Raw genomic sequence first — 112,929 nt, forward strand, 5'->3', positions numbered from 1 at the left:
CCGCGCGTTGCAGCATCAGCGGCAGCGTGCCGGTCTGTTCGCCAAGGCGGGCGAACATCGACACCAGCCCCGGAAAGCGCTTTTTCTGCGCCAGCGCCGAGGCGAGCGGCGCGCCTTCGCGCACCAGCACCAGCGCATCGAGCGCATCCGCGCGCATTGCGCGGTTGCCGAGCGTTTCGGAAGCGGCCTGCAGCGCGCGCAGGATGGGTACGCCGGCGGTCGCGAGCATGGCCAGCGTGCTTGCGAAGCGCGCCGCGTTGTAGCCGCGCGCGAGCTTGCCGACCAGCGGCAGCTTGAGCCAGGCGGCATCGAACTTCAGGCGAAACGCTTCTTGCGCCAACGCCAGGCGGGCGGCAATGGCGGCGAACACCACACCGCCCACCATCCACCAGCCGTAGTTGCGCACACCCGCGCTCAGCGACAGCATCACCGTGGTGAGAAAAGGCAGCGAGCGCTTGGTGCCCGCGAACACCTGCGCCACCTGCGGCACCACATAGCTCACGAGAAAGATCACGATCACGATCGCCACCAGCGTGACGATGGCCGGGTACAGCGCCGCGCCGACGAGCTTTTGCTGCAGCGCCTGCCGCTCTTCGAGATCGTCGGCCAGGCGGTCGAGCACGAGGCCGAGGTTGCCGCTCTGCTCGCCCGCGCCGATCACGGCCGTGTAGATGGCCGAGAACTCGCGCGGATGGGCCGCGAGTGCACGCGCGAAGGGCGAGCCTGCGTTGACTTCGGCGCGCAGCGACGCGACGAGATTGCGCTGCGGCTCGGTTTCGGCTTCGTCGGTGAGTGCGGTCAGCGCGCGCTCGAGCGGCAGGCCCGAAGACACCAGCCCCGCGAGCTGGCGCGTCCACACCGCGAGTCCGGTGGAGCTGAAGATTCTTGCGCCGCCGCCGAGCCACCGGCGCAGTCCCCCGTTCCCCGTGGCATTGACGTGGCTGCTGCCGACCGGCGTGACCGACAGCGGAATGAGCGCCTGCGCGCGCAGCAGGCTGCGGGCGCTGCGCGCAGTGTCGGCCTCGAGCACGCCTTCGCGCGACTGGCCGCTGGCATCGATGGCTTCGAAGGAATAGGCGGGCATGGCAGAGCGAAGAGATTATTCGCGCGTGACCCGCACCAGCTCGGCGCGCGAAGTGATGCCGGCTTGCACCAGCCGTTCGCCGTCCTCGCGCATGGAGCGCAGGCCACCGCGCGCGCCGGCCTCGAAGAGCTGGCTCTCCGCTGCCTTGCCGTGGATGAGCGCCTGCACTTCGTCGTCGGCCACCAGCAACTCGAAGATGCCGGTGCGGCCCTGGTAGCCAGTCTGACCGCAGACCTCGCAGCCGGCGCCGCCGCAGGCCGTGCAGACCTTGCGCACCAGGCGCTGGGCAAGCACGCCCAGCAGTGACGAACTCAGCAGGAAAGGCTCCACGCCCATGTCGGTCAGGCGCGTGACGGCGCTGACCGAGTCGTTGGTGTGCAGCGTGGCGAGCACCAGGTGGCCGGTGAGCGAGGCCTGAATGGCGATCTGCGCAGTTTCGAAGTCGCGGATTTCGCCGATCATGATCACGTCCGGGTCCTGCCGCAGGATGGCACGCAGGGCCTTCGCAAACGTGAGCTCGATCTTGGCGTTGATCTGCGTCTGGCCCACGCCTGGCAGCTCGTACTCGATGGGGTCTTCCACCGTCATGATGTTGCTGCGGCTCGCGTCGAGCCGGGCCAGCGCGGCGTACAGCGTGGTGGTCTTGCCCGAGCCGGTAGGCCCGGTCACCAGGATGATGCCGTGCGGCTGTGCGATGAGGCGCTCGAAGCGCTCCAGCGTGTCGCCCTGCATGCCGACCGATTCGAGCGTGAGCTTCGATTCGGTCTTGTCCAGCAGGCGCAGCACCGCGCGCTCGCCGTGGGCGCTTGGCAGCGTGGAAACGCGCACGTCGACCGCGCGCGTGCCGATGCGAAGGCTGATGCGTCCGTCCTGCGGCAGCCGCTTCTCGGAGATGTCGAGGTCGGCCATGATCTTCAGTCGCGAGATCAGCGCGGCGTGCAGCGCGCGGTTGGGCTGCACCACCTCGCGCAGCGTGCCGTCGATGCGAAAGCGCACCGACGAAGTGCGCTCGTAGGGCTCGATGTGGATGTCGCTCGCACCGTCGCGCGCGGCCTGCGTGAGCAGCGCGTTGAGCATGCGGATGATGGGCGCATCGCCTGCGCTTTCCAGCAGGTCTTCGACCGCCGGCAACTCCTGCATCATGCGCGAGAGGTCGGCGTCGCTCTGCACCTCGCTCACCACCGCGGCGGCGCTCGATTCGCCTTGCGCATAGGCCGCGCTGATGCGCTGCGCGAGCGGGCCATCGGCCAGCACTTCGAAAGCCTGCACGCCGTATTTGCGCGTGACTTCGCCGAGCGCGCTGCGCGAGGGATGGCTCGACATCCACAGCGTGTAGCGGCCGTCGTCGGCCTCTTCGAGCAGCAGCTGCTGGCTGCGTGCGAACGCGTAGGGCAGGGGGTGGCGCATGGGCAGGATCGGCGGTGCGTTTTCGTAAAGGCGGCGGGCCGGGGCTTCAGGGCAGTTCGCGCGAACTGGTCGGGTCGGCCGTGGGCGGCAAGGCACCGCGCAGTGGGCTCGGGCGCAGGCTGCGCGTGTCGGCCGGCGGACGCGGCGGCGGAATGAGCTGCGTGCCCTGGATGCGCTCGCTGCTGCTGCTTGTGCGGTCGGGGCGCGGCGCGGGTGCTTCGGGCAGCACGGGCGCGGAATCGACGCCGCGCAGCATGATGTTGTCGGTGTTCGGCTGCGCGCGCTGCTGCATGCCGCGGATCTCGTCGTAGCGGTCGTACGAAAACGCCTCGGTCGAGGCGCCGTCGCGCATGACTGCGGGGCGCAGGAACATCATCAGGTTGCTCTTGTTGCGCGTACGGATCTCGTTCTTGAACAGGTTGCCGAGCACCGGAATGTCGCCCGCCAACGGAACCTTCTCGACCGTGTTGCCGTAGTCGTCCGACAGCAGCCCGCCGAGCATGACCAGGCCGCCGTCTTCCACCAGCACACTCGATTCGATGGAGCGCTTGTTGGTGGTCGGGCCGTTGGGGTTGTTGATGGTGTTGCCGTCGACCGTCGAGGTCTCCTGGAAGATGGTCATCTTCACGGTGCCGTTCTCGTTGATGGTCGGGCGTACGCGCAGCGTGAGGCCCACGTCCTTGCGCTCCACCGTGGTGAACGGGTTGATGCCCACCGAGCCCGAGGTGCTCGCGTACTGGCCGGTGACGAAAGGCACGTTCTGGCCGATGACGATCTTGGCCTCTTCGTTGTCCAGCGTCAGCAGGTTGGGCGTCGAGAGCACATTGGCGTCGCCGTCGCTGGTGAAGAAGTTCGCAATCGCGCCCAGGATGTACTGCCCGCCGATCTTGCCGGCGATGGCGAGGTTCAGCCCCGACGACGGCCGCACGTTGGCCACGTCGCGCGTGGCCAGGGCCTGCGTCAGCGCCAGGATGTTGGCGCTCGCAAGGCTCGAATTGGTGCCGATGACCGCGTTGTTGCCCAGCGCGCTCTGCCACTGCACGCCGAAGTTGGCGGCCTTCTTGGCGCTGACCTCGACGATCAGCGCCTCGATCATCACTTGGGCGCGCCGGCCGTCGAGCTTGTCGATCACCGCGCGCATCTGCCGGTATTGCGGCTCGGGCGCGGTGATGATCAGCGAGTTGGTCGAGGGGTCGGCCTGGATCTGCCCGCCGGTCGAGGGCTGGTTGGCGTTGTTCAGCGGCGCATTGGCGGCCGCCGAGCCGCCGCCCTGGCCGCTGAGGCTCGTCTGCTGCATGGCCTGCGGAATGTTGGCTTGCGGCTGCGGCTGGCCGCCACCGCCCGCGGCGCCGGGCGAGCCTGGCGTGCCGGGCAGCTGGTTGGCGGCCATGGCGGCGCGCAGCGTGGCCGCAAGGCGCACGGCATCGGCGTTCTTGAGGTACACCACGTAGATGTTGCCGGCCGCGCCGTTGCTGCTTTCAGCGGGCGCGCGGTCGAGCTTTTCGACCAGCGTACGCACCAGCGCCGCGCGCGCCGGATTGGCCGCGCGCAGGATCAGCGCATTGCTGCGCGGGTCTGCCAGCAGGGTGGTGCGGAACGATGCGTCGGCCGTGCCCGGTGCGGCGGCGCCGGGAGCGCCCGAGCCGCTGCCGTCGACAAGGCGAGTGATCAGCGGCAGCATGTCGGTGGCAATGGAGTGCTTGAGCGGGATCACCTCGATGTCCGACGCGTTGGGCACGTCGAGCGCCGCGATGATGCGGCTCAGGCGGCGCATGTTGTCCGCATAGTCGGTGATCACGAGCGAGTTGTTGCCCGGGTTCACGTTGATGGTGTTGTTGGGCGGAATGAGCGGGCGCAGCACCGGCAGCAGGCTGTTGGCGGACTCGTAGTTGAGCCTGAAGATCTGCGTGACGATCTGGTTGCCGGCCACCGCGCCGGCGCTGGGCGTGGCGGTGTTGACGGTCTGGGTCTGCAGCTTGGCGTCGGCCTCGGGCACGACCTTGTAGAGCCCTTCGGACTCGACCACTGCGAAGCCCTGCAGGCGCAGCGCGGAAGCGAACTGGTTGAACGCGGCGGCCGGCGCAATGGCGCGGTCCGTCACCAGATTCATCGTGCCCTTGACGCGCGGGTCGACCACCACGTCGCGGCCGGTCACCACCGCCATGGTGCGTGCCACGGCCTCGATGTCGGCATTGGCGAAGTTGAGCGTGATGGGTTCGCCCCGGCGCGGCGCATCGGGGCTCGCGGCTTGCGCGAAGGCGGGCGGCACGGCCTGCAGGAAGGTGGCGGCGATCAGCATCTGCGCTGCGAGTGCAACGATGCCGAGGCGGCTGCCGTGCGAAGTCAATGGCTTCATCATGATCAACCCAGGGTGATGATCGAACGCGTGTTGTCACGCCGTCCGATGATGTTCAACAAATTGGAAAGTGCGTCTTCGCGGCCGGGTGCGGCACTGGCTTCGCCGTTGAAGCGAAAGGCCGTGCCGTTCCAGCTGCCGCTGCCGTTCAGCTGCAGGCTGCCTTCGCGCGTGCTCAGCAGCAGGCTCGGCCGGCTGCCGCCTTCGAGCGTGAGGCGGTAGCTGCCCATCGGCTTCAGGGTCGAGAGGCTCGACGACACATCGGTGGCGTCGAGCGTGGCCTGGCCCGCGATGCGCAGTACGGGGCCGTCCCACTGCATCGACAGGGCCTTGGTGGAAAGATCGAGCGTGCCCTCGAGCTTGAGCGTATTCCAGGGCGCGCCCAGGCCCGTCAGCAAGGTGGCGGGCCAGCGGGAACTGCCGTCGCCCCACTGCAGCTGCATGCCGTCCGCGCGAGGGCTGGCCTTGAGCTGCAGCGGCCGGGCCGCGCAGCAGGGCAGGTCGAGCACGGCGAACATGCCGTTCCAGGTCGGCCGCATGCGCCAGTTGAGCGAACCGGGCAGCGACACCGCCTCGGCGCCGCCCGCACCGCTTGCAAGAACAACCGCCGCCGCGCCGTTCCAGACCGTGCCGCGCGGGTTGACAAGCAGCAGCCGGCCCTGGCTCCAGTTGGAAAGTGCCGAGGCCAGCCACCGGGCCGGTGCGAACAGAACGAGCGCGAGCAGTGCGCCGATCACGATGCCCAGCAAGGCCCAGCGCCAGCCGCGGCGCGGCGTGGGTTCGGAAAGGGAAGAGCGCGTCACCATGCGGCGGTGCTCGTGCTCAACGGGCCGCGGGCAGCGCCATCACCAGCGTGCCCTCCCAGCGCACCTTCGGGGGTTGCGGGTCTTTGCTGCCCGCCGCCGGCGGCGCCGCGGCGGCGCGGGTCAGGTGGGCTTCGCGCGGCACGGCGTGGGCGTTGCCACGTGCTTGCGAGAGCCACTGAGCCAGATCGTCCGGCGTGGCGCGCAGCGTGACGGTGGCAGCGCCGTCGCCGCTGGCCGTGATGAGCTGGGCATTGGTGCCCAGGCTCTGGCGCACGGAAGTTTCGAGGGCGCGCAGCGCATCGTCCCGGGTCAGCCGGGGCTGGGCCTGCAGCGCCTTTGCGCGATTCTGCAAGGTGGCCATCTGCTGCAGTTGCGCGTCGAGCCGCGCGTGTTCGGCCGGCGCCGCAGCGAGCGTGCGCAACGCGGGGGCGAGCGCAATCCACCACAGCAGGGCGAGCACCACGAGCGTGAGCGCAATGGCCACCATACGCCGTTCGCGCATCTCGAGCGCAGCCCAGCGGGCCCGGAGTTGTTCGCTGAAGTTCATCGCGAAGCCTCGGCTTGCACCAGCAGCAGATCGCCTTCGGCGCGCACGCTGTAGCCGCGCGGGCCCATGGCACCGGAGAGCCGCGTGAGCTCGGAAGGCTGCAGGCCCAATCCGCGCAGGCGCAACTGGCCAGCGCTGTAATCGACGGCGGTGGGTACTCGGCCCGGCGGGAGATTGGAGGCGAGCGCGCCGATCATCGGTTCGAAGTCGCTGCCGGCCACGTCGCCCACGGCCTGCTGCAGCGCCGCGACTTCGCGGGCCATTTGCACGGGCGCATCGACCACCAGCTTCACGGAGGGAAAGGTCTCGGTCAGCATGGTCTTGACGGCCTGGCGCTTGGCGTCGAGGGCATTGCGTTCCTTCCAGGCCCAGGCGTTGAGGCCGACCAGTTGGGTGAGCAGCAGGGCGATGACGCCCCAGCGCGCGGCGCGCCATTCGGGCGCGAAGCGAAGTGTCTGGACCACCGATGCAAATTTCTTGCCGGCGCGCGCGCGGCCCGTGACGGCGAGGTCGAACTGCGCAAGCTCCCAGGGCGAGCGCGTGGCCTGGAGCCAGCGCTGGGGCGCCTGCACGATGGGCAGGCGGCGCTCGAGCAGTTGCTCGGCAGCTTCGGCGACGGCGGGTTCGGCGGTGATGACCGCGGTGTCGAGCGGCAGGCTGCCGGACAGCGCCAGCCCGGCACCCGCGAGCGGCAGCGAGACCACGCCGTCGGCATCGCACACCGTGAGTTGCGGCGCCTCGGCTTCGCCGGTGACCTGCAAGAGCGGCGGACCGTCGGCCGGTTGCGGTGCGAATTCAGGAACGATGCGAACCACGCGCCGCCCCGCCGATTCGAGCCCCTGCACCACGCTGCGCAGCCAGATGCGGTTGCAGGCCGCCACCCACACCGGCGCGCCGGCCTTGGCATCGGGCTCGAGCGCAAAGTGCAATGCCTCGGGTTCGTCGAGCAGGTGCTCCTCGAGCAGGCCGTCGAGCACGGCGCGCAGCTTGGAAGTGCTGCCCATGCTGCCCTTGGGCAGGGTGACGCGGTGCCATGAGAGCGCGGCGGCGGGAATGCCGAGGGTGACTTCCGCGCTGGCCGGCAGCAGCGCGAGCAGCGCGCGGCCATGGTTGCGCAAAGCGATGCCGTCGTCGCCTGCCTGGGCCCAGTCGTACTCGCCCGCGGCGTCCGCCGGAGGGAGGGGGGCAATGAGCAACAGCGGTGTCATTTCGATTTCGGAAGGGCGGGTGATTGTAGGGGCGCGGTTATCGCGCGGGCGCTACTTTATTTGTAGCGTGTGACGTAGATGCGACGGGCACTGGGCGATGCTTTTGGGGCAAGAAAACTGGTGGAAGAAGCCGCACTCAGGGTTTAGCCGGAGGGGCAGTCATACCGGCCCCGCGATTGCGCCAGATCGTCTTCACGGTGACCCCGTCGCGCTGCAGCAGCGAGCGCTCTTCGACCCAGGTGCGGTCGAGCCGGAGCCGGCCGTAGACCTCGAAGAACTGGGTGCTCACGCTGTGCTGGGCGGCGTTGAACTGTGCGCCGCCGTTCGGAAGGGCTGTGTTGGCGTCGGCAATCTGCTTGAAGAACGAGCGGGTGCGCTTCTCGACCAGCTGGCGCGCATCGCTGATGGTGAGGGAAGGCAAGCTGGCGCTGATGGCCTCGGCGCTTGCGGTGTTGATGTTCAGCGGGGTGCGAATCGGCAGGATCGTCACGTAGGGCTCGAGGGCGGCCGCGGTCGAGGGCGAAAGGCCGAGCCACACCAGCTGCGACACCTCTTGCGGCATGAGCGGCGCGGTGCCGGCATCGCCGCCGCCGGCCGGGTCGGTACTTGTTGCCAGGGCGCGCACGAGCGAGCTTGTCATCACGCTGAGCTCCGAGGCCGGCAGGCCCAGGATGTTGAACAGCTTGGTGAAGGTGGCAACGCTCGCCGGCACCGGCTTGTTGCCGTCCACCAGCGACAGCACGTTGAGCTTCGATTGCGCATCGACGACGCGGCCCGACAGGAACGCGTCCGGCAGCCCTTCGAGGTTGTCGCTCGCCACGTTTTTCTCGGCCGACAGAAAGCTGGTGAGCCGCGCCTCCGCGAGCGGCACGGCCCAAGGCTCGGCCAGGTGGTCGGGCCCGCCGGTGAGGGCGTCTTCGCGCAAGATGAGGCGCGACCAGTCGAGCGCGCCGATCAGCACCCATGCCGCCTGCACGCGCCCGCGCTCGGCGGCTTCGACTTCGGACGAACGCCATTGCTGCCACAGCGCCGCGGCGGAGAAGGTTGCGACCAGCATCACCGTGAGCATCGCTGCGAGCAATGCGGCGCCGCGTTGGCGATGCGAGCATCGGCGGCTTGTAAAGAAGGGCGCGGTCATGATCGCGGCGCTCCCACCGTGGGCTTGACCCAGTCGCGCGTGAGCGTGCCAGCCAGCCCTTCGCCGGGAGCGAGGCTCAGCACCAGGCGAATGCCGTCGGGCATGTTCACGATGGCGCCTGTGGGGTTGGACGGGTTCGCCGGATTGGGCGCACCGGTCGGCAACTCGCCAGCGGGCGTCCAGGTGTTTTCGCGAAAGTAGTAGAGCTGCCAGCTGTCGACCGGCATCAGCGCGACGTCTCCGGCGCCGCCTTCCTGCGCCCAAGAGGCGGCCATGTTCCAGGCCTGCTGCCATTCACCGCGCGTGGTGAAGGGCGGCGATTGCCAGCGCCGCCAGCGGGTGCCGTCGGCGCCGGAGCGCAGCGTCCATGCCACCACATGCATGGCCGGGGCCGCCGCATCGCTGCCGCGGCGTGTGAGCCGCAGCACGCGGCCGTCCCAATCGATCGGCCGGGTTTGCGCGAGCGCGGTCACGGCGTCGAGATCGGCGCTCCATTGCGCCAGCGTGGTCTGCAGCGTCAGGACCGCGTCGGCGCGCTGCTGGTTCTGCGTGGTGGCGCGCGACATGCCGTCGAGCCCGCGCCAGCTCACGAGCGCCAGCAGGGCCATCACCGCAATGGCCACGAGCAGTTCGATCAGGGTGAAGCCCTGCGGGCTTCGTTGACGTGGGATGCGGCGCATCAGAAGCGGCCCACCACGGTCGAGATGCGCAGCACCGGCGCGTTGGTTTCATCGCGCACCTGCACGTCCACCCGTCGGAAGTTCGGGTTCAGCGTGGCGATGGTGGAGGTGGTCACGTTGAACGAGACGCCGGCCTGCACGCAGATCGAACCCGAATCGCCCACGGCCGGCATCTGCCGCGCGAGCCGCGCCTTGGCGAGCTCGTTTTCCGCGCACAGGTCGGCCAGCAGCAGGTCCGACTGGCGCTGCGCATTGCGCGTGAGCGACATGGTGGCCTGCGAACCGGCCGCCAGCGCCAGCGCGACGATGCCGAGCGCAATCAGCACTTCGATCAGCGTGAATCCGCCGCATGCCGAACGCTGCCGGATGCTCATGGCGTGGTGACGGCGAAGGGCCGCAAGCCGTCGGTTGCGATGCGCAGCGAACGCGCGGGTGGGCCTTCGGAATACAGCACGATCTGTTGCGCGGCAATGATCGGATCGGGGCCCAGCTGCACGGCGGCAACCGGTGCGCCGCTGGCCAGCGCCGCCTGGGCGCTGATGCCGCTCGCGGCCCATCCGCTGGGCAGTGCATCGGGAGGCAATCCGTCGAAGACGAAGCTGCCGCCTTCAACGATGCGCCATCGCACTGCGACGCCGCTTGCTCGCGATTGGGCGCGGGCCGATTCGAGCAGCGCGGCCAGCCGGTCGGCCTCGCGGTCGAGCGTGGCGGCGCTGCTGTCGCGCAGCGCAAAGCTCACGCCGGCAGTGGCCATCGCGATGATCGCGATCACCACGATCAGCTCGAGCAGCGTGAAGCCGCGGGTGCGGCTACTGCCAGCTGCCGATGTCGGCATTCTTGCCCTCGCCGCCGGCCTGGCCATCGGCGCCGAGCGAGAGCACGTCGATTTCGCCCTTGATACCCGGATTCATGTATTGGTACGGATGGCCCCACGGATCGTTCGGCAGCTTCTCGACATAGGGCTTCCAGTTGGGGGCGGCCGGGCCGGCGGTCGGACGCGTGAGCAGCGCCTGCAGGCCTTGCTCGGCGGTGGGGTAGCGCTGGTTGTCCAGGCGGTAGAGCTTGAGCGCCTGCATCAGGTTGTTGATGTCGGTCTTGGCGGCGGTCACGCGGGCGTCGTCGGCGCGCTCGATCACGTTTGGCACGATCAGCGCGGCGAGCACGCCGATGATGACCAGCACCACCATCAATTCGATCAGCGTGAAGCCGCGCTGGGCGGTGCGGGCTGCATCGCGAAGGATTTTTTTCATAGCTTGGATGACATGTTTCGGAAAGCGCGCTGCATGATAATCCGCGGCCATGACAAGTCCCTATTCCGCCGCCCGCTGGCACGCCCCCGTTGCAACCACGGGGCTCTGGGCGCTGGCGGCCGGCGCCGCGGTGTTCTGGGGACTGCGGGTCGCGAGCCCGGCCGAGCCGGTGGCCGCGGCGGCAACAATGCCGCGCGCGGCAGTTTCGGCCGATGCGGATGCGGTCGCGCGGCTGCTGGGCGCAGTTTCGGCATCGGACGCGGCACCCGCGGCGCCCGAGGCGGCCAGCCGCTTTGCGCTCTCGGGCGTGGTGGCGGACCCTTTCAACCAGGGCGCTGCGCTGATTTCCATCGACGGCAAGCCTCCACGGCCGTTCCGGGTCGGTGCGCGCGTTGGCGACAACTACGTGCTGCAGTCGGTGGGGGTGCGCGCGGCGACGCTCGGCACCAGTGCGCAGGGCCCGGCGGCATTCACGCTGCAGTTGCCGGTGCGGGCGCCGATCAGCGTCGGCAGCCCGGGCTTGCCGACGATGCCGGCTGCGCCTTCCCCGGCGGCCCGGCCCAGCGGACTTTTTCCGGCCACGGTTCCTCCGGTGATGGCGCCGCCGCCCGCCGATCCGGCTGCGCAGCAAATGCAGCAACCGCAGCAATCGCAACAGATTCCACCGCCGGCACCTGCGCAACTCGCGCAATAAGCGAGGGCTCGGTCAGGCCTGCAGGAACAGGCGATACGCCGGATTCGCGGTTTCCTCGACGTAAGGATAGCCCAGCGTTTCGAGGAAAGCGTCGAAGGCGGCCGCATCGCTGGCCGGCACCTGCAAGCCCACCAGGATGCGGCCATAGTCGGCGCCCTGGTTGCGATAGTGGAAAAGGCTGATGTTCCAGTTCGGCCGCATCAGGTTCAGGAACTTGAGCAGCGCGCCCGGGCGCTCGGGGAAAACGAATCGCAGCAGCCGCTCGTCATGTGCCAGGCCCGTGCGGCCGCCCACCAGATGCCGCAGATGCTCCTTGGCGAGCTCGTCATGCGTGAGGTCGAGCGCATCGAAGCCGTGGGCGTTGAAGGTCTGTGCGATCAGGGTCGATTCGCCGCGCGTCGACGTGGTCAGGCCCACGAACACGTGCGCCTTGGCCGCGTCGCTGATGCGGTAGTTGAACTCCGTCACGTTGCGCAGCGCACCGCCGGTGGAGCCCGCCTCTTGCGATTCGCTGGCCGGCATTTCGCCGACCAGTTCGCAAAAACGGCGGAAGCTGCCGCGCTCTTCGGGAATGGTCACAGCGAACAGCGCCTCGCGCTCTTCACCGACCTCGGCGCGCTCGGCCACGAAGCGCAGCCGGTCGAAGTTCATGTTGGCGCCGCACAAGATGGCTGCGTAGGTTTCGCCATGGCGGCCGTGCCCGGCCACGTATTGCTTGATGGCGGCCACCGCGAGTGCGCCCGCCGGCTCGACGATGCTGCGGGTGTCGACGAAGACATCCTTGATGGCTGCGCAGACGGCGTCGGTATCGACCGCGATGTATTCATCGACCAGGTTGCTGGCGATGCGAAATGTCTCCTCGCCCACAAGCTTGACGGCGGTGCCGTCTGAAAACAGTCCGACGTCGGACAGGCTCACGCGCTGGCGCGCTGCCACCGATTGCATCATTGCGTCGGAGTCGTTCATCTGCACGCCGATCACCTTGATCTCCGGACGCACCGCCTTGATGTAGTTGGCCACGCCCGAGATGAGTCCACCGCCGCCGATGGCGACGAAGACCGCATCGAGCCGGCCTTGGTGCTGGCGCAGGATTTCCATCGCGATGGTGCCCTGGCCCGCAATCACATCGGGGTCGTCGAACGGATGCACGAAGGTCAGGCCTTGCTGCGCCTGCAACTCGAGTGCATGCAGATAGGCATCGGAATAGCTGTCGCCATGCAGCACGACTTCGCCGCCGAAACCGCGCACCGCATCGATCTTGAGCCGGGGCGTCGTCACCGGCATGACCACCACCGCGCGCGTACCCAGCTTGCGTGCGCCCAGTGCCACGCCTTGCGCGTGATTGCCGGCCGATGCGCAGATGACCCCACTCGCCAGCTGCTCGGGCGTGAGGTGCGCCATCTTGTTGTACGCGCCGCGCAGCTTGAAGCTGAAGACCGGTTGCTGATCTTCGCGCTTGAGCAGCACGGTGTTGCCGAGCCGCTGGCTCAGCGCATTGGCCTTCTCGAGCGCGGATTCGACCGCCACGTCGTACACGCGGGCGTTCAGAATTTTTCTGAGATAGTCGGCAGGCGTCAGCGCCGGAACAGGGGCATCGCGCACGATTTTTTCCAAGGGAGTTTTCATTTGATAACTGACGATGATAAGAGGCATCGGGATTGCTTGCGGATATGACATGGACACAAATGTCATAAACCTCAGTCAAAGAGCCCCAGCTGCGAACGATTCGGGATTTTTTGCGCGTGCTTATCCCGCGATTCATGCGCCCGCAAATCAGTTAACAAATGAGCAAAATTTGTTATCAGTTTCTGTCAGCGACCTTTCCGAAGGATTGATGCAGGCAGAGGCTGCGCGCGTGCAACGCGGCGAGATTGGACGGCCCACCTGGCAGGTGATGGGCAACCGGTTGCGGGCCCACATCGTTCCGCTGCTGGGTGCCGTGCAGGCGCAGGCATTTGCTACGCCTGACGCGCAACGCCTGATCGACCATCTGGGAGAACAGGGCTTCACCAGCACGACCATTGCGCAGTACCTGGTGCTGCTGCGCAAGGTGATCACGCATGGCGTGAACATCGGTGTGCTTCGCAGCGCACCTGCGTTTCCGAAGGTCAAGGTGCGCAGTCAGCCGCGCGGCAGCTTCAGCGTTGCGGAGTACCGCGCCGTTGTGGCGGCTGCACGCAGGTTGCGCGGGCAACCGCATCCGGTGCTCGATGAGCTCAACTCTGGCGAGCGCTTCTGGATTGCGCGCGAGTTGCTCGTCATGCCGGAGGAGCTTCCCTGGTTGATTCGCTGGATGGTGAACACCTTCGTTCGTCCGAGCGACATCAAGCTCATGAAGCACAAGCACATAGAGACCGTGCGCGGAAAGCACGTCTATTTGCGAATGAATTTGCCCGAAACCAAGCGGCACAGCCAGCCCATCGTGAGCTTGCGTCCGGCTGTGCGGGTTTATGAATGCCTGCTTGCTCATCGTCGCGAGCAAGGCTGTGGCGGTGCGGAAGACTACATCTTCATGCCGCAATTGAAGAATCGTGAACACGCGCTCGCGGTGCTCAACTTTCTTTTCCATTGGGCGCTCGAGGTGACGGCGCTGGAGAAAGGTCCGCTCGGCCAATCGAGAACGCTCTATTGCCTGCGCCACACCGCGATCACATTGCGGCTGTTGTACGGGCAGGGCATCGACATGCTGACCTTGGCGCGCAATGCGCGCACGAGCGTGAACATGGTCGAACGGTTCTACGCTTCGGTGCTGAACGGAGAAATGAATGTGGGGCTGCTGCAAAGCAGGCGCGGCCGCGTGAGCTGAGCAACGACAACGCCAAAAAGCCGCCCGGCTTGCGCTGGGCGGCTTGACACTGAATCGACTCGAACTGGCTGGAGCCAGCATCGGATCAGACGGTGATCAGAAAGCGTGGCGGATGCCGAAGTCGTAGCCGGTCGAGTTCTTCGGGGTGAAGACACTGTTGCTGATGTAAGGCTGGTTGCCCACCGACAGCGACGCGCCGTTCTTGTTGCTCACGCGAGCCACCGTTGCGTACAGGGCCGTGCGCTTCGACAGGTTGTGAACATAACCGAGGGCCAGCTTGTTGGCCTTCGGATTGCCGCGTTGGTCGTTGAAGAACAAGTCATCGCCGTGGCCCGTCTTGTACTTCACGGCCGAGTAGGACGCGCGAATCAAGCCGGCACCCACGGGAACCGTCACGCCCAGCAACCAGCCGTTGAGCTTGGTCGAAGGCACGGAGCCCGGCTGGACGATGAAGTTGCCGTCGATGTCGGTCTTCAGCTTGGCTTGCGACAGTTCACCGAAGAGCTTGGCGGGACCGAAGTCGTACGAAGCGCCGAGGTTCAGCGTGTTGACCTTGTTGGTCACGCCAGCGTAGAAGTCGTCACCGACGGTGCTGCTGCCGTAGGCGAGCGCAACGTCCAGCGGACCATTGGCGTAGCCGAAGCGGCCACCGACATAGCGGCCGGCGCGCGAGTTGTCCGCGACATCGGGCGTGGCCAGGCCAGGGCTGTACTTGGTCTTCTCGTGGAAGGCGTACATCACCTGGCCGTAGAAGCCACCGAGGTTCGGGGGCAGGAAGTAGCCGATCGAATTGCTGGCGCGGGTGGAATTGAGGTTGCCGCCGAAACCGCCTGCACCGCCTGCGGTGTTGAAACCGTTGGCCGTCGAGATCAGGTTGGTGCCAACGCCGTTGGTGCCGAACGGATCGAACACGGTGTCGTTCCAGAAGGTGGGGGTGTAGTCGCGGCCGAGGCGGACTTCACCGAAACCACCCGACAGGCTCACGGTCGAGCGACGAGCGAACGTCGAAACACCGGTTGCGCCGTCGTCGTTGGTGATGGGGGCTTCGAGCCAGAAGCTGGCAGCCAGGCCGCCGCCGAGGTCTTCGGTGCCACGGAAGCCGAGGCGGCTGGAGTTGTAGCCCGAATTGGCCATGCCGGTCTTGCTGGTCTTGACGCGGCCCTGGTTGACGTAGAACGGGTTGTACATGGGAACGCCGAAAGCGTTGTACGAGACGCCGTTGTACATGTCACGCGAGGTGGACGAGTAGCCGCTGATCGACGCGTCGACCACACCGAACAGCGTGACGGACGACTGAGCCGAGGCAACACCGGCAACAGCCAGGGCAGCCAGAGCAACTGCCCTTTCGGCGCCAAAACTAGAGTGGGTGTCGACGCGCGAAGTAACCGGCGGCAAAGAAAAAAGCCCCGAGCTTTGCAGCTCGGGGCTAAATCCACCAATTGGAAGGGTGGAGGAGACAACCGGTGCGCACGGCTTCGTGCGCGATGAAATAAAGTATATCGGTTGTTTGCTGCGTTGCAACAAGCGAGTGACGCTTTTCCCACACACAAATTGATGTCTCAGCGAACTTTTTTCACTGGACGTCTGGATTGGAACTGACAAGATGGAATGCACAGTAAGTTGGACCGGCGATGCCGGCACCCGCTCCGCCATGGGATTCGTGGCCGAGACAGGCAGCGGCCATGTATTGACGATGGATGGCGCGCCGGATGCATCAAAGCCCGAAAACGGTGGGCAAAACCTCGCCCCCAGGCCCATGGAGACCGTGCTCGCGGGCACAGGCGGCTGCACGGCCTACGACGTGGTGCTGATCCTGAAGCGGGGCCGCCACCGCGTGGAGCGCTGCAGCGTCAAGCTGACGAGCGAACGGGCGGAAAAAGATCCGAAGGTCTTCACGAAGATCCACATGCACTTCACGGTCGCGGGCAAGGGCATTCCCGCCGCTGCCGTCGAGCGCGCCATTGCAATGAGCCACGACACCTACTGCTCGGCAAGCATCATGCTTGCGAAGACAGCCGAGATCACCACCAGCTTCGATCTGATCGAAATCTGAGGCGGCAAGCCTCAGATCCGATGCGCCACCGTGGTCATGACGCGGGAGGCGAGCCGCATCAGGGCCTTGGCCGGCGCCGGCAGTTCCGCGGCTCCGGCGTCAATGGCTTGAGCGGCGTGGCGGGCTTCATCGACTTTCATCTGCTCGACCACGGCCCGTGAGGCGCTGTCGGCGGTCGGAAGGCGCCCCAGATGGCTCTCCAGATGGGCTTCAACCTGGCGTTCGGTTTCCGCAACGAACCCCAGGCTCAGCGGATCCCCAGGCGACCGGCCAATAGTCCCAAGCCGAATGCGCCCGCATACCAAAGCGGGTTCAGAACCGAAGGCCGGGCGCCAAGCTCGTCAAGGCGCTGCCGCGTCCACGCCAGATGATCGGTTTCTTCATGGGAGGCTTCGAGCAATCGGGTGCGGAGGACGGGATCGCGTGCCACCGCGGCCTGGGCGGTGTAAAGCGCTTGTGCGCACACTTCTCCCACGTGGTTCACTCGCATCAGCGCGCCGGCTTCGCGGCGTTCCGAATCAGTCAGTTCACCTGGCGCTTGAGCGGGTTGAGGCATGGCCCGGGTGGAGTGAGGCCGGGCAAAAAGAGTACGTAAGGCCGCATCCGCTGCGGCCAGGGCGGGATCGAGCGAAAAGATCATGCGTCTATTTGAACTGAAGCAGAAATGGGTTGGCCGGAACCTTGTTTCATTTCACATTGTGGTTCGGGAGGGCGCTCAAGCCCTTTGTTGCACTACTGCAACGAAACGCATGGGCCACCTGAGTTTTCGGGCGAATTGTTTTGCCCTGCCGCAGCGGCTCTGGTGCAATAGCATCAACTTCCCAAAAGGAGGTTGGCCCGGGGTCCGGTGGGAGCACAAAGTGCCAGTCACGGTGAGCCCTTCGCACCGGAGCCCTATGTTTAACCTTGGAGAAACTTGCAATGAAAAAATCTCTAGTTGCTCTGGCTGCCCTGGCTGTTGCCGGTGTTGCCTCGGCTCAGTCGTCCGTCACGCTGTTCGGTGTGGTCGACGCGTCGATCAGCGGCTACTCGTCCACCTCGCGTGACCAGAACCCGACGGTTTTCCCCAATGCTTTCGGCATTCCGACCTACCTGAACCAAGGCAGCGTCAAGGTCAGCCAACGCGCTCTGGCTAACTCGGGCTACAACTCCAGCCGTCTGGGCTTCCGTGGTACGGAAGACCTCGGTGGTGGCCTGGCAGCCAGCTTCTGGCTCGAAGCCCCGATCAAGAACGACGACGGCTCGGAAGGTGTTGCAACCTTTGCTCGCCGCTCGACCGTGAGCCTGTCGGGTGGTTTCGGTGAAGTCCGCCTCGGCCGCGACTACACCCCGACCTTCTGGAACGACACCGTGTTCGATCCGTTCGGCACCAACGGCGTTGGTACCAACATCATCTCGACGGCCAACAGCGCCTTCGGCGCCTTCGGCTCGCCCACGGCTAGCGTCGGTTCGTTCTCGAACGTCGGTGTTAACAACTACACCCGCGCCAGCAACACCATCGGCTACTTCCTGCCGCCGAACCTGGGTGGTTTCTACGGTCAAGTGCAGTACGGCTTCAGCGAGAAGACCAAGTACAGCCCTGGCCTGGCCACGCCTGATGCAGCGAACAACTCGCGTCAAGGCCGTTACGTTGGTGGCCGCTTCGGCTACGCCAACGGCCCGCTGGACGTCGCAATTGCTTACGGCAGCAGCACGGTTGGCGATCAGTTCTACATCGGCACGACCACCAAGGTCAACACGCTGAACCTCGGCGCTTCGTATGACTTCGGTCCCGTGAAGCTCTTCGGTGAAGTGTCGCGCGCCAAGAACAAGGTTGACTACGAAGTGACCCCGCTGTTCACCGGCGGCCGTCCTGACGTGGACCTGACCGGCTACCTGCTCGGCGTGACCGTGCCGGTTGGCGCTGGCCTGATCCGCGCTTCGTACTCGCGCGTCAAGTACGACTTCAACGAAGTCCAAAGCCCGTTCGAACCGGCAGTGGCTGACCCGAAGGCTAGCAAGCTGGCTCTCGGCTACGTGCACAACCTGTCGAAGCGCACGGCTCTGTACGCTACCGTTGCTCGCATCAGCAACAAGAACGGCGCAGCTCTGACCGTTGGCGGCCCGGCTTTCGTGACCGGTGGCGGTGTCTTCACCCCGCGCAACTCGACCGGCTACGACTTCGGTATCCGTCACGCTTTCTAATTTGAGGCTGGCTTAGGCCAGCTTTGAATCGAAAGACAAAAGCCACTCGACGAAAGTCGAGTGGCTTTTTTTATTGGGATTTTGCTGGTGCGCTGGCCCACGTAAACGCACCATCGACGTGCACCCCGGGGGAATCACCGTGCGGGCACGCACCTTGCACTGCTAGCATGCCTGCTCACTCTGTTTGCTGAATGATTGCCTTCGTCTTGCGCCGCCTGATCCAGGCCGTGATCGTAATGATCGCGGTTGCGTTCATTGCCTTTCTTCTCTTTCAATACGTGGGCGACCCAGTCGTCTTTCTGCTGGGCCAGGATGCGAAGCCCGAGCAGATTCGCGAGCTGCGCGCCGCATTGGGGCTCGACCAACCCTTCTTCGTGCAGTTCTGGCACTTTCTCGTCAATGCCGCGCAGGGCGAGTTCGGCCTGAGCCTGCGCCAGGGTGCAAAAGTGTCGCGCCTCATCGGCGAGCGCTTTCCTGCCACGCTCGAGTTGGCGCTTGTTGCTGCCGTCCTGGCGTTGTTCATCGGCATTCCGATGGGCGTGTACACGGCGCTGCGCCGCGGCACTTTCCTGAGCCAGGTCTTCATGACCGTGTCGCTGCTCGGCGTGTCGCTGCCCACCTTCCTGATCGGGATCTTGCTGATCCTCGTCTTTGCCGTCACGCTGGGTTGGTTCCCGAGCTTTGGGCGCGGTGAAACCGTGCAGTTCGGCTGGTGGAGCACCGGCCTCCTGCGTGCCGACGGCTGGCATCACATCGTGCTGCCGGCCGTAACGCTCGCCATCTTCCAGCTCACGCTGATCATGCGGCTGGTCCGCGCCGAAATGCTCGAGGTCTTGCGCACCGACTACATCAAGTTCGCGCGGGCCCGCGGCCTGACGAACCGCGCCATTCACTTCGGCCATGCGCTCAAGAACACGCTGGTGCCGGTCATGACCATCACCGGCCTGCAGCTCGGCGGCCTGATTGCCTTTGCCATCATTACCGAGTCGGTGTTCCAGTGGCCCGGCATGGGGCTGCTGTTCATCCAGGCCGTGACTTTCGCCGACGTTCCGGTGATGGCGGCCTACCTGTGCCTTATTGCGCTGATCTTCGTGGTGATCAACCTGGTGGTCGACCTGCTGTATTTCGTGGTCGATCCGCGGCTGCGCGTTGGCAAGGCGGGAGGACATTGAGATGACGGCTGTCGCAGCACCGCGACTGCAGGCCTCCGGACGGGCGTTTGCGCACATCGCGAGCTTCTATCCGGAGATCACGGCCTTTCGCCGCGATCTGCATGCGCACCCTGAACTCGGCTTCGAAGAGGTCTACACGGCCGGCCGCGTGCGCGAAGCGCTGCGTGCCTGCGGCGTGGACGAGATCCACGAGGGCATCGGCAAGACCGGCGTGGTGGGCGTCATCCGCGGCAAGTCCACGGCCAGCAGGCGAATGATCGGCCTGCGCGCCGACATGGACGCGCTTCCCATGCGCGAAGACAACGACTTCGGCTGGCGCTCGGCCAACGACGGCCTGATGCACGGCTGCGGGCATGACGGGCACACGGCCATGCTGGTCGGCGCAGCGCGCTACCTGGCCGAAACCCGCAATTTCGACGGTACCGCGGTGCTGATCTTCCAGCCCGGCGAAGAAGGCTTTGCCGGCGCGCGCGTGATGATCGAAGACGGCCTGTTCGACCGCTTTCCGGTGCAGTCGGTCTACGCAATGCACAACTGGCCCGGCATGCCGGCCGGCACCGTGGGCATCAACCGCGGCGCCATGATGGCCGCGGCCGATCGCATCACCATCGAGATCAAGGGCAAGGGCGGGCATGGTGCCCATGCGTACCAGACCATCGATCCGGTGGTGGTTGCCGCGCACATCATCACGGCCGCGCAAACCATCGTCTCGCGCAACGTGCGTCCCATCGATGCGGCGGTCGTCAGCATCTGCGCCGTGCAGGCGGGCGACCTGGGCGCGATGAGCGTCATTCCTGGTGAAGCCACTCTCGTCGGCACTGTGCGCACCTTCAGCGCGCGTGTGCAGGCGCAGGTCGAGCAGCGGCTGACCGAGCTCTGCACGGCAGTGGCCGCGGGCTTTGGCGCCACCGCCACCATCAAGTACGAGCGCATCTATCCGGCCACCATCAACACCGCGCCCGAGGCGATGTTTGCCGCCGACGTGGCCGAGTCGCTGGTGGGGGCCTCCAATGTCGACCGCAGCATGGAGCCCAGCATGGGCGCCGAAGACTTCTCTTTCATGCTGCAGAAAAAAGCAGGCGCCTATTTGCGCATTGGCCAGGACGTGAAGAACGGCGCCTTCCTGCACAACAGCCGCTACGACTTCAACGACGAGATCCTGCCGCTCGGCGCCGCATTGCATGCGGGGTTGATCGAGCAGGGCATGCCGCTGGCTGCTACCCGCAGCGAGCAGCCCGTGAAAGACGCCGCTACCGCGACGCCTTGATGTATTTCCGATTCCAACCCGAGGAGTGTTCCCAATGAGTTTCAAGAAGAAAGTGGCCGCGGCCACCGTTCTGTGCGCCCTGGGCGCCATCAGCCTGGTCGCGAGCGCGCAGACCATCCGCATCGCCAACCAGGGCGACGCGCTGTCGCTCGACCCGCACTCGCTCAACGAGTCGCTGCAGTTGAGCGTGACCGCCAACGTCTATGAAACCCTGGTGGGGCGCAACAAGGACCTGAGCCTCGCGCCGCTCCTCGCTACCAGCTGGAAGCAGACCTCGCCGAACATCTGGCGCTTCGAACTGCGCAAGGGTGTGGTGTTCCACGACGGCACGCCGTTCACCGCCGATGACGTGGTGTTCAGCTTTGCGCGTGCGCAGGGCGACGGCTCCGACCTTCGCGCCACGCTGAGCGACATCAAGGCCGTGCGCAAGGTCGGCGATCTCGCTGTCGAGATCGAGACCAACGGCCCGTTTCCCATCTTGCCCGACGTGATCTCGCTCACCATGATCATGAGCAAGAAGTGGTGCGAGGAAAACCAGGCCACCAAGCCTGTCGACCGCCGCAAGGGCATCGAGAACACCGCCTCGTTCAAGGCCAACGGCACAGGCCCGTTCCGCGTGCGCGAGCGCCAGCCCAACGTGCGCACCGTGTTCTCGCGCAACGGCACCTACTGGGGCAAGATCGACGGCAACGCGCAAGAAATCGTCTTCACGCCCATCGCCAACCCCGCCACCCGCGTGGCTGCACTGGTCTCGGGCGAAGTCGACGTCATGGAGCCGGTGCCCGTGCAAGACATTGCGCGCATCAATGCGGCGCCCAACGCACGCGTCATTACCGGCCCTGAACTGCGCACCATCTTCCTGGGCATGGACCAGAAGCGCGATGAGCTGCTGTATTCCAACATCAAGGGCAAGAACCCGTTCAAGGACAAGCGCGTGCGACAGGCCGTCTACCAGGCCATCGACATTGCCGGCATCCAGCGCACCGTGATGCGCGGCGCTTCCCGCCCGACCGGCCTCCTGGTGGGCCCCGGCATCAACGGCTGGACCGCCGAGCAGGACAAACGCCTGCCCTTCGACGTCGAAGCCGCCAAGAAGCTCATGACCGAAGCCGGCTATCCGAACGGCTTTGAAGTGACGATGAACTGCCCGAACGACCGCTACGTGAACGACGGCCAGATCTGCCAGAGCGTGGCCGCCAACCTCGCGAAGATCAACGTCAAGATCAACCTGGCTGCCGAGACCAAGGGCACCTACTTCCCCAAGATCCTGCGCCGCGACACCAGCTTCTACATGCTGGGCTGGACCCCGACCACCTACGACTCGCACAACGCGCTGAGCTCGCTCACCGCCTGTCCGGACGACAAGGGCACGGGCCAGTTCAACCTGGGTGCGTACTGCAATCCCAAGCTCGACGAACTGACGAAGAAGATCCAGTCCGAAAGCGACAAGACCAAGCGCAACGAGCTGATCAAGGAAGCCTTCAAGATCCATGCGGACGATATCGGCACCCTGCCGCTGCACCAGCAGTCGCTGGCGTGGGGCGTGAGCAAGAAGGTCGAGCTGGTGCAGCTGGCCGACAACTTCATGTACTTCAAGTGGATGAGCATCAAGCCGTGATTCCACTGGCCGCCCACTGGGCGGCCTGACCATGGGCCCGCTTCTTGCGGGCCCATTCCTTTTGCTTCACGATGAAAAAAACTCTTGCCCGCTGGCTCGACAGCGACGTCGGCTACAGCTTTCGCACTTCGCCCGTGGCAATCGGTGCGGCACTCATCGCGCTGGCCTGCGTGTTCTGCGCGGTCTTTGCCGGATGGGTCTCCCCGCACAACCCTTTCGACCTTGCAACGCTCGAACTCGGCGATGCGCGCCTGCCGCCCGCGTGGAGCGCCGAAGGCTCTTCCAAATACCTGCTCGGCACCGATGACCAGGGCCGGGACATCCTTTCGGCCGTGATCTACGGCGCGCGCATTTCGCTGATCGTCGGCGTCGTGTCGGTGCTGCTGTCGATCACCGTCGGCGTCGTGTTCGGCCTGCTCGCGGGCTTTCTCGGCGGCTGGCTCGATTCCTTCCTGATGCGCGTGTGCGACGTGATGCTGTCGTTTCCGCCCATCTTGGTGGCGCTGCTCATTGCAGGCGTAGGCCGTGCGCTGTTTCCGGGCGCCCATGAGTCGCTGGCTTTTGGCGTGCTCATCATTTCCATCTCTTTAACCGGCTGGGTGCAATACGCGCGCACGGTGCGCGGCTCCACGCTGGTGGAGCGCAACAAGGAATACGTGCAAGCCGCCCGCGTGACCGGCGTGGCGCCGCTGCGCATCATGCTGCGCCACGTGCTGCCCAACGTGATGGGACCGGTGATGGTGCTGGCCACCATTCAGGTGGCCACGGCCATCATCACCGAGGCGACGCTTTCGTTTCTTGGCGTGGGCGTGCCGCCGACATCTCCTTCACTGGGAACGCTGATCAGCATCGGCAACCAGTACCTGTTCTCGGGCGAGTGGTGGATCACCGTGTTCCCCGGCCTGATGCTGGTGCTGATTGCGCTCAGCGTGAACCTGCTCGGCGACTGGCTGCGGGACGCGCTCAACCCGCGCCTGCGCTGAAACCAAAAAGGACAACGCCATCATGACGCTGCTCCAGGTCAAAAACCTCGTCGTCGAGTTTCCGCATCGCCGCGGTACGCTGCGTGCGCTCGACGGCATTTCTTTCGATATTGCGCCCGGTGAAATCCTGGGCGTGGTGGGTGAGTCGGGTGCCGGCAAGTCGCTCACGGGCGCTGCCATCATCGGGCTGATCGAGCCGCCGGGCCGCGTGGCCAGCGGTGAAATCGTGCTCGAAGGCCAGCGCATCGACAACCTGGGTTTCGATGCGATGCGCCCCATTCGCGGCCGCAAGATCGGTGCGATCTTCCAGGACCCGCTCACATCGCTCAATCCGCTCTACACCGTGGGCCGGCAATTGGTGGAAACCATCCGCGCCCATCTGCCGGTGACCGAAGCCGAAGCGCGGCGCCGCGCCATCGGTCTGCTGCAGGACACCGGCATTCCGGCCGCCGAGCAGCGCATCGACCACTTTCCGCATCAGTTCTCGGGCGGCATGCGCCAGCGCGTGGTGATTGCACTGGCGCTTGCGGCCGAGCCCAAGCTCATCGTGGCCGACGAGCCGACCACCGCGCTCGACGTGTCGATCCAGGCGCAGATCATCCAGTTGCTCAAGCGCGTCTGCAAGGAGCGCGGCGCCGCCGTGATGCTGATCACGCACGACATGGGCGTGATTGCCGAAACCTGCGACCGCGTGGCCGTGATGTACGCGGGCCGCGTCGCCGAGATCGGCCCGGTGCACGAAGTGATCCACCAGCCGGCGCATCCCTACACCTCCGGCCTGATGGCCTCGATTCCCGACATGGCCAGCGACCGCGAGCGGTTGAACCAGATCGACGGCGCCATGCCCCGGCTCAATGCCATTCCGAAGGGCTGCGCCTACAACCCGCGCTGCCCGCGCACATTTGCACGCTGCCTGACCGAGCGGCCCGAACTCATGCACGCGGGCGCCACGCGCGCCGCATGCTGGCTGCACGATGCCGCCGATCCACACAAGGGCCAGGCCGAACTTGCGGCCCGGCACCACGATGCGCAGCTTGCCGGCGAACGCGCCGTCCCCGATGCGGCCTCGCCGATCGAAGAGGTCACCCGATGAGCGCAGTACTCGAACCCCGCAGCACGCAAGGCGGCGAGCCGCTGGTCGTCGCCCATGACCTGGCCCGCACTTTCGACGTGTCGCCGCCCTGGCTCAACCGCGTGCTCGAACGCAAGCCGCGCGTGCTGCTGCATGCGGTCGACGGCGTGAGCTTTTCCATCGAGCGCGGCAAGACGCTGGCGCTGGTCGGCGAATCGGGCTGCGGCAAGAGCACCGTCGCCCGCCTGCTGGTCGGCTTGTATGCACCGACCCGCGGCGGCTTGCAGTTCGACGGCCAGGATGCGCACGCCGCGTTCAAGACGCCCGAAGGCCGCAAGCTGCGCCGCCGCATCCAGATGATCTTCCAGGACCCGTACGCGAGCCTGAACCCGCGCTGGATCGTCGAAGACATCATCGGCGAGCCGCTGCGCGAGCACGGCATCCTGAGCGGCAAGGCCGAGCTGCGCGAACGCGTGGGCGAACTGCTCAAGTCCGTCGGCCTCTCGCCGCTGGACATGAGCAAGTACCCGCACCAGTTCTCCGGCGGCCAGCGCCAACGCATCTCGATTGCGCGCGCACTCGCCACGCAGCCCGAGTTCCTGGTGTGCGATGAGCCCACCTCGGCGCTCGACGTGAGCGTGCAGGCGCAGGTGCTCAACATCATGAAGGACCTGCAGCGCCAGCAGGGGCTCACCTATCTCTTCATCTCGCACAACCTCGCGGTGGTGCGGCATGTGGCCGACCAGGTCGGGGTGATGTACCTGGGCCGGCTGGTCGAGGTGGCCGACAAGCAGAAGCTCTTCGCCGAGCCGCAGCATCCGTACACGCGCATGCTGCTCGATGCGATTCCGCAGATGAAGCACACCGGCCGTGCACGCACGCCGGTCAGGGGCGAAGTGCCGAACCCGCTCAATCCGCCTGCGGGCTGTGCGTTTCATCCGCGCTGCCCGCATGCGAATGAGCGCTGCTCGGCCGAGCGGCCGAAGCTCTTGAGCATCAAGGGCGTGCAGGTGGCTTGCCATGCGGCGGAAGAGGGTCGCATCTAGGCAAGGGTGTGCGTAAACGCACTGACCTGTCCGGCAATCCGGCGCAGAGTGCGGCCATGACAATGATGAAGAAGTACCCGAGCGAAGACAGCCGCCCAGCGATGCAAACGGAGCTCGGCCGCCGCGGTTTTCTCATGAGCTCCGCGCTCGGTGCGACAGCGACGCTCGCATCCCTTTGTTCGCTGTCACATGCCGCAGCAGGTGCGCCCGGGCGCCGCCTGCCGGTCATCTTCATCGGCCACGGTTCGCCCATGAACGCGCTGGCGGACAACGCCTTTACGCGCCGCCTGGCCGCCTGGGGCAAGGAGCTCCCGCGGCCTTCGGCCATTCTGAGCGTTTCGGCCCACTGGCTGAGCCGCGGCGCTACCGGTGTCGGAATGCAGGAGCGACCGAAGACGATTCACGACTTCGGCGGCTTTCCACAGGCGCTTTTCGACATCGAATATCCGGCGCCGGGCCATCCCGCGCTGGCACGTGAAGCCATCGGCGCAGTCAAGCAGACTTCGATGGTGGGCACCCAGCAATGGGGCCTCGACCATGGAACGTGGACGGTGCTGAAGCACCTGTACCCCAAGGCCGACATTCCCGTTTTTCAGCTCAGCATCGACTACGACAAGCCCGCGGCGTTTCACTACGCCATCGGCCGCGACCTTGCGGCGCTGCGCGACAAGGGCGTGCTGGTGATGGGAAGCGGCAACGTGGTGCACAACCTGCGGGCCACCGATCGCGGTACGCCCGACGGGCTCGCGGCCAGCCGGCCGTGGGCGCAGGGGTTCGACGATGCGGTGAAGGCCGCGCTGGCCGGCCGGGACGACCGAGCGCTCGTCGCCTACGAGAAGCTGGAGGGCGCCGCGACCGCTGTCGCAACGCCGGACCACTACTTTCCTTTTCTCTACGCCCTCGGCGCCGCCGGCTCTAGCGAGCGCGCGAAGACGATCTACGAAGGGTTCCAGTCAGGCACGCTGAGCATGCGCTGCATCCAGTTCGGCTGAGGCTGCGGGGTCTACTGTTCCTCGCCCCACGAGAAGCCGTCGCGCGCAATCATCGCGCTCGAGGCGCTCGGGCCCCAGGTGCCGGCCGCGTACGGGCGAGGTCCGCCGTCCGATGCCCAGCTGTCGATCAGCGGCTCGACCCAGCGCCATGCTTCTTCCTGCTCGTCGCTGCGCACGAACAGGTTCAGGCGCCCGTCGATCACGTCGAGCAGCAGCCGTTCGTAGGCACCCACGCGCTCGGCGCCAAAGCGCTTGTCGAAGTCCAGGTCGAGCTGCACCGGCGCCAGCTGCGCGGCGCTCTGGTGGCCGTTGCTGCGGCGGTTGTCCTGTGCCTGCGCAAGCATGTGCAGCTCCAGGCCGTCCTTCGGCTGCAGGTTGATCACCAGCTTGTTGACCGCGCCCGAAGGCGCGCGGTAGATCGCGTGCGGCGTCGGCCTGAAGTTGACCTCGATGCGCGCATCGCGCGAGGCCAGCCGCTTGCCGGTGCGAATGTAGAGCGGCACGCCGGCCCAGCGCCAGTTGGCAATTTCGGTGCGCAGCGCCACGAACGTCTCGGTGCGGCTGTCGGGGTCCACGCCGGGTTCTTCCCGGTAGCCCGGCACGCGTTCGCCGTAGGCCGTGCCGGCGGTGTACTGGCCCCGAATGGCATGCAGGCCCAGCGTTTCGGGCGTCCAGGGCTTGAGCGCGCGCAGCACCTTGAGCTTTTCATCGCGGATGGCATCGGCATGCGAGTTGATGGGCGGCTCCATGCCAATCGCGCAGACCAGCTGCAGCGCGTGGTTCTGCACCATGTCGCGCAAGGCGCCGGTCTGGTCGTAGAAGGCGCCGCGCTTCTCGACGCCCAGGTCTTCGGCAATGGTGATCTGGATGTTGGCGATATGCTCGCGGCGCCAGATCGGCTCGAACAGCGCATTGCCGAAACGCATGGCGAACAGGTTCTGCACCGAGGGCTTGCCCAGGTAGTGGTCGATGCGGAAAACCTGCTTTTCCTCGAGCACCTTGCACACCGCGGCGTTGATCGCGCGGTTCGATGCCAGGTCGTGGCCCAGCGGCTTCTCGAGCACCATGCGGGTGGTCGGCCCGTTCAGGCCAGCCGCGGCGATCTGCTCCACCACCTGGGTAAAGAGCGCCGGCGCCGTGGCCACATACATCACCACGGTGTCGGCATTGCGCTGCTTCAGCAGCTCGGCAAGCCGCGTGTAGTCGGCCGGCTTCGACAAGTCCATGCGCAGGTAGTGCAGCAGCGAGGCGAACTTCTCGAATTCTTCGGCCGAAGGGCGCTTGGCGCCTTCGACGGCATTGAAGCGCGACTGGATCAGCTCGCGGTACTGGTCGTCCGAGAGGTCGTCCCGCGCTACGCCGACGATGCGTCCGTCTTTCGGCAGGCTGCCGTGCCTGAAGGCCTGGAACAGCGCCGGCATCAGCTTGCGCCATGCAAGATCGCCAGTACCGCCGAACAGAACGAGATCGAAGCTCATGTGTCGAATTTCCTTTTGTCTTGGTGCCGAGTGGGCTCCCGTTTCAACCGAATGGTACTTGTACCAATTCATGAAACCTGTACGAAAGCTACGCTCAACCCCGGCCGGGAGGCCTATTTTTGTTTTCGAGGCGGGGTTTTCACATGAAGAAGCTTTTTACTGCAGCGGCCTTGGTGGGTTTGTCGGCCGCCGCGTCGGCGCAGGGCACGGTCAACGTGATCTGCTCGGTCCAGGCCGAATGGTGCAACGTGATTGCCACCGTGTATGCACGCACCACCGGTACCCGCATCAACATGTCGCTCAAGGGCTCGGGCGAGGCGCTGGCCCAGCTCATCGCCGAGAAGGACAACCCCAAGACCGACGTATGGTTCGGCGGCACCGGTGACCCGCACCTGCAGGCGGCCGAACAGGGCCTCACGCTCGAATACAAGTCGCCCACGCTGGCGCAGCTTCACCCCTGGGCACAGCAGCAGGCCAAACAGTCGGGCTACAAGACGGTCGGCATCTATTCGGGCCCGCTGGGCTTCGGCTACAACCCCGAGCTGCTGGCCAAGAAGAAGCTGCCTGTGCCCAAGACCTGGGCCGACCTGCTCAAGCCCGAGTACAAGGGCGACATCCAGGTGGCCAACCCGGCCTCGAGCGGCACGGCCTACACCATGATCGCCACGCTGGTGCAGCTCATGGGCGAAGACAAGGCCTTCGATTACCTCAAGGCGCTGCACAAGAACGTGGGCCAGTACACCCGTTCCGGCACCGGCCCCATCAAGGCCGTGGCCCGCGGCGAAACGGCGGTGTCGATCAGCTTCGTGCATGACGGCCCTGGCGAGAAGATGCAGGGCTTCCCGGTCGAGACCATCACGCCCAGCGACGGCACGGGCGCCGAAATCGGCTCCATGAGCATCATCAAGGGCGCGCGCAATCTCGAGGCCGCGAAGAAATTCTACGAATGGGCGCTGACGCCCGGTGCGCAAGAGCTCGGCGCCGCCAACAAGCAGTTCCAGCTGCCGAGCAACAGCACTGCCAAGCTCGATCCGCGCATTCCGGACTTCAAGAAGATCAAGTTCATCAACTACGACTACGCGAAGTACGGCGCCAGCGCCGAGCGCCGGCGCCTGATTGCGCGCTGGGAAAAAGACGTCAATTCGCTGCCGCGCTAAGTGGGCACCGTCGCCGCCGGCGCCGCGCCGGTCAATCCGGCCGCCGTGGCTTCGGCCCGGCGGTCGCAGCGCTGGATCTGGGCCTGGGTGGCACTGGGCCTTGCGGCTTACCTCGTTCTGCCCTGGTATGCGATTCAGGACTCGACCTGGTACGAGGCCGTTCCGCAGGTGTTCGGCCAGGCCGAGGGTGCCAACGGCCTGATGCAGGCCGTCACGCAAAGCCGCAGCTGGCTTTTCATCGGGATCTTCGGCTTGGCGATGTGCGCCATCGGTGCCTGGCTGCCGGCCGGCCGGGCGCAGGGGCGCTGGCTGCTGGCGGGCGGCGCCATCGGCGCCCTGGGCCTTGCCATTGCAGGCTTCACCATCGGTGCGCGCGGCTGGAGCATTGCGGCGCTCAATACTCAGTTCGGCGAACTGGCAGTCAATCAGTTCGGCATTGGCGCGGGCGGCTTCGTGGCGCTCACCGCGCTCACATTGCTGGCCGCTTTCGGCATTGCACGGCTCGGGTTGTTCAAGGGCGACCTTTTCGTGGCCGCAGCGGTCATCGGCTGCGGCGTGCTGATGGCGCTGTTCATTGCCTATCCGGTCAGCAAGGCGCTGGCTGGCGCCTTCTTCAATGAAGACGGGCGGTGGTCGATCACGGCCTTTGCCGCGCGCGTGTTCACCGAGCGTATTTGGGGCCTGGGCTGCATTGCGGGCGGCGTGCGCTGCGGCGTCGCCTGGAACACGCTGGTGCTGGCTTTGCTCACTGCCGCCGGCACAACCTTTTAGGCACATTGATGGCGCTGATGGCCGAGCGCGGCAGCAAGCGCGGTCAGGGTGCGCTGCGGGTGCTCGCGCTGCTGCCGATCATCACGCCGCCTTTCGTGGTGGGCCTCGGGCTCGTCCTGTTGTTCGGCCGCGCGGGCATCGTCAACCAGCTGCTCGAAAACGTCTTCGGCATCGAACCGACACGCTGGTTCTACGGCATGCCGGGCGTGCTTGTGGCGCAGCTCTTCGCCTTCACGCCCATCGCCTTCATGATCATGCGCGGTGTGGTGCAAGGCATTGCGCCCAGCCTCGAAGAAGCCGCGCAGATGCTGCGCGCCGACCGGCGCCGCACTTTCTTCACCATCACGCTGCCGCTGTTGAAGCCCGGGTTGGCCAACGCCTTCCTGGTCGGCTTCATCGAGAGCATTGCGGACTTCGGCAACCCGGTCGTCGTGGGCGGGCAGTTCTCGGTGCTGTCGACCGACATCTTCTTTGCCATTGTCGGCGCGCAGTACGACCAGGGCCGCGCGGCCTCGCTCGCCTGGGTGCTCACGCTCTTCGCATTGGGCGTGTTCGCGCTGCAGCGCGGCCTGCTCGGCAAGCAGAACTACACCACCGTGAGCGGCAAAGGCGATGCGGGCATTGCCATGGCGTTGCCCGACGGCGTTCGTCGCACCATCTACTGCATCGCGCTGCCGTGGATCGCGTTTACGGCCGTGGTCTACCTGTTCGCCTTTGCGGGCGGCTTCGTGCAGACCTGGGGCCGTGACTACAGCTTCACGCTCAATCACTTCAGGAGTGCGTTCGCGCTCGAATGGGGCCAATTTGGCTTGGTCTGGGCCGGCACGGCATGGAACTCGCTGATCACCACGCTCAAGCTCGCGGGCATCTCGGCACCCATTACTGCGGCACTGGGTTTGCTGATTGCGTGGCTGCTCGCGCGCAACGAGTTCAAGGGGCAGGGCGTGTTCGAGTTCGGCGCGCTGCTGGCCTTTGCCATTCCGGGCACGGTGCTCGGCGTGAGCTACATCCTGGCCTTCAACGTGCCGCCGTTCGAGCTCACGGGCACGGGGCTCATCATTGTGCTGTGCTTCATGTTCCGGAACCTGCCGGTTGGGGTGCGAGCGGGAACGGCGGCCTTCAAGCAGCTGGACCGCTCGCTCGACGAGGCTTCGCTGATGTTGCGCGCCTCCACTTCGCAGACGCTCTTCAAGGTGGTGCTGCCGCTACTCAAGCCAGCGCTCGTAGCCGCGCTGGTCTACAGCTTCGTGCGCGCCATGACGACCGTGAGCGCGGTGATCTTCCTGGTCACGGCCGAGAACGAGCTTGCCACCACCTACATCATCGGCCGCGTGGGCAACGGCGACTACGGCATTGCGCTGGCCTACTGCACGGTGCTCATGGTGCTGATGTCTCTGGCCATTGCACTGGTGCAGTGGGTGGTTGGAGAGCGCAAGCTGGGGCGCCGCAAGGCAGGCGTGCCGATAGTGGCCGCCCCTGTGGTGCATTGACGGGGAGAAGAACACGTGAGCAACGGCATCGAATTTCGCAACGTCACCAAGCGCTACGGCACTGACAAAGACGGCCCGCTCGCGGTCAAGGGCATCAGCTTCGAGGTGCCGGTCGGCACGCTCACCACCATCCTCGGCCCTTCCGGCTGCGGCAAGACGACCACGCTGCGCATGATCGCGGGGCTCGAATCGCCGACTTCGGGCTCGATCCTGATGGGCGGGCGCGACGTCACCACGCTCGGCCCGGCCGAGCGCAACGTGAGCATGATGTTCCAGAGCTACGCGCTGTTCCCGCACATGAACGTGATCGAGAACGTGGGCTACGGCCTGCGCATGAGCGGCGTGAAGAAGGAAGAGGCCACCTCGCGGGCACGCGATGCGCTCAAGGGCGTGGGGCTGGTCGGCTTCGACGAGCGCCTGCCCAGCGAACTCTCGGGCGGCCAGCAGCAGCGCGTGGCCCTGGCACGCGCCCTGGTGCTGGAGCCCGCGGTGCTGCTGTTCGACGAACCGCTGTCCAACCTCGACGCCCGCCTGCGGCGCGAAATGCGCGAGGAAATCCGCGCACTGCAGCAGCGCCTCAAGCTCACGGTGGCCTATGTGACGCACGACCAGAGCGAGGCGCTGGCCGTGAGCGACCAGATCATCGTGATGGACCACGGCCTCATCGCCCAGCGCGGCACGCCCGAGCAGCTCTATGGCCGGCCCGAGAGCGAATTTGTCGCGGGCTTCATGGGCGAGGCGATGGTTTTTCCGGCCATGGCGCAAGCCGACGGCAGCGTCACCTTCGGCCCGCTGCGCCTGCAGCCGCGCCATGCGGTGGCGCCCGGCGCCGTGAAGGTCGCGGTGCGCCCCGAGGCCTGGAACATCGGCGGCGCCGAGGCGGGCCAGGGGCTGCCTGCCACATTACGAAAGGCGGCCTACCTGGGCAGCTTCTACGAATACGGCTTCGACACCCCGATCGGCCCCGTCTTCGTGGTGTCGACCGATCTTTCACGCCCCCTGGCCGCGGGCGCGCAGGCCACGCTGTCGCTGGCGGCGCACGGCGTCAGCGTGGTGCCCGGCGCATGAAACAATGGCGCCATGAACGTGGTTTTCGATCTTGGCGCCGTGCTGCTGGCATGGGAGCCCACACGGCTGGTGCAGACTCATCTTCCCGAACACGCCTCCACTGAGCTTGCCGCCGCGGCGCTCGGGCGGGCGCTGTTCCACCATGACGACTGGCTGTGCTTCGACTGCGGCACGCGCTCGCTCGAAGATGCCATTGCGCGCATGGCCCAGCGACTATCGCTTCCCGCCGCACGGCTCGACGAGATGCTCGGCACGCTGGGCGAACGCCTGGAGCCGATCCCGGTCACGGTCGAGCTGCTCGAAGGGCTGTTTGCGCGCCGGGATGCCGGCGAGGCGCTGCGCCTTTACTACCTCTCGAACATGCCAGCGCCTTATGCGCGCGCCATCGAGCGCCGCCACGGCTTCATCCGGCGGTTCGACGGCGGGGTCTTCTCCGGCGACGTGAAGTTCATCAAGCCGAATCGCGAAATCTACGAGCTGCTGGCGGTGCGCCATGCGCTCGATCCGCAGCAAACGGTTTTCATCGACGATTCAGCGGCCAACGTGGAAGCGGCGCGCGCCTTCGGATGGCACGCCATTCACTGCACCCACCCCGCCGCGCTGGCGACGCAGCTCGGGCGCTATCTGCCGTCCGTCTCGACTACCGGGCGGTAAGCACCACCTTGGCGGTGTCGAAGCCCAGGCTGGCGGCGTAGTCCAGCTCGGCCTGCAACGCGTCCTCTTCCAGCCGGGGAGCGCGCGAAAGCACCCAGAGGTACTGGCGATCGGGTGTGCCGACCAGCGCCACCTGGTAGTCGCGGTCCAGCTTCAGGATCCAGTAGTCGCCCCACACCATCGGCAGCCAGCTCAGCCAGGAAGGCGCAAAGCGCACTTCGAGCCGGCCCGCGCCGGGCTGGCCCGCCACCGGCACCACGCGCGCCGTGCCCACCGCCTCGTCGAAATTGCCGTCGGGCCGTACGCAGCGGTTGATGACCTGCAGCGTGCCGTCGGGCTGAGGCGTGTACTCGGCGGTCACAGGGCCCGCGCACTGTTTCTGGAAGCGGTTCGGCAGGCGGGCCTGTTCGTGCCAGACGCCGGCATAGCGCTGGATATCGACCGGCGCCACCACCTGCAGCGGCGCGCGCATGAGCGGCGCGCCGTCGGCGGGGCCGGGCAGTTGCGCCCGCGCGGTGCGGCCGGCGCCAAGGGCGAGCCAGGTAGCGACGCCGCCCACCACGAAGGCGGTGGCCAGGGTGCCGATGGACGAACTGGTGCGGCGGTCGTCGAAAGGAGCGCGGTTCGCTGCTGCGGAAGCTGCGGAGCGATGGCGGAAGGACATGGGGGGCACTCCTGTAGTGGGAAAGCATCAAGGCGGGAAGCCGCAGGCTAGTCCCTGAACGCACCCGCTGCCGTCAGCGGCGGACCACAGCCCATGTAGGGCAGGGCAGCCGGCGTACAACCCTGTCGGCCGAAGGCCGATGCAGCGCGGTGAAAAGCCGTGCTACGGTGCGCATGAAAACATCGGCCCCAGCGCAATAGCGTGCAGGACTTGTCATCACCCGCACAGGATAATCTTCGACATGAATCAACTCGATGCTCTCCGTCAATGGACCACCGTGGTCGCCGACACCGGCGACTTCAAGCAACTCAGCATTTCCAAGCCGCAGGACGCGACCACCAATCCGTCGCTCATCCTCAAGGCGGTGCAAAAGCCCGAGTACCGGCCGCTGCTCGATGAAGCCGTCAAGAGCCATGCGGGCAAGCCGCTCGACGAAGTCATCGACCGACTGCTGGTGCGCTTCGGCGCCGAGATTCTCTCGATCATTCCCGGACGCGTATCGACCGAAGTCGACGCCCGCCTTTCGTTCGACACCGCCGCCACCATTGCACGCGGCGAGCGCATCGTGGCGCTCTACAAGGCCGAAGGCATCGACACCGAGAAGCGCCTGCTGATCAAGGTGGCCTCCACGTGGGAGGGCATCCAGGCGGCGCGCGCGCTCGAGCAGAAGGGCATTCGCACCAACCTCACGCTGCTGTTCTCGTTTGCGCAGGCGGTGGCCTGCGCCGAGGCCGGCGTGCAGCTCATTTCGCCCTTTGTGGGCCGCATCTACGACTGGTACAAGAAGTCGGCCGGCGCCAAGTGGGACGAGGCGGCGAGCGCGGGCGCCAACGATCCGGGCGTCAAGTCGGTGCGCGAGATCTACAACTACTACAAGCAGCACGGCATCAAGACAGAGGTGATGGGCGCAAGCTTCCGCAACGTGGGGCAGATCCAGGCCCTGGCCGGCTGCGACCTGCTGACCATCAGCCCTGAGCTGCTGGCCGAGTTGGCCGCCAGCAACGAGCCGCTCGAGCACGCGCTCGACGCCAAGAAGGCTGCCGCAACGGCCAGCGTGGAGAAGCTGAGCTACGACGAGCCGAGCTTCCGCTTTGCGCTGAACGAAGACGCCATGGCCACCGAGAAGCTCGCCGAGGGCATCCGCGCCTTTGCAGCCGACGCCGTGAAGCTGGAAAAACTCATGCAGGAAAGCGGCAAGTAAACATGGCCATGACCCTTCGCTGCGACCGCGCGCCCGCTTGGGCGCAGCTGCAAAGCTACTTCGAGACCGCGGGCCGCCAGTTCGACGTGCGCCACGCCTTCGTCGACGATGCCGGGCGCTTCGAGCGCTTCAGCCAGGAAGCACCTTACGTCTTTGCCGACCTGTCGAAGAACCTGATCGATGCGCGCACCGAGGAAATGCTGCTTTCGCTGGCCCGCGAATGCGGCCTTGAGGCGCATCGCGATGCGATGTTTGCCGGCGAGCACATCAACAACACCGAAGACCGCGCGGTGCTGCACACGCTGCTGCGCGCGCCAGCCAATGCCGCGGCGGGCAACACCGCGGCCGAGCTGCGCGAAGTGCACGCGACGCTCGACGCGATGCTGGCCTATGCCGAGAAGGTGCGCAGCGATCACACCATTACCGACGTGGTCAACATCGGCATCGGCGGCTCCGACCTCGGCCCGCAGATGGCGGTGCTGGCGCTCGCCGAATTCGCCGCTCCGGGCAAGCGCTTTCATTTCGTTTCGAACGTCGACGGCCACGAGCTCGACGGCGTGCTGCGCGACCTGGCCCCCGAACACACGCTGTTCCTGATTGCGTCCAAGACCTTCACCACGACCGAGACGATGACCAACGCGCTCTCGGCCAAGCGCTGGTACGAGCAGTCGGGCGGTACGGACATCGCCGGCCACTTTGCCGCGCTCACCACCAACGTGGAGGCCGCGAAGCAATTCGGCATCGACATCACCTTCGGCTTCTGGGACTGGGTCGGCGGCCGCTATTCGCTGTGGTCGGCCATCGGGCTGCCGATTGCATTGGCCATCGGCGCCGACGGATTCCGCCGGCTGCTGGCAGGCGCGCATGCGATGGACGAGCACTTCCGCACCGCGCCGCTCGAAAAGAACCTGCCGGTGCGCCTGGGCCTGCTCGACGTCTGGTACCGCAACTTCCACAAGTTCACGAGCCGCGGCATCGCGCCGTATCACAGCGCCCTGAAGCGCTTGCCGGCCTACCTGCAGCAGCTCGAGATGGAAAGCAACGGAAAGCAGGTCGATGCAAGCGGCGAGCCGCTGCCGAATGGCTTGGGCACTTCGCCCGTGCTCTGGGGCGAGCCCGGCACCAATGGCCAGCATGCCTACTTCCAGATGCTGCACCAGGGCACGGATGTGATTCCACTCGAATTCGTGGCGGTGCGCGACGCAGCGCACACGCTCGAAGGCCACCACGCCAAGTTGCTGGCCAATGCGCTCGCGCAGGCGCAGGCATTGATGGTCGGAAAGCTCGACGCCGGTGGCCACAAGAACTTTCCAGGCAACCGGCCGAGCACCTTCTTCGTGTTCGAGAAGCTCACGCCCGAATCGCTGGGTGCGTTCCTTGCGCTGTACGAACACCGCGTGTTCACCAGCGGTGCGCTGTGGGGCATCAACAGCTTCGACCAGTGGGGTGTGGAGCTCGGCAAGGTGCTTGCGAAGGACATCGAGCCGCGTCTTGCCTCGGGCGACATCATGGGGCTTGATGCCTCGACGGCTGGATTGTTGAAGCGGCTCGGGTCCTGAGCTTCTTTGGTCTTTCGAAGGCTGGGTAGGGTACGTTCAGGGCGGCGCACCCGCCGACGGGGTACCTTACTCCGCGAATGTCCCCCGGCCTGCGGCCTCCTCCTTTATTTCGCTGCGCAAGGCACCCCATCGACGGGAGCGTTGTTCAGAGCGGTGGTTGATCGCACGGAACAAGCGCAGCGCTCGGTGTGCACAGGGCATCGGGTGCTCCGCGCAGCGAAATAAAGGAGGAGGGGCGCAGCCCCGGGGACATTCGCGGAGGGGAGTACCCGGTGGCCTGTGCACGCGCCCTGAACAGCGGCGCCATCCCTCAAGCAGTAGCCGCTTCTGCAACCGTCCGCACAGGCGAACCACTCGCCATCCGCACGCACAAGTCGAAGGCCTGCTGCAGCCCTTCGATCTGCGCAACACCCTTGCCTGCGATGTCAAAAGCGCTGCCGCTGGCCGAGGTGGCCACCGGCACCGGCAGGCCGCCGTGCAGCGTCACACCCTGCTCGAAGCCCATCAGCTTCATCGCGATCTGGCCCTGGTCGTGATACATCGACACCACCGCATCCACATCGCCACGGCGTGCGCCGATGAACACCGTGTCAGGAGAGAACGGACCGCGGGCGTCGAAGCCCTCGGCGCGCAGTTGTTCGATGGCCGGCGCGATGATCTCGATTTCTTCCATGCCGATGGAGCCGCCGTCTCCCGCATGCGGGTTGAGCCCCGTCACCGCAATGCGAGGTTGTGCCACACCTGCGCGGCGCAGGGCCGATGCAATGATCTTCACCGCATCGCTCACGCCCTCCATCGTGATGTGGGCCGCTACGTCCTTCAGCGGAATGTGCGACGTTACGCGCGAGGTCCATAGCGAGCCCGTCAGGTTGAACTCGCAGACGAAGCCCTTCACGGCAAAGCGTTCCTGCATGTAGCGCAGCTCATCTTCATGCACCAGGCCACCCAGACGAAGCGAATGCTTGTTGAGCGGCGCAAAGAGAATGCCGTCGGCCTGCCCGCGCCGCACCGCCGCGGTGGCGAGCTCCAGTGCTTCGAAGGATGCGCGGCCTGAAGCCTCGTTCGATTCGCCGAGCGCCGGCTCCCGCCCCTCCATCCAGTCGCGCAGCAGCAGCGTGGGGCGGCCGTCCTCGAAGCGAAGGTTCTCCAACCGGTCGACCTGCAGCGGGTCGAGCTTCACGCCCGCCACGCGCTCGCCCGCGGCCAGCACCACGGGGTCGGCGATCAGCAGCACGCGCGCGGCCTCCAGGTTGCGCTGGCGCGCGAGCAGCTTCACGGCCATCTCGGGGCCGATGCCGCTCGGGTCGCCGAGCAGCACGGCGATGCGGGGCTTCGCGGAAATGACGGTCGGGGTCTTCGATGGGGTGGGCATGGAATCAGGAATGAAATGGAGAAGAAGAAGGAAAGAAGGAAGGCCTCATTCGGCCTTGATGTTGGCGTCCCGCACGAGTTGGCCGTAGTGGTCGAACTCCTGCTTGTTCATTGCCGCGAAAGCTTCGCCGGTGATCACGCCGGGCTCGCCACCCAGGCCCTTGATGCGCGCCTGCACATCGGTCAGCCTCAGCGTGCGCGTGAGCTCCGTGCCCAGTCGCTCCACTACGGGCCGCGGCGTGCCGGCCGTCACGTAGAGGCCGTACCAGGTGGACACGTCCGCGCCCTTGATGCCCTGCTCGGCCAGCGTAGGCACGTCGGGCAGTTCGGGCGAGCGCTGAGGCGCGCTCACGGCCAGCGCGCGGAACTTGCCGGCCTTGATCTGGCCCATGGCGGAAGAGGTGCTGTCGAACATCATGTCGACCTCGCCGCCGATGATGTCGATGTGCGCCTGCGAGCTGCCCTTGTAGGGCACATGGATCGACTTCATGCCCGTGGCCAGGTTGAAAGCCTCGCCGCCCACGTGCTGCGTGCTGCCGATGCCGGATGACGCGTACTTGAATCCGCCCGGCTTGGCCGTCATGGCCGCCACCAGGTCTTTCACCGACTTGTAGGGTGAACTGGCCGAAACCACCAGCACGTTGGGCATCACCGCCACCAGGCCGATCGGCTGCAGGTCTTTCAGCGGGTCGTACTTGAGCTTGAGGATGTGAGGCGCCACCGCCTGCGCGGTGTTGGTGGCCAGCAGCAGCGTAGTGCCGTCGGCCGCGGCGCGCGCGGTGAGTTCGCCCGCGATGGTGTTCGAGGCGCCGGGCCGGTTCTCCACCGTCACGGGCTGCTTGAGCACCGGCGCGAACTTGTCGGCCAGCACGCGCGCGAGGATGTCGGTGCCGCCGCCGGGCGAGGCGCCGACCATGATGCGCAGCGGCTTGTCGGGGTAGGCGGGCTGCGCACCGGCCATGGCGGTTGCCAGCGCCAGCGTTGCCGCGCTCGCCGTGCGGGCAAGAAAAGAAAGCTTCATCGGGTGTGTCTCCTGCTTGTTTGGTGCCAGCTTAGGGAGCTTCGTGTTGCCAATCCAATCGAAAAAGCCCGAAGCTCCATATACTTTTGTGCATGACTTCCGGTTCAGGCTTGACCGACGCATCGCTGATGCTCCATGTGCGGCCGCGCCAACTGCTCCTGTTGGCACGGCTCGATGCCCACCGCCATCTGGGCCGCGCAGCCGAGGCCATGAACATCAGCCAGCCGGCTGCCACCAAGCTGCTGCAGCAGCTGGAAGATTCGCTGGGCGAGAAGCTCTTCGAGCGCCTTGCGCGGGGCATGGAGCCCACGCCTTACGGCGAGATCCTGATCCGCTATGCCCGCCGCGTGCTCAGCGACTTCGGCAGCGCCCGCGAGGAAATGCTCGCGCTGCGCTCGGGCCTGAGCGGTTCGCTGCGCGTGGGCAGCGTGCCGGGCGCGGTGCCCGAGCTGCTGGCGCCGGCGCTGGTCGAGTACCACCGGCGTCATCCGCAGGTGGCGGTGTCGGTAATCGTCGAGACCAGCGATGTGATGCAGGCGCAGCTCGAGCAGGGCGACGTCGACCTGGTGCTGGGCCGGCTCACGGACAGCCACGACGAGGCCAGGTACGCGAGCGTGCCGCTGCTGGGCGAGTCGCAGGTGGTCGTGGTGCGCGCCGCGCACCCTGTCTTCGAGCAGCCCACCGTCACGCTGGCCGAAATGGCGAACTGGTCATGGGTGTTGCAGCCGCCGGGCTCGCCGCAGCGCGGGCGCTTCGAGGCGGCGATGCGGGAGGCGGGTATCCAGGCGCGGCTCGACATCATCGAAACGGCATCGCCCATTGCCATTACCGCCTTGCTCGAGAACTCCGACATGGCCGCCGTGATGCCGGCTTCGCAGGCCGGCCACTACGCGCGGCTGGGCGTGCTGCGCACCGTGCCGGTGGAGCTGCCGGTGCGCGTGCCGCCGATCTGCCTCATCACCCGGCAGGACCGCCCGCTTTCACCGGCCGCGGCGCAGTTCAGGCGCCAGCTGCTGGGCGGTGCCTGAAGTCTTTGGATTGAGCTTTTCCATGCTGTATTGCGTTGACTAGGGAATCTCCTAGCTGATTGGTGCATGAAAGTACCATGGCAGACGGATGAAGTACCAAACCCGCAAGCGCGTTTCTCCAGAATCCCGCCACGGCGACCCGAACAGAGACAGGGCGTCGCTCACCTCTAGGAGACAACATGAAGCGTTTTCTGAAAGCGGGCCTCGTCCTCGCACTCGCCGGCACGGGGCTCGCCTCCCAAGCCGCCACCGAACTCGTGATTGCGACCGTCAACAACGGCCACATGATCGAGATGCAGAAGCTGACGCCCTTCTTCGAAAAGGCCAATCCGGACATCAAGCTCAAGTGGGTCACGCTCGAGGAAGGCACGCTGCGCCAGCGCGTGACCACCGACATCGCCACCAAGGGCGGCCAGTTCGACGTGATGACCATCGGCCTGTACGAAGCGCCGATCTGGTCGAAGAAGGGCTGGCTCCAGCCCATTGCCACCGACGCCGCCTACGACGCCGACGACCTGCTGCCCGCCATTCGCGCCGGCCTGTCGTACGAAGGCAAGCTCTACGCAGCGCCTTTCTACGGCGAGAGCTCGATGCTCATGTACCGCAAGGACCTGGCCGACAAGGTCGGTTTCAAGATGCCCGAGCAGCCCACCTGGGTGCAGGTGAAGGAGCTGGCCGGCAAGATCCACGACCCGAAGGCCGGCGTGTACGGCATGTGCCTGCGCGGCAAGCCGGGCTGGGGTGACAACATGGCCTTTTTGACGACACTGGTCAACACCAACGGCGGCCAGTGGTTCGACATGCAGTGGAAGCCGCAGATCGACACCAAGCCCTGGAAGGACGCGATCAACTTCTACGTCGACATGATGAAGTCGTATGGCCCGCCGGGTGCATCGGCCAACAGCTTCAACGAGAACCTTGCGCTCTTCAACGAAGGCAAGTGCGGCATGTGGGTGGACGCAACCATTGCGGCCTCGTTCATCAGCGACCCCAAGCAGTCGAAGGTGGCCGACAAGGTCGCCTTCGCACAGGCACCGGTGGCCGTCACGCCCAAGGGTGCCAACTGGCTGTGGACCTGGAACCTGGCCATTCCGGCAAGCTCGACCAAGGGCGCCGCCGCGCAGACCTTCGTGAAATGGGCGACCTCCAAGGAGTACGTGAACCTGGTGGCCAAGGAGCATGGCTGGGGCACGGTGCCCACCGGCACGCGCAAGTCGACCTATGCGAACCCCGAGTTCCAGAAGGTCGCGAAGTTTGCAGCGGCCGAGAAGAAGGCCATCGACAGCGCCAACCTCAGCGACAGCACGCTGCCCAAGTCGCCGTACGTGGGCGTGCAGTACGCGGCCATACCCGAGTTCCAGGCCATCGGCGTGGCGGTGGGGCAGCAGATGAGCGCCGCGCTGTCGGGCAAGGTGACGGTCGACCAGGCGCTGAAGACTTCGCAGACGGCGGCCGAGCGCGAGATGAAGAAAGCCGGCTACTACAAGTAAGCCGAGCTTTCATTCTTGCTCCCTCCCCTTCCGGGGGAGGGCAGGGGTGGGGGCACGCGGCGTACCAATCGCCGCGGCGCTTGATCCGGGAGCCCCCATCCCAGCCTTCCCCCAGCGGGGGAAGGAGCCAGAGACAACGAGAAGGAACCTCCTCATGAAACGACTCCTGCCCCGGGCCCTCATGGCGCCTGCCGTGCTCACGCTCCTCCTGTGGATGATCGTGCCGCTGGTGATGACGTTGTACTTCTCGTTCGTGAACTACAACCTCATGCAGCCCGGCGAGCGCACGTTCGCGGGCATCGAGAACTTTCACTACTTCGTTACCGACCCGGACTTCTGGCCCGCAACGTGGAACACGTTGATGCTGATCGGCAGCGTGATCGTCATCACGGTGGTGCTCGGCGTGCTGCTCGCGCTCTTGGTGAACGAGCCCTTTCCGGGCCGCGGCATCGTGCGGGTACTGCTCATCTCTCCGTTCTTCGTCATGCCCGCGGTCAACGCGCTGCTGTGGAAGCACATGATGATGAACCCCATCTACGGCATCCTGGCCGACGTGTGGCGCTTCTTCGGCGCGCAGCCGGTCGACTGGCTCACCGACGTGCCGCTGTTCTCGGTGATCGTCATGGTGGCCTGGCAGTGGCTGCCGTTCGCCTGCCTGATCTTCATCACCTCGCTGCAGTCGCTCGACCGAGAGCAGATGGAGGCCGCGCGCATGGACGGCGCAAGCGCGTTCCAGCGCTTCTTCTACCTGACCATTCCGCACCTCGGCCGGCCGATGGCGGTGGTGATCATGATCGAGATGATCTTCCTGCTCAGCGTGTTCGCCGAGATCGCCATCACCACCAATGGCGGCCCGGGCAACGAGAGCACCAACATGACCTACCTGATCTTCAAGCAGTCGCTGATGAACTTCGACGTGGGCGTGGCATCGGCCGGTGCGCTGTTCGCCGTGGTGCTGGCCAACATCGTGGCCGTGTTCCTCATTCGGATCATCGGCAAGAACCTCGACTGAAGGAACGACCATGCAACCCAGCAACTTCCTTCCGCAACTGCTGCGCACCGTGGGTGCGTGGGCCGTGGCGCTGCTCCTGTTCTTTCCGCTCGGCTGGCTGTTTCTCACGGCCTTCAAGACGGAGCTGCAGGCCATTCACGTGCCGCCGCTTTTCATCTTCGAGCCCACGCTCGACAACTTCGGCGAAGTGCAGCGCCGCAGCGACTACCTTCTGTACGCGCGCAACTCGCTCATCACCAGCCTGGGCTCGACCATCATCGGCCTGTTGATCGCAGCGCCTGCGGCGTACTCGATGGCCTTCTTCCGCACGAAGAAGACGCGCGACATCCTGATGTGGATGCTCTCCACCAAGATGATGCCGGCCGTGGGGGCGCTGGTGCCGATCTACGTGCTTGCGCAAACCGCGGGCCTGCTCGACTCGCTCACCGCGCTCACAGTCGTGTTCACGCTGTCGAACCTGCCGATCATGGTGTGGATGCTTTACAGCGCCTACAAGGACATTCCGAACGAAATTCTCGAAGCCGCGCGCATGGACGGCGCCAGCCTGTGGACCGAGTTCCGCCACGTGGTGCTGCCGCTGTCGGTGGGCGGCCTTGCCTCGACCGGCCTCCTGTGCCTGGTGCTGAGCTGGAACGAGGCCTTCTGGGCGCTCAACCTCAGCTCGGCCAAGGCCGGCACGCTGGCCACGCTCATCGCCTCTTACTCCAGCCCCGAGGGCCTGTTCTGGGCCAAGTTGTCGGCGGCTTCGCTCATGGCCATTGCGCCCATCGTCGTGTTCGGCTGGTTCAGCCAGAAGCAATTGGTGCAAGGCCTGACCTTCGGCGCCGTCAAGTAAAGAAAGGGAGACACCTCATGGCCTACCTGCAACTCAAAGACATCAAGAAGAGCTTCGGCGACGTCGACATCATCAAGGGCGTCGATCTCGAAATCCAGAAGGGCGAGTTCATTGTCTTCGTCGGGCCTTCGGGCTGCGGCAAGTCGACGCTGCTGCGCCTCATTGCGGGGCTCGAGCCCATCACCAGCGGCAACCTGCTGCTCGACGGCAAGGACATCACCTGGGCGCCTTCGGGCAAGCGCGACCTGGCCATGGTGTTCCAGAGCTACGCGCTCTACCCGCACATGAGCGTGTACGACAACATGTCGTTCGCGCTCAAGCTGGCGGGTGTTTCAAAGAGCGAGATCAAGACCAAGGTCGAGTACGCGGCCAAGACGCTCAACCTCACGCATTACCTCGACCGCACGCCCAAGGACTTGTCCGGCGGGCAACGCCAACGGGTGGCCATTGGCCGCGCCATCGTGCGCGCGCCAAAGGTGTTTCTGTTCGACGAGCCGCTGTCCAACCTCGATGCGGCCCTGCGCGGCAACACCCGCGTCGAAATCCACAAGCTGCACCGCTCGCTCGGTGCCACCACCATCTACGTGACGCACGACCAGGTCGAGGCCATGACGCTGGCCGACCGCGTGGTGGTGCTCAGGGACGGGCTTATCGAACAGGTCGGCACGCCGCTCGAGCTCTATGACCGGCCGGCCAATCAGTTCGTTGCCCAGTTCATCGGCATGCCGTCGATGAACATGGTGGCGGCGAGTGCGATTCCGAGTTTCTCGGCAGCCACCGGCGGGCGCGTTCCGAGCGACGGCTTCCTGGGCGTGCGGCCTGAAGGTCTGCGCGTGCATCCGAAGCAGGCCGCTGCCGCGGGCGTGCCGGGGCGTGTGGAGCTGATCGAAGCACTGGGCGCCGACACGCTGATCCACGTCGACGTGGGCGGCGTGCCACTCATCGCGCGCCAGAACGAACGCACCCCGCTGCATGCGGGCGACGATGTGGCGGTAGAGCTCGATCCCAGCGTGCTGCATCTCTTCAATCGCGAAGGCCGCGCGGTCTCCGCCTGATTCTTCATTTTTCATCCGGATATTTCCCGTGACCCTTGCAGCAGCGCCTCTTGCACAAACACCACCGGCTCTTTCGGAGTTCACGGTGCTTCACCTTGGGCTCGGCTCGTTCCACCGGGCCCACCAGGCGGTCTACCTTCAGCGGCTTATCGATGCGGGCGATACCCGCTGGTCGCTGTCGGGTGCCAACATCCGGCCCGACATGGCCGATGTGGTCGCTGCCCTGCAGGCGCAGGGCGGGCGCTACACGCTGGAGACGGTTTCACCGGCCGGCGAGTACCGCTACGAACAGATCGAAGCCATACGCGAGGTTCTGCCTTACGAGCCCTCGCTGGCTGCGGTCGTCGCGCGCGGCGCGGCGCCGTCCACTCGCATCGTGTCTTTCACGGTGACCGAGGCGGGCTACTACCTCGATACCAAGGGCAAGCTGGACCTCTCGTTCGGCGACCTTGCGGCGGACATCGAGCGAGCCCGCCGCGGCCAGACGTGGAGTGGAGGCGGCGAAGGCGTGACCATCTACGGCGTCGTCTGCACGATCTTGCGCGCGCGCAAGGCTGCGCAGTCCGGCCCGGTCACTCTGCTCAACTGCGACAACCTGCGCCACAACGGCGACCGCTTTCGGGCCGGGTTGCTGGAGTTCATCGAACGCGCGGGCGATGCCGAATTGCTCGCATGGGCGCAGGCGAACACCGCCTGCCCCAACGCGATGGTCGACCGCATCACGCCGCGCCCGCCGCCCGAACTCCGCGCACGCGTGAAGGCCGCCACCGGCCAAGACGATGCGGCCGCAATCACTGGCGAGAGCTTTATTCAGTGGGTGATCGAAGACAACTTCGTTGCGGGCCGTCCCGATTGGGGCCGCGTGGGCGTGGAGCTGGTCGATTCGGTGCAGCCTTACGAAGAAGCCAAGATCCGCATCCTCAACGCCACGCACAGCTGCATTGCATGGGCCGGCACGCTGATCGGGTTGAGCTTCATCCATGAAGGCACGCACCACGCGGCCATCCGCAAGATGGCGTTCGACTACGTGACCGACGACGTGATTCCGTGCCTGAGCCCGAGCCCGATCGATCTTGCGGCTTACCGCGACGTGGTGCTCGACCGCTTCGGCAACCCCGCTATCCGCGACACCAACCAGCGCGTGGCGGCCGACGGCTTCTCGAAGATTCCGGGCTTCATCGCGCCCACGGTGCGTGAGCGGCTTGCTGCCGGGCAGCCGATCGACAGCGTTGCGATGCTGCCCGCACTGTTTCTTGCCTTCTTGCAGCGCTGGCATCACGGGGCGCTGCCGTATGCGTATCAAGACCAGGGCATGGACGGAGCCGTGGCGCACGCCATTTGCGATGCCGCCGATCCGGTGCTGGCGCTGTGCTCGGACGCGGGACTGTGGGGCGCCATTGCTGGCGATGCACGGCTGGTAGAGGCCGTGCGTGGCGCGAGCGAACGCGTGGCAAGTTTCATGAATGCAGGAGCAACGAGATGAGCGAACGGCTGAAGAACCGCCACGTGCTGCTGACCGGTGCCGGCGGAGGCATCGGGCTTGCAGTCGCCGAGGCATGCATTTCCGAAGGCGCGCGCTGCAGCATCGTCGACCGCATGGCTGCTGCGCCCGAAGCAGTGCGGGCGCTGTTGCAAAAGCATCCCGACCGCCTTGCCTACATCGCGGCGGACGTGACTGACACGAAAGGAATCACGCACCTTCTCGCAGAGGCGCAGGTCGCCTTCGGCCCCATTCACACACTGTTCAACAACGCCGCGGTGTTCGACCTTGCGCCGTTGCTCGACAGCGACGAGGCATCTTTCGACAAGCTGTTCGCGGTCAACGTGAAGGGCATGTTCTTCGTCATGCAAGCGGTGCTGCGCCACATGGTCGAAGCCGGCACGCAGGGTGCATCGGTCATCAACATGGCGTCACAGGCGGGGCGTCGCGGCGAGGCGCTGGTGTCGCACTACTGCGCAACGAAGGCCGCCGTCATCAGCTACACCCAGAGCGCCGCATTGGCCATGGCCCCGCACGGCATTCGCGTCAACGGCATTGCGCCGGGCGTGGTCGACACGCCCATGTGGGACCATGTAGACAGCCTGTTCGCCAAGGCCGAAGGGCTGCCGCTCGGCGAGAAGAAGCGGCGAGTGGGCCTGGAGGTGCCGCTCGGCCGCATGGGCATGCCGAGCGACATTGCCGGCGCGGCGGTATTTCTTGCCAGCGACGAGGCACGCTACATCACGGCGCAGACCTTGAATGTCGACGGCGGGAATGTGATGAGCTGAGATGGACAGCTTCTGCTTGTCTTGCGTTGTTGTTCAGGGCGGCGCACCCGCCGACGGGGTACCTTTCTCCGCGAATGTCCCCCGGCCTGCGGCCTCCTCCTTTATTTCGCTGCGCAAGGCACCCCGCCAGCGGGTGCGTTGGGCAGAGCCGTGGTTGATCAGCGGAACACCAGCAGCGCGTCCATGTGCACAGGCCATCGGGTGCTCCGCGCAGCGAAATAAAGGAGGAGGGCGAAGCCCGGGGACATTCGCGGAGGGGGAGTACCCGGTGGCCTTTGCACACGCCACGAACTCTCCGTACTCTGTGCACCAAGCAAGCCCATGAACCAAGATTTCCACCTATATCTGGACAGCGCCGACTTGACCGAGCTGAAGACGTGCCTACCGCACCCAGTCGTTCACGGCGTAACAACCAACCCCACGCTGCTTCAACGCGCAGGCATAAGCCGCGACGAAGTACCGGGTCTGCTGAAGCGCTGCATTGAGCTGGGCGCGCGACAGGTGCAAGCCCAGGTGTATTCGAGCGATGTCGACGGCATGCTCGAAGACGCCGATAAGCTGCTCTCGCACTTCGACCGCGGACAACTCGTGGTGAAGATTCCCGCCACGCGCCAAGGCCTCGCTGCCGGCGCCCGGCTCATCGCGCAAGACGTGCCGGTCACGTGGACGGCTGTGTACGCGCCCGAACAGGCGCACTTTGCCGCGCAACTGGGCGCGGCGTACGCGGCGCCGTACCTGGGACGGCTCGAAGACGCCGGCATCGAAGGGCTGGCACTCATCGCGCAAATGCAGGCCCTGGTGGCGCAGCGGCCTTCGTCCGGCACGCGGCTCCTGGTCGCGAGCGTTCGCTCGCGCGAGGCGTATCTTTCGCTGCTGGGGCTCGGCGTGGGTGCCATCACCATTCCGCCGCGCCTTTTTGCCGAACTGCTCGATCATCCCGCCACGCTGGCTGCCGAGAGCGGCTTCCTGGCCGACGCGCGTGCCTTGGGCTGAGAGAAGAAGAGAATCGAACCACTATGCGTATTGCACTCACGGGCGAAGCCCTGATCGATTTCACCGCCAGCGAGGCAGGTACCCTCGGGTTTTTGGGGCACGAGGGCGGCTCGCCGCTCAACACCGCGGTGGCCTGCGCGCGCCTGGGCCAACCCACCGGCTTTCTCACGCAGCTGTCGACCGACCTCTTCGGCGAGCGGCTGATGGGCTTTCTCGAACGCAACGGCGTGGACACCAGCTTCATTCTGCGCAGCAATGCGCCGTCGACCCTGGCCTTTGTCGAGCGCACGCCGCAGACCAACCGCTATGCGTTCTATACGCGCGGCAGTGCCGACGCCACCTGGGCGCCGGAGCCGCTGCCGCAGCTGCCGGCGGACTGCCGCTTTCTGCACTTCGGGTCGATCTCGCTGCTGCAGGAGCCAGCGGCCACGCGCATCGCCGAACTGGTCACGGCCAACGCAGGACGCCGCGTGATCGTGTTCGACCCCAATGTGCGGCCTAGCCTGATTCCCGATATGCCGGCGTATCGCACGCGCGTCATGGAGTGGCTTGCGATGGCCGACATGGTCAAGCTCAGCGACGAGGATGCCGAACTGCTCGCCCCTGGCCGGCCGGTGGATGCGCTGGCCGCGGAGTGCCTGCAGGCCGGTGTGCATGCGGTCATCGTCACTCGCGGCGGCGCCGGTGCCACGCTCTGGCGCACCGGGAGCGAACCGCTGGCCGTGGCGGCGCCTCGGGTGGAGGTGGTCGACACCATTGGCGCGGGCGACACCTTCACGGCCGGCCTCTCCGTGTCGCTGCTTGCACACGGCGTGGGGCACCCGGCCCAGCTTGGCGAACTGAGCGACGAGGCCTGGCGCGAGGTGATGCGTTTTGCCGCCACGGCCGCTGCGCTGAACTGCACCCGCGAAGGCGCCGATCCACCCACGCTCCAGGCGGTTGAGGCCGCGCTCGCGCAGCAGGACAATGAGCCTGCCGCGTCCCGGTTTTGACCTTCGTGCTGCCATGACAACGTCCACCCGCAAACGCGCGATTCCCCGTCAGCGCCACCCCGAGCTGGAGCGCGACATTGCGCGCTCCCCGTCGCTGGGCTACGAGGCCCCAGAAACCGGCCTGGTGCGCTGCCTGGCCCACGGCTTTCCGAGCCCGCTGGTGCGATGGCACTTTCATGAAGACTACGAGCTGCACCTGATCACGGAGACATCGGGCAAGGCCTTCGTCGGCGACTGGATCGGGCCGTTCCAGCCGGGGCACCTGGTGCTCTGCGGACCGCGGCTGCCGCACAACTGGATCTCGCTCGATGTGCCCGAAGGCGGTGCCGAAGGGCGCGACCGGGTGATCCAGTTCCGCCACGAGCCCATCGAGAGCGCCGCGGCCGGGATCCCGGAGTTGCGCGAGGTGATGCAGCTGCTCGAGCGGGCCCGCCACGGCATCGAGTTCTTCGGCATGTCGCAGCAGGCGCAAACGCACTGGGACAACATCAAGGCCGCGCGCGGCGTGCGCCGGCTCGGGCTGTTCTTCGAGTTCATGGCCGACCTGGCGCAGTGCACCGATTACCGGCTGCTCTCGAGCGTGCAGATGCAGGGTGCGCAAGGCATCGAGGGCGATGCGCAGGTCGACCAGATCAACGACATCGTCAACCGCATCACCGCCAACCTGGCGGAGCCGATTTCCATGTCGGACGTGGCGGCCGAGCTCGGCATGAGCGAGAGCCGCTTCAGCCGCTTCTTCAGGCGTTCCACAGGCAACAGCTTTACCGACTTCGTCAACCGCGTGCGCATCAACAGCGCCTGCCATCTGCTGATGCAGACCGACCACTACGTGACCGACATCTGCTACCAGGTGGGCTTCAACAACGTGGCCAATTTCAACCGGCGTTTTCTCGAAATCAAAGGCATGACGCCGAGCGAATTCAGGCGGCAGGCCGACACGCGGTTCGGCTGAGTTCAAGGCAACAGCCGGCATTCAAGGCGCAATCAGGGAGCACTATCTTGTATCTGGGACTCGACCTCGGCACGTCCGAGCTCAAGGCACTGCTGCTTGCCGACGATCACCGCATCGTTGGCGTGGCACGCGCAGCACTCACGGTCGAACGGCCGCAACCGCTCTGGTCGGAGCAGGCCCCAAGCCAATGGTGGCAGGCGCTGGAGCAAGTGATGGCCGAGCTGCGGAAGGCGCACCCCGATGCGCTGCGGGCCGTGCGTGGCATCGGCTTGTCTGGCCAGATGCACGGCGCCACGCTGCTCGACGCGGCCGGCGAGGTGCTGCGTCCCGCCATTCTCTGGAACGACGGCCGCAGCGGCGCGCAGTGCGAGGCGCTCGCGCGCGCCGTGCCGCGCCTGGGCGAGATCGCGGGCAACCTGGCGATGCCCGGTTTTACCGCGCCCAAGCTGTTGTGGGTGCGAGAGCACGAGCCTGAAATCTTCGCTCGGGTGGCGCGCGTGCTGCTGCCGAAAGACTGGCTGCGCTTCATGCTCAGCGGTGAGGCGGTCAGTGAGATGTCCGATGCGGCCGGCACACTGTGGCTCGATGTCGGCGCGCGCGACTGGTCCGACGAACTGCTCGCGGCCACGGGGCTCACGCGAGAGCACATGCCCCGGTTGGTTGAAGGCAGCGAAGTGTCGGCGCAGCTCAAACCCGAGCTGGCGGCACGCTGGGGCGTGGGCGACGGCCCGGTACTCATCGCTGGCGGCGCCGGCGACAACGCTGCGAGCGCGGTCGGCATGGGGCTGGTGGAGCCGGGCCAGGGCTTTGTGTCGCTCGGCACATCGGGCGTGGTGTTCGTCTCGACCGACCGCTTTCTGCCCAACCCCGCGCAGGCGATGCATGCGTTCTGCCATGCGCTGCCCAAGCGCTGGCACCAGATGTCGGTGATGCTCTCGGCCGCGAGCGCGGTGAGCTGGGCCGCCAAGACATTCAAGTTTGCCGACGAGGCGGCGCTGCTCGAAGCGGCAGCGTCGGTGGCACCGGCACGGCGCGAGCGTTGCCCGCTGTTCCTGCCGTACCTTTCGGGCGAACGCTCGCCGCACAACAACCCCAATGCGCAGGGCGCGCTGTTCGGCCTGACGCATGCGCACGGTCCGGCGGAAATCGCCTATGCCGTGGTCGAGGGCGTGAGCTTCGGGCTGCGCGACGGCTTCGACACCTTGCGCCTGCCGGCCGACATGCCGCTGCGCGAAGTGGCGCTGGTCGGCGGCGGTGCGCGCAGCGTGTGGTGGGGCCAACTGCTGGCCGACATCTTCCAGGTGCCGCTCACGCTCTATGCAGGCAGCGAGACGGGCGGCGCGCTGGGTGCGGCGCGGCTTGCGTGGCTCGCCGATGGTGGCGCTGTGGCCGAGGTGTGCACGCTGCCGCCCGTCAAGCAGCAACTGGTGCCCTCGGTCGAAGGGAACGGCTCGCACAAGACGCGGCATGCGCGCTTCCAGGTGCTCTACATGGCACTGCGCGACCAGTTTCGATAAACGTACCGCGCAATAAAAAAGGGCCGCTTGCGCGGCCCTTTTTTTTTGGTGAGCAGAGCTCAGCCGGGCATTACATGCCCATGCCGCCCATACCACCCATGCCGCCCATGTCGGGCATGCCGCCGCCGGCACCGGCTTCTTCCTTCGGTGCGTCGGCGACCATGGCTTCGGTCGTCAGCAGCAGCGAAGCAACCGATGCTGCGTTCTGCAGCGCGGTGCGGGTCACCTTGGTCGGGTCCAGAATGCCCAGCTCGAGCATGTCGCCGTACGTGTCGTTCGCAGCGTTGAAGCCGTAGTTGCCCTTGCCGGCCAACACAGCGTTCACCACCACCGAGGCTTCGCCGCCGGCGTTGTTCACGATTTCGCGCAGGGGCGCTTCGATCGCCTTGAGCACCAGCTTGATACCGGCGTCCTGGTCGGCGTTGTCGCCCTTCACGCGGTCGCCCACGGCTTGCTTGGCACGCAGCAGAGCCACGCCGCCGCCAGCCACAACGCCTTCTTCCACTGCAGCGCGGGTGGCGTGCAGGGCGTCTTCGACGCGAGCCTTCTTTTCCTTCATTTCGACTTCGGTGGCGGCGCCAACCTTGATCACCGCAACACCGCCGGCCAGCTTGGCCACGCGCTCTTGCAGCTTTTCACGGTCGTAGTCGCTCGTGGCTTCTTCGATCTGCACGCGCACTTGCTTCACGCGGGCTTCGATGTCGGCAGCAGCGCCGGCGCCGTCGATGATGATGGTGTTTTCCTTGCCCACTTCGATGCGCTTGGCTTGGCCCAGGTCGGCCAGCGTCACCTTTTCGAGCGTGAGGCCCACTTCTTCAGCGATCACCTTGCCGCCCGTCAGGATGGCGATGTCTTCCAGCATGGCCTTGCGGCGGTCGCCGAAGCCAGGAGCCTTGACAGCCACGACCTTCAGGATGCCGCGGATCGTGTTCACCACCAGCGTAGCCAGGGCTTCGCCTTCGACTTCTTCGGCAATGATCAGCAGCGGACGACCGGCCTTTGCAACTTGTTCCAGCGTGGGGAGCAGGTCGCGGATGTTGCTGATCTTCTTGTCGAACAGCAGCACGAACGGGTTGTCGAGCAGCGCCGATTGCTTCTCGGGGTTGTTGATGAAGTAGGGCGACAGGTAGCCGCGGTCGAACTGCATGCCTTCGACGACGTCGAGTTCGCTTTCGAGCGACTTGCCGTCTTCGACAGTGATCACGCCTTCCTTGCCGACCTTGTCCATCGCGTCGGCGATGAGCTTGCCGATGGTTTCGTCGCTGTTGGCCGAGATCGAGCCGACTTGTGCGATTTCCTTCGACGTGGTGGTGGGCTTCGAAGCCTTCTTCAGCTCTTCGACCAGGGCCGTGACGGCCTTGTCGATGCCGCGCTTCAGGTCCATCGGGTTGATGCCGGCGGCCACGTACTTGAAGCCTTCGCGAACGATGGCTTGTGCCAGAACCGTGGCGGTGGTGGTGCCGTCACCAGCGTTGTCGCTGGTCTTCGAGGCCACTTCCTTCACGAGCTGGGCGCCCATGTTCTGGAGCTTGTCCTTGAGTTCGATTTCCTTGGCGACCGACACACCGTCCTTGGTGACGGTGGGGGCGCCGAACGAGCGCTCGAGCACCACGTTGCGGCCCTTGGGGCCCAGGGTCACCTTGACTGCGTTGGCGAGGATGTTGACACCCTCGACCATGCGTGCGCGGGCTTCACCGCCGAAGACTACGTCTTTTGCTGCCATGTTTTATTTCTCCGAAAGGGGATGGATGGATTACTTATCGACGACTGCGAACAGGTCGTCTTCCTTCATGACCAGCAGTTCGTCGCCGCCGACCTTGACGGTCTGGCCGCTGTACTTGCCGAACAGGACGCGGTCGCCGACCTTGACGGTCAGTGCGGTCAGTTCGCCCTTGTCGTTGCGCTTGCCCGGGCCCACGGCCAGGACTTCACCCTGGTCGGGCTTTTCGGCGGCTGCGTCGGGAATGACGATGCCGGAGGCGGTCTTGGTTTCGCTGTCAACACGCTTGACGATCACGCGATCGGCCAAAGGACGAAGTTTCATTGCATCTCCTGGATAAGAAACGGGGTTGTGGTCGGGCGCCGGGCGGGGAGACCGGCGGCCCATCGGCTGGAATCGAGGCTTGTTAGCACTCGTCAGCAGCGAGTGCTAATCATAAGGGCAATCGGTGGAGTTTCAAGGCCCCGGGGCGCAGCCGTCGGTGCGGAACGTCGGTGGAGATTAGCGGACACGCCATTTAACCTTCGTGCCTGCGGCCGTTCGTCCCAGTTGATAGCGGCCGTTCAAATACGCCAGAAGCCCTATAGACGAGCGACAACAGAAAAGCACGCAGACACATCGACAAAACTAGAGGTATAGTTACTTCATGGAAAAACGCGAGAGGTCACCACAAGAGCTGTCCGCCGAAGCCGCAGCCCCCATGTTGGCGGCGCTAGGGAGTCTCCCCCGTTTGGCTGTGTTCAGAAATCTGCTTCGCGCCGGCCACGAGGGGATGAACGTGACTGCGCTTCAAACCGCGACCGCCTTGCCAGCATCGACGTTGAAACATCACCTCGCGGCGTTGGTTGGGACCGGCCTTGTGACCCAACTGCGAAACGGCCGCGAAGTAGTGTGCACTGCTCGATTCGAACAGATTCATCATCTGAGTGGATTTCTGCTGCGTGAGTGCTGCGTCGACGCGGGAGAACGTGTGGACAAAACATCGACAGCTAGTTGCTGAGCTCACTTTTTTTCGCCAATAAAACCATATCTCTAGTGATATGGATTTTTAGGAGCACGTGATGACTGACTTTGAAGTTGTACGAGCAGTGTCGGCATGGGGACCCTGGGTGACCGCAGCGATTTTGGCGGTAGGTGTTGGTCTTGCAGCTCTCGTCGGTGCGGCTCTACGCCGCATAGGGTGTCTTATAAAAACTCGGAGACAGCATTCAATGAGCGCGAATGGCACCTCAGCTCAGAGAGTCATCGCGGATCGAACCACGGAAGTGGCTAAAAAGGCCGAGGACCTGTTGCTCGGAAATCGCAATGCCTTTTGCGTCGAAACAGAGTTCGCGCGAGTGCCTCGCGGCGAAAGCGCGGGACCGATTTCACTTCCCGAATGCAACTCGCGTAGCGCTGCAGCAGAAAGCTCGAACGGGACTACGGCAGTTGGCCTCCAACCGCGCATGACTTAAACAGAGCGCTGGCTTACTTTGGGCCGGCAATACGACACGAAGGTCGGCATCTGGCCCGAGGCGGCCATTCCTAGCTGCCCTGGGCCAGAGAAGGTACCGCTGACATCGCGGCATCACTCCCCAAACGAGCGCCCACTTGCTTAACTTCGATATTTCGACAATACTTGAATAATGGAAGAAAATACTGTCGTCCGTTCCTTGGCTGCACTCGCGCAACCCGTGCGCCTTCGTGTGTTCCGCGCCTTGGTTGTCGCCGGCCTCGAGGGCATGACGCCCGGCACGCTCACAGAAGCCCTGGATGTGCCGGCCACGAGCTTGTCGTTTCACCTCAAAGAGCTCACGAACGCGGGCCTCGTCTCGCAGGAGCGCCAAGGGCGGCACCTCATCTACCGGGCATCGTTCGAGCAGATGAACGCGCTCTTGGGATACCTGACCGAGAACTGTTGTGAGGGGCAGGCATGCGCCACCGAGGTTGACGCCTCATGTGCTTGCTGACGACCGCACACCTCATCCATCATGAAACCAGAACTGGCGAGTACAGCCGACCTGACCAAGGTTCGCGCGCTGCTGCGCACTTGCGAGTTGCCCGAGATCGATCTGGATCTAGGGCACATGGGTGATTTCCTCGTGCTTCGCGCTGGCGATAGCCTAGTGGGCTGCGTCGGCCTCGAGCGCACGGGTGATGCCGGCTTGTTGCGCTCCCTCGCGGTGGCGCATGAGCGGCGTGGCACGGGCCTCGGCGATGAGCTCCTGCGCGCAATCGAAGCTCGAGCCGTTGCGGCGGGCGTCCAGCGACTCTTCCTGCTCACGACAACCGCACCCAACTTCTTTGCTGCACGGGGTTACCTCCCTTGCCCCAGGACTGACGCGCCGGACGCAATCCGAGCGCTCACCGAGTTCGCGAGCATCTGCCCGGCTTCAGCCACTTGCATGTTCAGCCGACTTGACCAGTCGATTTCTAGCCACGGGCTCACGTAATCCCAATGTCACCCATCAACGTCCACTTAGGAGAGCCATCATGAAGCGTTTCCACGTTCACCTGCATGTCGATGACCTGAGCAAGAGCATCGCGTTTTACTCCAACCTTTTCGCTGCGGAGCCGGCGCGCGTCGAGCAGGACTACGCCAAGTGGATGCTGGAGGACCCTCGGGTCAACTTCGCGATTTCCACAAGGGGCCACGGCACGGGGATCGACCATCTCGGCATTCAGGCCGAGGACGAGAACGAACTCGCCGAACTCAAGGTCCGCGCCCAGTCGGCCGACCGTGCGCTGTTCGATGAGGGGGCCACGGTCTGCTGCTATGCCAAGAGCGAGAAGCACTGGGTCACCGACCCGCAGGGCGTGGCATGGGAGCACTACCGGACGATGGATGCCTCCAGGATCTTCGGCCAGGGCCGCGACCAGGTCAGCCAGCAAGTCCAAGGGCTGGCCTCGAAGGCCGCCGAACAGCTGGGTCTCTCGAAAAGCGCTTGCTGCGCCGGGCCGGGGGTCCGAAGACGGCTCCTGTGCTTGCCACCCCGAACAAAGCCTGCTGCTGAAAGCCTCTCATGACCGACCGAAAACACAACGTCCTGTTCATCTGCACGGGCAACTCCGCCCGCTCGATCCTGGCTGAGGGCATCCTCGAGGAGCTGGGCTCAGAGCGTTTTACCGCTTACTCGGCCGGCAGCCACCCCAAGGGCGCCGTGCATCCGTTGGCGCTGGCCACCTTGCGCCAGCTGCGTTATCGCGACAGCGGCTACCGAAGCAAGAGCTGGGGAGAGTACGCCAAGGCCGATGCGCCTCAGATGGACTTTGTGATCACCGTCTGCGACCAGGCCGCCGGTGAGGTCTGCCCCGTCTGGCCCGGGCAACCCATCAGCGCCCATTGGGGCCTTCCGGATCCCGCGGCGGCCGAAGGTTCGGACGAGACCAAGCACCGCGCCTTCATGGACGCCGCTGTCACCTTGAAGCGTCGGATCGAATTCCTGCTCTCGTTGCCGCTCGCCAAGCTCGAAACCCTGGCCATCCAGCGCGAGCTGCGCGACATCGGAACCCGCTGACATGACGACGAATATCCTGATCCTCTGCACCCACAACTCGGCACGCAGCGTGCTGGCGGAGGGCATGTTCAATCACTGGGCGCAAGAACTGGGTGTCGACGCGCGGGCCTACAGCGCCGGCAGCGCGCCCAGCGGCCGCATCAATCCAATGGCCATCGAGGTGCTCCAGCAAGCAGGCATCGACACGTCGAGCTACCGCAGCAAGAGTTGGGACGAGTTCACAGAGGCCAAAGCGCCCACCATGCGGGTGGTCATCACCGTCTGCGACAGCGCGGCGCAGGAGACCTGCCCCTACTGGCCCGGGTCGCCCGTGAAGATCCATTGGGGATACCCGGATCCCTCCAATGTCGGGACGAACGCAGACGAGAAGCGGGAGGCCTTCGAGTCCACCCGCCAGGCCATCGGCGAACGGATGCGCAAGCTGGCGCAAGTTCCCTTCGACAGCCTGGACGACGCGCAGCTGCGCGCAACCCTCGAAGCCATCTGATCCAGTACCGCGCGATTCCGACCTCATGCAGCGGGCCGGCAGGGCCCGCTCGTGCATCGCCAATTCAAAACCAAGAAAAACTCTCCAATGCTTGCGGCCATCCTGATCTTCATCTTCACACTCGTGCTGGTCATCTGGCAGCCGCGGGGCCTCGGCATCGGCTGGAGCGCTTCGCTCGGCGCGGTGATCGCGCTGCTCTTCGGCGTGGTGCAGCTCGCCGACATCCCGGTCGTATGGGCCATCGTGTGGAACGCGACCGCAACCTTTGTGGCCGTCATCATCATCAGCCTGCTGCTCGACGAGGCCGGCTTCTTCGAATGGGCCGCGTTGCACGTGGCGCGCTGGGGCAACGGGCGCGGGCGGCTGCTGTTCGCCTTCATCGTGCTGCTGGGCGCCGCAGTCTCGGCGCTGTTCGCCAACGACGGCGCGGCGCTGATCCTTACGCCGATCGTGATGGCGATGCTCGTTGCGCTCGGGTTCTCGCCCGCCGCCACGCTGGCTTTCGTGATGGCCGCGGGCTTCATCGCCGACACGGCGAGCTTGCCGCTCATCGTCTCGAACCTGGTGAACATTGTCTCGGCCGACTTCTTCAAGATCGGCTTCAACGACTACGCCGCCGTGATGATCCCGGTGAACCTCGCGGCCGTGGCCGCCAGCCTGCTGGTGCTGATGCTCTACTTCCGCCGCGGCATCCCTGCGAGCTACGACGTGACACAGCTCAAGGTTCCGGTGGAGGCGATCCGCGACCCCGCCACCTTCCGGGCCGGCTGGATCGTGCTGGTGCTCCTGCTCATCGGCTTCTTCGGCCTCGAACCGTTGGGTGTTCCGGTCAGCGCGGTGGCAGCCGTGGGCGCGGCCATCCTGCTGGCCGTGGCGGCGCGCGGGCATGTCATCAGCACGCGCAAGGTGCTGCATGGCGCACCCTGGCAGATCGTGATCTTCTCGCTCGGCATGTACCTGGTGGTCTACGGCCTGCGCAATGCGGGCTTGACCGGCCAGATCGCCTCGCTGCTGGACGTCTTCGCGCAAAGCGGCGTCTGGGGTGCGGCGATGGGCACCGGTTTCCTCACGGCGGCGCTGTCGTCGGTGATGAACAACATGCCGACGGTGCTGATCGGCGCACTGTCGATCGATGCTTCGAACGCCAGCGGCATCGTGAAGGAAGCGATGATCTATGCGAACGTGATCGGTTGCGATCTGGAGCCCAAGATCACGCCGATCGGAAGCCTGGCCACGCTGCTCTGGCTGCATGTGCTCGAGAAGAAGGGCACGGTGATCGGCTGGGGCTACTATTTCAAGGTGGGCATCGTGATGACCATCCCCGTGCTTGCCGTCACGCTGGCTGCTCTGGCGCTGCGCCTGAGCGTCGGCTGAAACACCCCATTCAATTTCCACACACGCTTGAGATCCCATGAGCGACGTCACCATCTATCACAACCCCGCCTGCGGCACGTCCCGGAACGTGCTCGCGCTGATCCGCAACACGGGCGAAGAGCCCACGGTCATCGAGTACCTGAAGACGCCGCCCGACCGGGCCACGCTGAAGCAGTTGATCGCGGCCATGGGCACGCCGGTGCGCGACGTCCTGCGCCAGAAGGGAACGCCGTGTGACGAGCTTGGCCTCGGCGATCCGAAGTGGACCGACGACCAGCTGATCGACTTCATGCTGCAGCATCCGATCCTCATCAACCGGCCGATCGTGGTGACGCCACTGGGCACGCGTCTGTGCCGCCCTTCCGAAGTGGTGCTCGACATCCTGCCGCGTCCCCAGCTGGGCGCGTTTGCCAAGGAAGACGGCGAAGCCGTGATCGATGCGAAAGGCCAACGTGTCGCTAAGTCCTGAACTCCCCAACCTCGATCCCGAGGCCTTCCACGAGCCGGATCTGCAGCGCTTGCTTCCGACCGAGCGGGCCACGCACGCGCCGCGCATTCTGCTGCTTTACGGCTCCGTGCGAGAACGCTCCTACAGCCGGCTCCTGACGGAAGAAGCGGCTCGGCTGCTGCGGAAGATGGGTGCGGAAACGCGCATCTTCGATCCGCGTGGACTGCCCCTGCCGGACGGCGCGCCGGAGGATCACCCGAAGGTCCAGGAGCTGCGTGATCTGGCGCAGTGGTCCGAGGGCATGGTGTGGTGCTCGCCCGAACGCCACGGTGCCATGACCGGGATCATGAAGGCACAGATCGACTGGATCCCGCTGTCTGTCGGCTCGGTGCGTCCCACCCAGGGCAAGACGCTGGCGGTCATGGAGGTGTCGGGCGGCTCGCAGTCGTTCAATGCGGTGAACCAGCTGCGTGTGCTCGGCCGCTGGATGCGGATGATCACCATCCCCAACCAGTCATCCGTGGCCAAGGCTTTTCTCGAGTTCGAGGAAGACGGGCGCATGAAGCCCTCGCCCTACTACGAGCGCGTGGTCGACGTCATGGAAGAGCTCGTGAAGTTCACGCTGCTCACGCGGGACTGCGCGGACTACCTGGTCGACCGCTACAGCGAACGGCGCGAGAGCGCGGAAGCCCTCTCGAAGCGGGTCAACCTGCGGAGCATCTGAGGGAGCAAGCGACGTTGCAGAGCAGGACCACGACGACGGTGATGCTGGGGGTGGCGCAGACCCTGGCATGGGCGTCGTCGTACTACCTTCCTGCGGTCCTGGCCGGCGCCATCAGCAGGGACGTCGGCACATCGGTCTCCACGGTCTTCGGTGCGTTCTCGGTGGCGCTGCTTGTCGCGGCCGCGATCGGGCCTTACTCAGGCCGGCTTATCGATCGCCTGGGCGGGCGGCCGGTCCTCATGGCCAGCAACCTTGTCTTCGCCGGTGGTCTCGCTCTTCTGAGCCAGGCCACACATTCCAGCGTCGTCTTTGCAGCCTGGGCCTTGATGGGCCTAGCGATGGGCAGCGGACTTTACGAAGCAGCCTTCGCGACGGTGGTGCGCCTGCACGGCCAGAACGCGCGCAGAGCAATTACTGGCATCACACTCTTCGCCGGCTTTGCGAGCACCGTAGGGTGGCCGCTGTCAGCCTACCTGGAAAGCACAGTGGGATGGCGCGGCGCCTGTCTTGCGTGGGCCGCATTGCATCTGGTCGTCGGCCTGCCGCTCAATGCGCTTTTGCCTCGCGCTCCCGGCGCCGATCCAGCTGCGAAGGAGACCGGGACATCCGAGAGGGACGCCGGACCTGGTCTCGCGCCCGCGCGACAGCGCCGTGCCGCAGTCTTGATGGCCTATGTGTTCGCAGTGGCCTGGTTCATCAGCACGGCCATGGCCGCGCACCTGCCCGCGCTGCTGCTGGCCAGCGGTGCCACGCTCGCCGCTGCGGTGGGAATCGCCGCGCTGGTCGGACCGGCGCAGGTGGCAGGACGGCTGATCGAGTTCACTTTTTTGAAGCGCGCGCACCCCTTGCTGTCGGCCAAGTTGGCCACGCTGGCGCATCCACTGGGCGCACTCTGTCTCGGCCTGTTCGGCACCTCAGCCGCCGCAGCCTTCGCGGTGCTCCACGGCTTGGGCAACGGCATTCTGACCATCGCCATCGGGACGCTTCCGCTCTTGATCTTTGGCGCCAAGGGCTACGGCCAGCGCCAGGGCTTTCTGATGGTGCCGGCGCGCCTCGTACAGGCAGCCGCGCCGTTCCTGTTCGGCATGGCCGTGGAGCGGTGGGGCGATGGTGCACTGTGGTTTTCCGCCGGACTGGGCCTGTCTGCCTGCCTTGCGCTGGTGATCATGACCACCAGCCTCAGGACGACCCCGCATGGCGTGGAGGCGCATTGAAATGGGACCCGACAGTCGAATGACCTACGACGTGATCATCATCGGCGGCGGCCAGGCGGCGCTCTCGGTGGCGTACTTCCTGCGACGCACGCAACGCTCGTTCCTGATTCTGGACACCGAAGAACGCGGCGGTGGCGCCTGGCAGCACGGATGGGATTCGTTGCGTCTGTTTTCACCGTCAGCGTGGAGTTCGATCGCGGGTTGGCCGATGCCAAGCGCCGGTACAACCTATCCCGGGCGCGACCATGTGGTGAACTACCTGCGGGACTACGAAAGGCGCTACGCGCTCCCGATCGAGCGACCGGTACTCGTGTCGTCGGTCACGCGCGATGCGCAGGGTTTCCAGGTACAGGCTAGCGACAGGACTTGGACGGCGCGAACGGTCGTCAGCGCAACAGGCACGTGGCGCAAGCCCGTCGTACCGGACTATCCGGGCATGCAGGATTTTTCCGGCCGCCAGCTCCACTCGGCGCACTACCGGAGCCCGGACGAATTCAGGGATCAGCGGGTCATGATCGTGGGCGGTGGAAACTCCGGCGCGCAGATCCTGGCCGAAGTGTCGCTCACAGCAAGCGAAACCGTGTGGGTCACGGAAGACGAGCCCAGGTTCCTGCCAGATGACGTGGACGGCCGTGTGTTGTTTGAGCGTGCGACGGCACGATGGCGCGCGCTGCAGGAAGGTCGAAGCATCGATGAGCTTCCAGGTGGCTTCGGGGACATCGTCATGGTGCCGCCGGTCAAGGACGCCCGTGCTCGAGGGATGCTGTCGTCCCTCAGACCTTTCCGTCGGATGACGCCCGATGGCGTACTCTGGGACGATGGCACCGCTCGCGAATTCGACGCGGTGATCTGGTGCACAGGCTTTCGCGCGGCACTGGACCACCTCAACCCTCTCGGCATCGTCCAAGACGGCAAGGTGCCTGTCACAGGAACTCGCTCGCGCGACGTGCCCGGACTATGGCTGGTGGGTTATGGAGAATGGACTGGGCCGGCATCGGCAACGCTCATCGGGGTGATGCGCACCGCAAGAAGTACCGCTGGCGAGATTGATGCGTTTCTGGGTCATGCGTGAGGGCTGGACGAGTGTTCGAGCAGCGCGCATTCGGAAAACGCGGTGGGCAACAAGCGCTCCAAAGCAGCCATTCTTGGAAGTCTTGCAGCGATCGCCGACGGGCGGCTTGTGGCCGGCTTTATGGGGGGCAAGGCCCCGCTACCGAAAACTGGACGGGCGTTGCGAACATCCGGTATTGGCCGGCTGCGGTAGTACACGACCATAAGCCCACCGACTGCTCCCGCTGCGTAGCCGCCATCCTTGGGCGCTGTTCCTTGCGAGAGCTAAACGCCATGACCTAGAATCCGCATCGCGCTTGTCGGCGCATGCTGCCCATCATGGCTCACCTGGTTCGCCGGGACGACAGTGATTTCTCGTGAGCATCAGCTTCCACGTTTGGCGGAGCTTGGCAATGGGCACCAAGGTATACCGCTTCAACGTTTTTGGAGCTTGTCTTGAACCTCATCCTCACCACGTCGACTGCTGCCGAGAAACTACATCGGCTCGCCAAGCAACGGCGCAAAACCAATCCGACTTCGCTGGCCGTCGCGCTCGACACGATAGCAAGGGAGCACGGCTATCACCACTGGAAGCACGTCAAGGATTGCGTCGAGCAGACAAAATCCCTGCCTGCCGTGTTGATTTCCACGCGTATGTGACCCGCATTTCTGACCCACCCATATCCCTGAGCGCGCGTCTCTGATCCTGTGCATCGGTGTGTAGAAACGCGGCAGCGCTCGATGGAAAAGTGGGTCAAACAAGCGTGGAAATTCACACCAAGCCGCATCATCTCTCGCCACCGCGCTTGCTCATTGAACCGTAGGGCTGCGCTGGATGCTCCTAGCTGTCGAAGCCGAATCGCTAGCCACTGCAACCGCCCGACAACGATAGCAACAACACAGAGAATTCGATCCCGTGCGTCGCGATTGAAGATGGCGATAGCATGTATGTCGTTTCTTAAATGACAAATTGGCATGCATGGCAGGCTTTGACGATCGGGTGACAAACGGGATCAGCGTGCTGTCCGCGATCGTCGACAGCGGCACGTTTGCGGCGGCTGGCGACATACTGAACATGTCGCAATCTGGCGTCAGCCGGTCGATTGCGCGGCTTGAGGCGCGGCTGGGTATTCGGCTGCTCGAACGCACCACGCGATCTGTCAGCCTCACCGACGAGGGCAGGCGCTTCTACGAGCAGGTGATGCCCCTTTTGGCCGGCCTGGAAGAGGCTGCGGCCTCCGCCGCCCAAGGCGCGGCCGCCGTTCGCGGGCGCCTGAGGGTCAATCTTGATCCGTATTTCTCTCGGCTCATCCTGGGGCCAAGGCTGGGCGCATTCCTCGAGAGCTATCCGCAGTTGCGCCTCGAACTGATCACAACGGATCGCCTGGGCGACCTTGTGGCCGATGGTTTCGATCTGGCCGTGCGCTTCGGAAATCCTCGCCCGTCGACACTGGTTGCACGCAAGCTGCTGGACACCCGGATGGTGACCATCGCAGCGCCCGCCTACCTCAAGCGCTACGGCCATCCCAAAGACCCACGCGAACTCGAGAAGGGCCATCACGTCTGCATTCAGTTCCGTGATCCGGAGTCCGGGCGTCCCTATCCATGGGAGTTTCACAAACGTCGCAAGAAGCTGGTGCTCGAAACCAGCGGCTCGTTGACGGTCAATGATGCCGGAACGCTGTACAGCGTGTGCCTCGCCGGTCACGGGATGGCCCAAGTCATGGACTTGGGCGTCGGGCCGATGATTGCCGATGGACGATTGGTCGAGGTGTTTCCAGACTGGCCCGATGAGCGGTTTCCGTTGTATGCGCTGCACCCGTCACGCCATCATGTGCCCGCGAAGACGCGCGCGTTTCTGGACTTCATCGTCGCGCTGCTGCATTAGCCTCCAGCTTCAATGATGATCTTGTGTCATTAATGAAATGACACCTATGTCATTGAAGTAACAGGCTCGTTCTCCGAGACTTCTTGCACCGCGGCTCAGTGCCGCCTTCCCAAGGAGTCTCGAATGTTCGCCATTACAGGAATTACAGGTCAGGTCGGGGGTACCGTCGCAAGGGCACTCATCGACAATGGACAGCGGGTACGAGCAGTCGTGCGCAATGCTGAAAAGGGCGCGGCATGGGCGCGCAAAGGATGTGAGGTCGCAGTCGCGGACCTGTACGATGCCGCCGCACTGAAGAAGGCCTTCGCCGGCGTGCAAGGGGTTTTCTTCCTGCTGCCGCCGGTGTTCGATCCGTCGCCCGACTTTAACGAAGCGCGTCGTGTGATCGCCGCCGTCCGTGAGGCGCTCGAAGTCGCGCGGCCCTCCAAGGTTGTCTCCCTGTCGACGATAGGCGCTCAAGCGCTGCAGCCAAACCTGCTGCAGCAGCACCAGTTGCAGGAGAAAAGCCTGGGAACCTTGCCGCTGCCTATCACCTTCTTGCGCGCCGCCTGGTTCATGGAGAACGCGACATGGGATGTCGCACCGGCCCGCACGACCGGCGTGATCCCGAGCTTTCTCTACCCGTTGGACAAGCCGGTGCCGATGGTCGCCACCGAGGACATCGGGCGCGTGGCGGCCGAGTTGCTCCAGGAAACCTGGCAAGGCAGGCGCGTCGTCGAATTGGAGGGCGCGCGCTTGTCACCCAATGACATCGCCGCGGCCTTTGGGCGCGTGCTCGAACGCGAGGTACGGATGGAAGCGGTGCCGCGCGCCACCTGGGAGGCGCTGTTCAAGTCGCAGGGGATGAAGAACCCGGTGCCACGCGCCCAGATGCTGGATGGCTTCAATGAAGGGTGGATCGACTTCGAGGGTGACGCATCCAGCACGCGCAAAGGCACCGTGTCCCTGGATACGGTTCTGCAAACCCTGATCGCGCGCGCCTGACAGGAGTCATGAACATGAACCAAGACTTCAGTAGGCGCAATCTGCTCAAAGGTGCTGCCACGTTGATGACCGTCCCCGCGCTGGCCCAGTTGGCGAGCGCCCCAGTTATGGCGGCGACGGCACGTACCCCGAGCCCGGTGGCCAAATACCCTCGCAGTGGCGCCTTCAACTCGATCGATCGAATGCTTCAGCGTGCTGTTGACGGGAGGCAAGTCGCTGGCGTCGTTGCCGTGGGTGCGACTGACAAAGGCACCGTCTACGAAGGGTCGTTCGGCAAGCGCGACGAGGCGCACGGTCCAGCCATGTCGCTCGACACCGTCTTCTGGCTGCTGTCAATGACGAAGGCGGTAACGGCAATCGCCTGCATGCAACTCGTCGAACAGGGCAAGCTGCAACTTGACGATCCCGTGGGCAAACTGATGCCGGAACTGGCGTCGCCCAAGGTTCTGGAAGGCTTCGATGCGTCTGGGGCACCCACGCTGCGGCCCGCCAGGCGGCCAATCACCTTGCGCCACCTGCTGACCCACACCTCGGGCCTTACCTATAGCAACTGGAGCGACAAGCTGCCCCAGTACGAGAAGTTCACGGGTCTGCCCGATATCGCCGAAAGCAAGAACGGCGCATTCGCCGCCCCGCTCGAGTTCGACCCGGGTGATCGCTGGCAGTACGGCACGGGCATGGACGCCGTGGGAAAGATCGTCGAGGCCGTCAGCGATCAATCTCTCGAGGTCTACTTCCGCGAGAACATCTTCGCGCCGCTCGGCATGATCGATACCGGCTTCTTGATTAGCAGTGCGCAGAAGCGTCGCGTGGCGACGACGTACATCCGCCAGTCGGATGGCTCGCTCACGTCGATGCCGTTCGAAATGCCGCAGCGCCCGGAGTTCTTCTCGGGCGGGGGTGGCCTGTTCGGCACGCCGCGCGACTACATGGCCCTCCTGCAGATGCTGCTGAGCGGCGGTACGTTCCGTGGCGCCCGCATCCTGAAGCCACAGACGGTGGCCATGATGCGCCAGAACCAGATCGGCGATCTGAACGTGAACCCGCTGAAGACATCCGCGGCAGCGTGGTCGAACGACGCCGACCTATTCCCCGGCATGCCGCAGAAGTGGGGCCTTTCGTTCGACATCAACACGCAGCCCGGGCCCAACGGTCGCAGCGCAGGCAGTTACGCGTGGGCCGGGCTGCTCAACTGCTACTTCTGGGTCGACCCGGTCAAGAAAGTGACCGGTGCGGTATTCACGCAACTGCTGCCGTTCTACGACGCGCGAATGGTCGAACTATTCGGTGCTTTTGAGCGCGGCCTCTACACCGGCTTGGCAAGCGCCTGAGCTCCTTACATCGATTCCCAGACTCAATTCGGACTTCGTCAAGCATCGGTCCAGGGGATCGAGCGCCTCAAGTTTGGCGACGATGTGGAAGCGGGGACCACATGGTTGCGGAGCCGGCTGCCGGCCGGTCAATCTCTTGTCGTAGTGCTCGGCAGGACCGCGTGCTTCAAGTGCGATGTGGCATTCTTTGTCGACAACTGGCAGGACATTTTCCGCCACGGGCGAGATGACGCAATGGTCTATTCCGAAGACAGCAGCCTCATTCTTTTCGTGAATCATGAAGGTGGATTTGAAGTCGGTGAACGACCGCTTTAGGGTTTTCTGAACTTCGGCTTCGGGCCCATTTGAGACATTCGAACTCGCCCAATGCAGACGTTCGGTCCGAGCGCTTACCCCCACGCGTAAGGCTTCAACTCAAGGCTGTTCGTCCACGCACCGAGCGCGAAGTCACGCTGCTGTAGTTCGTCCAGGAAGCCTGCAAACGACTCGCTCACGAGAGCGTACTCTGGAGAGCTTCGGGCAAGAAAATGGACTTGGTCGTCTGCGATGGAAGTGGCGTAGTAGTTACCGCAGTCGTCCTGAGCGAATATGACGTGACCGGCGAGGTCGCCAACCTCGATTTGCTGAACCCACTCGCTCCGGAAACTCAGAACATCTGCAACGTCACCGTATCCAGTTTTGCTGAGGAACGCTTCGATACTTTTCGGCATGGCGACTACAGTATTGCGAAGTCTACCGCTCGTCAGCGGTCTTCGTGAAAGGGGCTGCGGCCGGAGATGCAAACACACAGGCACGAGATGCCGATCAAGATGCTGGCCGCGACATCGCTGGGATAGTGGGCGCCCAGGTAGACGCGGCTGAAGCCCACCACCAACATCGCCGCGGCGGCCGACGCCCCCACCAGCAGGCGCGTGGACATACTTTGGGCGTTCGCGCGGGCCGCCAAAGTCGCCCAACCCGCCACCAGCGTGACCAGCAGAACCTGGGCGCTCGGGAAGCTGTACCCACTGACCTCCACCAAGGCGACGCCGGGTGGGCGGCTGCGGGCTACAAGAACCTTGAGTGCCTGCGACAGGAAGGTACCGCCAACGGCGAAGACGAGCAGCGCCCGCGTGGCGCGCCATTGGCGCGTGGCTGCATGGAATGCGAAGAGCGCCAGCAAGCTCGCACCCGCGATCGGAACGATGATCTGGTCCAGCACCACCATCGCCCGGGTCAGGGGCGGCAGGCGCCAGGAAGGCGCGCCGCTGGGCGTCTGGTGTGGCCATTCGGGTGTGGGTCCCTCGGCAAGCACGTGGACCGCCAACAAGACCCACGCGAGCGAGGCCAGCGCGCCGACCCAGGCCCAACCACGGCGCAGGTTCATTCGCGCGCGGCTACGCCTTGAGAGCGATCGCATTGCCACAATCCAAGACGATGTCTGTCTTGCATGACTGGTCCTTGCCGTGCATTCGAAATCGGCGCGACGTGGGGCTGCATCGAGATCCTGATGACAAAGCTTGGAGAAGGCACCCGGATCAACCGCCTGTCGCCTGGCGACCAGGCGTGCGCGGGATCTCGCGGGCCTGCGACCTCACGCTGTTGTGCTCGGCGTCGTGTGCGCTGGCGCTGCCACGCGTGCTGAGCACGCCCGCGCCCGCGTAGTCGCCATGGAGGTTGCCGGCGCGAGCGGCGGACTCGGCATCGCGGCGAACGTCGGCACGTACCAATTGGCCGACGGGCACTCGGAAGTTGTCGGCCCAGGACGCTTCGCCAGCGACCGGTTTGAGGGCCGCTTCGCGCGCCTCAAGAACGAGGTCCGTGCGCAGGCGATCAGAGCGAGTAACCAGCACGCCGTCATAGCTCTCGGCGTTGGCTAGGGTCGCGAGGCTCAGGCCTGCAAGGGCGACGGCACTGAGAAATTTTTTGGAGTTCATGATGTTTCCTAAGTAAGTAAAACTGGGTTCTGGACGAAGGCGAGGGCAACCAATGCTGCCTCGCCGTGAGAGCCGATGCCGCTGGAGCAGCGGCGCAGCCACGCGCGCACCACTGATCAACCGGGGACAACTAGCCTTCAAATGCCATGGCTCGCGCGGATCTCTTCGACTGCGCGCTCGCCGATGACGACGCACGGCGCCATCGTGTTGCCGCTCGTCACGTGCGGCATGACGGATGCGTCCGCGATGCGCAGACCTTGCACGCCGTAGACCCGCAACCCGCCATCGACCACGGACATGGGGTCTCGTCCCATCTTGGCCGTGCCGCACTGGTGCCAATAGGTCACTGCGGCATTGCGTGCGTAGTGTTCGAGCGTCTTCGTATCCAGCTTGCCGGGAAGCCTCTCGCCTTTCACCAGGCCCTTGAACGACGCTTGCGCACCGAGCTCCTGGACGAAGCGGATGTTCTCGATCGCGCCGCGCAGGTCCGCGGGGTGCGAGAGGGTGTTGGCCCGGATGATGGGCGCGTCGGTGAACTCTCGACCCGAAAGGGTGATGCTGCCGCGGCTCTCGGGATGGGCAAGACCCGCGAACATCGTCCAACCGTGGGCAGGCACGCCAAGCGCCGCGTTCTCTGCACTGGGCACTGGGAACTCGACCTGGCAATGGAACATGTCCGGCAGGTGCAAGCCGGTCCGACTGCTCCAATAGAGCGTCGCCTCCGAGCCGCCATAACCCACGGCCTGTGGAGATTCGTACTCGAAGATCACGGCGAACGACACGTGGTCCTGATGGTTGGCGCCCACTCCCGGCAGGTGCTGGACCACCGGAATGCCGTGGCGACTCAATTCGTCTTCAGGGCCCACGCCCGACTGCATGAGGACCTTGGGCGTGTTGACCGCGCCGAGCGAGAGAACGACTTCGATGTGCGCGCAAAAGCGCATCAACCGACCGTTGCTAACCGCCTCCACGCCGATGACGCGCTTGCCTTGGAACACCAGCCGGCTCACCAGCGTGTGGGTCAGAACGGTGAGGTTGGGCTGGCCACGACGCGGGTGCACATAAGCCCTGTAGATGGAATTGCGTCGCCCCCCTTGACGATCAGGTCGTTGAGGGCCGCACCGCCGCGGCCTTCCATCATCGCGCCGTTCGGATTGTCGAAGGTGGGGATGCCCAGCGTGTCGGCGGCGGTGATCATCGCGTTCGCGATCGGTTGCACCGCTCGAGCGGGCGCCACGTGAACCGGGCCGCCGACGCCGCGACGCGTCGAATCGGGCGTACCGCCGTAGTCCTCCACGCGTCGATAAATCTTTAGGACCGAGTCGTAGTTCCACGCCGGGTCACCACTTTCTGCGGCGAAGTCTTCCCAGTCGTTCTTGTGGCCGCGCGCCCAGAGCATGACATTGACACTGGAGCCGCCACCCAAGGCGCGGCCCATGTTCAACGGGATCTGCCTGCCATTCAGGTGAGGATTGGCGGCGCCGGCGAAGTTCCAGTCGCGTTCGCTGCCCAGGTTCAAGGGCCAGTTGCCGGGCTCAAGAATGTGCGGGTGTTCATCGTCGCCGCCGGCCTCGATGAGCAGGACGCGCACTTCGGGGTTTTCGGCCAAGCGGCCTGCCACCACGGAGCCGGCGGTACCGGCTCCGCATACGATGAAATCGAAATGGGCGTCGGGTGCGTCGCTGGAGAAGGCTGCGAGTTGGGTGTCGAGAAAGTCCTGGTTCACGGTCGTCGTTTCGTTGAATGGATCGGATGGCTATCGCGATGCGATGCGATGCGCTGAGCCGATGTGAGTATGAGCAAAAATATCAAAACTATCAAATTTGCACGAATAAACGAGTGATTTAGGCGGGTATATAGGTTCGTGCGGCTGGCTTAAGCTAGGCCCTCGGCCCGTGCCTACAGAGCCGTTTCCCCAGCTCATATCCCATGAAGAACAGCGTCCTCACCACCACGGAAACCGCGAAGCTCCTCGGCATCTCGGTTCGCACAGCGCAGCTCCTGATCGAGGGCGGCGCTTTGCCGTCATGGAAGACGCCGGGCGGGCACCGGCGCGTTCACCGGGCTGATGTCGAAGCGCTCATGGCGCAAGCCCGGTCGGATGTGCGGCCCACGTCGGCGACGTTGGCGCAAGCCCCGCAACGGTCGACCCAAGATCCAACGCATCTGGCAGATCAGATCGTCGAGGCCGACTTCCCGATGGCGCCGAGCGAAGGGAGCCGGCTCCAGGCGGTACGGCGCTCCGGGCTGGTCGGCTCGCCAGCCGAAATCCAGTTCGACAGGGTGACCTGGCTCGCGGCCTGGGGACTGAAGGCCCCCATCGCGCTGATGACCGTGCTGACACCCGAGCTGCAGTGGTTCAAGTCGCGCCAAGGCCTGGAGATGGAGGAAACGCCTCGCAGCTGGGCCTTCTGCAACCACACGGTCCTGCAGAAGGGAATCTTCGAAGTCCGTGACCTCAAGGAACATCCGAGCTTTGCGCACAACCCCGCAGTGGCAAAGCCCCCGCACTTCCGCTTCTATGCAGGAGCACCGGTGTACGACCCGGATGGTTTCGCCCTCGGGTCGATCTGCGTCATCGACTTCCGTCCCCGACAGTTGGACAAGAACCAGAAGCGGACACTGCTGGAACTGGCGGCCATCGCATCGGACGAAGTCAGGCTTCGCGACGTGCTGGCCAAGTCCTAGCGCGTCGAACGGGTCGTCAGGCAACAGGCACGGTGCCGCCATCGATGACGTACTCCACACCGGTGATGGACGCTGCGCGTTGCGACACCAGAAACCCGACAAGCTCAGCCACTTCACGAGGTCTCGCAGGGCGTCCGATGGGTATGCCGCCCAACGACGCCATCAGCGATTTCTCGGCGGTGTCGTAGTCCGTGCCGTTCTGCTCGGCGATGCGCTCGACCAAGCGAACGGACGCTTCCGTCTCAACCCAACCCGGGGCTACTCGGACAACGCGTACGCCTTTGGGCCCGAGTTCCTTCGAAAGACTCTTGCTGTAGGTCGAAAGCGCCGCCTTCGCCGCGGCATAGGCCGTTGTTGCCTCAGGCAAGGGCATTTGTCGCTGGATGGAGGTGATGTGAACAACGACACCCGTGCCGCGTGCAACCATTCCCGGGAGCAAAGCGCGGTCGAGGCGCACGGCCGAGTACAAGTTGATCGCCATCGCACTTTCCCACTCGTCCTCGTCGAGCACCGCGAAGCCGCCCGCCGGTGCCGACGACCCCCGCGACGTGAACGATGATGTCCACCCCATCGAATCGTTCACGAACCGCATCTGCGATTGCTGCGCAACCGCCTGGCGTTGAAACATCCGCCGCCACGAAGCCGCATTCGCCGGCATGCTGCGGGGACGATCGAGCCGCAACCAGCACAGATGCGCCAGCCTCTGTCAGTTGCCCGACGACGGCAGCGCCGATGCCTTTGGTGCCCCCTGTCACCAGGGCTCGACGGCCTTCGAGTCCGACCGGATTCCGGATCTCGAGCGTGGCGACGCGCCCGTCGCGCAGCGTGAACACATGCATCAGATCGACCTGCTTCCCAGGAAAGTTGCCCTCCAGATGCACCAGCAGCTTGAACGTCTCGCCCGACTGCGACAGGCCCAGGGGCATCATTCGCATCTGGTACTTGGCGTTGGCGGCCCTCTTCCAATCTGCGATGGCGACCAGCCCCGAGTGCGTTTGCGCTTCGTCGCGCACGACTGCGTCCGGGACAAAAACTTCGGACAGGCCGTCCAACGCACCTCCGCCTTGGAGCTCAAGATACCTGGTGATTGCGAGGGGAAACTTTACGGGCATGCGATGCCTCCATGGTTGTGATGAATCGATCGTCGACATATCCTTTCCCGATGCCAAGTACGCACCAGAAAGTAAGTCCATTGACGCCGACAATCCGCAAGGTGCACACCCCACTGTCTGCAGCGATCGATACGGAAGGTTGCTTCAGCTTGCTGTCCGGGCGATGGAAGTTGCTGATCCTCTTTCATCTTTTCGACGGAAAGGTGCTCCGTTTCTCCGACCTGGAGAGGCGCATCACAGGCATCTCGCAGAAGATGCTCGCTCAACAGTTGCGGCGGTTGGAAGCCGACGGCATCGTCCAACGCACCGTTCACTCAGAGCTACCTGCCAGAGTCGACTACAGAATGACGGCATGGGGCCAGGAACTCTGCCCAGCACTGGACGGTCTTCTGAGATGGTCCGACCTCAAAGACCAGTGCTGAGCGTGCAGCCGCAAGCCGCCGACTAGCGGGAGCTTGCGGTGCGATTCGCCGCGTTCGACCCTGTGAGCTTGGCTTCCCGCGCTGCGCGATCAATGACGTCCGAAACGGCCTTGGGCTGTGTCATGAAGACTGCGTGGCTCGCTTTGACCTCGGTGACCGTCGCGCCGATGCGCTTCGCCATCTTGTGCAGCATCCGGACATCGAAAGCCTTGTCGTCGGTCGCGATGACCGCCCAGCTCGGTTTGGTCCGCCACGCGGCGTGCTTGAGCTTGGTGGCGAACACCGACATGTTGATCGGCACCTGCGAGTCCCTCATGAACGCCGCGTCCGCATCGCTGGTGTCGCCGGCGAACCCGATCTTGAACTTCTCCCTGTTGACGAAGCCGAAGCCGTCCGCATGGGTGTCAATGACGAACTCGGGTGCCGAGAAGCCGGTGTACTGCTCCGCGGTGGTCTCGCCGGCGTCGGGTGACAGGGCCGAGACATATACCAGGCCGACTACCTTTGGATCGACGCCGGCCTCGGTGATCACGGTGCCGCCCCACGAGTGGCCCACGAGGATCGTGGGCCCGTCCTGGCGGTCGATCGCGCGCTGAGTCGCCGCGACATCGTCAGCGAGCGATGTGAGAGGGTTCTGCACGATCGTGACCCGATAGCCGCGGCCCGTGAGTTCGTTGTAGACACCGCGCCAGCCCGAACCATCGGCGAAGGCACCGTGCACCAGCACGACGTTCTTGGCATGCGTCGGCTGCGCATGGGCGCCGCCGCTCGCTCCGACGATGCTGGCGCTTGCGACAGCGGCGAAGATGAATTTGCGAATTCCAGTGTTCATGAGTAAGTCCTGTGAGGTTGGAGAGAACGATCGAGATCGTATAAAAACAGCCACTTAACAGGGTTGCAAAGTAAATCCATATTCCGGCGATGGATTCGCCTGACAATAAAATTTGCAGGTGATGATTGCGCGGAAGACACAATGAACGAAATAAAAATGTGCGACGCCAATTGCGCCGATGGACTGTCCGACCCCTCACGAAGGACTTGGCATCCGGACCTCATGACACGGGGTGCACCAAGGGTTGGCCGGATGGGTCAAGGTGATCGTTCGACAGGATCTATCCGCGTCGGTCGAAGGCAAGCTCGCAATCCAGGGTGGAACTTCGGATAGCTGCATTCCCATCGGTCGCTGCCGGCGTGAAATGGCCCGATGCATTTCAAGCCTCCCGAACCTCAGCCCAATCCTGGCGCCAAGCGCGTCCGTCGAATCGAAGAGCTGCGAGGCCCGCGTGGCATTCCCTGGCTTGGCAACGCGCTGCAGATCGATCCCTCTAAGGCGCATCGGCAGTTCGAGCAATGGGCCGCCGAATACGGCAGCCCGTATCGCCTGAAGGTCGGTCCGAAGCGGATCGTCGTCTGGACCGATCACCACGTCGCCAACCAGTTGCTGCGGGATCGACCCAAGGCCTTTCGCCGTGGTGGCCGGATCTCACAGGTCCTGGAGGAGATGCGGATCGGCGGTCTCTTCGCCGCCGAGGGCTCTGCCTGGTTGTCGCAGCGCAAGTTCGTGATGCAGGCCCTGAACGCGACGCACTTTCCCGGCTTCTACCCCACGCTGCGAACGATCGCCCTGCGCCTGCATGCGCGCCTCACGCGTTTGAGCGAAGAAGGAAGGGTGGTGGACATGCTGCACGAACTCACGGGCTTCACCGTGGACGCAGTCTGCGCACTCGCTTTCGGCGCGGATCCGAACACGCTGGAACAAGGGCCGGACCGAATCCAGCGACAGCTCCAGCGAATCTTTCCCATGTTTATGAAGCGGCTGTTGGCGCCGTTTCCGTACTGGCGCTGGTTCAGGCTGCCGCAAGACAGGGCATTGGATGCCGCGCTCGACGAAGTCCATGCGTATGTGCAGACGCTCATCGACGCGGCGCGCACGCAGATGCAGCGCACGCCCGGCCAGCCGCCGGCAAACCTGCTTCAGTCGATGCTCGCGGCCGGGACTGACGCCGATGCCGCCGCGATTGCTGCCAACGTGCTGACGCTGTTGCTGGCCGGTGAAGACACGACGGCGCATTCGTTGGCGTGGACCATTCCCTATCTGTGCAGCGATTCGGCATTGCAGGACGAGCTTGCCGCACAGGCACGACAGGCAATGGGTGGCGACGCCGTGTGCTCTGACTATCGCCTGCTGCAACAGCTCGACCTCTTCGAGGCCGTCGTGACCGAAGCCCAGCGCTTGAAGCCCGTAGTGGGCATGCTCTCGTTTACACCGACGTCGGCGACGGTGGTCGACGATGTCGCGTTGCCGCCGGACTGCATCGTTTATGCCCTCTCCCGGCCAGCCATGACCGATGCCTCGAACTTTCGCGATCCGCAGCACTTCGATCCGCATCGCTGGCTCGAACGCCGGGACGGTGCCGCGCACGAGCCCAGAGCCTTCCTGCAGTTCGGCGCGGGTCCGCGCGTATGTCCGGGGCGCCATCTCGCGGCCGTGCAGATGCGCTTGGTGCTCACCACCATCCTCAACAGCTTTCGCATGGAACTGGCGTGCGCGCCTGAGTCGATCGAAGAAATCAACGCATTCACCGTGATGCCCAGCCGGATGCCGGTGCGCCTTCGACCCCGAAACAAATGACCATCAAAGCGAACAACACAACGAACATGAACCCCAACCTCAAGAATCCATCGCGCGCCTGTCTCTGGACGGGTCGCATCCTCGGCGCCGTCGTGGTAATGGCCCTGCTGGCCGATGCGGGCGTGCTGCTGCTTGCGCCGCAGCTGCTCGCGAAGAACATGGAGGCTACCGGCTTCCCGATCGAGCTCTCGGCCGTCATCGGGGGCATCCTTGCTGCCAGTACGGCCCTTTATGCGATTCCGCGCACCTGCATGCTGGGCGCAATCTTCGTGACGGGTTTCCTGGGAGGCGCCATCTGCACGCACTTGCGTCTGGGTGAGATGGGCTCGCCACCGCAGATCATCTGCGCGTTATTGGGCGTGGGAGCCTGGGTATCCTTGTACCTGCGAGGTGCGACCGTCGGGCTTACGCGATCTCTCGCACGAAGCGCTCCAGAATCGGATTGAAGAGAGCCGGCGCGCCCCAGAAGGGTGCGTGCCCCACGCCTGGCAGGCGATGGCATCTGGCCTCCCACAGGTTGGCATACGAGATGCCATCCAGGAAATCAAGGTGAATGAAGGGGTCGTCCTCGCCGTTCACCACGGCTAGTGGCATGGAGTTGCTCTCCACCAGCTTTCGCTGGTCGACGCCCGCTCCTGCGTCCCGTGCCTGAAACAAGATCTCGCGCGCACGGCCATCGCAACGGGTGATCGCCTCTCGCAAAAAATCGTCGACATGGTCTCCGGCCATTCCGCGCGCGAAGTCGACGATCTCCGTGCTGGAAAGATCGCGCTTACGGCCGAGTGCCCCATCGCCCGAGGCTCGGAAGGCGAGTGCGGCGTCGTTCGGGCCGACGGGTGGCGTGCCACTGATCATCAGACCACGCATGCCTTGAAAGCGCGCGGCCATCTCGATGGCAATGTGCCCTCCCAGGGACCAACCGAACACGATGGGTTCGCTGATGGAGAGCATCCGCAGCGCTTCGGTGATTGCATCGGCAAAGCCAGGCCGTGTGTATGTGCGATAGGGATCGATCGCATCGTCCGACGCCCCGTGGCCGGGCAGGTCGAGCGCCAAGAGGCGGCACGATCGCGAGAGCGGCCCGAGCATCTGGTGTCTGAAGATCCGTCCACAGGATGAGTTGCCGTGAACGAAGACGACCTGCGTCTTGCCTTTCCCCACCTCATCGACAGCGATGGCGCCGTGGGAGGTTGGGACACGATAGCTTTTGATTTCGGGATTGACCATGGTCAAGGTTCCTTGCTTGTGGGCCCGCCAGTTTGAGGACGAGCGGCCAGGATGCCGTCCATGCATGCGCATCCACATGCGCACACGCGAACCGCGCAGGTCCTAGTCGGGCGTCGCGTCCGGATCCGGGCTTGCGCCGTGCGGCGTGGTCGTTGGTGTGTCGCCGAACTGCTGGCGGTAGTTCTGTGCCAGAGTCGAGCGATTGGACATGCCCCACCGCTTGGCGACCGCGAGCACGCTCTCGCGGCCCGAGAGTTGCTGGATCTCCGTGCGGATGCGCGCCATTCGCAGTCGCCGGATCGTTTCCGCGGGCGCCAAGCCAAGGTGTGTCCGGAATGCCTTCTGCAGCGCCCGTTCCGAAACCTCGATGTGCGCCGCGACCCGTCGGACGGATAGGGTTGCTTCGGTCAGATGTTCGAGGATGAACTGGTAGGCGCGGCGATAGCGCATCGGCAAGCGAAGCTGGTCCGCATCGGACTGCTCAGCCCGCTCCTGTTGTTCCAGGAAACGCGAGTACGGCACGCGCAGCAGTTCGGTGCGCAAGCGCGCTTGAGCCTGACTTGCATGCTGCCGAAAAGTCCGCAGTGCCTCGGCATGCCTGCCTTGCAAAGAGTGAAACCTCGAGGCGAGGTACTTGAGTTCGATCACGTGACAGTGATGCTGCTGCCGGGCCGCATCGGTCGCCAGCGGTCCCAGGATCTCGCTCGCCAGGTGTGCATTGCCGTGGTCCAGCAATGCGAGCGCCGCCTCGATGCGGCCGGCTTCTTCGACCTGGTGCAGGCGACGTTCGCGCCACCATCGCAACCCGTTCAGCACCGGGACCGAGCCGCGCACCGAGCGAAGTTCCGGATCGACCAAGGCTCCGAGAAAGCGGAGGCGATGCGAAGCCAAGGGCATATCGGAGAGTTCTTGCGCGAGCGCACGCAAGGGTCGGATGGTGCTCGACACCAGAGCCATGTGGCAGGCGCCGGTGGCCGGCTCGTCGAAGTTGCGCAACGCGCGCTTCACTTCGAGTTCCAGCCCTGCGGCAGCGAGCAGCCGCCGCTGGGCGGCGGTTCCCTGCCTTGCCAGATAGACGGCATGGACGAGTGTTCGCGAAGCGCGGCGCTGCTCGCCGATGCCTTGCACGGCGCTCGCCAGGCCGAGCAGCGCCTCGAGGCGCAGAGCGAGCGGCGCATCGTCCGCATCGGCGACGACATTGAAGCTCTCGGCGGCGCGACCGGGCTTGTTGAGCGCCAAAAATAGGTAGCCGCGATCCATCGAACTCAACCACCGCACCTGCGGCCGCGGCAGCGCTTCGTACGAACGCAATTGCTTCTGGAACAGCTCTTCCGCATGCTCCGCGCGCCCCGCTGCGAGCAAGACCTGTCCCAGTACCTGACCCAGCACGGCCTGCCGCTTCGAGCCCAAGTCCGGGCTGGCGCGATCCAGGCGCGCGAGGCCCATCCGCAGGCCGTCATGCATCTCGCCGTGCAACACGGCCGCCGTGACGTCGGCATCTCGCTGGTCGGCCCGCAGGCATGACATCGCAAGCATCAGCATCGCGCGCGCCCCCGGCGCGCTTCATGAACCGCGATGAGCGATGAGGAGAGGAGAGAGAAGGTACTTTGGCGATTCACGATGGACGCGGTGCATTTGCAGGGCGAGAGCGTGAAGTTTGTCTCATGAATATCAAAAGTATCAAATTTGCGTGAATACTCGACTATTTTGTTGGGCAATGCGAACCCAGCTCCGCGTTGGCGCACCGGCCGATCACCTACTTAAACACATACCGCGTCTAGGTCGGCGTCGCCGCTGCCGAGAAGGCCTCTTCGCTATAGTGAAGTCGATGCCAGCAAAAATAGTCGTGATCTTCGTTTCACGTCGCAATTCCTTGCGGAGCATGCTGGCGCAAGCCTGCCTCCAGCATCTCGGTGCACATCGATTCTTGGCGTTGTCATGTGGGATGCCCGGAATGTTGGCGGATGCCATTACCCCGCGGCCGTAGGCGCCTTGACCAGCGCGAGCATGCCTGTTCCAACGCACTCGCCTTGCAGCTGGAACGACTTGATGCGGACGAACCCAGCGCGCGCAGAGTTTGTCATCACCCTTGATGAAGCGACCTCTTCGTCTCAGCCGCGCTGGCCTGGTCAGCCTGACTCAGCGTTGTGGGTGTTCCCGGATGCGGCGGCCATAGGCGATCCGGAAGCTGTCGCTCATGCAACGATCCAGATGCTGTATGCGCTGCGTCGTCGTTTGGAGCTCTTCGTCAATTTGCCGCTGCATGGGCTCGATCGTGCGGCGATCCGGTCGGATGTCCGGGACTTGGCACACATGAGCTAGCGCGCTGGACTCGCTCCGGCTCAGCGCGATTGGGTCTCCAGCTCGTCCCTGCGGCTGGTCAGCTGCGTTGGCAGGCGCGTGAGCACGTCTTCGAGGTAGGTCCAAGTCCATGGCGGCGGAACTCGGCTGATTGCACAAGGCTCTTGATGGGCAATCGGCGGCGCCAAAGAGCCTCAGACGCCAATGCCGGGCACCGGCTCCTGCGCAAGAGGATGCCACACCGCCCCCGCCCTGCTCGCCTTGGCAAGTCGCTCCTGAAGTTCCGGTGGCAGTTGCCCACCCGGCGGATGAGAGCAATGCATCGCGTCCGGCGTGGCGTGCGTCACCACGATCCCTGCGCCGCGCCCCGCGAGCCTGTCCAATGCTTCTGCGACGAACGGCGGCATGTCCGGCTGGGTCACCTCGATCCAGACGGTGACATTCGGCTTCGAGCCGTGGGCCGCCTCGATGGCCTCAGCCAGCAACTCGGCAGCCTTGCCGGTCGCGACCGCGGCTGCAGAGACCGGTGCGCTGAGGGTCATTCTCACCACCGGGAAGCCCGGCTCTGAGGTGTCACGCCAAAGGGCCCGTGCCTTGACCCGTTCTTCCTGCGTTCCCCGAGCACGAGATCCTCCCAACCGCCATCCGAGCGAAAGACGCGAAGCACCATGCAGTTCAACGAACCGAACTGCGCCTCGTGCAGGAGGTCGCGCAACATCGCGACGGTCGCCTCTTTGCTGAGGACCGTGCTCTTTCGGGTCACGAGGTTTCAGCCGGAGTTAAAGATGCGCTGTTCGCTTACGGCCGAATAACCACCGTCGGCGGCTCGACGATGACAGCGGGAGGTTGGACGATCACGCCGGGCGACGGACGGTGATAGACCGGCGCCTCCTCGTATTCGTAGCGCGGCGCGCGCGCAGCGTGACCCTTGCATTTGCGCTCTTCCTTGAACTCGCCATTCTTCTTCCTTTTGCGCTCGACCTTGCACCGACCGTCCCAGTACTCTTCCTTGTACTCGTGGCCACCATGTCGGCCTTTGCGGCCATGTCCGCTCTCGTCTTTGTCAGGGTCGGCCATGGCCGGCGACACGGCGCTGGTCAGAAAGGCCAGCAGCGCCAAGGGGCGGAGCAAGTGGTTCATACAAGACCTCGAATGTGACTTGTTCCCATGCTAGGCATGGTAGCCGACCGCCAAGGTCAGCGAAAACCGCGTATCACCCCTGTCAACAGAGTTGGATCACTTCTGCAAGGGCCGCCTATTTCCCGCCCGCAGCGGCGACTTCCTGGGCAGCCACCCAGGCAAGACATTGAGCTCGCAGCAGCGCCACCCCTTCGGCCCGAGTGGTCGCCGGTCTGTTCAAAACCAGCTTGCATCGATGCGCGCGAGCGCGCGAGATGTCTGCGACCCCACAGAAGTAGCCTGGATCTACCGCTTGAATGAAGTAGAGATCGAAGGTCCAGTCCCCATGGTGAAACTGGTCCGAGGGTCCGGAGGTTGTCCCCATGGACGCGTCTAGCCTGCGGCCCGCAGCAAGCCGAACTCCCGAAGAGCAGGCACCAAGAAGTTGCGGGGGTGTCTTGGCATGGTTCAAACGCGAGAACGCCTGGTTCGGTGAACCGAACGGGGAGCGTCCTGATGAACGGACGCCCTCGCATTCGGCTCCTCCATCGCGAGGAGGTCGCCCAGCGCCTTGGTCTGTTCCGCCGCGCTCCCTCCCAGCACAAGATCATCTGCGCCGCCGTCTGCGCGGTAGACGCGAAGTGCCATGCAATTCAAAGAGCCGTGCTCTGCTTCATGGAGAAGCTCGCGCAGTGTGGCCAAACCCGCTTCTTTGCCAAGAACAGCACCAGTTCGAATCATTTCTAGACATCCAAGAATGAGCTCACAACGTACCTGCTGAGAGTGGTCCAGCGTGCAACCACAGTCGGTTCTGACCGAGGATTCTGGAAACTACCAAGCAGCCCAATCGTAACCAAGCGTACGATCAATGTGAAATTATCACATTTGAGCCTGATGATGAATGATTTGACCCACCCCGAGACACCCTCCGATTTGGGGAAAAGGATCGCCGCCCTCAATGCGGTCGTGAGGCAGCTCTCTGAAGATGCTCAGTGGCTCCGCGCGGAAGCCAAGCGCCTGCGAACCGAGCACGCCAGAACTCGCCTGGGAAATCGGATGCCGCTGTGGTTTTTGCTGCAACTGCAGCATGAAGAGTTTCCTGTTCGAATCTTTGAACCTGGAGAAGTCCGCTATGTCTCGGTGCTTACAGCCACAGGCCTGGTCGATGCGGAGATTGGCGCGCTGGAGGCTAAAGGCCGTTACGCCCCGTCACGGGCGGCCACTGTGAGGCGCATCACTGAATATGGGCATGCCGAGATCGCAAGGATCGAGGACATGCCAGAACCCGCACCAGCTTCAATGCTGCGTGCGCCGGAAGTGCGGGCGGTATGACCTCTTCAGGACTTAGGGGCCTTTGAGGCGGCCTGCTGTTCAAGCGCCTCGTTCACGGTCTTTAGCTTTTCGTGGGCTTCCTCAAGCTTGTCTTTAAGTTGGTCCGTTTGCTCGATGGCTTGTCCGACATCGGATGGCAGGGCCTCTTTCGGCACTTCGCTGTCCAACACCGCGTGGACCACCGAGAGATCCTCCGCAGCTTCCTGGACCGTTTCAGCAACCTGCTTGTTCTTCTCCAGCACCTTGGCCAGATTGGCGGTGTATTCACCGGGAGGAAGAGCGGAGGATGAGCGGGTCATGACGCACCTTTCAGTCGGGAGCCCGATCGTAGCCGGCACATTGACGACGACTCAGTCGCTGCCGCGAAATCAAGCTTTTGACCTACACGCTCAGCCGGGCCAGTACCTATAACCATTCACAGGCAGCAACCTATCGCAACAAATCAAACTGAGCAGCGCCGCTCCAACGCCATGCCGCTCCAGACAGTTCTCATCGAGGACAGCAACACCATCAGAGAGGCGCTTGTCCCGGCATTGGCCGACCTTGCCGATGCAGAAGTTGTTGCCGTCGCTGAGACTGCGAGCGAGGCGGTCGAAGTCCTCGAAAAGCTCGGCGACAACTGGGACTTGGCCGTGGTGGATCTCTTTCTGCGCGAGGGCTCGGGCCTCACGGTACTGCGAACCTGCAAAGAGCGTGCCTCGCACCAGAGGGTGGTCGTCTTGACGAACTATCCAACCGACGAAATGCGTCGGCGGAGTCTCGAGTTGGGCGCCGACGCGCTGTTCGACAAATCGAATCAGCTCGACCAGTTCTTTGAGTGGTGCCTCGGAGAGACATTCCGCGTCCTGCCGACTCACCCTTACCCCCGGGTATAATCCGCCATGCCCGAACCAAGTTTTGGGCTTTGACTGGCCAGTCAAGCCGAATCTCACACCGGCGCGTCGAAGTCACTACGACGAGAAAAACAACAGGTGGCTTCCGCAAGTGAACATTTGCCGTAACCGTGGACCGCGTGAGAGTTCACGACCAAACTCCAAAGCCCGCCTCGTGCGGGCTTTTTCATGCTCGCGCTCCGGCTCCGGCAGGCAGATGGTGCGCAATCTGGGCAGTGAAGCTTTCGCCCAGGGCGGCCACGCTCAAATGGCTGGAGCCGGTGATGACTCCAGAGGACCTGCTCCGACATACGAGTCGCTGCCCGCTGAAAGTCCGGCGAGATCGCAGCCGCCGCTTGGGCCGTTAGCACGAATGACTCAGATCGGTCTGGTGCGGAGCAGACGTTCCGCGGCATCTGCGCATTTTCAGTGGCGTGAAATCGGCACAGCCGAATGTTCAGCGGCGCGTCGCTCGAACGTGCCGTGGCGCATAAAAAAATCAGTCGATCAAAATCAACGAGTTACGACGAAGTGGCTGCGCATACCCAGTGTCGTTCCGCAGTCGGCCCCGCTCGCCTATTCCGGCGCGTGCGCAAGCACGAAGGAGAGCGACGCCAGGTGCTCCACCTTGTCGGTCTTCGCAGGATCTTCCGGTGGCGTCGACAGCACGGCGGTGATGACGTTCAGCCCCTGGTTGCGCACCTTGATGACCACGGTGCCGTCGGCGCCGCTTTCGATCGGCTTCGCGTCGGGATCGTTGACGAAGTCGGCCAGCATCAGGGCGCCCGCCACGGGTTTTCCTTTGTAGAGCACGCGCAGGCGCAGGTCTTGGCCGAGCTTTTCGGGCAGCGTGGAATCGACCGGGACGATCTGCAGCGTGTGCCCTGGCAACGGCGGCAAAGCACCGCGCAGCGGGCTGCGCAGATGCACCGCGTATTTGAGGTTGTGGCCGCTGGTGAGCGCGCCCGGAACTTCGTCCTTGCCCTTCTTGAGCCATTTGCCTTCCGGCGTCTTGCTCCAGGTGCCGTTGTCGAGCACGGCTGCGACGATGGCGGGTTTCTCCTTGGTGTCCACCACCAGCAGGCGCCCGCTCACGTCCAATGCCGTCGATACGGGGTTCGCGGACGCGTCGTAGGCGGTGACGGCGGTGATCAGCGGCTGCCGCTTGACCGTGTCCAGATCGTCGGCGCCTTCGCCGTAGATCAGCGCGAGTTCGCCGGAGCGCTGGGCAAACCAGATACCGTGCGCCTGCGCGCCGGCCGAGCAGAGTACGGCCGCCGCCGCGAGGGTGGCCAGGGCGGCAATTCGGTGCGGTTTGCTCATCAGAGGTCCAGTTTCAGGCTGGCGACGACACTGCGTTTCGCGCCTGGGATCACGTACAAATTGCCCCAAGAGGCGGTGTAGAAGTTCTTGTTGAACAGGTTGTGCACGTCGATCGACACGCGCGCGGTCTTGTTGATTTGCCAGTAGCTCACCAGCTTGACGGTGGTGTAGGCCGGCAGGGTGTAGGTGTCGGCGTTGTTGCCCGAGCGGTTGCCGACGTAGTTGATGCCGGCGCCCACGCCATAGCGGCTGCCGTTGGCCAGCGCATCTTCGCGAATGGCAAACAGGCCGGCACTGGTCCTCGGAATGTTCGTGATGCGTGTGCCGGCCGCCAGCGTGGCGTCTTTGGAGATGCGGGCGTCGACGTAGGCGAAATTTCCGCTCACCCGCCAGTTCTTGTCGATCTGGCCATAGACGTCGGCTTCGAAGCCGCTGCTCTTGACTTCGCCGGCGGCCACGGAAAAGCCGGGCGTGTCGCTGGCCGTCAGCACGTTCGTCTTCTTGATGTCGAACACGGCGAAATTGGCGCCCAGGCGCTGGTCCCGGGTCTGCAGCTTCACGCCGGCCTCGAGGGCGGTGGAGTGCTGCGGATCGAATGCGCGGCCGTTCTTGTCGGTGCCGCTGTTGCCGCGAAACGACTTGCCGGCAGACACATACCAGGAGCTCCAGTCGTTCGGCAGATAGGTCAGGCCGGCGCGCGGCGAAACGGCATCGTGCTTCTGGGCACTGTTGCGGTTTGCGACACGGTCCTCGATGCTCTGCCTGTAATGGTCGTAGCGGGCGCCCACCAGCAGCTTCCATTGCGGCGAAAGGCTGATCTGGTCCTGCACGAATACGGCGCTCGCGCGCTGGTGCTCGTCTGTACTGGAGGTGAGCGACGTGAGCGGCGGCTGGGGCTTTCCATACACCGGCTGGTAGATATCGATCGGGTAGTTCCCGGAGCGAAGGATCTCGGTGTTCATCCACAGCCTGGAGGCTTCCACGCCGATGAGCAGCGTGTGGCCCAAGGTGCCGGTCGTGAACTTTCCTTCCAGTTCCGCCTGGAAGGCGGTGTCGCGCGACGGCAGCTGGCGCCACGTGGCGCGGCGGTTCAGCGTCCGGTTGTCATTGGCCAGCGATGTCGCTTCGGTGTAGTTACCGGAAAAGGTGCTTTCCTTGTAGCTCGCACCCACGCGCGCGCGCCAGTTGTCCGACAACTGGCGGTCCAGCGTGAGCTGGTGCGTATTGCTGGTGAGCGTCATGTTGCCGTCGCCGGGCTCGTTGAGCACGCGGTCGCGGGGCAGGGTGCCGAGCACGCCGCGCACGTTGATCAGCCCGCGGTCCAGCGGCGTCTTCGAACGCAGGAACTCGGACTCGTAGTTGAGCACCGTCTTGTCATCGATCACCCAGGTCAGCGCCGGCGCCACCAGGGTGCGCCGGTTGCTCAGCAGGTCGCTGCGGCTGTCGCCTTCCTCCACCGCCATGTTCAGGCGGTAGGCCACGCTGCGGCCCAGCGCGCCGGTGCTGTCCAGCGTACTGCGGCGCAGGCCCTGGCTGCCGATGCTGAAGTCGGCCGTGTTGCGGCGCGTGAACTCCGGCTTCTTGGTGACGATGTTGATGGTGCCGCCGGGCTCGCTGCTGCCGTAGACGGCCGAGGCAGGGCCCTTCAGGAATTCGAAGCGCTCGACGGTGGCGGTGTCGCGCGGCGGGTTGTAGCCGCGGGAGCCGGGAAAGCCGTTGACCAGAAACCCCATGTCGGTGCTGCTGAAGCCGCGAATACCGAAGTTGTCCCAGGTGCCGCCGAAGTCATTGAGGCGCGTGATGCCGCTCACAAAATCCACCGTGTCGGCCAGGCGCCTCGCACCCATGTCTTCGATCAACTGGCTGGAGACGATGCGTACCGATTGCGGCACCTCCCGCAGCGGCGTGCTGGTGCGCGTGGCGCCGCTGCTGGTCGTGGGGTTGTAGCCGCCGGATTCCGGCTCGGCCACCACATGCACTTCGGGCAGCGATGCGCTCGCAGGGTCTGACGGTGCGCTGGCGGTGCCTTGTGCTGTGGAGAGTGAAGAAATGGAAGCGAGGGGGAGCAAGGCGAAGGCGATGCGTGACGACCGGGTGCGAAATCCCATTGAGAACTTTGTAGTGCGTTTGAGTGGAGTTATTGAGAACAAATCTCATTCCCCATTGTAGACGGCGTGGATGGCCGCCCTTGGCCACCGCAGCCTCTGCAGCGCGCTACAGCTGGTCTGTCGGCACGAACCAGGAGAACAGCAGCAGCTGCAGGCGCGTGAGCAGGCTGGAATCCGGCTCGCTGTCGAGCACCTCGTTGTCCACATCGCCGGTGCCGATCCATTGCACGTTCTCGCCGTCAGGCATGAGAACCACGCGATAGACGCCTTCGATGTCGTCCAGCTGATAGGCGTACAGCAGCGCCTGGCTCAATTCGAAGCTGCGCACGCGAACGCCGAACTCGGTGTTCAGCCGCGCCGAGCGGGGATCGAGGTTCATCGAGCCGAGCAGCACCCATTCCCGGTCGACCAGGGCCAGCTTGGCGTGAAGTCGCCCGCGCGCTTTCTTCAGCAGCGTGCGGAACTGGCGGTTGCGCTTGAGCTGCTGGGTGCTGACCTCGTACAGGTTCACGCCCAGCTTCAGCATGTCGACCCGGTAGCGGTTGTAGTTGATGTTCACCAGCGGCTCGTCGCTGTCGGCCAGCGAATTGGTGATGACGCTGATGCGCACGCCGCGCGCCCGGCCTTCGCGGATGCGCGCCATGCCGTCTTCGCCCGGAATGAAGTACGGCGAAATCACCACCACGTCCGAGCGCGCGCTCGCGGTCATTTCATGGAACCGCGCCGCAAGCGATTCGGCCGGCGATGCAAGAGTGCCCAGCGCCTTGTTGGGGCTGTCCGCTGCGGCATGGGCTTCGGCCCGCATCCACTTCACCCGGCCGATGTCGGCAAGCTGCGTGCCGAGCGGCGCGTCGCCCAGCAGGTCGGTGCCGGCAAGAGGGGCGGGCGGCGGCGCATGGATGGGCGAAGTGGCGGCTTCGAGCTCCGCTTTCAGCAATTCCGGGCTGTCGCTGGCGCCGGCAATCCGCTGGAGCGGGTAGACCACGTCGCTGTTCCAGTAGGTGTCGAAGATGCGCGCCGCCTCCGGCACCACGGGCCCGGCCATGATCAGTTCGAAATCGATGAAGTTGGCGCCTTCGCTGCGCAGGAAATACTCGTCGGCCAGGTTGCGCCCGCCGGCGATCGCCATCGCGCCGTCGGCCACGAAGAGCTTGTTGTGCATGCGGTGGTTGAGCCGGCGAAAGTCGGCGAAGAACTCGATCCACCGCGTGGCCGAGTGGTCGCGGGCGTTCACGAACGGGTTGAAAAGGCGGACCTCGGCATTGGGCTCCGCGGCAAGGCCGAGCAGCAGGCGGTCCATGCCGGCGGTATAAAAATCGTCGAGCAGCAGGCGCACCCGCACGCCGCGACGGGCGGCATCGCGCATTTCGCGCAACAGCAGGCGGCCGGTCTTGTCGTTGCCGAGCTGGTAGGTCTGCACGTCCAGCGAGGCTTGCGCCTGACGAATCAGCTCGAAACGGGCGTCCAGCGCAAAAGAGGCCTCGACCAGCGGGCGGATGCTCGAGAGCCCGTCCTGCGCGGCGCTAAGGCTTGCCGCCGCCCGGCCAAGCGTGGTGGCGGGGGAGGCTGCGATCGACAGCGTGGGCGGCTCGGGTGCGCGAGGGGGAAGACCGGCACAGCCCGCCAGAGCAAGCGCAAGTGCGGAGCCGACCAGCCGCAGGGGCCGAGCCGCGCAACGCGGAGAACGAGAGTGCAATGAGCTTGAGCATGAGACCGGCCATCGCACGGGGCGTGCGGCCGGGATCGTAGCCGCTTTGCTTGCCGCCACGCCGGACGCCGATGGCGTAACGCCCTTGGCCGCTCTCGGGAAATTGGAACAAATGAGACTTTATAACTATTAGAATACGAATCGTTCTTAATAATGTTTCGGAGTGGAGCAGGAATGACGAGGTTGATGGCGGGGCGCAAGGTCGCATCGGTGCTGGCGGGATGCATGGCAATTTATGTGCATCAGCAGGTTTTGGCCCAGGCTCCGGCGCCCGGCGCATTGCCGGAAATCAGGGTGGATGCGAGTGCAGAGGCCGAAACCGCGACTTCGCCGGTGATCGGCTATCGCGCGAGGAATGCCGCCACCGCCACCAAGACCGACACGCCGCTTTCCGAAACGCCCCAGTCGGTGACCGTGGTCACGCGCGACCAGATGGTGGACCAGGGCGCGGGCAATCTGCAGGACGCACTCAACTACGCAGCCGGCGTGCGCTCGGACGCCTACGGCCTCGACTCGCGGACCGACTCGGTGCGCATCCGCGGCGCTTCGCCCGACATTTACCTGGACGGCCTGCGCCAAGCGTACGGCTACTACACCAGCACCACGCGCACCGAGCCCTACACGCTGGAGCGGCTCGAAGTGCTGCGCGGCCCCTCGGGCATGCTGTTCGGCGCGGGCACTGCCGCGGGCGTGGTCAACATGGTGAGCAAGCGCCCGCTGCAAGAGGCGCAGCGCGAAGTGGGTGTGCAGTTCGGCAGCTTCGGCCGCAAGCAGATCCAGGCCGACCTGACCGGCCCGCTGAACGCGGACGGCTCGCTGTCTTACCGGCTGATCGCATTGCAGCGCAAGTCGGACACGCAGGTCGACTACGTGCCCGACGACCGCAGCGTCATTGCGCCGTCGTTGACGTGGCGGCCCAGTGCGGCAACCTCGCTCACGCTGCAAGGCCTGTACCAAAAGGACAAGAGCGGCAGCAGCTCGCAATTCTTCCCGTGGGCGGGCACGTTGCTGCCGAACCCGAACGGACGCATTCCCACCAGCCGCTTCATCGGCGAGCCGGGCTTCGATTACTACGACAGCGAGCGCAAGACCTTCGGCTGGCAGTTCGAGCACAAGTTCAACGAGAACTGGACCCTGCGGCAGAACTTCCGCTATGCGCAAAACGAAAACGACAACCGCTACCACTACGGGGCGGCCTTCAGCGGTGCCGAGAGCTGGGACGCGACGGACCCGATCTTCAGGCGCGTGCTGGGCCGCTACTACGACAGCTACCTGACGCGCAACCGCACGCAGACGCTCGACAACCATGTCGAAGGACATTTCCAGACCGGCGCGCTCAAGCACACGCTGCTTGTGGGCGCGGACTTCGCGCGCCAGCGCGAAAACGTCTGGGGCGGCACCACGTACGACACCATCGACGCCTATGCGCCTGTGTATGGCCACGTCGACATGCCCATTCGCGATGCGCGGCCGCGCACCCGCCAGCGCCAGAACGGCTTCTACCTGCAGGACCAGATGAAGCTCGACAACTGGATCTTCGTGGCGGGCCTGCGCCACGACAAGGCCGTTTCGAGCGCGGAAGGCAGCGACGCCGAAAAGAGCAGCGCAACCACCAAGCGTTTCGGCGTGATGTACGCCATGCCTTCGGGCTGGTCCCCGTACCTGAGCTACAGCGAGTCGTTCACGCCGCAGTCGCCGCGCAACGGGCAGATCTTCTCGCCCCTGCGCGGTGAGCAGTGGGAAGCCGGCGTGAAGTACGAGCCGAAAGACCGCGCGCTTGCGTTCAGCGCGGCGGTGTACGACCTGCGCGAGAAGAACCAGATCACTTCGCCGTCGCCCAACGTGTACACGCAGGTCGGCAAGACCAAGACCCAGGGCCTCGAACTCGAAGCCAAGGGCTCGATCGGCTCGAACCTCGACCTGATCGCGCACTACAACTACACCGATGCGGACGAACTGATCGAGGGCCTGCCCAAGCACCAGGCGAGCGTCTGGGCCAAGTACCGCTTCTCGATCGGCGGCCTCAGCGGGTTCTCGGCCGGCGCGGGCGTGCGCATGATGAGTTCGTTCCGCGACCTGCAGTCCGGCGCGGGTCCACGGGTGCCGGGGGTGACGTTGCTCGATGCCGTCTTTGCCTACGAAAATGCCAACTGGCGCTATGCGCTCAACATCAACAACCTGACGGACAAGGTCTACTTCAGCACCTGCCTTTCGCGCGGTGACTGCTGGTACGGCTCGCGCCGAAGCGTGGTGGCAAGCGCAACCTACCGCTTTTGATAATTCTCTTTCGATGGGAGCAGTGACGACATGATGAACAGCCGAAAGATCAAGACCTGGGCCTGGGTACACAAGTGGAGCAGCCTTGTGTGCACCGTGTTCATGCTGCTGCTGTGCATCACGGGCCTGCCGCTGATCTTTCATCACGAGATCGGCCATCTTCTGGGCACCGAGGTCGAAGCGCCCAAGATGCCCGCGGACACGCCGCGCGTGAGCCTGGACCGCGTGCTCGAAACGGCGCGCGCCAAGCACCCCGACCGCGTGGTGCAGTTCGTCTCGCAGCCCGAGGACGACGACGGCCTCTGGCTCGTCACGCTCACGCCCACGCCTGAACCCACCGAAGACTTCAAGTCGGTCGCCATCGATGCGCGCACCGGCGTCGTGCTGGCACAGCCCAAGTTCGACGAGGGCTTCATGTACGTGATGTTCAAGCTGCACGTCGACCTGTTCGCAGGCCTGGCGGGCAAGCTCTTCCTGGGCTTCATGGGCTTGCTGCTGCTCGTGGCCATCGTTTCCGGGGTGGTGCTCTATGCGCCGTTCATGCGCAAGCTCGACTTCGGCACGGTGCGGCGCGAGAAGCGGCCACGCCTCAAGTGGCTCGACCTGCACAACCTGCTGGGTATCGTCACGCTGGTGTGGCTGTTCGTGGTGGGCTCCACCGGCATGATCAACACCTGGGCCGACCTGATCATCAAGTACTGGCAGTACGACCAGCTCAGCACGCTGCTTGCGCCTTACAAGAACGAGCCGACCGTCCCCGCAGCCGAGCGCGGATCGGTGCAGCGTTCGATGGAAGTCGCGCTGAAGCAGGCGCCCGACATGAAGCTGTCTTTCATCGCGTTCCCGGGCACTTCGTTCTCGAGCCCGCACCACACCACCTTCTTCCTGCGCGGCAACGAGCCCTTCACCTCGAAGCTGCTGAAGCCGGTACTGGTCGATGCGAAGACCACGCAGGTGACAGCCTCGCCCGAGATGCCGTGGTACCTGACGGCGCTGCTCGTGTCGCAGCCTCTGCACTTCGGCGATTACGCGGGCATGCCGATGCAGATCATCTGGGCGCTGCTCGACATTGCCACCATCATCGTGCTGGGCAGCGGGCTTTATCTGTGGCTCAAGCGCGGCAACACCGTGCCGACACCGGCCGCGCCAACAGCTGCGGGCAGTGCAGGGCGAGCGCCGCAGCATGGCGGGCAGCAGCCTGACCCGGCCCCGGCCATGAAGGTGCAGGCATGAAGCCCCGCCACGCCTTCCGGCGCTTGTGGGGCTGGCCGATCGTGCTGGGCGTGCTGACGTCCATCGGCCTGATTTCCGCGCTGTTCAGCGACGGCGGCTTGGGCGACATGCTCGCCTGGTTCGCACTGGGCATTCCCGTCGCGGTGTGCGGCTGGTACGGCTGGCGCAGAACCTGATCTGAGAACCTGGGCTGGCTGCTTCGGCCCGCGCGGGTTGTTGCTAGTACGTGCACCGCCGCGCGCCGAAGCAGAATCGGCGCGATGATGAAGCCCGCACTCGCCGCCACCGCCACTGCCGTTCGCCTGTTGCTGCTGGGGGCTCCGCTCGCTGCCCAGGCGCAACAGGCGACTCCTCCAGACGCAGACCGCGGCCGCCTGCCCGAAGTGACGGTGTCCACGCCCCGCGGCGAGGTCGCGCCCTTCAACGTTCCGGGCTCGGTCGATCGCGTCGACGGCGCGGAGATGCGAGACAACCGGCTGCAGGTCAATTTGTCCGAAAGCCTGGGCGGCGTTCCGGGCCTGCAGGTGCAAAACCGCATGAACTATGCGCAAGACCTGCAGCTGTCGATTCGCGGCTTCGGTGCGCGCTCCACCTTCGGGGTGCGGGGCGTGCGGCTGTATGTCGACGGTATTCCTGCCACGCTGCCCGACGGCCAGGGCCAGACTTCCAACATCGACATCGGCTCGCTCGATCGCGTCGAGATCCTGCGCGGACCGTTTTCGGCGCTCTACGGCAACTCTTCGGGCGGCGTGCTGCAGGCCTTCACCGCGTCGGGCGAGGGCGCGCCGCGCCTTTCGTATTCGGCGGCCGGCGGGAGCTTCGGTACCTGGCGGCAGTCGCTGCAAGGCAGCGGATCGCAAGGCGCAATCGATTACCTGCTGAACGCCAGCCGCTTTCAGACCGACGGCTGGCGCGAGCACAGCGCGGCCCGGCGCGACATCGCCAACGGCAAGCTCGGCATCGCGCTGGACAACGGCGACAAGCTCACACTGGTGCTCAACAGCGTGCGCATCAGCGCGCAAGACCCGCTGGGCCTCACGGCCGACCAGTACGCGCTGGCGCCACGCAGCGCGGCGCTGGCCACGCAGTTCGACACGCGCAAGACGGTCGAGCAGACGCAGGCCGGCCTGCTCTATGAACGACGCGTGAGTGCTTCGCAGTCGCTGCGGCTCATGGTGTACGGCGGCGAGCGCAAGACCGTGCAGTACCAGTCGATTCCGCTCGGCCCTCAACAGAATCCGCTGCATGCGGGCGGGGTGATCGATCTGTCGCGCCAGTACGGCGGGGTCGACCTGCGCTGGACCGCCGCATTGCAGATGGCCGACCGGCCGCTCGACCTTGCCGTGGGCCTTGGCTACGACAGCCTGCGCGAGCAGCGCCGCGGCTACGAGAACTACCTCGGCCGCGTGGCCTCGCCCGTGCTGGGCGTGCAAGGCCGCCTGCGGCGCAGCGAGCGCAACGAGGTCTGGAACCTCGACCCCTATGCACAAGCCACCTGGCGCCTGGCCGAGCAGTGGACGCTGGAGGCCGGCGTGCGCCGAAGCAGCGTGCACTTCGATTCGCAAGACCGCTATATCGTGGGCGCCAACCGCGACGACAGCGGCAGTGCGCGCTACAGCAAGACGCTCCCGGTCGCCTCGCTGCGCTACGAGGCAACGCCGGACCTGGCGCTCTACGGCTCGATCGGCCGCGGCTTCGAGACGCCCACGCTCAACGAACTCTCGTACCGGGTGGGCGGCGCCAGCGGGCTCAACTTTGCCTTGCGGCCCTCGGTCAACGACAGCGTGGAAGTGGGTGCCAAGGCAAGGCTGGGTGGAGGCCTGCTGACGGCCGCGCTGTTCCAGACCCGCACCCGCGACGAGATCGTGACCGACACCAACAGCGGTGGCCGCGCCACGTTCCAGAACGCGGGCCGCACGCGGCGCAACGGATTCGAACTGGCTTGGCAGCATGAAACGGCCAACCACTGGCGCACGCAGCTTGCCTATACATGGCTGGACGCACGCTACCGCGATGCCTTCTGCTCGCCGTCGCCCTGTGCGGTATCCAACACAGTGGCGGCGGGCAACCGCATTCCCGGCATTGCACGGCAATCGCTCTTTGCATCGCTCGGCTGGGTGCCGCCCGAAGGCTGGCGGGCCGGCGCCGAGGTGCGCGCGCTGGGCCGCATGCAGGCGAACGACGCCAACACCGCCAGCGCGCCGGGCTACGCGGTCGCGGCGCTCTACGCCGGCTACTTGAAGAAGTGGGAGCGTTGGGAGTTCAACGCCTTTGCGCGGGTCGATAACCTGTTCGACCGCCGCTATGTGGGGTCGGTCATCGTCAACGAGGGCAATGCGCGCTATTACGAGCCCGCGCCGGGCCGCAACTGGACGGTAGGCCTGAGCGGCGCTTACCGCTTCTGACCCACCGCCGGTGGCTTTTTTTGAGGCCGGCCGCAGCGCAGCGCGGCAGCCTGGGTGGTCGCTTCCCAGGTGAACTCGGGCTCTTCGCGGCCGAAGTGGCCGTAGGCCGCGGTCTTCTGGTAGATCGGGCGCAGCAGGTCGAGCATCTGGATGATGCCTTTCGGACGCAGGTCGAAGAACTCGCGCACGAGTTCGGCGATCTTGTCGTCGGGGATCACGCCGGTGCCTTCGGTGTAGACCGTGATGTTCATCGGCTGCGCCACGCCGATGGCGTAGGCCACCTGGATCTGACACTGGCGCGCCAGGCCCGCGGCCACGATGTTCTTGGCCACGTAGCGCGCGGCGTAGGCGGCCGAGCGGTCGACCTTCGACGGGTCTTTGCCGGAGAACGCGCCGCCGCCGTGCGGGCAGGCGCCGCCGTAGGTGTCGACGATGATCTTGCGGCCCGTGAGGCCGCAGTCGCCCTGCGGACCGCCGATGACGAAGCGGCCGGTCGGGTTGATCAGGTAGCGCGTGTTCTGCAGCCATTCCTTCGGCAGCACGGGCTTGATGATCTCTTCGATGATGGCTTCGTTGAACGAGGCCTTCATCTTGGTGGGCGTTTCGCTCTGGTCGGGGCTGTGCTGGGTGGAGAGCACCACGGTGTCGATGCTGTGCGGCTTGCCGTCCACATAGCGCATCGTCACCTGGCTCTTGGCGTCGGGGCGCAAGAAGGGCAGGCGGCCGTCCTTGCGCAACTGGGCCTGGCGCTCCACGAGGCGGTGTGCGTAGTAGATGGGCGCGGGCATCAGCTCGGGCGTTTCGTCGCAGGCGTAGCCGAACATCAGGCCCTGGTCGCCGGCGCCGGTGTTCAGGTGGTCGTCGCTGGCGTGGTCCACGCCCTGGGCGATGTCGTTGGACTGCTTGTCGTAGCAGACCATCACGGCGCAACCCTTGTAGTCGATGCCGTAGTCGGTGTTGTCGTAGCCGATGCGCTTGATGGTGTCGCGCGCCACCTGGATGTAGTCGACGTGCGCGTTGGTCGTGATTTCGCCGGCGAGCACCACGAGGCCGGTGTTGGTCAGCGTTTCGGCGGCCACGCGGCTGCGGGGGTCCTGCTCGAAGATCGCGTCCAGGATGGCATCCGAGATCTGGTCGGCGACTTTGTCGGGGTGGCCTTCAGAGACCGATTCGGAAGTGAAGAGGAAGTCGTTCGCCATTTTGTTCAAAGCTCCTTGAAGTGACTTGGCGCGTTGCCAACTCTGCGGAGCCCTGGCGAACGCTTTAGCAGATGCCGACAAATCGGCGGGGCACAATCGCTCTTGCGCTTGTGTTTGTCGCCCTGCAAGTTGTTCCGTAACTCGGCGACAATTTGCATTCTATTCGAGCCGGGCCCAATCGTGCGCGCGCGTCCTGGTATTCACTCCCTGTTGCCCATGGTCACCCTGTTCCGCCTGCTTGCCCGTGTACCGATGCCGTTGATGCATCGGCTCGGCGCGTTGCTGGGCTGGATGGTCTGGTGGTGCGCCCCCGACTACCGCCGGCGTTTCAAGGCCAATGCCGAAAACGCGGGCTTCACCCCCGACCAGTACCGCCCGGCCATCGCCGCCGCCGGCCACATGGCCGCCGAGCTGCCCTGGCTCTGGCTGCGCCCGCAGGGCGAAAGCGTGTTGCGGCGCGTGGTGCGCTGGGAAGGCGTCGAGGCCTTCGAGGCCGCCATGCAGGCGAAAAAGGGCGTGATCCTGGTGGCGCCGCATCTGGGCAGTTGGGAGATGTGCGGCCAGGCCATCGGCGAGCGCTTTCTCCAGGCCTACGGACCGATCACCGCGCTGTTTCGCCCCGCGCGCAAGAAATGGATGGCCGAACTGATTGCCGCGGGCTCGCGTGACCGGCCCGGCCTGCAGACGCTGCCCACCAACAACACTGGCGTGCGCGGCCTCATCCGCACGCTGCGCAGCGGTGGCTACACCGGCATCCTGCCCGACCAGGTGCCACCGCTGGGGCAGGGCGTATGGGCGCCTTTTCTTGGCCGGCCGGCCTACACCATGACGCTGCTGCCGCGCCTCGCGCAGCAGACCGGCGCCGCCTGTTTCCTGAGCGTGTGCGAAAGGCTGCCGCGCGGTGCGGGCTACGTGATTCGCTTCGAACCGATCATGGGCACTGCGCTCACCGATCCCAAGGCGTCCATCGAAGACGCTGCAGCTGCAATGAACGATGCCATCGGCCGCTTGATCCACAGCCTGCCCGGCCAATACGTGTGGGACTACGCACGCTACAAGGAGCCGCGCGGCGAGACCGTCGTGGCGGCTGCGGCCAATGGGGAGCAGGCGCAATGAGTCTCGGCTCCCGACTCGGCATCGGTTTCATGCGCGCGATTGCGCCGCTGCCCCTGCCGCTGGTACGTGGCTTCGGCGCGCTGCTGGGCCGCGTGCTCCACACCGTCGCGGTACCGCGACGGCGCGTGGTCGACACCAACCTGGCCGTGTGCTTTCCCGGCAAATCCGAAGCCGAACGCCGCCGCATGGCGCGCGAGACGTTTGTGTATGTTGCGCAGTCGTGGCTCGACCGCAGCTGGCTCTGGCATGCGCCTGAAAAAGTGGTGGCCAGCCGGCTCAAGGTGGTGGGCGCCCCGCAGGAGATCGACGAGATCGCCAACGGCGACGAGCCGATGATCCTGTTCGCGCCGCATTTCTACGGCCTCGATGCCGCGGCCACGGCATTGACCATGCACACGCCGCGGCCTTCGGCCACCATCTACACGACCCAGCGCGATCCGATGGTCGATGAATGGATTCGCGAAGGCCGCACACGCTTCGGCAACGTGGCGGCGCTCAACAGGGTCGACGGCATCAAGCCGGTGCTCGGAGGCTTGCGCAAGGGCGGCTTGCTGTACCTGCTGCCCGACATGGACTTTGGCCGCGACCAGACCATCTTCGTGCCGTTCTATGGCGTGCAGGCCGCCACCGTGCCCTCGCTCTCGCGCTTCGCGCGGCTGGGCAAGGCCAAGGTGGTGCCGATCGTCTCCAAGCTCACGCCCGGGGGCTACGAGATCGAGGTGCTGCCGGCTTGGCAGAACTTTCCAACGGACGATGTCGAGGCCGACACTGCGCTCATGAACGAGCGGCTGCAGGGCTACATCGACAAGATGCCGTCCCAGTACTACTGGGTGCATCGCCGCTTCAAGACGCGGCCCGAGGGCGCGCCGTCGATCTACTGAAGAAGAACCGGGGCGGCTTCTTCAGTTCCGCTTCAGGAAGGCTTCGATCTCGCGCGCCACGAGCTGCGGCTGTTCGTGCACGATCCAGTGGGTGGCGTTGGGCACCTTTTTGATCTCGAGCTTGGGCACGTATTCCTCCAGGCCGTCGAGCAGGCCCGGCAACAGCGCCGCGTCGTCGAGCGCCCAGAAAACGAAGGTCGGCACGTTCACCGTGAGCCGCTCGCGCGGCAGCACCGGAATGCCGTCGATGCTCTGGCCCGGCAGCGGCGGCTTCATCGGCGTGACGCGATAGAGGTTGCAGGCGCCGGTAAGGCCGGCATTCCATACCTCGCGGTACTGCTGCTTCACCTCTTCGGTGAGCCACCCGAAGCCGTCGGGGCCGGCCTTCATCAGCGTGAAAAAGGGCCACATGCGCTTGAAGTCGTCGGCCGAGAGCAGCGCTTCGGCATCGGGCCTTGCCAGGAAGTTCATGTAGGCGCTGGCTTGCTGCTGCGCCGGGTTGTTGCGCAACTCGCGCGTGAAGGTGCCGGGGTGCGGCGAGTTGATGATGACCAGCCGGCCGACCTGCTCCGGAAAGGCATTGGCATAGCCCCAGCCGAAAGCTCCGCCCCAGTCGTGCGCGACCAGCGCGGCCATCGTGCCGTCGGCGCTCTCTGTGGCCGCCAGTTGCTGGATGTCCTGGATCAGCAGGTGGGCCTTGTACGCGGCCACTTCGGTGGGCGCGCTCGACTTCTCGAAACCACGCAGATTGGGCGCCAGGCAGCGGTAGCCGCCGTGTTCAGGCTGGGCGAAGTACTCGAGCAGTTCGTCCCAGATAAATGCGGCCTCCGGGAAGCCGTGGAGGAACACCATCAGCGGGCGCCCGGGCGCGCCGGTGGCGCGGCAGCTCAGCGTGGTTCCGTTGGGCAGGCTGCGCTGGAACGTCTCGATCATGCTTTGTCTCCTTCAACTTCCGTTGCTATTGTTTTCATAGTGGATCACGCAGATGGGACGGCAGCGAGCCGGTTTTCCCTAGGTGTCTTCCGGCACCGGGGACTGCCCGGCTTCCGCCAGCGTTTCCCCGGGCGGATGCGCCCAGCGCCACAGCAGCTCCGCGGCTTCTCCCACTCCCTGCTTCTTGAGGGCGGAGAACAGTTTGACTTCGCCGCCGCCGGCCTGCAGTCGCGTAATGGACAGTACCTTGGCGCCTTCGCTGCGGGTGAGCTTGTCGGACTTGGTCAGGAGCACGAGGAACTTGAGGCCTTGCTCGACGCGCGGGCGGATCACATCGAGCAGGATTTCGTCGAGCTCGGTGAGGCCCTGGCGCGGGTCGCACATCAGCACGACGCCGCGCAGGTTTTCGCGCGTCATCAAATAGTTGCCCATGACGCGCTGCCAGCGCAGCTTGGCTTCCTTGGGGACCGCGGCATAGCCGTAGCCGGGAAGGTCGGCCAGCACGGCGTCGTCGGCCTTTTGCTTGCCCACGCCGAACAGGTTGATGTGCTGCGTGCGGCCGGGTGTCTTGGAGGCGAAAGCCAGACGCGTCTGCTGGGTGAGCGTGTTGATCGCGGTCGACTTGCCCGCATTCGAGCGACCGACGAAGGCGATTTCGGGCAGGTCGAGCGGAGGCAAATGCTCGAGCTGCGGGGCGCTGGTCAGGAAGTGGGCGGTGTGCAGCCAGCCGAGCGCAACGCGCTCGCGCTCGGCGACGATGGGGTCCACGGCAGGGGTCGCGCGGGAAGGGGGAGCAGCGTGCTTGCGCGACGGCGTAGTCATCAATGAGCTTTCGGAACGGGCCGCCATTGTAGAATCGCGGGGTTTTGCGCCAATAAATCGAGCCCCCGATATGAAGTTGTTTGCCAATTTTCTGCTTGCAGCCCTCATGGGTGTCGCAGCCAGCGCGAGCCTTGCGGCCGACGCGCCAGCCGCCGCAGCGACTGCACCCGCCGCGGCCAAGCCGGCCAAGCCCGACCCCGCCAAGGGCGACGCGGTGTTCAATTCCGCGGCCCAGGCCTGTGCCTCCTGCCACAACGCAGACGGCAACTCGGCCATTGCGGCAAACCCGAAGCTGGCGCAGCAGCACCCCGAATACATCCTCAAGCAGCTGCAGGACTTCAAGTCCGGCAAGCGCAAGAGCCCGATCATGCAGCCCCTGGCGGCCAAGCTGTCCGACGAAGACATGCGCAACATCGCGTGGTTCGTGGGCTCCAAGAAGATCAAGACCGGCTTCTCCAAGGAGAAGGACACGGTGGCACTGGGCGAAAAGATCTACCGCGGCGGCATTGCCGACCGCCAGATTCCGGCCTGCGCCGGCTGCCACAGCCCCAACGGCGCCGGCATGCCCGCCCAGTACCCGCGCCTGGGCGGCCAGCACGCCGACTACACGGTGGCACAGCTTGTTGCCTTCCGGGACAACGTGCGCCAGAACAGCGCCCCCATGACCGGTGTGGCCGCAAAGCTGAACGACCGCGAAATCAAGGCCGTTGCAGACTACATTGCCGGCCTGCGCTGACGCCACGCCCTTCAGCGTGAACTAACCGCCGATAAAAAACCCAAACAGAGGGCGGGCCGATCCAGCTGGATGGCCCGCCCTTTGCTTTTTCCCTGTTCCTTTCCTCCCGCCCACCGATGTCTGTCTCCACCCACGGCCTTCGCGTCCATCGCGGCCCGCAAGTGCTTCGCGCTGCGGTGGAGCTGTTCTCGTCGATGCGGTTTGCCATCGCGCTGCTCACGGTCATCTGCATCGCATCGATCATCGGCACCGTGCTCAAGCAGCACGAGCCGATCAACAACTACATCAACCAGTTCGGTCCATTCTGGGCCGAGCTGTTCCGCACGGCCAAGCTCGATTCGGTCTACAGCGCCTGGTGGTTCCTGCTGATCCTGCTGTTCCTGGTGATCAGCACGTCGCTCTGCATTGCGCGCAACACGCCGCGCATTTTTGTGGACCTGAAGACCTTCAAGGAAAACATCCGCGCGCAGAGCCTCAAGGCCTTCGGCCAGCGCGCTGAAAACCAGCTTGCCGAGGAGCCCGCCGCGGCAGCCAACCGCATCGGCCAACTGCTGGTGAGCGGCGGCTGGAAGGTCAAGCTGCAGCAGCGCGAAGCGGCGGAAGGCCAGTCTGGCGCGGGCTGGATGGTCGCGGCGCGTGCGGGCGGCGCCCACAAGCTGGGCTACATCGCCGCGCACAGCGCCATCGTGCTGGTGTGCATCGGCGGCCTGCTCGACGGCGACCTGGTGGTGCGTGCCCAGACCTGGTTCAACGGCAAGAGCGTGTTCACCGGCGGCGGCATGATTGCCGACGTGCCGCCGCAGCACCGGCTGTCGCCCCGCAACCCGACCTTCCGCGGCAACATCCTGGTGCCCGAAGGCGGGCAGGGCAGCGTGGCCATCCTGCAGCAGTCGGACGGCGTGCTGCTGCAGGAGCTGCCGTTCTCGATCGAGCTCAAGAAGTTCATCGTCGACTATTACTCCACCGGCATGCCCAAGCTGTTTGCGAGCGAGGTGGTGCTGCACGACCGCGAGACCGGCGCCCAGGTGCCCGCGCGCATCGAGGTCAATCATCCGGCCAGCTACAAGGGCGTGGAAATCTACCAGTCGAGCTTCGACGACGGCGGCTCCAAGGTGAAGCTCAAGGCGGTGCCGATGGCCGCCGCCGCCAAGCCCTTCGAGGTCGATGGCGTCATTGGCGGGCCAAGCACTGAAATTACCAACGGCAAGGAAAAGCTCACGCTCGAATACGCTGCGCTGCGCGTGATCAACGTCGAGAATTTTGCCGACGGGGGTGCCATGGGCAGCGGCGCCGACGTGCGCAAGGTCGACCTGCGCCACGACATCGAATCGCGCCTGGGCGCCGCCAACAAGACCACCAAGCCGAAGGTGCTGCGCAACATCGGCCCGAGCATCGGCTACAAGCTGCGCGACGCCGCGGGCCAGGCGCGCGAATACCAGAACTACATGGTGCCGGTCGACACCGGCGACGGCCAGCCGGTGTTCCTGCTCGGCATGCGCGAGAAGCCCGAAGAGCCGTTCCGCTACCTTCGCGTGCCGGCCGACGAGCAGGGCAGCATGGACAGCTTCGTGCGTATGCGCGCTTCGCTGGCCGACGCCGACACCCGCGCCCGTGCCGTCGAGCGCTACATCGCCAAGGCCGTCGATCCGAAGCGGCCCGAAATGGCCGAGCAACTCAGCGTTTCGGCTGCGCGTGCACTCGCGCTCTTTGCCGGCAGCGAGCGTGCGAAGGCCGACGCCAGCACGCAGGGCGGCTGGCAGGCCATTGCGGAATTCATGGAAGCCAACGTGCCCGAGCCCGAGCGAGAGCGTGCCGGCGCGGTGCTGGTGCGCATCCTGAACGACGTGCTGTTCGAACTGCTCAATCTCAGCCGCGAAAGCGCGGGGCTCGAGGCCTTGCCGCGCGACGACAAGTCGCAAGCCTTTCTCACGCAGGCGGTGCTGGCCATCAGCGATGCGCATTTCTATCCGGCGCCCGTCGCAATGATGATGACCGACTTCACCCAGGTGCAGGCCAGCGTGTTCCAGGTGGCGCGAGCGCCCGGAAAGAACGTGGTCTATCTGGGCTGCCTGTTGCTGATCATCGGGATTTTTGCCATGCTGTACGTGCGCGAGCGCCGGCTCTGGGTGTGGCTGGCACCCGGCGGCACAAGCGCAGGACACAACAACACCACGGCTGCCACGATGGCCTTCTCGGTCAATCGCAAGACGATTGACAGCGATCGCGAGTTCGAGCACCTCAAGCACAAGCTGCTTGCCTTGAAAAACGAAGGACCGGCGTCGCCATGAACACCACCACCCTCACGCTCAACGAAAGCTGGTTTTCGCGCCGCAACCTGTTCGACTGGGTTTTCGCGGCACTGGTGCTTGCAGGCGGCCTTTTTGCCTTTGTGCGGTATGCGGGCGCTATGGACTCGTACGAGAAGCCGATCCTCGTCGCCGCGATGATTTCCGTCATTGCGATCGGCTGGTTCTGGCGGCCGCTGCGGGTGCTCGCCATCGTCGTGGCGGCGGCCTCGCTGCTGGCCATCGGCTCCTACCAGGGCGACCTGGCGCGCGCGGACACGGTGTTCTGGCTCAAGTACTTCCTGTCGAGCCAGTCGGCCATTCTCTGGATGAGCGTGCTGTTCTTCATGAGCACGCTGTTCTACTGGCTCGGTTTCTTCGGCGGCAAGCAGGGCGACACCTTCGAGCTCATCGGCTCGCGCCTCACATGGGCTGCCATTGCCATGGCGCTCATCGGCACCATGGTGCGCTGGTACGAGAGCCACCTGATCGGGCCGGACATCGGGCACATCCCGGTCAGCAACCTGTACGAAGTGTTCGTGCTGTTCTGCTGGCTTACCGCGGCGTTCTATCTGTACTTCGAAGCGCGCTACGGCACCCGGGCGCTCGGCGCCTTCGTCATGCTGGTGGTGAGTGCGGCGGTGGGCTTCCTGCTCTGGTACACGCTGGTGCGCAACGCACACGAGATCCAGCCGCTGGTGCCCGCGCTGCAAAGCTGGTGGATGAAGCTGCATGTGCCGGCCAACTTCATCGGCTACGGCACTTTCGCGCTTGCGGCCATGGTGGCCTTTGCCTACCTGGTGAAGGAACAGGCGGGCGAAACCCGCTGGTACAAGCTCACGCCGATCTGGCTCCTGGGCGTGGCGCTGTGCTTTGTTCCGGTGGCATTCCGCCAGCGCGTGCAAGAGGCCGGCGGGAGCTACTGGGTGATCTATGCGGGCATTTCCGCACTCATCGCTGCGGGCATTCTGCTGGGGCGCAAGCGCATTGCGGCAAGGCTGCCCGCCAACGAGGTGCTCGACGACGTGATGTACAAGTCGATCACGGTCGGTTTTGCCTTCTTCACCATTGCCACCGTGCTGGGCGCCTTGTGGGCGGCCGATGCCTGGGGCGGCTACTGGAGCTGGGACCCGAAGGAAACCTGGGCGCTGATCGTCTGGCTCAACTACGCGGCCTGGCTGCACATGCGGCTGGTCAAGGGTTTGCGCGGCACCGTGGCGGCCTGGTGGGCGCTGGCCGGCTTGGCGGTCACCACCTTTGCCTTCCTGGGCGTGAACATGTTCCTGAGCGGACTGCACAGTTACGGCACCTTGTAGCCCCGGCCGCCGGCTTTTTCGCGAAGAATTGAATCCACGCGCAGCGATTGTGCGTAACCGAATCAGGGAATTGCTCGAACTACCCTGAGCAAAACGATTCACGCGAAAGGCCATCACCATGTCGTTCTCCTCCCGCCCGCAAGGTCGCAACAGCGGTTTCATCCATCCGCTTTCGAGCGAAATCACGCCGCGCGCCGTCTACGAGAGCCGGCGCGACCTGCTGAAGCTGATGGCTGGCGGCGCGGCCGGTGCCGCGCTGGCAAGCTTTGCAGGACGCGAGGCCTTCGCACAGGCGACCGGCCCGCACAAGCTGGCGCTGCTGCCGGGCGCCAAGTCCGCCGTGCCGGGCGCGCAAACGATGGAAAAGCTCACCGACTACAAGGACGCGACGAGCTACAACAACTTCTATGAGTTCGGCACCGACAAGGGCGACCCGGTCAAGAACGCGGGCACGCTCAAGACCCGCCCGTGGACCGTGGAGGTCGAGGGCCTGGTCAAGAAACCCGGCAAATACGGCATCGAAGACCTGCTGAAGCTCAGCGCGCAGGAAGAGCGCATCTACCGCCTGCGCTGTGTCGAGGGCTGGTCGATGGTCATTCCGTGGGTGGGCTATTCGCTGGCCGAGCTCATCAAGCGGGTCGAACCCCAGGGCAACGCCAAGTATGTGGAGTTCGTGACCCTGGCCGACCCCAAGACCATGCCTTTCGTCGGCTCGCGCGTGCTCGACTGGCCCTACACCGAAGGCCTGCGGATGGACGAGGCCATGCATCCGCTCACGCTGCTGGCCTTTGGCATGTACGGCGAAGTGCTGCCCAACCAGAACGGCGCGCCGGTGCGCCTGGTGGTGCCGTGGAAATACGGGTTCAAGTCGGCCAAGTCGATCGTGAAGATCCGCTTCGTCGAGAAAGAGCCGAGCACGGCGTGGAACAAGGCCGCGGCCCAGGAATACGGTTTCTATTCGAACGTGAACCCGAACGTCGACCATCCGCGCTGGAGCCAGGCCACCGAGCGCCGCATCGGCGACGGCGGCGGGCTTTTTGCCAAGCGCAACAAGACGCTGATGTTCAACGGCTACGAAGCCCAGGTCGGCCAGCTCTATGCGGGCATGGACCTGAAGAAGAACTATTGAGCCCGAGCCTGCCTCGCCATTCAGCCTTTGCGCCATGAACAAGCTGCTCATGCATCCGGCGGCCAAGCCGGTGGTCTTCTTGCTGTGCCTGCTGCCGTTCGCGTGGCTGACCTATGGCGCATTCACCGACGGGCTGGGTGCGAACCCGGCCGAGTTCCTGATTCGCGCCACGGGCGACTGGAACTTGCGCTTCATCTGCATCGTGCTGGCCGTGACGCCGCTGCGCGTGATCGCCAAGGCGAACGCGCTCGCACGCTTTCGCCGCATGCTGGGCCTGTTCGCGTACTTCTATGTGGTGGTGCACCTGCTGTGCTACAGCTGGTTCGACATGGGCTTCGAGTGGGCCGAGATCGCCAAGGACATTGCCAAGCGGCCGTTCATCCTGGTGGGGTTCACGGCCTTCGTGCTGCTGACGCCGCTGGCCGCCACATCGTTCAACCGCGCGATCAAGGCACTGGGCGCCAAGCGCTGGCAAATGCTGCACAAGCTGGTCTACCTGATCGCCGGCCTCGGCCTGCTGCACTTCTTCTGGATGCGCGCGGGCAAGAACAACTTTGCCGAGGTGTTCGTCTACGCGGCAATCGTCGCGGTGTTGCTGGGGTGGCGCGTGTGGAACTACGCGAGCAAGCGCAAGCCGAAGCCCTCGGCGGGCGCTCGCGGCGGCAGTAGCGGCAACGAGAAGTCGCTGGGCCGCAGCAGCGCCGGCTGACGCGCTGATCGGCCCGCCCAAGGCGCACGGCGGCTGCGGCGGATCAGCCCTCGATCCGCTCGCTGCGCAGCTGGTCTTCCATCGTCTCGCGGCGACGGATCAGGGTGGCGCTCTGGCCGCTCACCAGCACTTCGGCGGCCCGGCCGCGCGTGTTGTAGTTGCTGGCCATGCTCATGCAATAGGCGCCTGCCGACAGCACGGCCAGCAGGTCGCCGGACACCACGTTGAGCGCACGGTCGCGGCCAATCCAGTCGCCGCTTTCGCAAACCGGGCCGACCACGTCGTAGACCGGCGCGCTGCCCGCACGGATGCGCAGCGGCACGATCTGCTGGAACGCCTGGTACATCGCCGGGCGGGGCAGGTCGTTCATAGCCGCATCGACGATGCAGAAATTCTTGTCTTCGCCCGGCTTGGTGTAGAGCACCTCGGTCACGCACACGCCTGCATTGCCGACCAGCGAACGGCCCGGCTCGATGACCAGCTTGCGCCGACCGAAGCCGCGGGCGTCGAGCCGCGCGAGCAGCTGCTGCCAGAGCGCATCGGCCTTGGGCGGCACTTCGCCGTTGTAGTCGATGCCCAGGCCGCCGCCGAAGTCCAGGTGATGGATGGGCACGCCGGCCGCTTCGATGGCTTCGACCAGGTCGAGTATCCGGTCGCAGGCATCCAGGTAGGGCGAGGCTTCGGTGATCTGCGAGCCAATGTGGCAGTCGATGCCCACCACCTCGAGCCCCGGAAGCCTGGCGGCATGGCGATAAGCCTCGACCGCGCGGTCATGGGCGATGCCGAACTTGTTGCCCTTCAAGCCGGTGGAGATGTACGGGTGCGTCTTCGGATCGACATTCGGGTTGATGCGGATGCTGATGGGCGCGCGGCGCCCTTCAGCCAGCGCCACTTCGTTGAGCACGTCGAGCTCGGCTTCGCTCTCGACATTGAAGCAAGCAATGCCGGCCGCGAGCGCCTGCCGCATTTCGGCGCGGGTCTTGCCCACGCCCGAGAAGATGATCTTTGCCGGATCGGCGCCCACGGCCAGCACACGGGCCAGCTCGCCGCCCGAAACGATGTCGAACCCGCAGCCCGCCTCGGCGAACACGCGCAGCACGCCGAGCGATGAATTCGCCTTCATCGCGTAGCAGATCAGGGCTTCGCGGCCCTCGAAGCCGCGCTGGTAGGCCGCCAACGCGTCCAGCATCCATTGCTTCGAATAGACAAACAAGGGGGTGCCGTGTTCGCGGGCGAGGGCGTCGAGGCTCAGGCCCTCGACATGGAGCGCGCCGTCGCGATGCGCGATGTGCGGATGGCCCGGAAGGAGAGGGGCGTTCGTCACTTCGGCACTCCGGGGCTGGTGGCATTGCCGGTTGGGGCAGCCGGCGCACTGCTGGCCGCGGCGGGCTTGGGCGCGGCTTCAGCGTCGGCAGCGCGCGAGCCGCCGGGCGTGAGCAACTGCGGCAGGGTCGCGCGCTGCGCGGCCGCCGGATCGGTCGGTAGATAGAGCGGCCCACGCTGCCCGCAAGCGCCCAGGGCGCCCGCTACCGCAGCCAGGCAGACCATGAGCGCAGCGCGGCTGGAGGCGCTCACTAGAATTTGACGAACATTCAACATAACGAAATTGTAATGACCGACTCCGAATACATGGACCGCGCCGAAGCTGCGCTCGCCGCCATCGAGCAAGGCTGCGACCGCATCAACGATGCAACCGACGCCGACATCGACAACCAGCGGGTGGGCGGGATGATCACGATTTCATTCAAGAACGGCAGCCAGCTGATCGTGAACCTGCAGAAGCCGCTGCAGGAAATCTGGCTGGCCGCGCGCTCCGGCGGCTATCACTACCGCTTCGACGGCAAGGCCTGGGTCGACACCAAGACCGGCGAGGAGTTCTTCGGCAACCTGTCGCGCGAGGCAAGCCTGCAAGCCGGGCAGCCGCTGGAGTTTGCGGCCCCCTGACTCTGCTCATTCTCAATTCCTAAAGAGGTCGAGAATCCGATTGCGTTCTTCAGGCGGCGGAGGCGGGCTCACCGGCACGCCGCTCAGTGACTCCGCGGGCGGCGTGGCGGGGGTCTCCACGCCAAGGCTGGAGACGCCGCGGCCCGGCGCGTAGTCGTCGTAGTACCACTCACCGCCAACGCTCACGACGCCAGCCGGCGGGGTGGTGGAAAGATCGGTCACGGGCACGCCCTTGATGGCGGTTTCCATGTAGTTGATCCAGATCGGCAGGCTCAAGCCGCCGCCGGTTTCGCGGTCGCCCAGGTTGCGCGGCGTGTCGTAGCCGATCCAGGAAATGGCGGTCATGGTGGGCTGGAAGCCGGCAAACCAGGCGTCGAGCGAGTCGTTGGTGGTGCCCGTCTTACCGTAGAGGTCGGGCCGCTTGAGCATGGCCTGCGCCTTGGCCGCCGTGCCGGCGCGCGTAATGGATTGCAGCAGCGAATCCATGATGAAGGCGTTGCGCTGGGGAATGGCCCGGATCGTCTCGTTGAGCAGCGGCGGCTGCTTGTCGACCAGCACCCGGTCCTTGTGGTCGGTAATGCGGGTGACCAGGTATGGATTGACGCGGTAGCCGCCGTTGGCAAATACCGAGTAGCCCACGGCCATCTGCATCGGCGTGACCGCTCCGGCGCCCAGCGCCATGGGCAGGTAGGCGGGGTGCTTGTCCTTGTCGAAGCCGAAATTGGTGATCCATTCCTGCGCATAGCGCGTGCCGATGGATTGCAGGATTCGGATCGACACCAGGTTCTTCGACTTCATGAGCGCGGTGCGCATCGACATCGGGCCGTCGTAGCCACCGCCGTAGTTCTTGGGCTCCCAGGGCTGGCCGCCCGTGGTGCCGGCATCGAAGAAGAGCGGTCCGTCGTTGATCACCGTGGAAGGCGTGAAGCCCTTCTCGAGCGCGGCCGAGTAGATGAACGGCTTGAAGCTCGAACCCGGCTGGCGCCAGGCCTGCGTGACGTGGTTGAACTTGTTCTTGCCGAAGTCGAAGCCCCCCACCAGCGCCTTGATGGCGCCATCGCGCGGATCCATGGCGACGAAGGCGCCTTCCACTTCGGGCAGCTGGGTGATCTCCCAGGTGTTCTTGGGCGTCTTCACCACGCGGATCACGGCGCCGCGGCGGATCTTGATGTTGGGCGGTGCCTTGTCGGAAAGGCCGGATTGCGCGGGCTTGAGGCCTTCTCCGGTGATCTGCACCGGGTCGCCGTTGCCGCGGACGGCCGAGATTTCCTTGGCGCTGGCCTTGAGCACCACCGCCGACATCACGTCGCCGTTGTCGGGGTGGTCGGTCAGCGCGTCGTCCACGGCTTCGTCGAGTTCCTTGGGGTCGTTCGGAAGATCGACGAATTTCTCGGGGCCGCGATAGATCTGGCGCCGCTCGTAGTCCATGATGCCCTTGCGCAGCGCCTTGTATGCGGCGGCCTGGTCGGCGGCCACCAGCGAGGTGTACACCTTCAGGCCGCGGGTGTAGGTGCTGTCGCCGTATTGCGCATACATGAGCTGGCGCACGGTTTCGGCCACGTACTCGGCGTGCAGGCGGTTCGGGTCCGCCGCGTCGCGCAGGTGCAACTCTTCCTTCTTGGCTTGGGCAGCCTGCTCGGCCGTGATGAAGCCTGCGTCCTGCATGCGGTCGATCACATAGAACTGGCGCCCGCGCGCGCGCTGCGGATTGTTGACCGGGTTGTTGGCGCCCGGTGCCTTCGGCAGGCCGGCCAGCATGGCCGCCTCGGCAATGGAAAGATCCTGCAGCGGCTTGCCGAAATACGCTTCGGAGGCCGCGGCAAAACCGTAGGCGCGGTTGCCCAGGTAGATCTGGTTCAGGTAGATCTCGAAGATCTGGTCCTTGGTAAGCAGGTGCTCCAGCTTGAAGGTGAGCAGCACTTCGTAGATCTTGCGGGTGAGCGTTTTCTCCGAACTCAGGTAGACATTGCGCGCTACCTGCATCGTGATGGTCGAGGCGCCCTGGCTCTTCACGCGGTTCATGTTGGCCAGCCCCGCGCGCACCATGCCCTTGTAGTCGACGCCGCCATGGTCGTAGAAGCGCGTGTCTTCAGCGGCCAACACCGCTTCCTTCACCAGTTTGGGGATCGCCGCGATCGGCGTAAGGTTGCGCCGTTCCTCGCCGAATTCGCCGATCAAAATGCCTTCGGCCGAGAAAACCCGCAGCGGCAGCTTCGGCCGGTAGTCGGACAGCTCGGAAATATCCGGCAGATTGGGGTAGGCAACCGCCAGGGCGACCGCGACCACGCACAGAACGGCCAGCGCACCGGCCGCGGCAATGCCGAATCCCCAGGCCATGAAGCGCAGCAGCCATTTGAGCCAGGCTGGGCGTGTGGGGGAGGGAGTCTTGGCTGGCCCTTTAGGGCGTGAGGTTTCTTGCATGTGGGCCCGGAGAATCACCTGACATTATAAAAAGCCGCCCTCTTGCCGAGGACCGAACTTTGGCGCATCGTTGCGGGCTAAACCAAAAGTTACTGAATGTGGCTACAACGTCAGCTTTTGACAACGGTCCCCAGGCTTGGAGCCCGCGGTTGCTTGGTTGCAAGTACGCCTCCTGCTAGCATGCAACCGAACGCAATTTTTTCCATTGGTTACAAATGCAGGGGTAAAGGGACCTAACTTGGCTGCTTTCGGATCATTGTTTCGTCGTCAGAACGCCCCCATGCTCGGCTTGGACGTCAGTTCGTCCAGCGTCAAGCTGGTCGAGCTCGGCCGTGAGGCCAGCGGCAAGCTGGTTCTGGAGCGGTGTGCGATCGAACCCCTCGAGCGGGGCTGGATCACTGACGGCAACGTCGAAAAGTTCGATGAAGTGGCCGAAGCCGTCCGCCGCGTCGTGCGCAAGAGCGGCACCCGCACGCGCAATGTGGCGCTGGCGCTGCCTCCTTCGGCCGTCATTACCAAGAAGATCATTCTTCCGGGCGGCATGAGCGAGCAGGAACTCGAACTGCAGGTCGAGTCCGAAGCCAACCAATACATTCCCTTTTCGCTGGACGAAGTCAGTCTCGACTTTTGCGTGACCGGCCAGAGCGCGGCCTCCGCCGGCGATGTCGAGGTGCTGATTGCCGCGTCCCGCAAGGAAAAGGTCCAGGACCGCGAAGGGTTGGCCGAAGCGGCCGGCCTGAAGGCGATGATCCTGGACGTCGAGTCTTATGCATCGCGCCTTGCAACCGCCCGCCTGATCGAGCAACTGCCGGGCAAGGGCCTCGACGCCGTTGTGGCGCTTTTCGAAGTGGGCGCCTTCACCACCAGCATGCAGGTGCTGCGCAACCAGGAGGTGCTGTACGACCGCGACCAGGCTTTCGGCGGCGCCCAGTTGACCCAGCTGATCGTGCGCCAGTACGGCTTTTCCGCCGAAGAGGCCGAAGCCAAGAAGCGCAGCGGCGACCTGCCTGACGACTACGGCTCCAGCGTTCTGAAGCCCTTCGTGGAAAGCATTGCGCAGGAAATTGCCCGTGCACTGCAGTTCTTCTTTACCAGCACGCCGCACAACCGCGTCGACTATGTGCTGCTCGCCGGCGGTTCGGCCTCGTTGCCGAGCCTGACCAGCGCCGTCACCCGTCAGACCTCCTTTGCCTGTTCGCTCGTGAATCCGTTCGACGGCATGGAGATGGGTCCCAACATCCGTGAGAAGAAGGTCCGGCGCGAGGCGCCTTCCTATCTGACCTCCTGCGGTCTCGCCATGCGGAGGTTCGTGCAGTGATCCTCATCAATTTGCTTCCGCATCGCGAAGCCGCGCGCAAGCGGCGCCGCGAAGCTTTCTACGGCACCCTGGGCGCCGCGGCTATCCTGGGCGGCGTGATCGCGGGCCTCGGCTTTCTCTGGTTCGAGGCGCAAATCTCGGCCCAGCAGGCCAAGAACAATTTCCTGAAGACCGAAATCACCAAGCTCGATGCCGAGATCAAGGAGATCTCGACGCTGCAACAGGAAATTGCAGCCCTGCGTGCGCGCCAGCAGGCGGTTGAAGACCTCCAGGGCGACCGCAACCTGCCGGTGCACCTGCTCAATGAACTGGTTCGGCAACTGCCCGACGGCGCCTACATCACCAGCATGAAGCAGGACAACCAGACGGTCACGCTGCAAGGCATGGCGCAGTCGAACGAGCGTGTTTCCGAACTGCTGCGCAACCTGGGCAACAACAGCCCGTGGCTGGTCAAGCCGGAGCTGGTCGAAATTACTTCCGCAACGGTGAGCCTGAGCCAGCGCGACCAGCGCCGCGTGGCGAACTTCACGATGCGCATCGGCCTCAAGCGGCCGACCGACGCGCAGAAGGCCGCGGCTGAGAAAGCCTTGGCCACAGCGGCGCAGGTCAAGGGGTAGGACGGATCATGGCAAGCAATCGCCCCTCTCAAAAGATAGACGTCGGCGCCGCATTTCGTGGCTTCGGCGACCAGTTCCGCAACCTGAATCCGAACGATCCGGCCAGCTGGCCGCCAGTGCCCCGCTATGCCTTGTGCCTGGCGGTGACGGCAATGGTGCTGGTCGGCCTGTGGTTCCTGTGGCTCACCAACTCGAACGACGAACTCGAAAGCGAGCGCGCCAAGGAAGTCACGCTGCGCGCCGACTACCAGAAGAAGGTCGCACTGGCCGCCAACCTCGAACTGCTGAAGAAGCAGCGCGAGCAGGTGCAGCAATATGTGACGCTGCTCGAGAAGCAGCTGCCGAGCAAGGCGGAAATGGACGCACTGCTGTCCGACATCAACCAGGCCGGCCTCGGCCGCAGCCTGCAGTTCGAGCTGTTCCGTCCGGGGCAGGTTTCGGTCAAGGACTACTACGCGGAACTGCCGATCGCCGTGCGTGTGACCGGCCGCTACCACGACATCGGCTCGTTTGCCGCCGACGTCGCGGGCCTCTCCCGCATCGTGACGCTGAACAACCTGACGATCACTCCGCAAAAAGACAAGGACGGCGCCCTGACGATGGATGCCACGGCCCGCACCTACCGCTATCTCGATGACGAAGAGCGCGCGGCCCAGAAACGCGCTGCGGCGCCAAAGGCGAAGAAATGAGGACGATCGCCAAACTCCTGTGGCTGGCAGCGGCCGCAATGGGCTTGAGCGCCTGTGCCGATTCGGAGCAGGAAGACCTGCGCCGCTGGATGGTCGAGCAGCGCGCCCAAGTCAAGCCCAACGTGCCGCCGATCACCGAGCCCAAGAAATTCACGCCCCAGACCTATACCGAAGGGGCTGCTTTCGAGCCGTTCAACCTGCTGAAGCTCACCCAGGCACTGCGCCGCGAATCGAACCAGCCCAGCACGTCGGAGCTGATCGCGCCTGAACTGGCGCGTCGCAAGGAAGCGCTCGAAGCCTTCCCGCTCGACTCGATGGCCATGGTGGGCAGCATGAACCGCAACGGCCAGCCGGTGGCGCTGGTCCGTGTCGACAAGCTCCTCTACAAGGTGCGCGTCGGCGAGTACCTGGGGCTCAACTACGGGCGCATTACCCGTATCAACGAAACCGAAGTCGCCTTGCGTGAAATCGTGCAAGACGCCGCCGGTGAATGGATCGAACGCGTGGCGACATTGCAGCTGCAAGAGAGTGCGAAATGAATCAGAAAAAATCAACAATGGCACAGCGGCTGCGAGCTGCCGGGCTGGGTCTGCTGGCATTCGGCGCATTTGCCATGGCGCATGCGCAAAACGCCATCGAAGCGGTAACCAGTTCGACGCAATCCGGCGCCGAGGTCATCCGCATCGACCTGGCACAGCCGCTCGCGGCCGTGCCGACCGGCTTTGCCGTCCAGACCCCGGCGCGCATTGCGCTTGATTTCCCGGGCGTCACCAACGCCATCGGGCGCTCCGCCATCGAGGTGAACCAGGGCAACCTGCGTTCCGTCAACGTGGTGCAGGCCGGCGAGCGCAGCCGCGTGGTGCTGAACCTCAAGCAGGCAACCGCCTACAAGACCGAGATTCAGGGCAAGTCGCTGCTGGTGATCCTGGAGCCGGTAGCCGGCACGGCGCTCGCGTCGTCCACGCCCACCGTGTTTGCCGAGAACCGCAACCGCGACACGCTGCCGCTGCGCGACGTCGATTTCCGCCTCGGTTCCGACAACACCGGCCGCGTGATCGTCGACCTGCCGAACAACCAGGTGGGCGTCGATGTCAAGCAGCAGGGCAAGAACCTCGTCGTCGAATTCACCAAGTCGACGCTGCCCGAGGGCCTGCGCCGCCGCCTCGACGTGGCCGACTTCAACACGCCGGTCCAGCTGATCACCTCGCAACAGTCCGGTGACCGCGTTCGCATGACGATCGAGGCCAAGGGCGACTGGGAGCACAGCGCCTACCAGAGCGAGAACCAGTTCGTCGTCGAAGTGCGTGCCCGCAAGGTCGACCCGACCAAGCTGACCCAAGGCGTGGGCTACAACGGCGAGAAGCTGTCGCTGAACTTCCAGAACATCGAGATCCGCTCGCTGCTGCAGGTGATCGCCGACTTCACGAACTTCAACATCGTGACCTCCGATTCGGTGACCGGCGCGCTGACGCTGCGGCTGAAGGACGTGCCGTGGGACCAAGCCCTCGACATCATCATGCAGGCGAAGAACCTGGGCATGCGCAAGAACGGCAGCGTGCTATGGATTGCGCCCAAGGATGAAATCAACGCCAAGGAAAAGCTCGAGTTCGAAGCCAAGGCCGCAATCGAGAACCTGGAGCCGCTGCGTACCCAGTCGTTCCAGCTCAACTACACCAAGGCGATTGCCATTGCCCAGGGCCTGACCGGCACCGGCGCCTCGTCGGGCGGCGGTGGCGGCTCCGGCACCACGACCCGCATCCTGAGCCCGCGCGGCAGCGTGATCGCGGAGTCGCGCACCAACCAGCTGTTCGTCTCCGACGTGCCGTCGCGCCTTGCACAAGTGAGCGAACTGATCCAGAAGCTCGACATCCCGGTTCGCCAGGTGCTGATCGAAGCGCGCATCGTGGAAGCCTCCGACACCTTCGGCAAGTCGCTCGGCGTGCGCCTGGGCGGCGGTATCTCCCGCGAACGCGTCGCGTCGGCCAACGGCAATCCGGCATACGGCACCCTCGGGGTCATGCCTACCACCACCGCCGCCGGCGGCGTCGGCGCAGCGGCAGCCACCTGGACCAACTCCAATTTCCTCAACCTGCCCGCAGGCGATGCCGGCGGCACCGGCAATTCGCCCGGTACCTTCGCGATCTCGCTGTTCAACTCGAGCTTGTCGCGCATGTTGAACCTCGAGATCTCGGCGCTCGAAGCTGACGGCAAGGGCAAGCTGGTTTCCAGCCCCCGCGTCATCACGGCCGACCAGACCAAGGCGCTGATCGAGCAGGGTGAAGAAATCCCCTACCAGCAGGCAACCTCCAGCGGCGCCACGTCGATCTCGTTCCGCAAGGCGGTGCTCAAGCTCGAAGTCACGCCCCAGATCACGCCCGAAGGCAACATCATCCTGACCCTGGACGTGAGCAAGGATGCCCGCGGCGTCAACACTTCGGCGGGTCCGGCCATCAACACCAAGCACGTGCAGACCGAAGTGCTGG

At 64.9% G+C, this 112,929-nt stretch carries 105 protein-coding genes and 4 pseudogenes (2 of these 109 cut by a window edge); 67 read left to right on the forward strand and 42 right to left on the reverse strand.

What is annotated here, in order from left to right:
- The 11 genes from gspF to gspG form a co-directional block, all read right to left on the reverse strand.
- Positions 1-1,084, reverse strand: partial view of a type II secretion system inner membrane protein GspF gene (gene gspF / locus M0765_RS14570; protein ID WP_258504305.1) — the 5' portion only. It extends 152 nt beyond the left edge of the window; 1,084 of the gene's 1,236 nt are visible here — the first part of the coding sequence; the start codon lies at positions 1,082-1,084; the stop codon falls past the left edge of the window.
- Between the two features lie 15 nt (positions 1,085-1,099).
- The gene (locus M0765_RS14575) at positions 1,100-2,491 is read right to left on the reverse strand and encodes a GspE/PulE family protein (protein WP_258504306.1); all 1,392 of its coding nucleotides are present in this window, start codon (positions 2,489-2,491) and stop codon (positions 1,100-1,102) included.
- Positions 2,492-2,537: 46 nt separating this feature from the next.
- On the reverse strand, positions 2,538-4,850 hold the full coding sequence (gene gspD / locus M0765_RS14580; RefSeq protein WP_258504307.1) for a type II secretion system secretin GspD: 2,313 nt from the start codon (positions 4,848-4,850) through the stop codon (positions 2,538-2,540).
- Between the two features lie 2 nt (positions 4,851-4,852).
- Positions 4,853-5,653, reverse strand: coding sequence for a type II secretion system protein N (gspN, locus tag M0765_RS14585; RefSeq protein ID WP_258504308.1), 801 nt, complete (start codon positions 5,651-5,653; stop codon positions 4,853-4,855).
- Positions 5,654-5,669: 16 nt separating this feature from the next.
- Positions 5,670-6,200 (reverse strand): type II secretion system protein M, encoded by a 531-nt coding sequence (locus M0765_RS14590; RefSeq protein ID WP_258504309.1) that lies wholly within the window; start codon positions 6,198-6,200, stop codon positions 5,670-5,672.
- Positions 6,197-7,408, reverse strand: a complete 1,212-nt coding sequence (gene gspL / locus M0765_RS14595; protein ID WP_258504310.1) for a type II secretion system protein GspL — start codon at positions 7,406-7,408, stop codon at positions 6,197-6,199. The genes M0765_RS14590 and gspL overlap by 4 nt, the downstream gene beginning before the upstream one ends.
- A 136-nt stretch (positions 7,409-7,544) precedes the next feature.
- Positions 7,545-8,546, reverse strand: coding sequence for a type II secretion system minor pseudopilin GspK (gspK, locus tag M0765_RS14600; protein ID WP_258504311.1), 1,002 nt, complete (start codon positions 8,544-8,546; stop codon positions 7,545-7,547).
- On the reverse strand, positions 8,543-9,226 hold the full coding sequence (locus tag M0765_RS14605) for a PulJ/GspJ family protein (RefSeq protein ID WP_258504312.1): 684 nt from the start codon (positions 9,224-9,226) through the stop codon (positions 8,543-8,545). Before M0765_RS14605 ends, gspK begins: the two co-directional genes overlap by 4 nt.
- Positions 9,226-9,600: a type II secretion system minor pseudopilin GspI gene (gene gspI / locus M0765_RS14610; protein ID WP_258504313.1), complete on the reverse strand. Its 375-nt coding sequence runs from the start codon at positions 9,598-9,600 to the stop codon at positions 9,226-9,228. Before gspI ends, M0765_RS14605 begins: the two co-directional genes overlap by 1 nt.
- Positions 9,597-10,061: a GspH/FimT family pseudopilin gene (locus M0765_RS14615; RefSeq protein WP_258504314.1), complete on the reverse strand. Its 465-nt coding sequence runs from the start codon at positions 10,059-10,061 to the stop codon at positions 9,597-9,599. The genes gspI and M0765_RS14615 overlap by 4 nt, the downstream gene beginning before the upstream one ends.
- On the reverse strand, positions 10,036-10,476 hold the full coding sequence (gspG, locus tag M0765_RS14620; RefSeq protein ID WP_258504315.1) for a type II secretion system major pseudopilin GspG: 441 nt from the start codon (positions 10,474-10,476) through the stop codon (positions 10,036-10,038). The genes M0765_RS14615 and gspG overlap by 26 nt, the downstream gene beginning before the upstream one ends.
- A gap of 49 nt (positions 10,477-10,525) precedes the next feature.
- Between gspG and M0765_RS14625 the strand changes: the two genes are divergently transcribed.
- Positions 10,526-11,170, forward strand: coding sequence for a type II secretion system protein N (locus M0765_RS14625; protein ID WP_258504316.1), 645 nt, complete (start codon positions 10,526-10,528; stop codon positions 11,168-11,170).
- A 12-nt stretch (positions 11,171-11,182) separates the two neighbouring features.
- Here M0765_RS14625 and ilvA read toward each other — a convergent pair whose 3' ends face one another.
- Positions 11,183-12,796 carry a threonine ammonia-lyase, biosynthetic gene (ilvA, locus tag M0765_RS14630; RefSeq protein ID WP_258504317.1) on the reverse strand — a complete coding sequence of 538 codons (1,614 nt, stop codon included), beginning with the start codon at positions 12,794-12,796 and terminating at the stop codon, positions 11,183-11,185.
- Between the two features lie 49 nt (positions 12,797-12,845).
- Between ilvA and M0765_RS14635 the strand changes: the two genes are divergently transcribed.
- Positions 12,846-13,976: a hypothetical protein gene (locus M0765_RS14635; protein WP_258504318.1), complete on the forward strand. Its 1,131-nt coding sequence runs from the start codon at positions 12,846-12,848 to the stop codon at positions 13,974-13,976.
- A gap of 96 nt (positions 13,977-14,072) precedes the next feature.
- Here M0765_RS14635 and M0765_RS14640 read toward each other — a convergent pair whose 3' ends face one another.
- The gene (locus M0765_RS14640) at positions 14,073-15,308 is read right to left on the reverse strand and encodes a porin (protein ID WP_258508261.1); all 1,236 of its coding nucleotides are present in this window, start codon (positions 15,306-15,308) and stop codon (positions 14,073-14,075) included.
- A 271-nt stretch (positions 15,309-15,579) separates the two neighbouring features.
- Here M0765_RS14640 and M0765_RS14645 point away from each other — a divergent pair, with 271 nt between their 5' ends.
- Positions 15,580-16,029, forward strand: a complete 450-nt coding sequence (locus M0765_RS14645; RefSeq protein WP_258504319.1) for an OsmC family protein — start codon at positions 15,580-15,582, stop codon at positions 16,027-16,029.
- Positions 16,030-16,040: 11 nt separating this feature from the next.
- On the opposite strand, the pseudogene coq7 reads toward M0765_RS14645, so the two are convergent.
- A pseudogene (gene coq7, locus M0765_RS14650) lies at positions 16,041-16,669 on the reverse strand (2-polyprenyl-3-methyl-6-methoxy-1,4-benzoquinone monooxygenase).
- A 281-nt stretch (positions 16,670-16,950) separates the two neighbouring features.
- Between coq7 and M0765_RS14655 the strand changes: the two are divergent.
- The 8 genes from M0765_RS14655 (at position 16,951) to ygiD (ending at position 26,363) form a co-directional block, all read left to right on the forward strand.
- Positions 16,951-18,213 carry a porin gene (locus M0765_RS14655; protein WP_258504320.1) on the forward strand — a complete coding sequence of 421 codons (1,263 nt, stop codon included), beginning with the start codon at positions 16,951-16,953 and terminating at the stop codon, positions 18,211-18,213.
- 191 nt (positions 18,214-18,404) lie between these two features.
- Complete coding sequence (locus M0765_RS14660; RefSeq protein ID WP_126745470.1) at positions 18,405-19,385, forward strand: ABC transporter permease; 981 nt, start codon at positions 18,405-18,407, stop codon at positions 19,383-19,385.
- A gap of 1 nt (position 19,386) precedes the next feature.
- Positions 19,387-20,652 (forward strand): M20 aminoacylase family protein, encoded by a 1,266-nt coding sequence (locus tag M0765_RS14665; protein ID WP_258504321.1) that lies wholly within the window; start codon positions 19,387-19,389, stop codon positions 20,650-20,652.
- A 34-nt stretch (positions 20,653-20,686) separates the two neighbouring features.
- The gene (locus M0765_RS14670; RefSeq protein WP_258504322.1) at positions 20,687-22,270 is read left to right on the forward strand and encodes an ABC transporter substrate-binding protein; all 1,584 of its coding nucleotides are present in this window, start codon (positions 20,687-20,689) and stop codon (positions 22,268-22,270) included.
- Between the two features lie 71 nt (positions 22,271-22,341).
- Positions 22,342-23,253 carry an ABC transporter permease gene (locus M0765_RS14675; protein WP_258504323.1) on the forward strand — a complete coding sequence of 304 codons (912 nt, stop codon included), beginning with the start codon at positions 22,342-22,344 and terminating at the stop codon, positions 23,251-23,253.
- 22 nt (positions 23,254-23,275) lie between these two features.
- Positions 23,276-24,346 (forward strand): ABC transporter ATP-binding protein, encoded by a 1,071-nt coding sequence (locus M0765_RS14680; RefSeq protein WP_258504324.1) that lies wholly within the window; start codon positions 23,276-23,278, stop codon positions 24,344-24,346.
- Complete coding sequence (locus M0765_RS14685) at positions 24,343-25,371, forward strand: ABC transporter ATP-binding protein (protein WP_258504325.1); 1,029 nt, start codon at positions 24,343-24,345, stop codon at positions 25,369-25,371. Before M0765_RS14680 ends, M0765_RS14685 begins: the two co-directional genes overlap by 4 nt.
- A gap of 56 nt (positions 25,372-25,427) precedes the next feature.
- On the forward strand, positions 25,428-26,363 hold the full coding sequence (gene ygiD, locus M0765_RS14690; protein ID WP_258504326.1) for a 4,5-DOPA-extradiol-dioxygenase: 936 nt from the start codon (positions 25,428-25,430) through the stop codon (positions 26,361-26,363).
- A gap of 11 nt (positions 26,364-26,374) precedes the next feature.
- Here ygiD and zwf read toward each other — a convergent pair whose 3' ends face one another.
- Positions 26,375-27,841 (reverse strand): glucose-6-phosphate dehydrogenase, encoded by a 1,467-nt coding sequence (gene zwf / locus M0765_RS14695; RefSeq protein ID WP_157612391.1) that lies wholly within the window; start codon positions 27,839-27,841, stop codon positions 26,375-26,377.
- Positions 27,842-27,984: 143 nt separating this feature from the next.
- On the opposite strand from zwf, the gene M0765_RS14700 reads away from it, so the two are divergent.
- From M0765_RS14700 to M0765_RS14715, 4 genes and pseudogenes are all read left to right on the forward strand, one after another.
- Positions 27,985-28,998 (forward strand): ABC transporter substrate-binding protein, encoded by a 1,014-nt coding sequence (locus M0765_RS14700; RefSeq protein ID WP_258504327.1) that lies wholly within the window; start codon positions 27,985-27,987, stop codon positions 28,996-28,998.
- A pseudogene (locus tag M0765_RS14705) lies at positions 28,999-31,259 on the forward strand (ABC transporter permease).
- A 15-nt stretch (positions 31,260-31,274) separates the two neighbouring features.
- Positions 31,275-32,327: an ABC transporter ATP-binding protein gene (locus tag M0765_RS14710; protein WP_258504328.1), complete on the forward strand. Its 1,053-nt coding sequence runs from the start codon at positions 31,275-31,277 to the stop codon at positions 32,325-32,327.
- A 12-nt stretch (positions 32,328-32,339) separates the two neighbouring features.
- Positions 32,340-32,981 carry an HAD family hydrolase gene (locus M0765_RS14715; protein WP_258504329.1) on the forward strand — a complete coding sequence of 214 codons (642 nt, stop codon included), beginning with the start codon at positions 32,340-32,342 and terminating at the stop codon, positions 32,979-32,981.
- On the opposite strand, the gene M0765_RS14720 is transcribed toward M0765_RS14715, so the two are convergent.
- Complete coding sequence (locus M0765_RS14720; RefSeq protein WP_258504331.1) at positions 32,968-33,645, reverse strand: lipocalin family protein; 678 nt, start codon at positions 33,643-33,645, stop codon at positions 32,968-32,970. The genes M0765_RS14715 and M0765_RS14720 overlap by 14 nt on opposite strands.
- Before the next feature lie 241 nt (positions 33,646-33,886).
- Between M0765_RS14720 and tal the strand changes: the two genes are divergently transcribed.
- Together tal and pgi are read left to right on the forward strand one after the other, a co-directional pair.
- Positions 33,887-34,846: a transaldolase gene (gene tal / locus M0765_RS14725; protein ID WP_258504332.1), complete on the forward strand. Its 960-nt coding sequence runs from the start codon at positions 33,887-33,889 to the stop codon at positions 34,844-34,846.
- A gap of 2 nt (positions 34,847-34,848) precedes the next feature.
- Positions 34,849-36,405, forward strand: coding sequence for a glucose-6-phosphate isomerase (pgi, locus tag M0765_RS14730; protein WP_258504333.1), 1,557 nt, complete (start codon positions 34,849-34,851; stop codon positions 36,403-36,405).
- A 310-nt stretch (positions 36,406-36,715) separates the two neighbouring features.
- Here pgi and M0765_RS14735 read toward each other — a convergent pair whose 3' ends face one another.
- Both M0765_RS14735 and M0765_RS14740 read right to left on the reverse strand, forming a co-directional pair.
- Positions 36,716-37,777 (reverse strand): 4-hydroxythreonine-4-phosphate dehydrogenase PdxA, encoded by a 1,062-nt coding sequence (locus M0765_RS14735; RefSeq protein WP_258504334.1) that lies wholly within the window; start codon positions 37,775-37,777, stop codon positions 36,716-36,718.
- Positions 37,778-37,822: 45 nt separating this feature from the next.
- Positions 37,823-38,797, reverse strand: a complete 975-nt coding sequence (locus M0765_RS14740; protein ID WP_258504335.1) for a Bug family tripartite tricarboxylate transporter substrate binding protein — start codon at positions 38,795-38,797, stop codon at positions 37,823-37,825.
- Positions 38,798-38,889: 92 nt separating this feature from the next.
- Between M0765_RS14740 and M0765_RS14745 the strand changes: the two genes are divergently transcribed.
- The 11 genes from M0765_RS14745 (at position 38,890) to xylB (ending at position 50,939) form a co-directional block, all read left to right on the forward strand.
- Complete coding sequence (locus M0765_RS14745; RefSeq protein ID WP_258504336.1) at positions 38,890-39,825, forward strand: LysR family transcriptional regulator; 936 nt, start codon at positions 38,890-38,892, stop codon at positions 39,823-39,825.
- 179 nt (positions 39,826-40,004) lie between these two features.
- Positions 40,005-41,315 (forward strand): ABC transporter substrate-binding protein, encoded by a 1,311-nt coding sequence (locus M0765_RS14750; RefSeq protein ID WP_258504337.1) that lies wholly within the window; start codon positions 40,005-40,007, stop codon positions 41,313-41,315.
- 154 nt (positions 41,316-41,469) lie between these two features.
- Positions 41,470-42,327 (forward strand): carbohydrate ABC transporter permease, encoded by an 858-nt coding sequence (locus tag M0765_RS14755; RefSeq protein WP_157612414.1) that lies wholly within the window; start codon positions 41,470-41,472, stop codon positions 42,325-42,327.
- Positions 42,328-42,337: 10 nt separating this feature from the next.
- Positions 42,338-43,162 (forward strand): carbohydrate ABC transporter permease, encoded by an 825-nt coding sequence (locus tag M0765_RS14760; RefSeq protein ID WP_258504338.1) that lies wholly within the window; start codon positions 42,338-42,340, stop codon positions 43,160-43,162.
- A gap of 17 nt (positions 43,163-43,179) precedes the next feature.
- The gene (locus M0765_RS14765; RefSeq protein ID WP_258504339.1) at positions 43,180-44,217 is read left to right on the forward strand and encodes an ABC transporter ATP-binding protein; all 1,038 of its coding nucleotides are present in this window, start codon (positions 43,180-43,182) and stop codon (positions 44,215-44,217) included.
- 85 nt (positions 44,218-44,302) lie between these two features.
- A complete protein-coding gene (dalD, locus tag M0765_RS14770) occupies positions 44,303-45,700 on the forward strand; it encodes a D-arabinitol 4-dehydrogenase (RefSeq protein WP_258508263.1) in 1,398 nt (465 codons plus the stop codon).
- Complete coding sequence (locus M0765_RS14775; protein ID WP_258504340.1) at positions 45,697-46,485, forward strand: L-iditol 2-dehydrogenase; 789 nt, start codon at positions 45,697-45,699, stop codon at positions 46,483-46,485. The genes dalD and M0765_RS14775 overlap by 4 nt, the downstream gene beginning before the upstream one ends.
- A 321-nt stretch (positions 46,486-46,806) precedes the next feature.
- A complete protein-coding gene (locus tag M0765_RS14780) occupies positions 46,807-47,478 on the forward strand; it encodes a transaldolase family protein (protein WP_258504341.1) in 672 nt (223 codons plus the stop codon).
- Positions 47,479-47,501: 23 nt separating this feature from the next.
- Positions 47,502-48,470 (forward strand): carbohydrate kinase family protein, encoded by a 969-nt coding sequence (locus M0765_RS14785; protein WP_258504342.1) that lies wholly within the window; start codon positions 47,502-47,504, stop codon positions 48,468-48,470.
- Between the two features lie 13 nt (positions 48,471-48,483).
- The gene (locus tag M0765_RS14790; protein ID WP_185868029.1) at positions 48,484-49,422 is read left to right on the forward strand and encodes an AraC family transcriptional regulator; all 939 of its coding nucleotides are present in this window, start codon (positions 48,484-48,486) and stop codon (positions 49,420-49,422) included.
- Positions 49,423-49,469: 47 nt separating this feature from the next.
- On the forward strand, positions 49,470-50,939 hold the full coding sequence (gene xylB / locus M0765_RS14795) for a xylulokinase (protein ID WP_258504343.1): 1,470 nt from the start codon (positions 49,470-49,472) through the stop codon (positions 50,937-50,939).
- A 70-nt stretch (positions 50,940-51,009) separates the two neighbouring features.
- Here xylB and groL read toward each other — a convergent pair whose 3' ends face one another.
- Complete coding sequence (gene groL, locus M0765_RS14800; protein ID WP_126745495.1) at positions 51,010-52,662, reverse strand: chaperonin GroEL; 1,653 nt, start codon at positions 52,660-52,662, stop codon at positions 51,010-51,012.
- 30 nt (positions 52,663-52,692) lie between these two features.
- Complete coding sequence (locus M0765_RS14805; RefSeq protein WP_258504344.1) at positions 52,693-52,983, reverse strand: co-chaperone GroES; 291 nt, start codon at positions 52,981-52,983, stop codon at positions 52,693-52,695.
- A gap of 376 nt (positions 52,984-53,359) precedes the next feature.
- Between M0765_RS14805 and M0765_RS29470 the strand changes: the two genes are divergently transcribed.
- From M0765_RS29470 to M0765_RS14875, 15 genes are all read left to right on the forward strand, one after another.
- Positions 53,360-53,659 (forward strand): ArsR/SmtB family transcription factor, encoded by a 300-nt coding sequence (locus M0765_RS29470; RefSeq protein WP_446751599.1) that lies wholly within the window; start codon positions 53,360-53,362, stop codon positions 53,657-53,659.
- Between the two features lie 625 nt (positions 53,660-54,284).
- Positions 54,285-54,608: an ArsR/SmtB family transcription factor gene (locus M0765_RS14810; RefSeq protein ID WP_258504345.1), complete on the forward strand. Its 324-nt coding sequence runs from the start codon at positions 54,285-54,287 to the stop codon at positions 54,606-54,608.
- 21 nt (positions 54,609-54,629) lie between these two features.
- A complete protein-coding gene (gene arsN2, locus M0765_RS14815) occupies positions 54,630-55,091 on the forward strand; it encodes an arsenic resistance N-acetyltransferase ArsN2 (RefSeq protein ID WP_258504347.1) in 462 nt (153 codons plus the stop codon).
- A 40-nt stretch (positions 55,092-55,131) separates the two neighbouring features.
- On the forward strand, positions 55,132-55,665 hold the full coding sequence (locus M0765_RS14820) for an ArsI/CadI family heavy metal resistance metalloenzyme (protein ID WP_258504348.1): 534 nt from the start codon (positions 55,132-55,134) through the stop codon (positions 55,663-55,665).
- A complete protein-coding gene (locus M0765_RS14825; protein WP_258504349.1) occupies positions 55,662-56,156 on the forward strand; it encodes an arsenate reductase ArsC in 495 nt (164 codons plus the stop codon). The genes M0765_RS14820 and M0765_RS14825 overlap by 4 nt, the downstream gene beginning before the upstream one ends.
- Position 56,157: 1 nt before the next feature.
- Positions 56,158-56,643, forward strand: a complete 486-nt coding sequence (locus M0765_RS14830) for an arsenate reductase ArsC (protein WP_258504350.1) — start codon at positions 56,158-56,160, stop codon at positions 56,641-56,643.
- A gap of 87 nt (positions 56,644-56,730) precedes the next feature.
- Positions 56,731-58,017 (forward strand): arsenic transporter, encoded by a 1,287-nt coding sequence (locus M0765_RS14835; RefSeq protein WP_258504351.1) that lies wholly within the window; start codon positions 56,731-56,733, stop codon positions 58,015-58,017.
- Positions 58,018-58,054: 37 nt separating this feature from the next.
- Positions 58,055-58,486, forward strand: coding sequence for an arsenate reductase (glutaredoxin) (arsC, locus tag M0765_RS14840; protein ID WP_258504352.1), 432 nt, complete (start codon positions 58,055-58,057; stop codon positions 58,484-58,486).
- Positions 58,455-59,189, forward strand: coding sequence for an arsenical resistance protein ArsH (arsH, locus tag M0765_RS14845; RefSeq protein WP_258504353.1), 735 nt, complete (start codon positions 58,455-58,457; stop codon positions 59,187-59,189). Before arsC ends, arsH begins: the two co-directional genes overlap by 32 nt.
- Positions 59,190-59,230: 41 nt before the next feature.
- A complete protein-coding gene (locus tag M0765_RS14850) occupies positions 59,231-60,403 on the forward strand; it encodes an MFS transporter (protein WP_446751600.1) in 1,173 nt (390 codons plus the stop codon).
- Between the two features lie 19 nt (positions 60,404-60,422).
- Positions 60,423-61,475 carry an ArsO family NAD(P)H-dependent flavin-containing monooxygenase gene (locus tag M0765_RS14855; protein ID WP_258504355.1) on the forward strand — a complete coding sequence of 351 codons (1,053 nt, stop codon included), beginning with the start codon at positions 60,423-60,425 and terminating at the stop codon, positions 61,473-61,475.
- A gap of 434 nt (positions 61,476-61,909) precedes the next feature.
- Positions 61,910-62,113 (forward strand): hypothetical protein, encoded by a 204-nt coding sequence (locus M0765_RS14860; RefSeq protein WP_258504356.1) that lies wholly within the window; start codon positions 61,910-61,912, stop codon positions 62,111-62,113.
- A gap of 319 nt (positions 62,114-62,432) precedes the next feature.
- On the forward strand, positions 62,433-63,341 hold the full coding sequence (locus M0765_RS14865; RefSeq protein WP_126748004.1) for a LysR family transcriptional regulator: 909 nt from the start codon (positions 62,433-62,435) through the stop codon (positions 63,339-63,341).
- A gap of 123 nt (positions 63,342-63,464) precedes the next feature.
- The gene (locus M0765_RS14870) at positions 63,465-64,325 is read left to right on the forward strand and encodes an NmrA family NAD(P)-binding protein (RefSeq protein ID WP_258504357.1); all 861 of its coding nucleotides are present in this window, start codon (positions 63,465-63,467) and stop codon (positions 64,323-64,325) included.
- Positions 64,326-64,339: 14 nt separating this feature from the next.
- Entirely contained in the window at positions 64,340-65,656 is a 1,317-nt protein-coding gene (locus tag M0765_RS14875) for a serine hydrolase domain-containing protein (protein ID WP_258504358.1), read from the forward strand.
- Between the two features lie 389 nt (positions 65,657-66,045).
- On the opposite strand, the gene M0765_RS14880 is transcribed toward M0765_RS14875, so the two are convergent.
- The 5 genes from M0765_RS14880 to M0765_RS14905 form a co-directional block, all read right to left on the reverse strand.
- Complete coding sequence (locus M0765_RS14880; protein ID WP_258504359.1) at positions 66,046-66,366, reverse strand: SMI1/KNR4 family protein; 321 nt, start codon at positions 66,364-66,366, stop codon at positions 66,046-66,048.
- A 32-nt stretch (positions 66,367-66,398) separates the two neighbouring features.
- Entirely contained in the window at positions 66,399-67,022 is a 624-nt protein-coding gene (locus tag M0765_RS14885; protein WP_258504360.1) for a phosphatase PAP2 family protein, read from the reverse strand.
- A gap of 151 nt (positions 67,023-67,173) precedes the next feature.
- Positions 67,174-67,572 (reverse strand): hypothetical protein, encoded by a 399-nt coding sequence (locus M0765_RS14890; protein ID WP_258504361.1) that lies wholly within the window; start codon positions 67,570-67,572, stop codon positions 67,174-67,176.
- A gap of 137 nt (positions 67,573-67,709) precedes the next feature.
- Positions 67,710-68,633 (reverse strand): GMC family oxidoreductase, encoded by a 924-nt coding sequence (locus tag M0765_RS29475; RefSeq protein WP_446751556.1) that lies wholly within the window; start codon positions 68,631-68,633, stop codon positions 67,710-67,712.
- Positions 68,594-69,298 carry a GMC family oxidoreductase gene (locus M0765_RS14905; RefSeq protein ID WP_342456015.1) on the reverse strand — a complete coding sequence of 235 codons (705 nt, stop codon included), beginning with the start codon at positions 69,296-69,298 and terminating at the stop codon, positions 68,594-68,596. The genes M0765_RS29475 and M0765_RS14905 overlap by 40 nt, the downstream gene beginning before the upstream one ends.
- Positions 69,299-69,501: 203 nt before the next feature.
- Here M0765_RS14905 and M0765_RS14910 point away from each other — a divergent pair, with 203 nt between their 5' ends.
- Positions 69,502-70,260 (forward strand): helix-turn-helix domain-containing protein, encoded by a 759-nt coding sequence (locus M0765_RS14910; RefSeq protein ID WP_258504362.1) that lies wholly within the window; start codon positions 69,502-69,504, stop codon positions 70,258-70,260.
- Between the two features lie 16 nt (positions 70,261-70,276).
- Here M0765_RS14910 and M0765_RS14915 read toward each other — a convergent pair.
- Together M0765_RS14915 and M0765_RS29480 are read right to left on the reverse strand one after the other, a co-directional pair.
- Positions 70,277-71,099, reverse strand: a pseudogene (locus M0765_RS14915) (SDR family oxidoreductase).
- A gap of 24 nt (positions 71,100-71,123) precedes the next feature.
- Positions 71,124-71,453: pseudogene (locus M0765_RS29480) on the reverse strand (hypothetical protein); the annotation flags it as partial.
- Between the two features lie 11 nt (positions 71,454-71,464).
- Between M0765_RS29480 and M0765_RS14925 the strand changes: the two are divergent.
- Entirely contained in the window at positions 71,465-71,794 is a 330-nt protein-coding gene (locus M0765_RS14925; protein ID WP_258508267.1) for a winged helix-turn-helix transcriptional regulator, read from the forward strand.
- 22 nt (positions 71,795-71,816) lie between these two features.
- On the opposite strand, the gene M0765_RS14930 is transcribed toward M0765_RS14925, so the two are convergent.
- Positions 71,817-72,626 carry an alpha/beta fold hydrolase gene (locus M0765_RS14930; RefSeq protein ID WP_258504363.1) on the reverse strand — a complete coding sequence of 270 codons (810 nt, stop codon included), beginning with the start codon at positions 72,624-72,626 and terminating at the stop codon, positions 71,817-71,819.
- Positions 72,627-72,998: 372 nt separating this feature from the next.
- On the opposite strand from M0765_RS14930, the gene M0765_RS14935 reads away from it, so the two are divergent.
- Together M0765_RS14935 and M0765_RS14940 are read left to right on the forward strand one after the other, a co-directional pair.
- Positions 72,999-74,426, forward strand: a complete 1,428-nt coding sequence (locus M0765_RS14935) for a cytochrome P450 (protein ID WP_258504364.1) — start codon at positions 72,999-73,001, stop codon at positions 74,424-74,426.
- Positions 74,423-74,872, forward strand: a complete 450-nt coding sequence (locus tag M0765_RS14940) for a DoxX family protein (RefSeq protein WP_258504365.1) — start codon at positions 74,423-74,425, stop codon at positions 74,870-74,872. Before M0765_RS14935 ends, M0765_RS14940 begins: the two co-directional genes overlap by 4 nt.
- Here M0765_RS14940 and M0765_RS14945 read toward each other — a convergent pair.
- Positions 74,832-75,653 (reverse strand): alpha/beta fold hydrolase, encoded by an 822-nt coding sequence (locus M0765_RS14945; protein WP_258504366.1) that lies wholly within the window; start codon positions 75,651-75,653, stop codon positions 74,832-74,834. The two genes, M0765_RS14940 and M0765_RS14945, sit on opposite strands and share 41 nt — an antisense overlap.
- Before the next feature lie 102 nt (positions 75,654-75,755).
- Entirely contained in the window at positions 75,756-77,195 is a 1,440-nt protein-coding gene (locus tag M0765_RS14950; RefSeq protein WP_258504367.1) for a helix-turn-helix transcriptional regulator, read from the reverse strand.
- Between the two features lie 507 nt (positions 77,196-77,702).
- Between M0765_RS14950 and M0765_RS14955 the strand changes: the two genes are divergently transcribed.
- Complete coding sequence (locus tag M0765_RS14955) at positions 77,703-77,975, forward strand: hypothetical protein (protein WP_258504368.1); 273 nt, start codon at positions 77,703-77,705, stop codon at positions 77,973-77,975.
- A 173-nt stretch (positions 77,976-78,148) separates the two neighbouring features.
- Here M0765_RS14955 and M0765_RS14960 read toward each other — a convergent pair whose 3' ends face one another.
- Positions 78,149-78,496: a hypothetical protein gene (locus M0765_RS14960; protein WP_258504369.1), complete on the reverse strand. Its 348-nt coding sequence runs from the start codon at positions 78,494-78,496 to the stop codon at positions 78,149-78,151.
- Between the two features lie 256 nt (positions 78,497-78,752).
- Positions 78,753-79,073 carry a hypothetical protein gene (locus tag M0765_RS14965; protein WP_258504370.1) on the reverse strand — a complete coding sequence of 107 codons (321 nt, stop codon included), beginning with the start codon at positions 79,071-79,073 and terminating at the stop codon, positions 78,753-78,755.
- A gap of 885 nt (positions 79,074-79,958) precedes the next feature.
- On the opposite strand from M0765_RS14965, the gene M0765_RS14970 reads away from it, so the two are divergent.
- The gene (locus M0765_RS14970; protein ID WP_258504371.1) at positions 79,959-80,405 is read left to right on the forward strand and encodes a hypothetical protein; all 447 of its coding nucleotides are present in this window, start codon (positions 79,959-79,961) and stop codon (positions 80,403-80,405) included.
- 5 nt (positions 80,406-80,410) lie between these two features.
- Here M0765_RS14970 and M0765_RS14975 read toward each other — a convergent pair whose 3' ends face one another.
- A complete protein-coding gene (locus tag M0765_RS14975) occupies positions 80,411-80,704 on the reverse strand; it encodes a hypothetical protein (protein ID WP_258504372.1) in 294 nt (97 codons plus the stop codon).
- Positions 80,705-80,875: 171 nt separating this feature from the next.
- On the opposite strand from M0765_RS14975, the gene M0765_RS14980 reads away from it, so the two are divergent.
- Positions 80,876-81,280 (forward strand): response regulator, encoded by a 405-nt coding sequence (locus tag M0765_RS14980; RefSeq protein ID WP_258504373.1) that lies wholly within the window; start codon positions 80,876-80,878, stop codon positions 81,278-81,280.
- Positions 81,281-81,853: 573 nt separating this feature from the next.
- Here M0765_RS14980 and M0765_RS14985 read toward each other — a convergent pair.
- The 3 genes from M0765_RS14985 to M0765_RS14995 form a co-directional block, all read right to left on the reverse strand.
- Complete coding sequence (locus tag M0765_RS14985) at positions 81,854-82,600, reverse strand: DUF4198 domain-containing protein (protein WP_258504374.1); 747 nt, start codon at positions 82,598-82,600, stop codon at positions 81,854-81,856.
- Complete coding sequence (locus M0765_RS14990) at positions 82,600-84,708, reverse strand: TonB-dependent siderophore receptor (RefSeq protein ID WP_258504375.1); 2,109 nt, start codon at positions 84,706-84,708, stop codon at positions 82,600-82,602. The genes M0765_RS14985 and M0765_RS14990 overlap by 1 nt, the downstream gene beginning before the upstream one ends.
- 106 nt (positions 84,709-84,814) lie before the next feature.
- Complete coding sequence (locus tag M0765_RS14995; protein ID WP_258504376.1) at positions 84,815-86,404, reverse strand: phospholipase D family protein; 1,590 nt, start codon at positions 86,402-86,404, stop codon at positions 84,815-84,817.
- A gap of 186 nt (positions 86,405-86,590) precedes the next feature.
- Here M0765_RS14995 and M0765_RS15000 point away from each other — a divergent pair, with 186 nt between their 5' ends.
- From M0765_RS15000 to M0765_RS15015, 4 genes are all read left to right on the forward strand, one after another.
- Entirely contained in the window at positions 86,591-88,693 is a 2,103-nt protein-coding gene (locus M0765_RS15000; protein WP_258504377.1) for a TonB-dependent siderophore receptor, read from the forward strand.
- Between the two features lie 33 nt (positions 88,694-88,726).
- A complete protein-coding gene (locus M0765_RS15005) occupies positions 88,727-89,926 on the forward strand; it encodes a PepSY-associated TM helix domain-containing protein (protein WP_258508272.1) in 1,200 nt (399 codons plus the stop codon).
- Entirely contained in the window at positions 89,923-90,102 is a 180-nt protein-coding gene (locus M0765_RS15010) for a hypothetical protein (protein WP_258504378.1), read from the forward strand. Before M0765_RS15005 ends, M0765_RS15010 begins: the two co-directional genes overlap by 4 nt.
- A gap of 87 nt (positions 90,103-90,189) precedes the next feature.
- Positions 90,190-92,331 (forward strand): TonB-dependent receptor, encoded by a 2,142-nt coding sequence (locus M0765_RS15015; RefSeq protein WP_258508274.1) that lies wholly within the window; start codon positions 90,190-90,192, stop codon positions 92,329-92,331.
- Here M0765_RS15015 and metK read toward each other — a convergent pair.
- Positions 92,319-93,530 (reverse strand): methionine adenosyltransferase, encoded by a 1,212-nt coding sequence (metK, locus tag M0765_RS15020; RefSeq protein ID WP_258504379.1) that lies wholly within the window; start codon positions 93,528-93,530, stop codon positions 92,319-92,321. The genes M0765_RS15015 and metK overlap by 13 nt on opposite strands.
- A 216-nt stretch (positions 93,531-93,746) precedes the next feature.
- Here metK and M0765_RS15025 point away from each other — a divergent pair, with 216 nt between their 5' ends.
- Positions 93,747-94,646: a lysophospholipid acyltransferase family protein gene (locus tag M0765_RS15025; protein WP_258504380.1), complete on the forward strand. Its 900-nt coding sequence runs from the start codon at positions 93,747-93,749 to the stop codon at positions 94,644-94,646.
- Positions 94,643-95,527 (forward strand): LpxL/LpxP family acyltransferase, encoded by an 885-nt coding sequence (locus M0765_RS15030; RefSeq protein ID WP_258504381.1) that lies wholly within the window; start codon positions 94,643-94,645, stop codon positions 95,525-95,527. Before M0765_RS15025 ends, M0765_RS15030 begins: the two co-directional genes overlap by 4 nt.
- A gap of 21 nt (positions 95,528-95,548) precedes the next feature.
- Here the strand turns inward: M0765_RS15030 and M0765_RS15035 are convergent, their stop codons facing one another.
- Positions 95,549-96,460: an alpha/beta fold hydrolase gene (locus tag M0765_RS15035; protein WP_258504382.1), complete on the reverse strand. Its 912-nt coding sequence runs from the start codon at positions 96,458-96,460 to the stop codon at positions 95,549-95,551.
- Between the two features lie 78 nt (positions 96,461-96,538).
- Complete coding sequence (yihA, locus tag M0765_RS15040) at positions 96,539-97,282, reverse strand: ribosome biogenesis GTP-binding protein YihA/YsxC (protein ID WP_258504383.1); 744 nt, start codon at positions 97,280-97,282, stop codon at positions 96,539-96,541.
- 70 nt (positions 97,283-97,352) lie between these two features.
- Here yihA and M0765_RS15045 point away from each other — a divergent pair, with 70 nt between their 5' ends.
- The 5 genes from M0765_RS15045 (at position 97,353) to M0765_RS15065 (ending at position 103,457) form a co-directional block, all read left to right on the forward strand.
- Positions 97,353-98,018, forward strand: coding sequence for a c-type cytochrome (locus tag M0765_RS15045; RefSeq protein ID WP_258504384.1), 666 nt, complete (start codon positions 97,353-97,355; stop codon positions 98,016-98,018).
- 116 nt (positions 98,019-98,134) lie between these two features.
- Positions 98,135-100,306, forward strand: coding sequence for a cytochrome c biogenesis protein ResB (locus tag M0765_RS15050; RefSeq protein ID WP_258504385.1), 2,172 nt, complete (start codon positions 98,135-98,137; stop codon positions 100,304-100,306).
- Complete coding sequence (gene ccsB, locus M0765_RS15055; protein WP_258504386.1) at positions 100,303-101,619, forward strand: c-type cytochrome biogenesis protein CcsB; 1,317 nt, start codon at positions 100,303-100,305, stop codon at positions 101,617-101,619. Before M0765_RS15050 ends, ccsB begins: the two co-directional genes overlap by 4 nt.
- Positions 101,620-101,737: 118 nt before the next feature.
- Positions 101,738-102,748 carry a protein-methionine-sulfoxide reductase catalytic subunit MsrP gene (gene msrP, locus M0765_RS15060; RefSeq protein WP_258504387.1) on the forward strand — a complete coding sequence of 337 codons (1,011 nt, stop codon included), beginning with the start codon at positions 101,738-101,740 and terminating at the stop codon, positions 102,746-102,748.
- Positions 102,749-102,782: 34 nt separating this feature from the next.
- Positions 102,783-103,457 carry a sulfite oxidase heme-binding subunit YedZ gene (locus M0765_RS15065; protein WP_258504388.1) on the forward strand — a complete coding sequence of 225 codons (675 nt, stop codon included), beginning with the start codon at positions 102,783-102,785 and terminating at the stop codon, positions 103,455-103,457.
- Positions 103,458-103,500: 43 nt separating this feature from the next.
- Here M0765_RS15065 and lysA read toward each other — a convergent pair whose 3' ends face one another.
- Complete coding sequence (gene lysA, locus M0765_RS15070; RefSeq protein WP_258504389.1) at positions 103,501-104,781, reverse strand: diaminopimelate decarboxylase; 1,281 nt, start codon at positions 104,779-104,781, stop codon at positions 103,501-103,503.
- Complete coding sequence (gene lptM / locus M0765_RS15075; RefSeq protein WP_446751557.1) at positions 104,778-105,032, reverse strand: LPS translocon maturation chaperone LptM; 255 nt, start codon at positions 105,030-105,032, stop codon at positions 104,778-104,780. The genes lysA and lptM overlap by 4 nt, the downstream gene beginning before the upstream one ends.
- A gap of 36 nt (positions 105,033-105,068) precedes the next feature.
- Here lptM and cyaY point away from each other — a divergent pair, with 36 nt between their 5' ends.
- A complete protein-coding gene (gene cyaY / locus M0765_RS15080; protein ID WP_258504391.1) occupies positions 105,069-105,401 on the forward strand; it encodes an iron donor protein CyaY in 333 nt (110 codons plus the stop codon).
- 12 nt (positions 105,402-105,413) lie between these two features.
- On the opposite strand, the gene M0765_RS15085 is transcribed toward cyaY, so the two are convergent.
- Positions 105,414-107,822: a penicillin-binding protein 1A gene (locus tag M0765_RS15085; protein ID WP_258504393.1), complete on the reverse strand. Its 2,409-nt coding sequence runs from the start codon at positions 107,820-107,822 to the stop codon at positions 105,414-105,416.
- Between the two features lie 238 nt (positions 107,823-108,060).
- On the opposite strand from M0765_RS15085, the gene M0765_RS15090 reads away from it, so the two are divergent.
- The 5 genes in view from M0765_RS15090 to pilQ are tightly spaced (at most 8 nt apart) and all read left to right on the forward strand, a layout consistent with a single transcriptional unit that may run on beyond the window.
- Positions 108,061-109,140, forward strand: coding sequence for a pilus assembly protein PilM (locus M0765_RS15090; protein WP_126745805.1), 1,080 nt, complete (start codon positions 108,061-108,063; stop codon positions 109,138-109,140).
- Entirely contained in the window at positions 109,137-109,757 is a 621-nt protein-coding gene (locus tag M0765_RS15095) for a PilN domain-containing protein (RefSeq protein ID WP_258504394.1), read from the forward strand. The genes M0765_RS15090 and M0765_RS15095 overlap by 4 nt, the downstream gene beginning before the upstream one ends.
- Before the next feature lie 8 nt (positions 109,758-109,765).
- Entirely contained in the window at positions 109,766-110,446 is a 681-nt protein-coding gene (locus M0765_RS15100) for a type 4a pilus biogenesis protein PilO (protein WP_258504395.1), read from the forward strand.
- Entirely contained in the window at positions 110,443-110,985 is a 543-nt protein-coding gene (locus tag M0765_RS15105; protein ID WP_258504396.1) for a pilus assembly protein PilP, read from the forward strand. The genes M0765_RS15100 and M0765_RS15105 overlap by 4 nt, the downstream gene beginning before the upstream one ends.
- Positions 110,982-112,929 carry the 5' portion of a type IV pilus secretin PilQ gene (gene pilQ / locus M0765_RS15110; RefSeq protein ID WP_258504397.1) on the forward strand. It continues 197 nt past the right edge of the window, so only the first 1,948 of its 2,145 coding nucleotides appear in the window; it begins with the start codon at positions 110,982-110,984; its stop codon lies off the right edge, out of view. The genes M0765_RS15105 and pilQ overlap by 4 nt, the downstream gene beginning before the upstream one ends.

This window comes from Variovorax sp. S12S4, assembly GCF_023195515.1.
Taxonomy (GTDB): Bacteria; Pseudomonadota; Gammaproteobacteria; order Burkholderiales; family Burkholderiaceae_C; genus Variovorax.

Bases quoted from the DNA above. Each gene is read 5' to 3' on its own strand.
- M0765_RS15045 (WP_258504384.1), top strand. From the start codon at position 97,353: ATGAAGTTGTTTGCCAATTTTCTGCTTGCAGCCCTCATGGGTGTCGCA.
- M0765_RS14865 (WP_126748004.1), top strand. From the start codon at position 62,433: ATGGCAGGCTTTGACGATCGGGTGACAAACGGGATCAGCGTGCTGTCC.
- M0765_RS14665 (WP_258504321.1), top strand. From the start codon at position 19,387: ATGACGGCTGTCGCAGCACCGCGACTGCAGGCCTCCGGACGGGCGTTT.
- M0765_RS14930 (WP_258504363.1), bottom strand. From the start codon at position 72,626: ATGAACACTGGAATTCGCAAATTCATCTTCGCCGCTGTCGCAAGCGCC.
- M0765_RS15010 (WP_258504378.1), top strand. From the start codon at position 89,923: ATGAAGCCCCGCCACGCCTTCCGGCGCTTGTGGGGCTGGCCGATCGTG.
- M0765_RS14980 (WP_258504373.1), top strand. From the start codon at position 80,876: ATGCCGCTCCAGACAGTTCTCATCGAGGACAGCAACACCATCAGAGAG.
- M0765_RS14910 (WP_258504362.1), top strand. From the start codon at position 69,502: ATGAAGAACAGCGTCCTCACCACCACGGAAACCGCGAAGCTCCTCGGC.
- M0765_RS15030 (WP_258504381.1), top strand. From the start codon at position 94,643: ATGAGTCTCGGCTCCCGACTCGGCATCGGTTTCATGCGCGCGATTGCG.
- M0765_RS14985 (WP_258504374.1), bottom strand. From the start codon at position 82,600: ATGAGCAAACCGCACCGAATTGCCGCCCTGGCCACCCTCGCGGCGGCG.
- M0765_RS14990 (WP_258504375.1), bottom strand. From the start codon at position 84,708: ATGGGATTTCGCACCCGGTCGTCACGCATCGCCTTCGCCTTGCTCCCC.
- M0765_RS29470 (WP_446751599.1), top strand. From the start codon at position 53,360: ATGTTGGCGGCGCTAGGGAGTCTCCCCCGTTTGGCTGTGTTCAGAAAT.
- ccsB (WP_258504386.1), top strand. From the start codon at position 100,303: ATGAACACCACCACCCTCACGCTCAACGAAAGCTGGTTTTCGCGCCGC.
- zwf (WP_157612391.1), bottom strand. From the start codon at position 27,841: ATGAGCTTCGATCTCGTTCTGTTCGGCGGTACTGGCGATCTTGCATGG.
- ygiD (WP_258504326.1), top strand. From the start codon at position 25,428: ATGACAATGATGAAGAAGTACCCGAGCGAAGACAGCCGCCCAGCGATG.
- M0765_RS14875 (WP_258504358.1), top strand. From the start codon at position 64,340: ATGAACCAAGACTTCAGTAGGCGCAATCTGCTCAAAGGTGCTGCCACG.
- gspK (WP_258504311.1), bottom strand. From the start codon at position 8,546: ATGACCGCGCCCTTCTTTACAAGCCGCCGATGCTCGCATCGCCAACGC.
- M0765_RS14735 (WP_258504334.1), bottom strand. From the start codon at position 37,777: ATGCCCACCCCATCGAAGACCCCGACCGTCATTTCCGCGAAGCCCCGC.
- M0765_RS14750 (WP_258504337.1), top strand. From the start codon at position 40,005: ATGAAGCGTTTTCTGAAAGCGGGCCTCGTCCTCGCACTCGCCGGCACG.
- M0765_RS14885 (WP_258504360.1), bottom strand. From the start codon at position 67,022: ATGAACCTGCGCCGTGGTTGGGCCTGGGTCGGCGCGCTGGCCTCGCTC.
- msrP (WP_258504387.1), top strand. From the start codon at position 101,738: ATGTCGTTCTCCTCCCGCCCGCAAGGTCGCAACAGCGGTTTCATCCAT.
- M0765_RS14810 (WP_258504345.1), top strand. From the start codon at position 54,285: ATGGAAGAAAATACTGTCGTCCGTTCCTTGGCTGCACTCGCGCAACCC.
- M0765_RS15050 (WP_258504385.1), top strand. From the start codon at position 98,135: ATGTCTGTCTCCACCCACGGCCTTCGCGTCCATCGCGGCCCGCAAGTG.
- M0765_RS14700 (WP_258504327.1), top strand. From the start codon at position 27,985: ATGAAGAAGCTTTTTACTGCAGCGGCCTTGGTGGGTTTGTCGGCCGCC.
- M0765_RS15000 (WP_258504377.1), top strand. From the start codon at position 86,591: ATGACGAGGTTGATGGCGGGGCGCAAGGTCGCATCGGTGCTGGCGGGA.
- M0765_RS14590 (WP_258504309.1), bottom strand. From the start codon at position 6,200: ATGAACTTCAGCGAACAACTCCGGGCCCGCTGGGCTGCGCTCGAGATG.
- M0765_RS14855 (WP_258504355.1), top strand. From the start codon at position 60,423: ATGACCTACGACGTGATCATCATCGGCGGCGGCCAGGCGGCGCTCTCG.
- M0765_RS14745 (WP_258504336.1), top strand. From the start codon at position 38,890: ATGACTTCCGGTTCAGGCTTGACCGACGCATCGCTGATGCTCCATGTG.
- M0765_RS14960 (WP_258504369.1), bottom strand. From the start codon at position 78,496: ATGACCCTCAGCGCACCGGTCTCTGCAGCCGCGGTCGCGACCGGCAAG.
- cyaY (WP_258504391.1), top strand. From the start codon at position 105,069: ATGACCGACTCCGAATACATGGACCGCGCCGAAGCTGCGCTCGCCGCC.
- M0765_RS14945 (WP_258504366.1), bottom strand. From the start codon at position 75,653: ATGGTCAATCCCGAAATCAAAAGCTATCGTGTCCCAACCTCCCACGGC.
- M0765_RS14955 (WP_258504368.1), top strand. From the start codon at position 77,703: ATGCGGACGAACCCAGCGCGCGCAGAGTTTGTCATCACCCTTGATGAA.
- M0765_RS14880 (WP_258504359.1), bottom strand. From the start codon at position 66,366: ATGCCGAAAAGTATCGAAGCGTTCCTCAGCAAAACTGGATACGGTGAC.
- M0765_RS14870 (WP_258504357.1), top strand. From the start codon at position 63,465: ATGTTCGCCATTACAGGAATTACAGGTCAGGTCGGGGGTACCGTCGCA.
- M0765_RS14935 (WP_258504364.1), top strand. From the start codon at position 72,999: ATGCATTTCAAGCCTCCCGAACCTCAGCCCAATCCTGGCGCCAAGCGC.
- gspN (WP_258504308.1), bottom strand. From the start codon at position 5,653: ATGGTGACGCGCTCTTCCCTTTCCGAACCCACGCCGCGCCGCGGCTGG.
- M0765_RS14805 (WP_258504344.1), bottom strand. From the start codon at position 52,983: ATGAAACTTCGTCCTTTGGCCGATCGCGTGATCGTCAAGCGTGTTGAC.
- M0765_RS14830 (WP_258504350.1), top strand. From the start codon at position 56,158: ATGACGACGAATATCCTGATCCTCTGCACCCACAACTCGGCACGCAGC.
- M0765_RS14670 (WP_258504322.1), top strand. From the start codon at position 20,687: ATGAGTTTCAAGAAGAAAGTGGCCGCGGCCACCGTTCTGTGCGCCCTG.
- metK (WP_258504379.1), bottom strand. From the start codon at position 93,530: ATGGCGAACGACTTCCTCTTCACTTCCGAATCGGTCTCTGAAGGCCAC.
- gspD (WP_258504307.1), bottom strand. From the start codon at position 4,850: ATGATGAAGCCATTGACTTCGCACGGCAGCCGCCTCGGCATCGTTGCA.
- yihA (WP_258504383.1), bottom strand. From the start codon at position 97,282: ATGACTACGCCGTCGCGCAAGCACGCTGCTCCCCCTTCCCGCGCGACC.
- gspI (WP_258504313.1), bottom strand. From the start codon at position 9,600: ATGAGCATCCGGCAGCGTTCGGCATGCGGCGGATTCACGCTGATCGAA.
- arsH (WP_258504353.1), top strand. From the start codon at position 58,455: ATGCGAAAGGCCAACGTGTCGCTAAGTCCTGAACTCCCCAACCTCGAT.
- M0765_RS15015 (WP_258508274.1), top strand. From the start codon at position 90,190: ATGAAGCCCGCACTCGCCGCCACCGCCACTGCCGTTCGCCTGTTGCTG.
- M0765_RS14890 (WP_258504361.1), bottom strand. From the start codon at position 67,572: ATGAACTCCAAAAAATTTCTCAGTGCCGTCGCCCTTGCAGGCCTGAGC.
- gspL (WP_258504310.1), bottom strand. From the start codon at position 7,408: ATGACACCGCTGTTGCTCATTGCCCCCCTCCCTCCGGCGGACGCCGCG.
- gspG (WP_258504315.1), bottom strand. From the start codon at position 10,476: ATGAAAAAAATCCTTCGCGATGCAGCCCGCACCGCCCAGCGCGGCTTC.
- M0765_RS15025 (WP_258504380.1), top strand. From the start codon at position 93,747: ATGGTCACCCTGTTCCGCCTGCTTGCCCGTGTACCGATGCCGTTGATG.
- M0765_RS15005 (WP_258508272.1), top strand. From the start codon at position 88,727: ATGAACAGCCGAAAGATCAAGACCTGGGCCTGGGTACACAAGTGGAGC.
- M0765_RS14825 (WP_258504349.1), top strand. From the start codon at position 55,662: ATGACCGACCGAAAACACAACGTCCTGTTCATCTGCACGGGCAACTCC.
- M0765_RS14635 (WP_258504318.1), top strand. From the start codon at position 12,846: ATGGACACAAATGTCATAAACCTCAGTCAAAGAGCCCCAGCTGCGAAC.
- M0765_RS14765 (WP_258504339.1), top strand. From the start codon at position 43,180: ATGGCCTACCTGCAACTCAAAGACATCAAGAAGAGCTTCGGCGACGTC.
- M0765_RS14785 (WP_258504342.1), top strand. From the start codon at position 47,502: ATGCGTATTGCACTCACGGGCGAAGCCCTGATCGATTTCACCGCCAGC.
- M0765_RS15105 (WP_258504396.1), top strand. From the start codon at position 110,443: ATGAGGACGATCGCCAAACTCCTGTGGCTGGCAGCGGCCGCAATGGGC.
- M0765_RS14660 (WP_126745470.1), top strand. From the start codon at position 18,405: ATGATTGCCTTCGTCTTGCGCCGCCTGATCCAGGCCGTGATCGTAATG.
- M0765_RS14625 (WP_258504316.1), top strand. From the start codon at position 10,526: ATGACAAGTCCCTATTCCGCCGCCCGCTGGCACGCCCCCGTTGCAACC.
- M0765_RS14780 (WP_258504341.1), top strand. From the start codon at position 46,807: ATGAACCAAGATTTCCACCTATATCTGGACAGCGCCGACTTGACCGAG.
- M0765_RS14685 (WP_258504325.1), top strand. From the start codon at position 24,343: ATGAGCGCAGTACTCGAACCCCGCAGCACGCAAGGCGGCGAGCCGCTG.
- M0765_RS15065 (WP_258504388.1), top strand. From the start codon at position 102,783: ATGAACAAGCTGCTCATGCATCCGGCGGCCAAGCCGGTGGTCTTCTTG.
- M0765_RS14850 (WP_446751600.1), top strand. From the start codon at position 59,231: ATGCTGGGGGTGGCGCAGACCCTGGCATGGGCGTCGTCGTACTACCTT.
- arsN2 (WP_258504347.1), top strand. From the start codon at position 54,630: ATGAAACCAGAACTGGCGAGTACAGCCGACCTGACCAAGGTTCGCGCG.
- M0765_RS14680 (WP_258504324.1), top strand. From the start codon at position 23,276: ATGACGCTGCTCCAGGTCAAAAACCTCGTCGTCGAGTTTCCGCATCGC.
- M0765_RS14605 (WP_258504312.1), bottom strand. From the start codon at position 9,226: ATGCGCCGCATCCCACGTCAACGAAGCCCGCAGGGCTTCACCCTGATC.
- tal (WP_258504332.1), top strand. From the start codon at position 33,887: ATGAATCAACTCGATGCTCTCCGTCAATGGACCACCGTGGTCGCCGAC.
- M0765_RS14675 (WP_258504323.1), top strand. From the start codon at position 22,342: ATGAAAAAAACTCTTGCCCGCTGGCTCGACAGCGACGTCGGCTACAGC.
- pgi (WP_258504333.1), top strand. From the start codon at position 34,849: ATGGCCATGACCCTTCGCTGCGACCGCGCGCCCGCTTGGGCGCAGCTG.
- M0765_RS14655 (WP_258504320.1), top strand. From the start codon at position 16,951: ATGAAAAAATCTCTAGTTGCTCTGGCTGCCCTGGCTGTTGCCGGTGTT.
- M0765_RS14950 (WP_258504367.1), bottom strand. From the start codon at position 77,195: ATGCTGATGCTTGCGATGTCATGCCTGCGGGCCGACCAGCGAGATGCC.
- groL (WP_126745495.1), bottom strand. From the start codon at position 52,662: ATGGCAGCAAAAGACGTAGTCTTCGGCGGTGAAGCCCGCGCACGCATG.
- arsC (WP_258504352.1), top strand. From the start codon at position 58,055: ATGAGCGACGTCACCATCTATCACAACCCCGCCTGCGGCACGTCCCGG.
- M0765_RS14820 (WP_258504348.1), top strand. From the start codon at position 55,132: ATGAAGCGTTTCCACGTTCACCTGCATGTCGATGACCTGAGCAAGAGC.
- M0765_RS14835 (WP_258504351.1), top strand. From the start codon at position 56,731: ATGCTTGCGGCCATCCTGATCTTCATCTTCACACTCGTGCTGGTCATC.
- M0765_RS14645 (WP_258504319.1), top strand. From the start codon at position 15,580: ATGGAATGCACAGTAAGTTGGACCGGCGATGCCGGCACCCGCTCCGCC.
- M0765_RS15085 (WP_258504393.1), bottom strand. From the start codon at position 107,822: ATGCAAGAAACCTCACGCCCTAAAGGGCCAGCCAAGACTCCCTCCCCC.
- M0765_RS14975 (WP_258504372.1), bottom strand. From the start codon at position 80,704: ATGACCCGCTCATCCTCCGCTCTTCCTCCCGGTGAATACACCGCCAAT.
- M0765_RS14575 (WP_258504306.1), bottom strand. From the start codon at position 2,491: ATGCGCCACCCCCTGCCCTACGCGTTCGCACGCAGCCAGCAGCTGCTG.
- M0765_RS14755 (WP_157612414.1), top strand. From the start codon at position 41,470: ATGAAACGACTCCTGCCCCGGGCCCTCATGGCGCCTGCCGTGCTCACG.
- M0765_RS15035 (WP_258504382.1), bottom strand. From the start codon at position 96,460: ATGATCGAGACGTTCCAGCGCAGCCTGCCCAACGGAACCACGCTGAGC.
- M0765_RS14715 (WP_258504329.1), top strand. From the start codon at position 32,340: ATGAACGTGGTTTTCGATCTTGGCGCCGTGCTGCTGGCATGGGAGCCC.
- M0765_RS14720 (WP_258504331.1), bottom strand. From the start codon at position 33,645: ATGTCCTTCCGCCATCGCTCCGCAGCTTCCGCAGCAGCGAACCGCGCT.
- M0765_RS14790 (WP_185868029.1), top strand. From the start codon at position 48,484: ATGACAACGTCCACCCGCAAACGCGCGATTCCCCGTCAGCGCCACCCC.
- M0765_RS14740 (WP_258504335.1), bottom strand. From the start codon at position 38,797: ATGAAGCTTTCTTTTCTTGCCCGCACGGCGAGCGCGGCAACGCTGGCG.
- M0765_RS14940 (WP_258504365.1), top strand. From the start codon at position 74,423: ATGACCATCAAAGCGAACAACACAACGAACATGAACCCCAACCTCAAG.
- M0765_RS14775 (WP_258504340.1), top strand. From the start codon at position 45,697: ATGAGCGAACGGCTGAAGAACCGCCACGTGCTGCTGACCGGTGCCGGC.
- M0765_RS14615 (WP_258504314.1), bottom strand. From the start codon at position 10,061: ATGCCGACATCGGCAGCTGGCAGTAGCCGCACCCGCGGCTTCACGCTG.
- ilvA (WP_258504317.1), bottom strand. From the start codon at position 12,796: ATGAAAACTCCCTTGGAAAAAATCGTGCGCGATGCCCCTGTTCCGGCG.
- M0765_RS14760 (WP_258504338.1), top strand. From the start codon at position 42,338: ATGCAACCCAGCAACTTCCTTCCGCAACTGCTGCGCACCGTGGGTGCG.
- M0765_RS15100 (WP_258504395.1), top strand. From the start codon at position 109,766: ATGGCAAGCAATCGCCCCTCTCAAAAGATAGACGTCGGCGCCGCATTT.